This window comes from Desulfonatronum parangueonense, from assembly GCF_054656975.1.
Genome location: NZ_BAAHXH010000003.1, coordinates 111,462 through 226,804, shown reverse-complemented (window position 1 = coordinate 226,804; position 115,343 = coordinate 111,462). Strand labels below are relative to the sequence as shown.

Below are 115,343 nucleotides of genomic sequence, written 5' to 3'. Positions count from 1 at the left end.
GGATTGATTTCGGCATCTTCCGGCAGCCAGAGGCGGGCGGCCAAACGCACGCCGTCAGCCATGGGGATGAAGATGTTTTCATGGACAGTGACTTTACTTGGAAACCTCTCGATAATTCTCATAAGACATCCTCGGAATTCTGCGGAACTTGCTGGGTGGTTGCGTTTTGACAACAAATGATCCCGTTCCTATGTATTTTTGGTATTCCAAAAATTCAACCGGAGGGAAATGGCATGTACAAATTCATTGGAAAATCTTTTCTGTCGATCCTGTTCCTGTTTCTGGCAGTTGGCGCTGCCAAAGCTGAAAACCCGACCGCCTTCGCCGAGTTGTTCTGTACCGAAGGCAAGTCTCTGGGCAAGGCGCATTTCGAGCAGGGGCCGAACGGGGTCCTGATCCGGCTTGAACTTGAAGGAGTGGCCGAATCTGCCGGATTCCATGCGATCCATATCCATCAACATGGGGATTGCTCGGATCATGAAGAGGGTTTCGAGGCTGCCGGACAACACCTGAACCCCGAGGACAAAAAGCACGGACTGATGCATCCCGATGGCCCGGATGCCGGGGATCTCCCCAATATTTACGTGCATGAAGACGGCAGCGTTCGAGCTGAACTGTTCACCAATTACGCCTCCCTGGACGGATCAGTGGGCGCACGCATGCTTGACGAATCAGGCGCCGCCATCGTCATCCATGCCAACCCGGACGATCATTACACCCAACCCACCGGAAATTCCGGCCCGCGAATCGCCTGTGGTACGATCTACGCCACATCGGATATTGAGCAGGAATAATCCAAGCGCCTCCTCGCCCGCCTATCAACCCGCTGCCCGCAAGGGCGGCGGGACTTCCATCTCCATCCCCCCATCCCTCCAGTCACCGTCAATTCGCATCATCGCAATTCAAATCAATCCAAATCGCAATCGCAATCGAAATCGAACAAATCATCCACATTAAGAACAAATACCGCAAACCTTTACTTGATCGTATCGACAATCTATCCTGCTTTATATCCACATCACGCTACCGAGGAGGGATTATCATGGATCATGTCCACGTTGGGAACCTGCGCGTTGCGAAGACCCTCTACGATTTCATCGAGCAGGAGGCGGCTCCGGGTACGGGTATCGACCCGGAAAAATTCTGGAGCACCCTGGAATCGCTGGTGCATGAATTCGGACCTCGCAACGCGGAGTTGCTGGCCAGGCGCGATGCCCTGCAGACAGCCATCGATCAGTGGCATCAAGAAAATTCCGAACGGTCCTTCGACCTGACCAGCTACAAGCAGTTCCTGATATCCCTGGGTTATCTCGTACCATCGGGAGCAGAATTCTCCATTGCCACGGACAATGTGGACCCCGAAATCGCCGCCATTGCAGGCCCCCAGCTTGTGGTTCCCATCACCAACGCCCGCTATGCCGTCAATGCCGTGAACGCCCGCTGGGGCAGTCTGTATGACGCGCTCTACGGTACGGATGTCATAGACGACGCGGATGGTGCGGAAAAATCAGCCGAATACAATCCGGTTCGCGGCTCCAAGGTCATGGCCGAGGCCGCCGGGTTCCTGGACAAGGCTATCCCCTTGAAGGACGGCAGCCATGCAGAGGTGCGCCGCTATTCGATTTCAACGGACCAGAACCAGCAGCACCGATTGATCGCGCTTCTGGACAATGAAACCGAGACCGGCCTCGCCCAGCCGGAGAAATTCGTCGGTTACACCGGCTCCCTCAAGGCCGACGGCAAGCCCGAGGCACTGCTCTTCCGCAACCACGGGCTGCACCTGGAAATCCGCATCGATCATGAGCATCAGATCGGTCGCGAACACAAGGCCGGCGTCTGCGACGTGATCATGGAGGCCGCCCTGACCACCATTCTGGACCTGGAGGATTCCGTGGCCGTGGTGGACGCCGAAGACAAGACTCTGGCCTACCGCAACCTGCTCGGGCTGCTCAAGGGCGACCTGCGGGCCGGATTTTCCAAGGGCGGACAATTCATTGACCGCCGGATGAACGAGGACCGGCACTATACCCAAGTGAACGGCAACCGGCTTGATCTGCCCGGCCGCAGCCTGATGCTGGTCCGCAACGTGGGAATGTTGATGAGCACGGACGCCGTGCTGGATGCCCAAGGCACGGAGATTCCCGAGGGAATTGTGGACGCCCTGGCCACCGCCTTTCTCTCCCTGCACGACCTGAAAGCGGAAGAGAACGCCATCCGCAACAGTCGCTCCGGCAGCATCTACATCGTCAAGCCCAAGATGCACGGACCGGACGAGGTGCGGTTCGCCTGCGACCTGTTCGCAAAGATCGAGGACGCCCTGGGACTGGACCGGAACACCATCAAGATCGGCATCATGGACGAAGAGCGCCGGACCACTCTGAACCTGAAGGAATGCATCCGGGTCGCCCGGGAGCGGGTCATCTTCATCAACACCGGATTTTTGGACCGCACCGGAGACGAGATCCACACCAGCATGGAGGCCGGCCCCATGGTGCGCAAGAACGACATGCGCATCGAGCCCTGGATGCTGAACTACGAGGATTGGAACGTGGACGTGGGGCTGGCCGCCGGACTCAGCGGCAAGGCCCAGATCGGCAAGGGCATGTGGGCCAAGCCGGACAAGATGCGGGAAATGGTTGACACCAAGATCGCCCACCCCCGCTCCGGCGCCAATTGCGCCTGGGTCCCCTCCCCCACCGCCGCCACCTTGCATGCCATGCACTACCATCAGGTGGACGTTTTCGCCCGGCAGCGCGAACTGAAGGACAACCCCAGAGCGCGACTGGACGAACTCCTCCGCCTCCCTCTCCTCGGCGAAACTCGACCGACGCCGGCCCAGGTGGACGAGGAACTGGCCAACAATGCCCAGTCCATCCTGGGCTACGTGGTACGCTGGGTGAACCAGGGCGTGGGCTGCTCCAAGGTGCCGGACATCACGGACGTGGGTTTGATGGAAGACCGGGCCACCCTGCGCATCTCCAGCCAGCACATGGCCAACTGGCTGCGCCACGGCATCTGCACCCGTGAGCAGGTCCTGGCCACCCTGCGGCGCATGGCCGACGTGGTCGACGGCCAGAATGCCGGAGATCCCCTCTACCAGCCCATGGGGCCTGATCACGATCAAAGCATCGCCTTCCAGGCAGCCTGCGATCTGATCTTTCTGGGCCGCGAACAGCCCAACGGCTATACCGAACCCATCCTCCACGCCCGACGGCGGGAAGTGAAAGCCGCTCAACGCTAAGGGCAGCTTTTCCATGATTCCCAATTTCCTATCCAGAATTCGCCGCAAATTTCAGGACCCCATGATTGACGACGGGGCATTGGACAATGCGGCACTGGATGACGCCCTCAAAAAGGCCAAGGAGGCCCATCCGCCTCCCGTGGTCTGGCTCCTGGGCAAGACCCAGTCCGGCAAGACCTCCATTATTCGCTCCCTGACCGGCAGTCCGGATGCCGAGATCGGCAACGGCTTCCAAAGCTGCACCCGGACATCGCGCTTCTACGATCATCCCGCGGAAGCCCCGGTGGTTCGTTTCCTGGATACCCAGGGGCTGGGCGAAGTGCGTTATGATCCTTCCGAGGACATAGCCTACGCCGAATCCCAGTCCCATCTGGTCATCGCGGTGATCAAGGTTTCGGACAGTCTGCAGGATGCCGTCTTCGACGTGTTGCGGGCCGTGCGCAAGCGCCATCCGGAGTGGCCCGTGATCGTGGCCCAGACCTGCCTGCACGAACTGTATCCTCCCGACTTCCAGCACGTGATGCCCTATCCCTTCAGCAAGGAAGGCTGGGAAGGGCTTGTTCCGCCGGACCTTGCACGGGCCTTGCACTTTCAACGCCGGGAACTCGGGGGACTTGCCGGCAACGGGGCCGTGTTCTGGATCCCGGTGGACCTGACATTGCCCGAAGACGATATAGAACCCGTGGATTACGGTTTGAACGCCTTGTGGGCGACCATTGAGCGCGCTTCCACCATGGGTCTCGAACATCGACTCCGGGGCGACGTGGACCAGGGCGACGCCTTTGCCCGAGCCGCGCATCAGCAGATCGTCGGATATGCCATGGCATCGGCGACCTTCGGCGCCCTCCCCGTGGTGGACCTGGCCCTGGTGCCGGCCCTGCAGATGAAAATGCTGCACAAATTGGGAACGCTTTCAAATGTCCACTGGGATAAACGACGCATCGCGGAGTTCTTGGGCTTGCTGGGAGCGGGCTTTCTGGCCGGACATGGCTTGCGCATGGCCGGGCGGACAATGATCAAGGTCATCCCCGTGATCGGACAGACAGGAGGCGCTGCCTACGGAGCTGCGGCCAGCGCCGGGGTCACCTATGCCCTGGGCAAGGCCGGCTGCGCCTATCTGCAGCGCATATCCAAGGGCCTGCCCGTGGACGCGGATACCGTGCGCACGGTGTTCAAGGACTCTTTGCAAAGCGGCAAAGATCTCGCAAAGTCTTTTTTGAAAAAGGACAAGAAATGATCGACAAGAAAGCCCTGTTCCGCGAATTCGGGTATCTGCGGCTTCTTTCCGTCATCTTTTCCGCATTGCCCCTGCTCGCCCTGCCGCTGTTCGGCATCATCTGGCTCTGGCAGGCGGACTATCGATTGTTCTGGTTGATGGCGTTGGCGCTGTGCGCCATGACGGGTTACGCGCTGCACATGATGCTCTCGCGCCAAGAACAAAAGCAACCCCCGCGGCCTGCCACCCAGGCCAATGCGCTTTGGGCCCCGTCCGCGGAAGCCTGCTGGGCAGAGGTGGAGCGGCTGGCCGAGCAGACATCTCCTCGCGAGTGGCCGGTGAACGATGTCCAGAAACTGGCCCTGCTTGGCAAAAAGACCCTGGAACTCGTATCCCGCCACTTCCATCCCAAAGCCAGAGATCCAATTCTGGAACTGACCGTTCCGCACACCCTGCTGATCATCGAACGAGCCAGTCGCGACCTGCGTACGGAAATCGTCCAGACCATCCCTTTCAGCCACAAGATGACCATGGCCCTTCTGGTCCGGGCCAATCGCTGGCGGGAGACGGCCATGCAGTATGAAAAGCTGTACCGGCTCGGACGCGGCATCATGGCGCCCTATTCCGCTTTGTTCCACGAGGTGCGCCGCAACCTGGGAAACAGCATTGCCGGTTACGGCATGGACAACATCAAAGCCTGGCTGTTGCGGGAGTACGTGCGCAAGGTAGGTTACTACGCCATTGAACTGTACAGCGGGCACCTTCTGCTGGATACGGATGATCCCACCAGCCGACGTACTTCCGCTACGATCAGGGACATGGAATACGCGGATGCCGATCAGCCCGAACCATCCGTCTCGACTGAACCATTACGCATCCTGGTTCTGGGCAAAGCCAACGCCGGCAAGTCCAGCCTGATCAACGCCCTGTTCGGCAAACTGACCGCTGCCGCGGACGCTCTGCCGCACTCCACGCAGGCAATCAGAGCCTACCGCCTGCAGCGGGAAGGACATGACGAGGCGCTGATATTCGACGCACCGGGGATCGACACGGACAGGTTTGAAGAAAAAGCCTTGCAACAGGCCGTGCTTGACGCGGATCTCATCCTGTGGGTCACCCCGGCCAACCGGGCTGACCGACAGTTGGAACGCGAAAGCCTGGACAGGATTCGTTCCTGGTACAGCCGACGCGTCTCCCGGCGCATCCCGCCCCTGGTGGCCGTGGTCACCCATATCGACAGGCTCCGCCCTCCCCAGGAATGGCAGCCGCCCTACGACCTGACCCATCCGAACGGAAAGAAGGCCGAGAACATCGCCGCGGCCGTGACGGCCATCTCCAAAGATCTGGCAGTCCCCCTGGACCTGACCATCCCGGTCTGCCTGGCCCCGGATCGGCTCTATAACGTGGAGGACACCTTGGCCGCCGTGATCCTGGAACTCCAGGACGAAAGCGAAAAGGCGAAATTTTTGAGGTGCCTGGAAGTGCGGAAGAAAGAAGAAATGTGGAGCAATATCAAGGAACAGTTGAAGTCTACGGGTCGGATTCTTGGCAAGATCATCAGGTAGGAATTGAACCGCCAGTTTTGCCTAAGGTAGGATGAGAAGGCTGGCCCTCCTAACGAGCTATGAGTAAAATCATGCTCAAAGTTCAACGCAGTCTTTGCTGCAAACATGAGGAGAACCAGCCATGAAAACACTATTCAACTTTACACTCGGTGTCGACCTTGGCGACAAGCAAAGCGCTGTTTGCATTATTGATCCAGCCGGCAACATTCAGCAAAAATTGAAAGTGACCACTACAATGACAGCCTTCAAGAAATTTTTCTCACCCTTTGCTGGAAATTTGGTTGCTATTGAAAACGGTACCCACTCTCCCTGGGTCAGTCATTTACTGGAAAAACTAGGATGTCGGGTTCTTGTGGGCAACGCTCGCAAACTTCCTTCCATCTGGCGTAGTCCGGTCAAGACTGATTTCCGCGATGCCGAGACCTTGGGCAGGATAGCGAGATTTGATCCAAATCTGTTGTACCCTATCTATCATCGTAACGAAGGAGCCCAGGCGGATCTTGCAATCATCAAGGCCAGAGACATGCTGGTTCAAACCAGGTCCGGATTGATCAACTATGTTCGCGGCGCGGTGAAATCGATGGGAGCACGCATCCCGGATTCCAGCGCTGAAGCTATGGCCAAACGTGCCAAAGAACACATGCCGGAAATTCTGAAGCCAGCATTGTTGCCGCTGCTTTCGCAAATTGAGCAATTGAACAAGGCGATCAGGGAGTATGATCGTCAGATAGAGAATCTGAGCAAGGAGAAATACAAAGAGACGGAAGTATTGCGACAGGTAGTCGGAGTTGGTCCCATAACTGCACTGGCGTTTGTCCTGACCCTGGAAGATCCCACCCGTTTTCAAAAGAGCCGTGAAGTCGGTCCGGCCTTGGGTATGGTTCCTCGCAAGGATCAATCCGGAGAAATGGACAAACAGCTTCGGATCACCAAATGTGGTAACATCTACTTGCGTCAGTTGCTGGTCAATTGTGCGCATTATATCCTCGGCCCTTTTGGACCTGACTGCGAATTAAAGCGATTTGGAAACAGAATATCTCAACATGGTGGTAAGATGGCCAAAAAGCGTGCAGTCGTCGCCGTGGCACGTAAATTAGCCGTGTTGTTGCATAGGCTCTGGGTTACAGGAGAGGCTTACGATCCTTTCTATAACCAGCCAAAAGCCAAAAAAGCAGCCTAAAGTGCAGCCGCACCATATAAAATCAATAATCGCTCCCAAAACATTGAATTTGTCCAACATAATTACATGAACCAATCACGGTAAAGAAACATGTCGTCAAGTCAATCTGTTATCACACCTTCATCAATGCCCATAATTGAAAAGTCCCATCCGGAAGACTGCGATTGGCGTCCAGGTCAAGTCGCTTGCCGGCGACAACAAAAGACCGTGCTTAAGGTGGCAGCTTCCAACATGAGGATCCCACAGTGCACCGGGCCTAATGGCAAAGGCCCACTAAGAGTGCGAATGGAAGCATGACTTAATGGGACTGCTCACCAAGGGCTCGCAGGCATAAAAAGGTGGTCCGCCACGGCGGACGTTGACTAGCCTTCTCATGGAAGACGCCAAAAGACGCCAAGCGGCATGGCTCAAACCCAACATCATGTCACCAAGTATCAAGTAGAGGGCACCGTACCAACGGAAATCTGAATGAGTTGTTGTCATTTAAACGTTGGATTATATGACAATAACCGATAACAGCCGGGGATTCGTACTACTCAGCTTGAGAGAAAGGAATAAGGGTAGCTTTCAAAAATTGTTGCGAGCATGACCTGGATTCCCGCCTTCGCGGGAATGACTTTGTTTTTTATGCCGTCTTCGAGTCAGTCATACCCGCGAAGGCGGGTATCCAGCACACTTTTATTCGGATGAGCTGAGTAGTTACGGGGATTCTACCTTGGCCTCGGACGAATAAACGCCCCGGCGCTGGATCTTGGGGGAAGCAGCACGAAGCAAGTCGGACAAGGAAGGGGGCAACTCCGGTCACGCCTTGTGGTTGTTGTGCAGCGAACGGAGCATGGCTTCGCGCAGGATCGCATTCATACGGGTCTGGTAGCCTTTGCCCTGGCTTTTTAGCCACGCCATCACATCCGAATCCAAGCGCACAGTGGTAGATGTCTTAGTGGGCTTGTAGAACGGATTACGCACGGCGTTCTTCCAGAAAGCATCATCCAGCGGCGGAATGTCGCTGCAATCAATTTCGTTGTCCGGCATTTCGGACAAGACCCTGAGTTCGGCCTTCTGTTCATCGGCCAGAGGCGGCAGATTGCACAGATCAACCTCATAGCGAACAGTTTTGCTCATAGCGTTTCCTCTCTTTCGGTTCGGCGCGACGTGCCGAGATGATGCGGATCACCTCGTTACCTTCCTCGTCATCCCGGACAGTATGGGCCACCAGTAGCAACAAATAGCCTTCCACGATGCCCAATGTTTGCCAACGGTAATCCCCGTTCTCAAAACGGTCTTGCTCGACCATTGCGAATGGGTCGGCAAAAACGCGCGTGGCAGTTTCGAAGCTCACACGGTGTTTTTTACGATTGCTCTCCGCCTTTGCCGGGTCCCATTCAAATCTCATTTTCATTTCATCTACTCTGCCCAAGACGTTACTACATTTTTGCTACAACATAAAGGCCCTCACGCAGATACCTGTGGAAGCACGAGCCGGCTTCAGCAAATACCACTTGATACCCGGCAAAATGAATGTTGGGTTTGGGCCTGGCGAACCTGGCGTCTTGAGGGAAGCGGGCGGTTCAAATATTTTCAGCTTGGGTTGCGGGCAAGACCCGCGTTGGCGATTTCCTGTCACAAAAAACAAGATTTTTTGTAACTTCTCAAGCGCATACGGCATGATATTCTCCAGCACTGGATTCCGGCTTTCGCCGGAATGACGTATCTGGGCAAGTCTTTCCTACGCCAGTCATACCGGCGAAGGCCGGCGCTATCGCTATCCAGGTCTTTTTCTGGCTCTGCTGAGTAGTTACGAATTTTTATCTGTTATTGGTCATCAGTTATCTGTTTTTTCTGATAACCTGATGACAGACACTGATAATTGGGTTGCTGGCAAAGCCCGCTTTAGGTTCATAACCTCACGAAAAGCTTTGCCTTCGCTTATACCTTTCTTATCGCTTCGGCCACGCTTTGAAACGCTTCCCAGGCCATCATGGCCTGGTCCCGGTGTGTGAAGTGGAAGCGGATGCGCTCGGTCCCGGTTCTGGCCATCGCTTCATCCAGGGTCAGTTCAATCCAGAACCCCCACTCGCCTCCGGTCCCTAGAAGGCCCAGGCGCTCCGGCGTCAGGTCGCCCACCTGCAAATCAGCGGCGCTTTCGCATTCAATATTGCCGTAGAAACGATGGTCGTTGCCCACGAAATGTACCGTCCGTCCGCGCACATACACGTCCTCCAGGCTGTGAAACGCCAGACGCATGGTGCAGTTGTCGATATTTTCCGTCACCTGGGCTCCTCGGTCATTTCAGGTTGACCTGATCCGCGATGACGGTAATGGAGGCCACGGCGTCGTTCAGGAAATCGTCCAGCCCCACTCCGCACTGTTCACACTCCCGGATGATTTCGCGGTTCACGGCCGCGGCAAAGGCCTTGTCCTTCATTTTTTTCTTCAGACTCTTTGCGCCCAGCCCTTCCAGTTTCGTCGGCCGCACCAGGGCCGCTGCGGAAACCAGACCGGTGACCGTTTCAGCGCAACGCAGGGCGTAGTCAAACTGTGCGGCGGGCATTACGCCGTTGCGTTCCCCGTTGTGCGCACGGATGGCCTGCAAGGCCTCTTCGGGCAAGGCATCCGCCAACCACGCCGCAGCGCGCAAGGCATGCTCCTCGGGGATGTCTTTGGTCTCATGGAAATCCAGGTCATGGAGCAGACCGGTCAGCCCCCAGACCTCCTCATCCTGTTCCAGCCGCCTGGCAAGCCCCCGCATCACCGCCTCGGTCTCCAGGGCGTGATGCATCATGTGCTGTTCCTGTCCCTTGCTGGAAAGCAGTTCCCAGGCTTCTTCACGAGTCAGCATGTCTTTTCCCTTATAATTAAAGCCCATACCGTGTATTGGCATTTTCCAGCACTGGATTCCGGCTTCCGCCGGAATGACGTATTATAACCATGTCGTTGCAAATTAGTCATACCGGCGAAGGCCGGTATCCAGTCTCAATTTTCCTCAGATGAGCTGAGCAATAATTTAACAATTTAAAATATAATCTCCGTGCCGATCCCGCCCTTGGTGAACATTTCCAGGAGAATGGAATTTTCCAGGCGGCCGTCGATGATGTGCGCCTTTTCCACGCCGGCTTCCACGGCTTCCAGGCAGCATTTCACCTTGGGAATCATGCCGCCGCGCAGAACGCCCTTTTCCAAGGCGGTCACTGCCTTGTGCCGGTTCATGGAGGAGATCAGCTTGCCCTCCGCATCCAGCACGCCGGCCACATCCGTGAGCAGGATCAGCCGTTTCGCTTCCAGGGCTCCGGCCACGGCTCCAGCCACGGCGTCGGCGTTGATGTTGTAGGTTTCGCCGTCGTCGTCCACCCCCACCGGGGCGATGACCGGGATGAAACCTTCCTTTTCCAGGGTCCTGATCAACCCGGTGCGAATGTCCGTGACCTCGCCGACCTTGCCCAGGTCGATGATCTCGGGAGGCATGTCCTTGTGCGGGATAACCATTTCCATCTTCTGGGCATTGATGATCCGCCCGTCCTTGCCGGACAGCCCCACGGCCTTGCCGCCGTGCTGGTTGAGCAGGTTGACGATCTCCTTGTTCACCTTGCCCACGAGCACCATCTCCACCACGTCCATGGTGGCCTGATCCGTGACGCGCAGGCCTTCCCGGAACTGGCAGCAGATACCGAGCTGATCCAGCATCTTGCCGATCTGCGGCCCGCCGCCGTGCACGATAACCGGATTGACGCCGATATACCGCAGCAAAACGATGTTCAGGGCAAACGCCCGCTTGAGCTGCTCATCCTTCATGGCATGCCCGCCGTACTTGATGACCACGGTCTGCCCGTAAAAATCCCGAATATAGGGCAGTGCCTCAAGCAGCGTCTTGGCCTTGGCGACTTCGTGTTCCATATGGTGTGCTCGTGGAATTGGTAATTGGTTGAAGAGAGTTTTGCATGTCTTAAGATTTACAGATTCGCGTTATGGCGCAGAAATCCTTTTTGAGGCCATTCCAGCAGCCTTGCATCAGCAGTAATCAAGATGTACGAAAAAAATAGCGCAGTTGCAGCAATAAAACGATCAGCTGGATCCTTATGTAAATTCTGCAATTCAACAGCTAATATGCTCAATTCGCCATTCAAAGGCAGCTCACGTAGACCTGATCCAAGCATTCCATCCGCCAATCGGATAGGGGAACTGGAAGCTCAACGCGTCCATGTCTGGAAAGCATTGCACATTCCCAAAAAGTCACAGAACTGACAAAAGCACTCTTTTGCTTCCAGGAAGATAAAATCAAGCTTCTTGTTGATTCACCAAGCTTTGGATCATCAGTGTCCATCCAAAGAAGAACGTGTGTATCCAGGAGAATCAATCAAGTACCTCCCATTCCTGATCATCAAGCGGAGTTATGATATCACCAAGGATTTTAGTCTTCCCCTTATGCAATCCAAAGGGATTAACTGAGGCTCCAGATTGAACAGGCCGCAGTTCGACTGCTGGTTTTCCATGTTCCATAATCAATAAGGTTTCACCAGTTGCAACAACTTGCTCTACAAGCGAATGACAATTTGCTTGCAGATCCGCGACTGTGATCTGTTGCATGGAACCCTCCGCGGTTTATCCTTTTTGTGACTGCTCAGCTCATACTCCATGGTTCACTTGCCGGCGCTGAATTCCGGCTTTCGGCGCAATGACATAACGTACCACGTCCGATCCAAGCTCAGTCATACCGGCAAAGGCGGTATCCAGTCAGATTATCCCGGATGAGCTGAGTAGTTACTTTTTTGGTAACTACTCATCGATACTAATGCTGTTGCCGGGTTTGGCTCGGAATCGGGGTCGGTATCGGTATCGGGATCGGTATCGAAGCGAACCCATGTGGAAGGGCATTCGGTTTTTTTTCGATACCAATTCCGACCCCGACCCCGATTCCGATTACCGGAGAAAGAACGTGTGCTGAATAGTAACCTTTTTTGGTAACTATTCAGTTCATCCGGAGGATGGTCATTCACCTGCACTGGATTCCGGCTTTCGCCGGAATGACTTATCGTGGCAAGCTGCATCTATACAGTCATACCGGCGAACGCCGGCGCTATCGCTATCCAGATCTTTTTCGCGGTTTTGCTGAATAGATACCGTTTTTACAGAATATACCGCGACAGATCCCGGCGCTGTTGGATGTCCTGGAGCTTGTCGCGAACATAGGCTCCATCGACGCGGACATGATCGCCGGAGCGTTCCGAGGCCTCAAAGGAGAGATCGGAGAGGATTTTTTCCAGGATCGTGTACAACCGGCGGGCGCCGATGTTTTCCGTATCCTCGTTGATGGTCTGAGCGAAACCAGCGACTTCTTCCAGGCAGTCGTCCGTGAATTCCACGGTCACGCCTTCCGTGCCGAGCAAGGCCATGTACTGCTTGGTCAGGGCGTTTTCCGGTTCGGTCAGGATGCGCAGGAAGTCTTCCTTGGTCAGGGCGGCCAGTTCCACGCGCAGCGGAAAGCGGCCCTGCAGCTCCGGAATCAGGTCCGAAGGCTTGGACATATGGAACGCGCCGGCCGCGATGAACAGGATATGATCCGTGCGGACCATGCCGTACTTGGTATTCACGGAGCTGCCCTCCACCACCGGCAGGAGATCGCGCTGCACGCCTTCCCGGGAAACATCCGCCTTGGACCCTTCCCTTGTGCTGCAGACCTTGTCGATCTCGTCCAGAAAGACGATGCCGCCCTGCTCGACCCGCTCCCGGGCCGCTTCCATGATCTTGTCCATGTCGATCAAGCGATCGCTTTCCTCCTGAATCAGCAGCTCGTAGGCGTCCTTGACCTTGACCCGGCGCTGCTTGCGGCGCTGGGGAAAGACCCGGCTGAACATGTCCCGAAACTGCATTTCCATGTCCTCGAGGCCCGGCATGGCCATGATCTCCACCTGGGGCGCGGAGGCCTTGACCTCCAGTTCCACCATCCGTTCGTCCAGCTTGCCGTCCCGCCACAACTTGCGCAGCTTTTCCCGGGTCGAATCATGGCCCGCGTCTTCCTCGGCTTCGGCCATGGCGCCCGTGGTGGCCGGAATGGTCGGCGACGTCGGCGGCTGTGTCTTTTTGGGAGGCAGCAGGAGATCCAGCAGTCGCTCCTCGGCCAGCTTCTCGGCCTTGACCCGGACCCGTGCGGTTTCTTCCTTGCGCAACATGGTCACGCCGATTTCCATCAGATCCCGGATCATGGACTCCACATCCCGGCCCACATAGCCGACTTCCGTATACTTGGTCGCTTCCACCTTGATGAACGGAGCATTGGCCAGCTTGGCCAGCCTACGGGCGATCTCGGTCTTGCCCACTCCGGTGGGGCCGATCATGATGATGTTCTTGGGGGCGATTTCATCCCGCAATTCCGGAGCCAGTTGCTGTCGTCGCCAGCGGTTGCGCAGGGCGATGGCCACCATGCGCTTGGCATCCTTTTGGCCGATAATGTAGCGGTCCAGCTCTGAAACGATTTCTCGGGGGGTCATGTGGCTCATGAGGGGATGGTCTCCTTGTTTGACGCGTCTTTACGCAAGGTCTCAAGGGTAATCTGGTCATTGGTGAATACGCAGATTTCCGCGGCAATGGCCATGGCTTTACGCACGATCTGCTCGCACTCCAACGTGGTGTTCCGGCTCAGAGCCCTGGCCGCGGACAGGGCAAAGCTGCCGCCGGAACCAATGGCCGTGACGCCGTCGTCCGGCTCGATCACGTCGCCGGTGCCGCTGAGCAGGAGAATGGTCGTGTCGTCGGCCACCAGAAGCATTGCTTCCAGGCGGCGCAGATACTTGTCCAGACGCCATTCCTTGGCCATTTCCACGCTTGCCCGGACCAGATTTCCGTTGAACTCCTCGAGCTTCGATTCGAACCGTTCAAAGAGAGTCATGGCATCAGCCGTTGCCCCGGCAAACCCCACAATCACCCGATCCTTGTAGATTTTTCGAACCTTGCGCGCCTTGTGCTTCAAGGCCACGCTCTGGCCCATGGTGACCTGACCGTCCCCGGCCATGGCCACGCCATGCGCATCGCGCACGGCCAGAATTGTCGTACCATGTAGTTGCATTCCGCTACTCCTGCATTCCTGACACCAATTATCGTTTGCAAGCCCGATCGGTTCCGGGCCTGCCCCAATAACACCAAGTAAAATCGAATCGGGATTTGTCCAACGGGATGGGAGTGATCGATGCGCGGAAAGCGCTCAACATCACCCTTTCTTGGACTTGATCACGGATCGAGGCTTACTGCCCTCCTGGGCCCCGAGCAGACCATCCTTTTCCATCTGCTCGATGAACCGCGCCGAGCGGTTGAAGCCGATGCGAAACCGACGTTGAAGCAGCGAGATGGAAGCCCGCCCCTGCTCCAGAACGAACTCCACCGCCTGACTGTAGACAGGGTCGTCCACCACGTCCGCGCCTTCCGGCATCACGCCGTTCTTGGCCGGCTCTTCCTTGGACCATTCGCTGAAATCCAGGTCGAAGCTGGGCGGCTGCTGTTCATGCCACGCCTGAACCACGGCCGCGATTTCCTCGTCCCCGACAAAAGCGCCGTGCATGCGCTGCAGCCGCCCGGCGCTGGGCTTGAACAGCAAGTCGCCCTGCCCCAGCAGATGTTCCGCTCCCACCGTATCCAGAATGGTTCGCGAATCGTGTTTCGAGGTGACCTGGAAACTGATCCGGCTGGGGAAGTTGGCCTTGATCAAGCCGGTGACCACGTCCACCGAGGGCCGCTGGGTGGCCAGAATCATGTGGATGCCCGAGGCCCGGGCCAGCTGGGCCAGGCGGACGATGTTGACCTCCACTTCCTTGGCCGCGGTGAGCATCAGGTCCGCCAATTCATCGATGATGATCACCAGATAGGGCATGGCCCGCTGCTCGGCTGCTTCCTCCGGCGGCATGGCCGCCACCTTCTGCTGATAGGCTGCGATATGCCGCACTCCCAGCGAAGCCATGGCCTCGTAGCGGGCGTCCATCTCGGCCATGGCCCAGTCCAGGGCGCTCTTGGCCATGGACATTTCCGTGACCACCGGATGCACCAGGTGCGGCAGGTCGGCATAGACGGCCAATTCGATGCGCTTGGGATCCACCAGCAGAAACTTCACTTCATCCGGCCTGGCCTTGTACAGGATGCTCAGAATCATGGAGTTCAGCCCGACGCTCTTGCCGGCTCCTGTGGCGCCGGCCACCAGCAGGTGCGGCATGCGGGCCAGATCCGCGACCACGGGCAGTCCCTCAATATCCTTGCCGATGGCGATGGTCAGCTTGGATTTCGAATTCCGGAACGCATCGGACTCCAGAATTTCCCGCAGCCAGACCGACTGGCGATGCTCGTTGGGGATCTCCACTCCCACGGCGTCCTTGCCCTGCAGATTGGCGACAACACGCACGGAAGAGGCCTTGAGACCCAGGGAGAGATCGTCGCTCAATCCGGTGATCCGGCTGATTTTCACGCCGGGCGCCGGCTTGTACTCGAACATCGTGATCACCGGGCCGGGCTGGATATGCTGGACCTCGCCCTGCACGCCGAAATCCGCCAGACAGCTTTCCAGGGCCTGGCCCATTTCCTTGAGGCGTTGCGGAGAAGTCCGCGGCTGCTTGCGATCAGGAACGGCCAGGATGTCCAGGCTCGGAAAGCGCGGCAGCCCCTTGTCCTCCGGCTCAGGTTTGGACTGCTTCGTCGACCCGACTTTGGAGAGCATTGAGCTTTTCGGCTCTTTTTTTGCCGACTGCTTTTTCGCCCCAGGCAACTGAAAGCCTTCCAGCAAGGAAGCCGGCATGTCGGCATTGCTCTTTCGTGGCTGTTTGACTTTTTCAGGGCGTGGTTGAAAAGCGCGATGCAGCCACAAGGCCAGCCCGTCACCCCACCTTGTCCAGTACAGGCCGAAGAGCAGCTGTGAGGCCAGAAAAACCAGAAACAACCAGAGCAGCATGGCGCCCCGTTCCTTGAGCAAGGCAATCCCCAAGGCGTGGAGCTGATCGCCGAAGTATCCGCCGCCCTGGATCCCAGCAATGGAAACGGTCTCCACGACCCAGGGGTGACTGCTTGCCGCCAGCAAGGCCAGACCCAGGAGCAGCAGGCCGACCCACCGCCACCATGGAGGCTGCCAGAAACGCCAGACGCTGGTCACGGCCAGCCAAACGAACAGGACGGGGAAGACAAACGCCGCCAGTCCAAACAAATCCACGATCAGGCCGGCGACATAGGCTCCGACGATACCGGCATGGTTATGGATGGTGGCAACATTGGAAGCTTGCTGATTGAAGGACGGATCCTGCGGATGATAGCTGGACAGGCTCAGGAAGAGAAACGCCGCGATAAACAGCAGGGTCAGTGCACAGACTTCCCGGAGCAGACGCGTCTCATTTCCAGTCGTGGAATCGGCGGACAATTGGGATGGACTCATGAATCGTTGGAAAAACCTTCAAGGCGTGGCCCGTTACTCACGGCTGATGTAGGCTCCGCTACGGGTATCGACCTTGATCCGGTCGCCTTGGTTGATGAACAGCGGGACGTTTACGGACAATCCTGTTTGCACCACGGCGGGCTTGGTGGCGCCGCTGACCGTGTCGCCCTTCAAACCGGGATCGGTTTCAGTGACTTCGAGGACCACGGACGCCGGCAGGTCCATGTCAATGGCCTGGCCGCGAAAGAGCAGCACCTTGACATGCTGGCCGTCCAGCAAATAGCGGCCTTTATCGCCGGCCTGCTCCTCGGTCACGCTGAGCTGCTCGTAGGTGGTCATGTCCATGAACACATATCCGGTTCCGTCATGATACAAGAACTGCATTTCCCGGGTTTCCAGATCGGGTTTGGCGAATTTTTCGCCTGAGCGGTAGGTCTGGTCAATCATGCGGCCGGTCAGGATATTGCGCAGTTTGGTGCGCACGAACGCGCCGCCCTTGCCGGGTTTGACATGCTGAAACTCCACGATTTCATACGGAACGTCGTCGATTTCGAGTTTCAGTCCGCGCTTGAAGTCAGTCGTTGAAGGCATGGGTCATCCCTTGAATTGGGTTGAAGATTCAGGCTGATCCGCCATGGACGTGGTCCAGCGGAGCCAAAGAGTTTGGATGGCCAAGGCGTAACTCAAAAGACCAAAACCGGAGATCACGCCGATGCATTGCGGAGCGATCAGGCTGACATGGCGCATTGATTCGCTTCTGGCCAGGATGTTGCTCAGATGCACCTCGACGCAGGGTGGATCAATCCAGGCCAGGCAATCGGCCAGGGCCAGACTTGTATGCGTGTAGGCGCCGGCATTCAGCGCCACGCCATGGGTGCTCTCCCTGTGGGCCTGCTCCAGACGGTCAATGATCTGTCCCTCGCCGTTGGCCTGAAAAAAAAGCAGCTCAACTTCATCCGCCGCCTGGCCCATGAGCATTTCCAGAAGATCCGGGAGATCCCGCATGCTCTGGGTTCCATAGATATGCGGCTGACGCTGCCCGAGATGACCAAGATTCGGTCCGTTCAGAACGAGGATTCGGCAAGTCATGACAGTTCGTTTCCAAAGGAGGCGAGAAGCCGGAGCTGATACGATCCGACGCCGAGGAAAGGGTTCAGGCTCGAGAAATGAGATGCACCAAAAGCAACGTGTTTTCTAGCTGGTTGCGTAAAAAATCGCAACATGGCGGCAAAATAACTACTCAGCACTTTCAGGATAGGACTGGAGTGTTCCGGGATTGTCTCGTTTTTTCGGCATCGCCTGTCTGATTGAGCCAGGATTCGTTCATCGAACCATTGCGGAACGCCCGCAGCGCCGGATGAGGTTTATTCGAGCAATGGTTCGACGTTACGAAGCCGGAGAAGAAGTTGCGATGCCGAAAAATCGAGACAATCCGGAACGCAGCTGAATAGTTACGGCAAAATGTTCAATTGATGTCAGCCGGATCCGCGACCTCCGTCTCCGTCACGTCCGGTTCCTCATTCCTTGCCTTCGCCTTGAGGCCTTCATGTCTGGCGAAAACAAGAAAGCCGGTGTGGGCAACCATCCGGTCGTCCGGCCGCAGCCGTTCCGCCACGGGTTTGTATCGCCGCAACAGGATTTCCAGAACTTCGATGTCTTCGAAAGGACCTTGATCCAGCGCGGTGAGCAGGGAACTGACCTGGTTGGTGGTGGGCAGCAGGAATCCCAGCGGCGCACCGGGCATGATCGCCGCCACGGCCTGGTCGAGAAAGTCCCATGGCGTGCGCACGTCCAGGAACAGGGCGTCCACATTGGTCTGCGCAAAACCTTCCGCGATATTTTGATTGAACTGTTCAACCCGATTTCCAAGCCCGGCCCAGCCGAGATTCTCCCCGCACAACCGGAAGAACTCCTCCCGCTGTTCATAGGTGTAAACCCGTCCGTGGTCGCCGACATACCAGGCCAAGGCCGTGGTCAGGGAGCCCGATCCGCTGCCGGCCTCGATCACCCTGCAGCCGGGAGCGATGCCCAGCTTGAGGAGAATGTAGCCGATCTCCTTGGGATAGATGATCTGGGTCCGACGTTTGAGCATCTTCACCAGATCGTACAGACTGGGCTTGAGCAGCCGAAACGGATGGCCGAGATGGGTCAGCACTTCCTCGCCGTACCCGGCCTGGAGCAGCGCCTCGTGCTGAAGGACCCCGAAATGGGTCTGCATTGTTTCGCCTTCGCGAATTTTTCGAATATAACGCTTGCCTTGCGGACAGACCAGCATTACCAGATCACCTGGATTGAGCATGATGCCTCCTGAATGAAAGATTTGAGCTGGTATGTGCTGATCCTTGTCGTGTCAAGGTCATCCTGCCCGGCTGATGCGCCATGATTGCCCTCATTATTTTTGAAGCATGTCGTCCGCATCATAGCTTGTGGCTTTCTCACATATTTAAGGGAGAAGCTGATAATGGACGGAATGCAAGGATCAGATCACCAGCAATGAACAAAGTATCTATTCAGCATAATTGAGAAAGACGACCTGGATACCGGCGTTCGCCGGTATGACTGAGGTGGAAACGTCTTGCTAAGATAAGTCATTCCGGCGAAAGCCGGAATCCAGTGCAGGTAAATGACAAGGCGCCGGATATGCTGAATAGTCACCAAAAACATAGCAACGTTAGAGAAATATATTGAAACCCGTTCCCCATTTCAAAACCTTATACGGACCGGTTCGTTCCGGCCGACTCGGACTCTCGCTGGGCGTGGATCTTCTGGGCAAGCGCATCTGTTCCCTTGACTGCATCTACTGCGAAGTGGGACCGACCCGTGTCCATACTTTGCATCGTCGGCCCTACATGCCGGCCAAAACCATCCTGGATGAACTTCACGCCTGGAAAACGCAGCAGCTCCCGAAGCCCGACTACCTCACCCTGGGCGGACTCGGCGAACCATGCCTGAATTCCGAGCTGGAGCAGATCATCGCCGGCTGCCGGGACATTTTTCCGGACATTCCCGTGGCCGTGCTGACCAACTCCACCCTGTTTCCCGATCCTGCCGTACGCCGGGAACTGACCGGCGCCCAGGTGGTTCTGCCCTCCATGGACACCCTTGTGCAAAGTGAGTTTCTGAGGATAAACAAGCCCTGCAAGGACGTTGTCCTGAACAACATGATCACCGGATTGCTGGATTTCCGGCAGGACTATTCCGGACGGATATTTCTTGAAATTCTCCTGACCAGAGGCGTCAACGATTCAGCGGAGAACCTGGCCCTGCTCCGGGAGTTCATTCCGCGGCTGCAACCTGACCGGGTGGACGTGGTCACCATGACCAGGCCGGGAGCCTCGCCCCTGGCTGAAGCGGTCAGCGACATGACGCTGAAGGAATGGCGCTCCGCTCTGAGCCCCGCCGCTCACATGGACGTCCGCACACATGCCGGGCAGAACCAATCCGACGAGGATGCCGGGACGGCTTCCCTCTCCGGCTCTGTTGACGAATCCTGGGCAAAAACGCTGCCCAAAGCCGGTGAATTGACGGACGACGCAGCCCGGGAACTGATCCTCAACTCCCTGCGCCGACGTCCGCAGACCATAAATCAGGTCCGCGCCGCTCTGGGACTGAACGCCTCTCAGGCCGAAGCCCTTTTCGCCGACCTGTTCGCCCAGGGCCATATCCGCCACGCCCATGAACTGGGGGAGGATTTTTACCAGGTTTCTCCGTGATTTTTAGCGACATGCTTCCGAATCACTTCGGAAGACAATATTTCCGGCAACTCTTCAGCAATCATTGCTCACATGATAATGATCACGTTATGGCGATTTGCTTGCTGAACAGGTAACAGCTCAATATATTGGGCAATGGGACATCGACGAACAACACCTGGATTCCGACTTCCGTCGGAATGACAACGAGAGCAGCTTGCTCATGTCGAGTTCATCCCGGCAAAAGCCGGCGTCCATTCGAAACTGCCCGTAGCTGTTGAGCCGTTGCCTGAAGAGATGCCACACTTTTTGATCAAGGAACGACAATGCCGACTCCAAAAAAACGCAAAAAAATGTTCATCAGCGTCCTGCCGGGTGAACAGGTTGAGCTGATCCTGGCCGAGGACGGCAAAATTACCGACTACTTCATCGAGATGCTGCACCAGGCCAAAACCAAGGGCAACATCTACAAAGGCACCGTCAATAACATTGACACGGCCCTGCAGGCCGCCTTCATCAACTACGGCGAAGACCGTAACGGCTTCCTGCAGATCGACGAAGTCCATCCCGAGTACTACCTCACGGAACACAAGCCGGAAAACGGCCGCAAGTATCCGCCGCTCCAGAAAGTGCTCAAACCCGGACAGGAACTGCTGGTCCAGGTGGTCAAGGAGCCGACGGTGAACAAGGGCGGCTTTTTGACCACGTACCTGTCCCTGGCCGGGCGCTTTCTCGTGCTCACCCCAGGCCAGGACCAGCTCGGCGTGTCCCGCAAGATCGAGGACGACGAGGAACGCACCCGGCTCAAGGATATTCTGCGCGAGCAGGATCTGGGTGTAGGCATCGGCCTGATTGCCCGGACCAACAGCGAAGGCCAAAGCAAGACCAACCTGCTCAAGGATCTGCAATTTTTAAAGCGGCTCTGGAAGGACGTGCGCAAGAAAGGCATGACCGAGCAGGCTCCCGTGCTCATTTATCAGGAAAAGGAACTGGCTTTCCGGGCGGTGCGCGACTACCTGACCACGGACGTATCCGAGATCTGGATCGACCACCCCGAAACCGCCGATCTGGTCAAGGAATTCGTCTCCCTGACCTTCCCCCGCCGTCAGAGCATGGTCAAGCTGCACGCGGACACGGACCGCACGCTGTGGGAACGCTTCAACCTGGAAAAGCAACTGGAGCAGCTTTTCGGCCGCGACGTCGCTCTGCCCAGCGGCGGTCGCCTGGTCTTCGACCAGACCGAAGCCCTGATGGCCGTGGACGTGAATTCCGGAAAGATCAGCGGCACCAATTTCAATGAAATGGTTTTCAAGACGAACATGGAAGCTGCCCAGGAGATCGGCCAGCAGCTCCGGATGCGGGACGTGGGCGGCCAGATCGTCATCGACTTCATCGAAATGCGCGACCCTAAGCACCGCCGGGAAGTGGAAAAGGAACTCAAGGCCGCACTCAAGGTGGACAGGGCCCGGGTGGACGTGGGCCGGCTTTCCAAGTTCGGCCTTCTGGAAATGGTCCGACAGCGCCTGGGCTCGTCGGCCCTGTCCGTCAGCACCGAACCCTGCCCGCACTGCAAGGGCTGGGGATTGCGCCGAAACATGGAATGGCGGGCCCTGCAGGCCTTGAAGGACATCTACCGGAAACTGCGCGCCAAGAACTGCCCGGCCCCTTTGGAATACCGAACCGACGCGGAACTGGCCCTGTATCTGCTGAACAACAAGCGCATCATGATCAAGGATCTGGAGGACCGTTTCCAGAACGCAATTCTCGTGTACAGCGAGAACTGCCAGGGGCAGTGAGGATGCTTCGGCATGTCCGGAACAATTCAATGCCGCAATCAGTGCAGGCCATCTGAAAAGCTCCTGCTGCACATCTGCTGCGGTCCCTGCGCCTTGATTCCGGTTCGCGAACTGCGTTCCGAGGGCTTGGACCCTGACGGACTGTTCTACAACCCGAACATTCATGGTGTGAGCGAATATCTGCAGCGCCGCGAAACGTTGCAACAGGCGGCGCGCAGACTGAATCTGCGCATCACCTGCCTGGACGACGAATATGATCCGCGTCGGTTTTTCCAAGCCGTGGCCGGTCGTGACGACGACCGCTGCCCGTACTGCTACCGACTGCGCCTGGAACGGACGTTCCAGTTTGCCCGCCAGCACGGCTACTCCTGCGTCAGCACCACCCTGCTCTACAGCAAATACCAAAACCGGGAAGCCATCCTGACCGCGGGCCGGGAACTGCAGGACCGCACCGGCATCCGCTTCCTCGGTCGGGATTTCCGTCCGGGCTGGCAGGAAGGCGTCGACTTGTCGAGACAGTGGGAGCTTTACCGCCAGCCCTACTGCGGCTGCCTGTACAGCGAACTGGATCGCCGCCGCAAGGTGCTTCGCCGCCTCGCCGCGCAATCAGCTGCATCACCGGATGCATCCTGAAATGACCTTCGACTGATGCGGCTCTACATCCACATCCCTTTTTGCCGCAGCAAATGCGGCTACTGTTCCTTCTTTTCTCTTGCCGGGGTTGATGCGCCCGCCTTGGACGCATATGTCGATTTGCTTGTTCAGGAGATCGCTCTCTGGAATCGACGCTTCCAGCTCACCCCGGCCAGTCGGCCCGTCAGATCCATCTACTTCGGCGGCGGCACCCCCAGCCTGCTCTCCCTGGACCAGCTGCGACGCGTAGCCGATGCACTGGAGCAGACATTTCATTGGCCACCGGAGTTGGAGTGGAGCCTGGAAGCCAATCCTGATTCCGCGGCGGATCTGGAATATCTGCGCGGCCTGCTCGGACTGGGCGTGAATCGTCTCAGTCTTGGACTGCAAAGCCTGGACAACAAGAGACTTGGCCTTCTCGGCAGACGCCACCAGTCCGCCCAGGGGCTCAAGGCCGTGGAACTGGCCCGCCGCGCCGGATTCGGCAACATCAGCCTGGACCTGATCTGGGGACTGCCCGGACAACGGGCGCTGGAATGGCTGCGCGAACTGGAAAACATCCTCAAGCTCCAGCCGGAACATCTCTCCTGCTACAGCCTGACGCTGGAGCACGACACCCCGCTGGCCCGGGCTGAAAGCTCAGGAGACATCATTCTGCCCACGGAAACGGAACAGGCCAAGATGTTTCTGCAGGGAACCGAACTGCTGGAGTCGAAGGGATATCTGCAATACGAGATATCCAACTACAGCCGGATGGGCTTCACCTGCCGCCACAACGAGGGATACTGGGGATCGGAAAGCTATCTGGGACTGGGCGCCAGCGCGGTTTCCACGCTGGGCGACCGGCGCTGGGAAAATCCAAAGGACCTGGATGGATACGCCGACCTGGTGCGTACGCAACGCATCGGCGCCGGCGCGACGAGTCTCTCCCGAACCGACCGGATCAAGGAACTGGTCATGCTTTCCCTGCGCACGACCAGGGGCTTGAACCTCAAGGACTACTGCACGATCAGCGGCAATGATTTTCTCCAGCAGCACCGCCGGCTGATCCAGGTCCTGCGCCAAAACGAACTCATCCGTATCCACTCCGGATTCCTGCGCCTCACCAAATCCGGCATGCTGGTCAGCAATGCGATCCTGGAACGGTTCATTGACGCAGTACCCGACGAAGATGTCTCATCCCCCAGGCCCGCTCCAGGACAACGCTTTTAAGGACCATCTAGTCTCGCTTGACGCGATGCTTTATCGAAATCGCAATCGAAATCGATCGTCATTTCAATGGGGAACGGCACAATGATGAAGAAAAAAAATCCGATTTCGATTGCGATTTCGATTTCGATTTCGAGACAGACAAGCAATAACAAATAACTGACAACCGATAACTGATAACTGATAACTGATAACTGACAACTGATAACCGATAACTGACAACCGATAACCGATAACTGACAACCGATAACCGATAACTGACAACCGATAACCGATAACAGTTAAACCATAACCAATCCCGTCTTCCAGACCAACTGCTTCCCAACGACAAAAAGCCCGTCACGGCATGCCGTGACGGGCTTAAAAAATGGTGCGTGAAGAACGCTAGGCCTGGATTCTGTTCACCGCGGCAGTCAGACGGGACACCCGGCGGGCCGCGTTGCCCCAGTGAATGACCTTCTTGCCGGCGGCCTTGTCCAGAACAGCGGTAGCTTGAATCAATTTAGCCTGAGCCTGTTCCAGGTCGTTTTGCTCCACTGCCTGCCGTACAGCCTTTACGGCGTTCTTGATTCTGGTCTTGGTTGCCTTGTTCCGGGCTTGAGCCTTCAGGCTCTGGCGGTGCCGCTTGATTGCCGATGGATGATTAGCCAATTTCGTTACTCCCTCGAATTTGAATATGTACTACGTCAATTGGTTCCCATGCGTTGAAACCTCTATTACTACCCAACAGATCTGGAAAATGTCAATACCGAGTTTCTGGAAATGTTTAAATCAATCCGTAACTACTCAGCTCGTCCGAGTAAAAGTGGACTGGATACCCGCCTTCGCGGGTATGACTGACTCGGTGACGACATTGAAAAACAAGTCATTCCCGCGAAGGCGGGAATCCAGGTCATGCTTGCTACAAGATTTACAAGTAACCGTTTCCCGCTTTGAAGCTGAATAGTTGCAATCAATCAAACCTGCAGGGCCGGAAAGTCGGCCAGTTTGTCGAACTTGTCCACCAAGGCTTTGAGCAGGTTCAGCCTGTTGATCCGCAGATCCCGCTCCGGGCACATGACCATGACGTGGTCGAACAAGCCGTCCACCAGGGGTTTGATTTCCAGCAGCAATCCCAGCAGTTCCGGATAACCGTCACTGGCCCACAATTCTTCCCAGCGCGGAGCTATGGCTTGCCATGCCTGGGCCAGGGCTTTTTCCTGGGGCTCGGCCAAGAGATCGTCGCGCCACTGGCCGGTCAGCATCTTGCCGTCTTCCGTTTCCATGGCCTGCTTGCGGATGATGTTCGCGGCCCGTTTGAAGGTCTGTACCGAGGCGACAAATTCCTCTTCACGGCTGAACTGCTCCAGGGCCTCGATCCTGGCCTTCAAGGCCCAGATGTCGGCAAAACCGGCGCCCACTGCGGCATCCACGATCCGGGTCGGATACCCTTGGCCATGAAAGTAGGCTTTCAGGCGCTGTCCGAAGAAATCCAGCAGCCTGGACAGGCTTTCTTCCGCGGGAACCTTCCAGGAGACGTGGCCGTAGGTTTGCTGGGCATTGGCCAACAGCGTCTCCAGATCCAGGCGCAAGCCGTGTTCCATGACAATCCGGCTGATGCCAAGGGCGGCCCGGCGCAATGCATAAGGATCGTTGGCCCCGCTGGGGGTCATGTTCAGGCCGAAACACCCGACCAGGGTGTCCGCCTTATCCGCCAGGGCCAGCAACGCGCCCAGGCGGCTTCCGGGCGTGGGGCTGTCCGGACCGGCGGGCAAATACTGTTCCGCAATGGCCTTTGCCACCGTCTCGGATTCTGCCTGACGCCGGGCATAGATTCCGCCCATGGTCCCCTGCAGCTCGGCAAACTCCTTGACCATTTCGGACACCAGATCCATTTTGGCCAGCAACCCGGCCCGGGCGGCCTCCGCCGTGCTCTCCGGCAGCACGATCTCGGCCAAGATCCGGGTCAGTTGTTCCAGACGGCGGCACTTGTCGCCCATGCTACCCAAAGGAGCCAGGAAAACCACGCTCTCCAGCATGGCCAGCCATTTCTCGCTCGAGGCGTTGCAATCCGCCTGAAAAAAGAAGCGGGCGTCTTCCAGCCGGGCCTTGAGCACGCGTTCCCAGCCCTTGCGGACCAGTTGTTCGTCCTTGGGCCGCAGATTGATCACCGTCAAAAAATTCGGCAGCAACCGGCCTGCCGTATCTTCTACTCCGAAGCTTTTCTGGTGCTGCTCCATGCTGGTCAGCAGGACTTCCCGCGGCAACTCCAGATAGGAAGGGTCGAATCCCCCCATAACCGCCACCGGATGCTCCACCAGTTGGACCACCTCGTCCAGCAGCCCCTGCTTCCACACGATCCGGGCCTGTCGGGCGTCGGCCAGGCTGTCGGCCTGGGAGACAATGGTTTCCCGCCTCGCGGCGCTTTGCAGGACCACATGGCCCTGGTCCGCCAGAACATGAAAATACGCACTGGCATCCGACACGCTCCACGGCCCGCGACCGAGAACGCGGTGCCCGTGGGTCATCCTGTCCGAACAGACGCCGGCAAAGCGAACATCCACGATGTCCGGGCCGAGCAGGCACAACATCCAGCGAATCGGCCGGCCAAAGGTGACGTCTCCGTTTGCCCAGCGCATTTTCTTGGGAAAAGCCAGTCCGGAAACGAGTTCCGAAAGAATTCCGGGCAGGATGTTTACCGCGTCGCCGCCGCCGACCTGTTTGCGCAGCGCGGCATACGCCCCTTTGGGTGTTTCATGGGCGAACAATTCAGAGACGTCCGCACCGTGTCCGGCGGCAAAGCCCAGGCCGGGCTTCAGGGGCCGGCCTTCGGCATCAAAGGCGGCCTTCCAGGGCGGTCCGATGAACAACTCTTCGACCACATCCTGCGTCCGCCTCATGGAGGGGCAGAACACCGTCAATCGGCGAGGCGTAGATGCCGTTTCGATTTCTAGTGCGACAATCCGGGCTGCTTCCAGGGCCTGAGTCAGGTTTGCTGCAAGTTGATTTTCCAGTGCCGCCAGGAACCTGGCCGGAATTTCCTCGGTGCCGATCTCCAAAACAAACGCTGAACTGCTCATGATGCACCCCCGGCAAGCATTGGAAAGCCCAGTTCTTCACGCTGAGCCGCGTACAGCCGGGCGACCCGGGAAGCCAGCTTGCGGACCCGGGCGATGTATCCGGTGCGTTCGGTGATGGAAATGGCCCCGCGGGCATCAAGCATGTTGAAGGTGTGGGAACATTTCAGGCAGTAGTCATAGGCAGGCCAGGGCTGACCGGCTTCTCCCAGGCGCGTGCTTTCCGCCTCGTACATGTCAAAAAGTTGCGAGAGCATGGCTGCGTCGCTGAGTTCAAAATTGTACCGAGATTGTTCCACTTCACTCTGGTGATGGACCTGACCGTAGGTGACGTCGCGATTCCATTGCAGATCGTAGACCGATTCCTTTTCCTGGAGGTACATGGCCAACCGCTCCAGGCCATAGGTGATCTCCACGCTGACGGGTTTCAGGTCAATGCCTCCGACCTGCTGAAAATAGGTGAACTGGGTCACTTCCATCCCGTTGAGCCAGACTTCCCAGCCCAGTCCCCAGGCGCCAAGGGTCGGCGATTCCCAGTCGTCCTCCACGAACCGGATGTCGTGCTCATCCGCGCGAATGCCCAAAGCGGCCAGACTTTCCAGGTACATCTCCTGAACATTGTCCGGCGAGGGTTTCATGATCGCCTGGAACTGGTAGTAATGCTGCAGGCGATTCGGATTTTCCCCGTACCGGCCGTCCGTGGGTCTGCGCGACGGCTCCACGTAGGCCACGTTCCAGGGCTCCGGCCCGATGACCCGCAGGAAGGTGGCCGGATTGAAGGTTCCCGCGCCCACTTCCACGTCATAGGGTTGTTGAATGACGCACCCCCGCTGCCCCCAATACGTCTGCAGCGTGAAAATAATGTCTTGAAAATACATGGCGATTCCTGGCTTAAATGTTGAGGATGTAACCGAAGGAGCTGCTGCTGGACCGGAACAGGGCAACCACTCGCATGTCGCTTGTCCGGCAGTCGCGCGCAGACAGGATTCACCATGCCCGCCCGTATCTGAGTGTTGAAAAAGTCCTTTTCCAGCAGTTCGTTCAAAAACCCCAAGTGCAAGGAGCAAAAAAAGTTCAAGGTCGAAGCGTATTTACTCATACGTGAGAGTTTGAACTTTTTGCGGCGACGCAGCAATTGGGGATTTTTCAACGGACTGGCATGCTATGCCGCCACAAAACGGCCTTGGCTCCAGCGCAGGCCGAGATGGTGCCGTACGTAACCGTCCACAACCTGAAAAATTTCACCCCGCGTGGCCGCGGACATGGGAATCCGGGCCCATTGGTCAGGTCGGCTGGTGACAAGACTGCCCAGGATGACCTGGGTTTCCGGACCGATTTCCAGATTCCGACCCGCTCCGGGCACACATCGCGCACAGCAGATACGCCCCTTGTCCAGGGCCAGGGTCAACCGCTTGCCCGTCTGCTCCGGTTGTTCGTGTCCGCATACGGCACAGGTTTCCAGTTCCGGCGCATACCCGTGGTCAAAGCAGATCCTGGCGCGAAACAACTGCAAAAACACCGGCGAAACATTCTCGGCCTGATCCAGAACCTCCAGAGTCTCCAGCAAAAGTGCGTACACGCCCGGGGCTTCTTCCGGTGTGATGCGCAGAGCCTGCAAAAAACTCAAACAGTTGGCGGCGAGGCCGGTCCGGGCGGCGTCATGGCGCAGGCGGGGAAACATGCGCAGCAATGTGCCTTCTTCCAGGGTACAGCAGCCCTTGGCCGGGAAAAAGCGAACCTTGAACAGCACGCTGTTCAAGGCATCCAGGCATCCGCAAAAACGACGTCGGCTCCGGGAGCCGCCAAAGGCCAAGGCAGTGGTCAAGCCGAGGGCCGGCGAGAAGAAACGCACCCAGCAGTCGATCTCCCGAAACCGCCCCACCTTGAATATCAGACCTTCGCCGGTCCATTCCCGTTGCACGGAAAACTCTTTCCAACTCACTTGGTTTCGTGACGGCCCGTCAGTGGCATTGGATCAGTCCAGCAGGCCCTGCCCACCATCATCTCCCCGAACCTGCCGGCAAGCTATTCAGGGAAACCGTACCACCATCACCTCGCCGGAGCGGGCGGAGAGCGGCCACGGCCTTCCGTCCAGATACAGGGTGACGCCTCCGGCGTTTCCAAGACGCAATTCCAGGTTGTTTTCAAAAGAAATCACGAATCTCTCGCCGGGCCGCAAGAAAGCCTCCCGGGGACGATTGGTGTCAGCCTGGGCGGAAAGCCAGCAGTTTTCATGAGCCCTGATCTCCAAGGTCTTTTCAACGCCGGCAGGGGCCACGACGGCCTGTTGCGGAGCGGCCGGACTTGCCGGTTCGGGACGTTCCGCCGGATCCGGTTCCTGGGGTGCGACCGGCTCGCTCAGCGGCGTCTCGGCCTGGTCCGCGGGAGACGGATCTTCTTCCGTCATGGGAGGCGAATCCTGGAGATCGTTGCCAACCCCGGAGTGCAGTTCGGGCAAGGTTTCATCTTCCAGAGCCTCGCTGTCGGTTTCTTCAGCCAGGGACGGAAACGGAGAAGCCAGGGGAGCCGGTTCAAAACCCGCGTCGGGACTGAAGGCGTCACCCTGGATTTCTCTTTCGGAATCCGGAGTCCCGGTGGCAAATTGTTCCCCGGGCGGAGCGTAAGCCGGCGGTGCTTCCGGAGCCTCGCTCTGGTATGCCGAACGCAGATTGTTCTGAAAGAACCAGACCGCTCCGGCGCCGACGAACACCAGCAGGAGCAGGACAATCAGGTAATTGACGATCGGCGGCAAACCATGCCGAACCGGGGGAAGATTCTCGGTATCGGCCAGAGCCAGGGCATCGTAGTCCGAATCGTCCTCGGAAACATATATCCGGGCCAGGGCGTTTCCCATCTTGTCCGCGTCCAACCCCAGAAATTTGGCGTAATTCTTGACAAACCCCTTGGCGTATACCGGATGCGGCAGCGCGCTTTCATTGCCCTCTTCGATGGCCTCCAGATTCATGCGGCTGATCTTGGTCTTATCCATGACCTCGGAAATCTCCAGGCCCTGGCGCAGCCGTTCATCTTTCAACATCTTGCCCAATTCTTTCAAATTCATATTTTTTCTCCAAAAAACACGGCAAACTGAATCTGATCGCCCCAATATGCGTCAAGACTTCATCCAGCCCGGATTGTCCGGATAGGACATGGCTGAATGAAGTGCTGGGGGCTTGGAAGGACTGTCGTGCTGGAATGGTTGGTTCAAGTAGTGCTCAATAGAGCTTCCCATCTGAGCCGGACTGGCTTTGGATGAGAATTGACTGAAAACTCCGGAAGATCGCTTGCTTGCGTCGCGCGCGACGACGCAAGCAAAATCTGTTCAGGATAAAGCTTCGGAACCAGCAGAGCTTGTACGCCTAAAGCCGAATGTCAATCAAGGCTCGATTGCGCAAGCTCGCCATGTAACTTTCATAACGTTCCTCCAGCCGCGGCTCCATCAGTATCTCGCGAATCTGATCCTCGACTTCGGCCAGGGGTTTGATCTCACCAGGCTCTTCGTCCATCAACTTCAGGATGGCCGCACGGTCCTGGATGCGAATGATGGAAGAGATTTCGCCCTTTCGGAGCGGCTCCAGGGCACTGCGCCAGTCCGCCGCCAGATCCTGCCATGCCAGCAGCCCCATGTCCCCGCCCTGCTCTGCTCCCGGCCCGCGGGAGTATTCCCGGGCCGCTTCGGCAAAGGTGATTGTGCCGGCATGCAGTCTCGCCAGCACCTCTTCGGCCTGAGCGGGGGAGGCGAACAGGATCAGCCCCAGATGGACCCGTCGCTGCTGGGCGAACTCATCCTTGTTGTTCTCGTAGTAGGCGCGAATCTCGTCCGAGGTGACCACGACCTTGCGCCGGATCATGAAACCTAACAGACGATGCCGCAGCATCTCCTCACGCAATCGACGTTCGTACTGCTCTCTGGTCAACCCCTGGAGCGTGAGAAATTCTTGAAACTGGCTTTCGGTCGCTCCCAACTGTTCTCGAATCTGGCGGATCTGGGTCTGCACCTCCAGGTCCGTGACCTGCATCTCCAGACGCTCCGCCTCCTGCCGAATCAGCACTTCTTCGACCATTCGGTCCAGCAATTGCCGTTTGCCTTCCAACAGAGCCCGTTTGTCCTCATCCCGAAGCTCTCGGCCCTGGAACTGCTCCGCTACGGGACGAAACCGCTGATTCAATTCAAAAAGGGTTATGACCTCGCCATTGACCACCGCCACGATCCTGTCCACCACATTTCCGGCCAGCGCCGGGGAGACGCAGAAAACAAGACCGAGAATCGTCATCAACGCCAATCTGCATATTGAAAAATGTCGCATATGGTTCCATGATTTTTAAAGTCCAAGTAACAACTCGCGAAGCATGTTCCGTGCGAACGTCCGCGGCATGCCGTTACACACCGGCCATCTGCCTGTGGGCAAAAGGCCCCCTAGATGGCAGTTCCTTCAAGAAGATGGTGGTTGATCACGATATTTGCGGATGCCAGAGCATCCGCAAGCCACGCCTCGAAAGCCTGCTCCAGTTTTCGTTCCACCAGAATCCGCTCCACCAACGGATACGCCTGCGCGGGATCAATGATCCGTCCCTGGGTTCTGTCCAGAAGCACCAGGGCATAGTGCCCCTCAGGTTCACGCATCAGGATGCTCGTGGCCTGTACCGGATCCAAATCGCCGAGCAGAGTCTGCCAGTCCGGGGAAAGGTTTTCTTCGCGCAATCTATAGGAGTGTACAACCACTCTGTCAAAACGCTTCCCCAAAATCTCCGGATTCGTTTCCGAGACGGACATTTCCAGGACCTTTTCCACGAGATCCCGTTCCCGGCCATGGATGAAGAGAAATTCCACCCTGGGGTGCAGATAAAAGTCCCCAATATTGTTTTTGTAGTATGCGTCAACTTCCTGATAGTCGATGGAAATGGTTGGACGCAGGACTTTTTGCAGCAGCTTTTCCAGGCTTAAAGTGGCCTTGAGCTGCTCACGCCATCTGTCCAGATGGATGTACTCCTCCACCAGTATCTGCTCGAAGGCCCCTTCGGGATAATCGGCCCGAACCAGTGCCTCCGAGGCATCCAGTTCATTCTCGCTGACGGCAAGGCCGCGCTGCTCCAAAAACTGGGCCACAAGATACTGGACCACGATTTCCGACAGCACCGCCCCATACTCCTGGCGCAAGCGATCCAGCGAGGAGGAGTGCTGCGTTGTTCTGGCGAGATATTTCAAATCATGGGCGGCTTCAAGCTGCGCCATATAGACCGGCTGCCCGTTGATTCGCGCCACAACCCCATCTTCCACCATGGGGGAAGAACACCCTGTTCCGATCACTGCAACGGCCAGGGCGAGAAGGAAAGGGAATGAAAACGGGATGATGCGCATGAAACTCATGAAGGCAACGAGTGCGGTGACATCGCCAGATGGGAAAACTCAACAACGGCTTGCCGTAAATGGATACAATTAGCCGCCTTGTCCGCAAAGCGCAACTCCACCCGATTCGGGGGCAGGAACCGAACGCGGTCCTGGCGCTGCATCACCCAGGGCACAATGGCCTGGAGGACGTTCTGATCCGCGGAATCGGACCAGGCCACCACCACCCTGCCGGGCGCCAGGTCCGCTCTTGCCGCCTTGAGCGTCGACAAGAGCCGCTTCAGCTTGACGACTTCCACAAAGGTCTCCAACTCCTCGGGAAAGTTCCCGAATCGGTCCCGGATCTCGCTTTCCACTTCCAGAGCCGCTTCATCCGTGGCCGCCGAGGACAAGGCCTTGTAGAAGTGCAGCCGATCCCGGGATTCGGGAATGTAATTCTCAGGGATATGGGCCGGAAATGAGACATTCATTTCCGTCTGCCGATCGTCCCGGGGCGCTTCTCCCTTGAGGCGGCTGACCTCGTTTTCCAGCATCTCCAGGAACAGTTCCAGGCCGACCTTGGAAATGGTCCCGGATTGCGTTTCCCCGAGGATGTTTCCCGCGCCGCGCAGCCGCAGATCTTCCATGGCCACGAAGAAACCGGCGCCCAGATAGTCCATGTCCAGAATGACCTGCAGGCGCTTGCGGGTGGATTCCGGCAGCGCATCCAGCTTGTTGACCACGAAATAGGCATACGCCTGACGTTCGCTGCGCCCCACCCTGCCCCGCAACTGATAGAGCTGGCCCAGGCCGAACATCTGGGCCTGATCCACGATCAGCGTATTTGCCCTGGGAAAATCCAGGCCGGACTCGATGATCGCCGTGCAGACCAGGATATCCAGTTCGCCGTGCCAGAACTGGTGCATGCACTTCTCCAGCGCGGTGGGCGCCATCTGGCCGTGGGCTCGCCCGATCCTGGCCTCCGGAGCCAGGGACCGGACGTACTCTTCAACCTGATCCAGGCCCTGGACCCGGTTGTGCACCCAGAAGACCTGTCCGCCCCGCTCCAGTTCCAGCGCCAACGCCTGCCGAAGCATGTCCGCGTTGCGCTCCAGCAGGTAGGTCTGCACCGGCTTGCGGTCCACCGGCGGGGTTTCGATGACGCTCAAAGAACGGATGCCGGACAGGGAGAGCTGCAAGGTTCGGGGAATGGGCGTGGCCGTGAGCGTCAAAACATCGACATTCTTGCGCAATTTTTTCAATTTTTCTTTGTGCTTGACCCCAAAACGCTGCTCCTCGTCCAGGATCAGCAGGCCCAGGTTCGGCAGGTTCACGTCGTCGGAGATCAGACGATGGGTCCCGATCAGGATGTCCACCCGGCCGCGGGCCGCGGCTTCCAGAATCTGCTTCTGCCGGGCCTTAGGGACGAAACGGCTGAGCATGGCCACCTGCACGGGAAAATGCTCCATGCGCGTCCGGAAATTTTGATAGTGCTGCTCCGCCAGGACCGTGGTCGGACAGAGCAGGGCCACCTGCTTGCCGTCCATGACCGCGCGGAATGCGGACCGCATGGCCACCTCGGTCTTGCCGAAGCCCACATCCCCGCATACCAGGCGATCCATGGGCTGGGGCAGATCCATGTCCGTGAACACGTCGTCGATGGCCCGGGACTGATCCGGCGTTTCCTCGAATCCGAAGGAGGCTTCGAAATCGCGGTACATCTCGTTCATGGGACTGTAGGCGTAGCCCTTGGCAATACGCCGGTAGGCATAAATTTCCACGAGATCCTGGGCAATTTTTTCAATGGCCTTGCGCGCCCGCTCCTTGGTCTTGGTCCATTGCGCGCCGCCCAGCCGGTCCAGGACCGGTGAACTTCCTTCCGGGCCTTTGTAGCGCTGCACGAGGTTCAAGCGGTCCACGGGCAGATACAGCTTGTCTTCTCCCGCGTACTCCACCAGCAGATAATCGTTGGCCGCATCGCCGATCCGCACCCGGTGCAGCCCGCCGAACCGACCCAGGCCGTAATCCCGGTGCACCAGCAGATCGCCCGTAGTCAATTCGTCAAAGGAATCCAGTCCGGCAAAGCCCTTCTTGCGCAACTGCCTGGCCGGCCCCTTTTTCTCATCCGGCTGCAGCACGTCCTCGGCCAGGATCAACATGCCGTTCCATTCCAGGTCCATGCCGGTCCGCAACGACGAGCGGATCAGCGAGATCCCGTTGCCGTCCGGATCGAATTCCTGGTTGAAAGCAATGCCCTCCTCATCCAGACGCTTGCCGAAACGGGTCCGGGAATGATCGGAATGAAAGGAGATGAGCACCTGGGGCCGCTCCTCCCGCCATGCGCGCAGGGACTGCATCAGGGTGCTCCAGGGCCGCTGGCGGGCATCGGGTCGCCAGAACAGATCCTGAAACGAGGCGTGATTTTTTTCGGGAAGGTCGATTCCTTGGCGATCCACGCCGATCAGCAGATCCTCGAAAATGATCTGCCGCCGATTGTGCCATGCCAGCCTGGCCGAGGAAGCGGGCTGGATCAGGCTGGACCGCAGCCAGCGGCTGTCAGCCTCGCAGTTAATTTCCCGGGCCACCTCCTCAAGATAGGTTTGCCAGGCCCACTCCCCTTCCTCCAGCCGCGGCCGCAGCTGGGACGAACCGCACAGCAGGAAGACCGTATTATCTGGCAGCCACTGATTCAGCGTCGAGTATTTGTCATAGTAGACTCCCGGCGCCAATAAACCGTCGCCCCGTTCCAGAGCCTGCTGCAGCCTGGCGTGACCTCGGCTGGTGATTTCCCCGGTGGCGTCAAGACGCCGCCACCAGTCATGCGCGGTAGACCGAAGCTGATCCGCCTGCAGGGTCGGAGCAATCGGCAGGATGATTGCATCGAGGATGTCGCCGATGGAGCGCTGCCGGAGCGGATCAAACAGACGCATGCTTTCCAGGGTTTCCCCGAAAAACTCCATCCGCAGCGGCGCGTCGTATCCTGGAGGGAAGACGTCCAGAATGTCTCCGCGCCGGGCCAGCTCGCCGACATCCGCCACCATGGACGACCGGCGATACCCCCAGGTCACGAGCTGCTCCAGGATGACGTCCGGGGAGAGTTCCTCCCCCTGGCTCAAATGCAGAAAAGAATTTTCAACCACATCCTTGGGAGGCCATTTCGGCAAAAAATTCTCCACACTGGTCACCAGGCCGAATGGCCGGGACGCATTATGCAGAGCGAAAAGCGCCATCCAGCGCTGACTCCAGGCTTCAGCGTCAGCCTGCAGGGGATCTTCGGGGGAGTAGGCCGGCAACGAAAACCAGCGCCGCTTCCAGAACACCTCGTGCTCATCCCGGGAAAACAAGCGCACCAGGGCCTGCATTTCCGAAATCTGTCTGGCATCCGGCAGGACCAGCACCACGTTTATCCCCCGGGCCAACAATGCTTCGGCCAGATAGGCCTGGGTCGCGGGACCGCTTTTGTGGACGTACAGGGCGTCCTGGCGACCTCGCAGAAAATCTTGAATATCCTTGGTCAAATACACAAAAAATGATCCTTGCACGATGTTGGTGCGAACGAACTGCCGCATCATCCCAACAATGAAAAAAATGTCAGCCTACGCCGAAACATGGTTGCAAAAATCCAGCAGATCATTACAACAGGCCCGGAAGCGCATGAAGTGCCATGAACCGATCTTGAAACATTTCAACCGGGGCACGCATCCTGTTTTCTTCCCCGCTCGAAACATGCGGCTCCTGACCGGCAGGCTTTGCTCATCCAGATTTGCCGTGCGTTCCTCAACGGCCCGGATTCGGGTAACCGGCGTTCGACGGAGCGATCCGGGATACCTGCCCACCGTGACAAGCCGCGACCTTTGCGAAACCTTTTCCCAGAAACAACCAAACAGCTGACCCAGCGACCAAACGGAGGACATCTGACGAATGACCTATCACTTCGAACACTCCGCACAGATTTCCATGGATGAACATGTGAAAATACTTGGGGACGATGAATTGTTGGATTTTTGGGAAGAGAGTCAATATCTCGATGGGTTTCTGCAGGAAAACGAAATCCACCTTCCGCAGACCATGAGCAACTGTGAGCGGCTGATTCTTCAAGAACTGCAACTACGCTTTTGCCAGCGTGAACAACCCCAACGCATGAACGCTGCCCGCTGATTCCTCGATCCTTCTCCGCAACAACGCGAATTCCAAATCCCTCAAAACAACCCTCCGCGCAAGTTCCCTTCAGGAATTTGCGCGGAGTTTTTCATTGATTTTTGGTAACAACTTAGCACATTTCGCAACAAGACCCAGATTGTTCCGGCTTGTCTCGATTTTTTGGCATCGCCTGTCTGAATGAGCCAGGTTTCGTTCATCGAACCATTGCCTGATGCATGAAGCACGTAGTGCTGTTTATTCACGCAATGGTTCGATGTTACGAAGCCGGTGAAGGAGTTGCGATGCCGAAAAATCGAGATTAGCCGGAACGCAGAGGAGTAGTTACGATTTTTGCCCGCTTTCGGAGTCGGCACCACATCTTCCCCCCAAGCCGTCGCACTTCAGTGCGGGCCGCCTGGGACCGCCGCACCCCAGTGCGGCCCGCCTTCCCAAGCCACGGCCTGAAAAAATTTTGCCGATCCTCCCGCCCCAGTTCAGCGAGCTCAACCAGCCTGCGCGGACTCGGATGCACGACCGATGCAGTGATACTCCAGTTCGAATCTCCGCAGAAAATCGACACCGTACAGGTTTCGGCCGTCGAAAATGACGGGCTCCTTCAAGGTTTTCTTGATCCGCGCGAAATCCGGATTGCGGAACTGATTCCATTCCGTGGCCACGGCCAAGGCATCCGCGCCCTCCAACACGTCGTACTGCGCCGGATGAATGCTGACCAGCGGATTCTCGGCCAGTGCTTCCCCGGCCTTGTCTCCGGCAGCCGGATCGAACGCCTGAACGCGCATTCCCGCGGCGGTCAACTCGGCGATCAGCTCCAGGGCCGGAGCCTCGCGGATGTCGTCGGTGTTCGGCTTGAAGGCCACGCCCCACAGGGCGAGGGTCTTGCCCTGGATTCCGCCGCGATCGGCGAAATAGGCGGTGATCTTGTCCACCAGCAGGCGCTTCTGGCGCATGTTCAATCCGTCCACGGCCTTCAGCACGCTGGGCTCATACCCGTTGGACATGGCCGTGTCGATCAGGGCGCGGACATCCTTGGGGAAGCAGGAGCCGCCGTATCCCAGCCCTGGATAGATGAAATGGCGGCCAATGCGCTGATCCGACCCAATGCCCTGGCGCACGTCGTTCACATCCGCGCCCACCCGCTCGCAGATGTTGGCGATTTCGTTGATGAAGGAAATTTTGGTGGCCAGCATGCAGTTGGCGGCATACTTGGTCATCTCCGAGCTGCGCACGCCCATGACGATCATCTTGTCCCGGCTGCGCGCAAAGGGTGCGTACAGGGCCTTGAGCAGCTCGGCCACACGCACGTTGTCCGTGCCCACCACCACCCGGTCCGGCTTCATGAAGTCGTTGATCGCGTCGCCTTCTTTCAGAAACTCCGGATTGGAAACCACGTCGAACTCGATGTTCACGCCTCGCGCATCCTGCTCCGCCAGGATCAGTTCCCGAACCGTGTCGGCCGTACCCACGGGAACCGTGGACTTGTTCACCACGACCTTGTAATCCTGCATGTTTCTGCCGATTTCCCGGGCCACCTGGTGCACGTAAATCAAATCGCAACTCCCATCCGCCTTTGACGGGGTTCCCACGCAGATCATCACGAAAAGGGACGATTCCAGCCCTTCGATCAGGTCCGTGGTGAATCGCAGCCGCCCCTGCTCCGCATTGCGCTGCACGATTTCTTCCAGACCCGGCTCGAAAATGTGGATGCTGCCCCGGTTCAACGCAGCCACGATCTCCGGATTGACGTCCACGCAGACCACGTTGTTGCCCATTTCCGCAAAACATGCCGCGGTCACCAGCCCCACATATCCCGTCCCAACGATGCATAAGTTCATGATGCTGCTCTCTCCTTGAAAAGTTCCCCACCATTCGCGACAAGATGTTGAAAACCACCCGTTGCGGCAGGCAATAAGAATCCGCGATGCAAAAGCCGTTGCGAGCCAAGAACGATCCGCGACCGGCCTGACAAGGTTAACGCCCTACGGAGTCAACCTCGATTCGGCTCGCGGATCATCAGGACCAACCAGGTCCTTGGCTCATCTGTTCAAGCTTCGCATCCCGTTTTCGCCGTGGCTCCATCAGCCTGCCGACATGCGTCTACTTACCTTTCCCCAAGTCCGGACACAACCCCTGCCCGCAAACCTGAAGTCGCGGGGCCTCACCGCAGACGGCTCGATTTTGCGACATCTCAAGCCGCCGCCCATGCTGAAGAACATGCTGAAATGCGGACACAGATCCCGAAAAAGACGCTCCGTAACGCATGCATTGGCAAAATACAGTGCCCCCATACTTGATATGCACCCAGGTCAATGGTAGCCAATTGGACATGTTTGGGTGAAAATTCGCGATACCGGGTCGTTGCACAACTCACGATCCCGACGCAAAGCGGATCTCGACGTAAAATCACATCCACTGGAGACCTGCCTTATGCAAATGGTCGTGCTGGACGGTAAGACCGTCAACCCAGGAGACAATCCATGGACTCCCCTGGAGGCTCTCGGCGAACTGACAGTGCATGACCGCACATCACCTTCCGACGTCATCCAGCGGGCGGCTTCCGCCGAAATCGTTCTGACCAACAAGACCCAGCTGACCAGGGACATTCTGAGCCAGCTCGACAAGTTGCGCTTCATTGCCGTCATGGCCACGGGGTACGATATCGTTGATCTGGAAGCCGCCTCCGAGCGGGGCATTCCCGTATCCAACGTGCCCAGTTACGGGGCCAAATCCGTTGCCCAGTTCGTGCTGGCCCTGGTCCTGGAGCATTGCCACCAGGTCGCCTTGCACGACCGGGCCGTGAAAGACGGGGAATGGTCCCGGGCCGAGGACTTCTGCTTCTGGAAGACCCCGCAGATCGAGCTGTCCGGATTGAAAATGGGCATTATCGGATTCGGCAAGACTGGCCGCCGCGTGGCCGAGCTGGCCCATGCCCTGGGCATGGACATCATCGTCTACACGCCGAGGATCGGGGGCACCCCTCCCTACAAGCCCTTTGCCTGGAAAAGCCTGGAAGAGGTGTTTGCCGAAGCGGATGTGCTCAGTCTGCATTGCCCGCTGAAGCCGGACAATGCGGGCTTCGTGAACAAAAATCTCCTGGCCTTGATGAAAAAGTCCACCTTTTTCATCAACACCGCCCGCGGCGCCCTGGTCAACGAGCCGGACCTGGCCGAGGCCCTGAACTCGGGAACGATTGCCGGAGCCGCCCTGGATGTCGTGGCCCAGGAACCCATCCGGAGCGACAACCCCCTGCTTACGGCCAGGAACTGCATCATCACGCCGCACATCGCATGGGCCAGCCTGGATTCCCGTAAACGCCTCCTGGGTGCCGTCGCGGAGAACATCAAGGCCTTTCAGGCCGGTCGGCCCACCAATGTGGTGAACATGATCGAGGAACTTTCCGGCCATTCATGAATATTGAACCGCTCGCTCGCTCAAGGCGCAGTGGACGCCAAGAAGAGATTTTTTGGCTTCCGCCGAAAAAGATTCGAAATCCAAAAGGCTTCACGCCTATTGGCGATGTCTTGTCTCCCACAGGGAGAGGCCACATTTTTGAAAGCAGCTTTTTCCCTGCTTTTAAAAATTGTTTCCTTGGCGACCCTGGCGCCTTGAGCGACCAACGGGAGCGGGCGGTTCTGATTGCATTTTAAAATTCTCGTCATAACTGAAATCGGGTAAGCCACATCTTGCGCTTTCCGAGGGAATGCCATGTACAGACTCGCCCTGCTGCGCCACGGCCAAAGCACCTGGAACCATGAAAACAGGTTCACCGGCTGGACCGATGTCGATCTGACCGACCTCGGCCGCCAGGAAGCCGAAACCGCGGCCCGCCTTTTCCAGGATGAAGGCTTTACCTTCGACGTCTGCTTCACCTCGGTCCTGAAACGGGCCGTGCGCACCCTGTGGATCGTTCAAGACGCCCTGGATCTGCTCTGGCTCCCGGTCCACAAGACCTGGCGGTTGAACGAGCGCCACTACGGCGCCCTGCAGGGCTTGAACAAGGCGGAAATGACCGCCAAATACGGCGAAGAGCAGGTTTTTCAATGGCGGCGCAGCTTCGACGTCACGCCTCCGGCCCTGGACCTGGACGATCCGCGCCACCCGCGCTACGATCGTCGCTATGCACAAACGCCCACCGGGGAACTTCCGGCCACCGAAAGCCTGAAGCTGACCATCGACCGGGTCCTGCCCTACTGGCATTTTACCCTGGCCCCGGAAATCAAGACCGGCCGCAGGATTCTCGTCTGCGCCCACGGCAACAGCCTGCGCGGGCTGGTCAAGTTCCTGGACAATGTCTCGGAGCAGGAAATCAGCAATCTGAACATCCCCACCGGCATCCCGCTCATCTACGAACTCGATCAGGATCTGCGCCCCCTGCGCAGCTACTACCTGGGCGACCAGGATGCGGTAAACGCCTCCATCAAGGCCGTGGCCGATCAGGCCAAACCCAAAGCATAAGGAGATCTCCCATGTCCGATCAAATTCGCGTCTATGCCCTGAGCACCTGCATCCATTGCAAACGGGCCAAGGAATTTCTGGATAAATGCGGCGTGGAATACGACTGCAAGCACGTCGACTGGATGACCGGTCAGGAACGCACCGACACCCTGGCGGAGATGAAGCAATACAACCCGGCCCAGAGCTTCCCGACCATCATCATTGGAGACACGATCATCGTCGGCTTCAAGAAGGAAGAAATCGAAAAAGCCCTGGGCATGGAGCCCTCCGAATCATGACCCCGGAACAGCTCCACGCCACCCTGCGCAAAATCCAGGAGCCCAAAGGCTATTACTTCAACAAGGACACGGAAATGGTCATGGAGCTGATGCGTTCCCTGCTGACCAACAAGGACCGCTACGGCTACATGGCCTGCCCCTGCCGCCTGCCCGCCGGAGAAAAGGAACAGGACAAGGACATCCTCTGTCCCTGCGTCTACCGGGTGCCGGACGTCAAGGAATACGGCAGCTGCTACTGCGGCCTGTACGTTTCCGAGGAGTGGAACGAGGACAAGATTCCCCACGAGTACGTTCCGGAACGGCGGGAGCCCAGGTTTTAGAAAGATTTTACCGCCCGCTTCGCTGAAGGCACAGAGGACGCAAAGAAAACATCGCCGTCAGGCGTGAAGCCTTTTTGACTTCCGCATCTTTCCAGCGGAAGTCAAAATACTTCTTGGTGTCCCCCGCGCCTTAAGCGAAGCGAGCGGTTCATTTTTTTTAATTACCCATCAAGGATTGCCATGTCCCTACGCGCCCTGGCCCAGGAACTCTATGCGCTGGAAAAAGAGGTTGAACGTCTGCGCAGCGAATTTGAAGCGTTCCCGCCGCCTTTGCGCCAAAGCATCGAGTTGAAGCTGCTTCAGGCCACCGCGGAACGCGACAAGCTGCGGGCGATCCTTGAGGCCAAGAAAAGCGACGGCAAGACATAACCATGGCACGTGCCGCGGCCTCTCGCCCCCCCTTGTTGTCCATTGTCATCCCCGTGTTCAACCAATGGAACCTTACCGCGCAATGCCTCGATAGCCTCCGGGCAAACACGCCGGGCAGCTACTTTGAGGTGTTGATCGTGGACAATGGTTCCATTGACGAGACCCCGTCCGCGTGCCGCCACCTTGGAGAACAACTCTTTCCCCGGCGGTTTACCTACCTTCGCAACCCAGAGAATCTTGGCTTTGGGCAAGCCTGCAATCAAGGTGCGCGAAATGCCTCTGGTGAATTGTTGTTGTTCTTGAACAACGACACACTGATGACCGAAAACTGGGCAACTCCCTTGCTCCATGCAATGCGTGACGATTCTCGTCTGGGAGCCGTAGGACCATTACTCCTGTATCCGGGATCGGAAAGGGTCCAGCATCTGGGAATTGTCTTCTGGCCTGGAACAACAAAACACGTATACGAACTTTTTCCTCGAAATCACCCCGTCGTGACCAAGAGGCGGCATGTCCAGGCAATCACCGCGGCGGCCCTGCTGGTGCTCCGCCGGCTCTTCTGGGCTTGCGATGGATTTTACCCTGGATACAAGAACGGATTTGAAGATTTGGAATTGTGTGTTCGCATCCGTGAACACGGAAAAAATCTTGCATGCATTCCTTCAAGCGTTGTCTTTCATTTGACCAGTCAATCCGCTGGTCGCTTCCATCATGATCAAGACAACGCCGCCCTGCTGCACGCGCGGTGTCCGGGCAAACTCCTCCCGGACGCCTTGCGCATCGTGAAAAAGGACGGCTTTACAGCCAGAATCACCCCCTGGCTGTCGCCATTCGTTGCCTTGCCGGAAGAACGGACTCAAGCGTTGCAGAAGCTGCTCGAGCAAAACCCGCGCATCGATCGCATCATGCACTTGCTTGAACAGGAGCCCCTCTGGGCGGATGGGTATGAATTCATTGCACAAAAGCTTGAAAAAAAGCGCAAGTGGAAGGAAGCCGCTGAAGTGCGTATCCTGCAAAACCATTTCGCGCCGAGTCTTGCGGGCTACCAGAAATTGTTGACCTATGCTGTAAATGCCGACGATCCGAATCTCTTCCATGAAACGAAAACCGCTCTGGATAACATCGCCCAACGTATGCGTCAGGCCAAAGAATTGCGTAGCCGGGCCGAATCAGCTATTCGTCAATGCGAAAAGCCGGACCCCGAACTGGCGGCTCTTTACGAGCAATGGCTGAAAAACCAGCCTTCCCCGCTGGAGACATCCGGCACATCCCCCTCACCTTGAAATGCCGACTTCTCCCCCCCCTCTTTTCTGGTATGGAGCAACCTATTTTGCCGGAGCGCTGGAGCATCTCGGTTGGCAGACCAGAATTCGGAAACAATACTCCCCAAGCGCCGTCACTTGGCGAGAACTATTCGCGGACCTGCCCGCACCGCCCGATGTCCTGGTCGTCGCCGACTACAGCGGCCCTCCACCCCTGCTCGACCCGCATACCTGCCCCTGTTTGACCATATTCTACAGCGTGGACTCACACATTCACTCCTGGCATCCGCTGTACGCCCAAGCCTTTGACCTTTGCCTGGTCAGCCTTCGCGACCACCTACCCCGCTTTGCCGGAACATTTTTGGACGCAAACCGGATACTATGGACGCCGCCGTTTGTTTCGGACACTCTTAAACCCACGCCCAAGGACCAAATCTGGGACGCGCTGTTCGTGGGCAAAGTCGACGCCAACTTAACGCCCAGACGCCACAACGCCCTGCAAGCCCTCAAGCAGGGACTTCCAAGCCTGGAAGTCCGTAAGGGCAAATATTGGGAACTGTTCCCCCAAGCCAAGGTCGTACTCAACTTCTGCGATCTGAACGACCTGAACTTCCGAGTCGTGGAGGCGCTGGCCTGCGGCAGCGCCCTGCTCACCCCGCGCATCGGCCACGGTCAGGATGACCTGCTCCACCACGGCAAGGACCTTTGGCTTTACGACCAGTCCCCGGACGGAAACGACGTCACCGATCTGCTCCACCAGCTTCGCCGCCTCCTGGCAGACGACGAGCTGCGTGCCCGCCTGGCCCGCAACGGCCAGGCCAAGGTAAACGCCACACACCGAGCTTCCCACCGCGCCGCGGCCTTTACGAAATGGTTAGGCGAACACGACTGGCCCGACCTGATCGCCAAACGTCAATCCATTGCAATGGACGTCCACAGCGAGATTCTTCGTCCTCTGTTTTTGCATCTCAGCGAGGCCTTGCCTGAAGGCCATGACCTTCGAGCGCGCTACTACCAAGCAAGCGCAAGATATCTCTCCAAAATATCGGCGAGCCGCGGCGCATGACCTCCCTTCACCTGTCCATCATCATCCCGGTCTTCAACCAGTGGCCCCTGACCGAGCAATGCCTGCACAGTCTTCGCGAGCACACGCCCGGGCGTTTTTTCGAAGTCATCGTCGTGGACAACTCCTCCACCGATGAAACCACCACCCACTGCAAAGCCCTTGGCAGCAGCCTCTTTCCCGGGCGGTTCCACTACCTTCCCCAGCCAGGCAATCTGGGCTTCGGCAGGGCCTGCAACACCGGAGCGGACCAAGCCACGGGTGATTTTCTCTTTTTCCTGAACAACGACACCATCCTCACCCCGAACTGGTACGCTCCCCTGCTCCAGGCGTTTCAAGACGACCATCGGCTGGGCATTGCCGGCCCATTATTGGTTTATCCCGGAACTGAAAGAGTCCAGCACATGGGGATCGTCTTTTTGCCGGGCAACCAGCAGGAACATCTCTATGAATTCTTTCCCGCGGACCATCCGCTAGTCACACGAAAAAGGCATTTTCAGGCCATAACCGGTGCCGCGATGTTGATGCATCGTTATCTTTTCCATCAATGTGAAGGGTTCTTTCCCGGTTTTGTAAATGGAGGCGAAGATGTTGATCTCTGCGCCCGCTTTGCGCGGAAAGGCAAGTACTTGACCTGCATTCCGGAAAGCGTGGTCTATCACCTTGCCAGTCAGACCGAAGGCCGTTTTACCCACGACATAGGCAATGCTCGCCTGCTGCATGCTCGATGCGCTGGCCTCCTCTCCCCTGATATTCATCGCATCATAGCTGAAGACGCATACGAGCTTCGCCTCACCCCATGGCTTACGCCCTATGTCGCCCTGCCAAACGTCAGACGAAACAGGATCAACGCAGAAGTGTCATCATTTCAAGACATAGGCCTTATTCGAGAGAACCTGCACAATGAACCGCTTTGGGAGGAGGGATATGCCCTACTCGCAAATCACTTGGAGCAAAGCTGCGCATGGGAGGAGGCCTGTCTCGTACGTTTTTTTCACGTGCACTTTGCCCCTTCCCTGGACTCCATGCGACAATTGTTTCTCACCTCCAAAAAAGCCCATCAGCCTCAACTCATGACGGAAACCTCGGATAAAATGAGAACCATTGAGATTCGGATGAATGACATGACCAGCCTGCGGGCAAAGGCCTCCGGCATATACGCGAAGGCGAGAAAAGACGGGGACGCGGATCTGATAAGTCTATATCGCAACTGGTTGACCGCTAACAACCCGCCATGATTATCCTGCTTTCATCAAAGCCAAGGCCTCCTCGACGTGTCCCAGGCCCTGCAAATACTCCACTAGTTGCAGCAGAGTCTTCTTGTCCCAGATTATGAACGGCTCATGCTGCGGGTAGACAAAGACGTCCAATGCACGGAGGCTCAACAGCCCCTTGCTCACCAATCCGCCTTCCAGTTCTGTAAAAATATTCCCTGACAATGGGTATGGAGCGGTTGCGCTCCACTCCCGAAAATCAGCCAAGCGAACCATGGCGCAAGGCGACGAAGACCGGTCGTTTTTTGAATTCCCTCCGATGCCCATGGTCAGCAGAATGCTTGAGAAAGACGCACAGAGGAACGGTGGTGTGGTTGAGGGGAGAAATTTCGCAAAGGCCTCCCTGGCCAAAGCGACGTCTCGTGTCGCTTTGACAATTCCTGCGTTCTTGTTCCAGAAGAAATGATTGGAAAGCCATTTGAAGCAGTTAGGGGGCAAGGTCCATCCCGGTTCAAGAAGAACCGCCAGATCTCCCTCAGCCAGGGAAATGGCCATCGGCAAGGACAAGGCCTGCCCCAGCCCAAATTTTTCAGATTGGCGACGTTCAAAACAGTCATTCGCCTGAGATGCCTGAAGCTGAAGGTCGACAAGGTAAAATTCCGGTTGATGGTCCAGTGATTTCCGGCGTACCTCGATCATACTTTCTTGAAGGGGCTCCGGAGCGGTTTCATCATTGATCAAGACGAATACGGGCAATTTTTTTGGCGGTGAAATGAAAACTGATGCAACATTTTTCCTCAGACGATTGGAGATGGCATCACCGGCTCTCTTGGCACTGCACCCGTCCCTTCCATGATCAAGTTCGCCGATATAACGTTCACGAACACTGCTTAGTTCTTCGGGATATTCCAATGCATTTTGAACCTTGCGCTCAAGCTCCGCAAAAGATTTCACGACATGGACCGCGTCGAGCACCTGATACTCGATATTGTTTTCGTCAAAATGCGGATACTCCCGCAATCTGGGATTCCGCAGTAACACAACGGGCTTGTTTAAAAGCATGAACTCCACGAACATCGAGGACACGTCGCTGATCATGACGTCCGCGGCGTGCATCATTCCAGAATAGTCCGGATCTGCAAGAAGCAAAACATGGTCATTGCGCTTCGAGAGGGACTTGTACATCTCACGCCATTCAAAAGAAGTCATGTGATGCAGCTTGATCATGACCACGGTGTCAGGCGTGGCAAAGCGTTCGATTTTATCCTGAATAACAGGAATCGCGGACAATTCTTCATTGAACGTCGGCGCGAATAAAATTAACTTTTTGTCCTGATCAAGGTTCATTTCCTCACAGAATCGACTTCTTCCCACCGCTTTTGGGCTGAACAACAGGTCCGACTTGATAAATCCCGTAACCTCGATGGGCACGCAGACATCCTGCAGGAGAAGTCTTTTGTGCCATAAGCCGGGCACGCAGACCAACTCGGAGAGGTTTTCCCGACGAACAATGGGACTTCGGCAGTAGTACAAGCCCTTGCTGATCAGACCATGGCCGACATTGACCACCCTTGACAGGTGCGGGATTCGAAAGTGGCAAACGTCGGCAACGACCGCCAGTTCCGATTGAACCTTGCTGGAATCGGCGAGATAGAGGCCGTGTTGCCGAAGTTGAGAAATTTCCTGGTCGGTCAGGCCGGCCCCGGCTTGGTCGGCTGAAGGAGGAGAGAATGGAGGAGAAGAAAATCCAAGACGCAGATCGGGATAAGTTGCCTTCAGATAGGCATGAATCGGCTCCAGAAACGGCAGGTGCAGGCTGTTTTCCGGGTAGAACAGCACGTCCAGGTCGCCGCCCACATGGTTGGCGCTGAATCTATCCCGCGGCATGATTACCAGCCGTGCAATCTCGCCAAGGCAGCATCGACTTTTTCTCATGGTGAGACGCCGTTGCGGCGAAACATCTCCCCTTGGCCAGAACTTCACCGACTTCTTCCACTTTTCCTTGCTTTTCAAGCACTCGGGCCAGTCGAAGACAAGATTCCGGGCTCGAAACCGCCTCCACCAGCCCGCGCCAGTAGTGTTCCGCCTGATCCAGCAGGCCATGGCTCTCGGTCAGTTCGGCCAACTCTTCCAGAACAACGTACTTGCGAGGATCAAAGGCAAAGAAACGATAGGCTTCCTGATACGCCGCCACGGCCTTGCCCACCGCCTCCTGCTCGGCAAGCCGCCTGGCCCGCTGCAGATATGGGTTGGGATTGGTGTCGTGCATCACGCAGGTATGGCCGTTTTCGTGCTCCTCGATCAGCTGATATTCAATGCCGTCTTGACGGTACGTGTCCAATTCATCCGCTACAAGAATATCGCCCCAGCGAGACAGAAGTAATTCCTTGTTGCGATCCATGGCATCGAACCGTCCCGGCGTCCTGCTCTCCAGGTGCGTGACTACGCTTTTAGGACAATAAACGACTTTATAACCGGTCCCGCGCAAGCGCAGGCAAAAATCCACGTCTTCGTAGCCGTTGACGTACTGCTCGTCAAAGCCGCCAAGTTGATCAAAAATGGCCTTGCTGACCAGCATGCAGGCCGCGCTGACCGCCTGAAACTCCCGCTGTTTCTGAACCGCGGGATGATTTGGATGAAAAAACTTGTAGATATGCACGGGCTTGAGCTTGTGATCAAATACCACTCCGGCATGCTGCACCAAGCCGTCCTCGAACAGCAGCTTCGCTCCCACGGCCCCGATCCGGTCAACACGGGCCTCGCAGGAATGCAATGCATCCAGCCACCGCGGCCAAACCCGGGTATCGTTGTTCAGAAAAACCAAACTCCGCCCCCTGGCCGCCTTTGCACCCTGGTTACAGGCCTTGGCGAAACCTTGGTTCTCATGGTTGCCGATGCATCGCAGCGCCCCTTCTTGTTCCAGACCAATCAGCATATCCCTGGTCCCGTCCGTTGATCCATTGTCCACGGCAATGATCTCAAAGGGGATGTTCGGCGTATTATCCTGGATTGAATGAACGCATTCCCAAGTCAGTTTTTTGTTGTTGCACACTGGGACGATAATGCTGACCTCGGGAACAGCAGGAGTTTTCGACTGGGCTTTTATAGTTGCCGAACCATGCCCAATGTTTCGCTTGTCATCCACAATAAACTTTTCCTGAGGATAAACAAAAGTTTCCACGGCCCGGCGCAACAGCAACCCGTTGCGCCGGGCAGCCATGCCCAAACGAAAATGTCCTGCTACCAGCCATGTCCGAAAGGAAAGCCCCTGCGGGCTGCGTCGACATCCTTTCGGATCAGAAAGCAGGCGGTGTCCATACTGCCCACGAACATGCCGCCGCCTTGCAGGAAACGGTGGAAGAAGAAGGACACGTCTGCGTCTCTTTTGGACTCGCCGCCAGGCAGCATGTGTTCCAGGAGAACCCACTGTTCCATACCGACCTAATGACCTGCACCACACCGGTTTTCAGCTCCCAGCTGAAATAATTTGCAAGTTGCCGCAGCTAACCCATTGAAGTCACGAGTCGAGGGTAGCATAAGGCCACATGGCATGCCGGGCTTCGGTCACGGTCTGATCGAGATAGCGATCCGTCGGATATGGCAGTCCACCCAACGGTCATCTGGCTCTGGAGCCGCGCCCGCCGGACGTCGCCCGACAAAGATCAGCTCCAGATCAATCCCAGGGCTGTCGCATCGTGCCTTGCCCGAAGTTTTCGAGACATCATCCGCTTCATCGCCAACCCACGAGTTTCGATACGCACGATTACTCCTCATTATAAAAACAAATTACACTTGCTCGCGCTGGTTGCAAAAGAACAAAGACCAACAGCCCCAACGAGTTGTTCCCAAAAAACAACTTTCACCTCTTGGCCCGGTACGCTAAAACATCCAAACAGGTGATAATGGCTTGGCCATGCCGACGCACGGTTCGCCCCAGTTCTTCCACCCTGGCGGACAGGCTCTGGAACCTTTCTGAAACGGGTTGCATGACGGCCTCGAATTTCTCCTTTCGAAACAGACAGCAGGTCGGATCCACCGCATTGGCCCGAATTCCGTAACCAGCCAGGAACCTGTTGAACATGAGTACCATTTCTTCCACGGAAGACTGCTTCTGCTGAGGAAAGAACTTGTCCATGACCGCATCATACCCAGAACCTGGAGCGATGGCCTGGGCCATCCCGGCGTCTTTATTCCATCGCAGGTGACAGTAAAGATGCTTGAGCCAACCTGGCAGGCACCGGGCGCATGGATCAAGAAGCGCGACATGATCGTGTTTTGCTGCCTGTACGGCCAAGTCCAGTGTTTCCCCGTGGGGGTGCCTGCACTCGATCCAGTGAGTGGCCAAGTTGGTCAGCCTGGCTGTTCGTGGCCTGGGACCGGCCATGATCACTTCCAGTGCATACCCCTTTGTGGATTTGCCCAGGCTCTCCCAAAACTCCAGCAGTTCTTTCTCTTCTGGAGGATGATCCCAGAACACGATCACAGAAAATTCGACTGGAAACACTCGATCCAGGTGATGCACAATGGCTTCGCCCACCCGGGCCGCGGCTTTTCCATCCGCACCATGACAAATCTGGCGGGCATACTCGCAACGCTTGCCCGAAAGGCCGTCAATCCCATCCAGAGCCTGTCCCATCTTGATCCTGAGTTCTTCAAAATCCTGGATCACCACGCATGCGTCCCTGAGCCGATACTCGATATCGTCGGGATCGTAATGCTGAAACTCGCTCTTGCGGGGATTGTCCAGCAGTAGAATGGGACGGTCCAGCAGCAGGTATTCCACATACACCGAGGAAATGTCGCTGATGAGGATATCCGCAGCCTTGAGACAGGGCGTTACCCCGATATCATGAATATAGGTGGCATGAGGGTTCTCTGCGCTCCCCTCGCGGTACATCCGGATCCAGCGTTCATCGGTCATGCCGTGCAGTTTGATCACCACATGCGTCTTCGGCGTTGCCAGTTCAAATATCCGCTCCCGGACCAGCGGCATGGCTGAAAGCTCATCGTTGAATGTGGGAGCAAAGAGGATGATTTTCGATTGCGGATCAATCCCGTATCGCTGGCAAAACATCTCCCTTGGATGCGCGTTGACGTCGAAGAGGGGATCAGCGGTGATGAATCCTGTAGGCACGATGGGGACGAAGACGTTTTCTTCCAAGGCCTGGGCGTGCAGTTCACCTGGAACGCAGATCAAATCAGCCAGATTCTCGCGTCTGATGATCGGTCGCGTTGTAAAAAAACAGCCTTTGCTGGTCAGGTTATGACAGATGTTGACGATGGAACCGCACTCCCGCAGCCAGTATGCCGCGCCGATATCCGACACCACGGTGACGTCCGGCTGAAAATCCTCGATTCCTGGAACATAGGCAGCTTTTGTCGAAAGCCGTCGCACCGTGTCCGGATCAATTCCATACCCGACCCTGCCCATGGCCGAAGGACGGTAGGCCGGAGAGCTGAATGCCAGATCAAGTTCCGGATGCCGTGCGGCAAGGTAATCATGCACCGGCTCCAGAAACGGGAGGTGCAGATTCCGCTCGACATAAAAGAGAATACGATGGGTATGGGGGGACATCATGGCATATAATCGCCCTTGAGGTCGAGGGCAAAGACGGATTCCGCCACCCCTCGAGGGAAAGGGAAAGACGGATTATTCAGTTGCCCTTTCATGATACAAAGCCCTTATTACCAATTGTTCAATATCACTTTGTTCCACGTTCCGGAAATAATTTCCCGCCCGCTCCGGATTGAACATTTCTCCAATCACGTCCATTACAGCCCGCAAAGACGCATACCGATGAACCTCCTCCGTCAGGTTCAGTCCCAACAGCACGTGGGAGATGCCTTCCAAAATATCCGCCCGCCAGGCTTCGCCGGGTTCCAGAAGCATGTTCTTGTTTGCCTGAATCAACTGGTGCAGGGCAAATCCACAGGCCAAGCCATGGGGGATGCCGAAGTATGCGGTCAGAGGGTAGGAAATGGCGTGAGCGATGGCGGTCCGGGTCTGGCTGATGGCCATTCCGGCCAACATGGAGGCGCTTTGCATGTTTGCCCGGTGCGCTATGCTCCTCGGATTATCCAGAACAGCAACGAATGACTCATTGGCCAGGGCCAGGGCCTGCCAGGCAAAGGCCTGGCTGACCGGTGAGGCGTTTTGGTTCCAGAGAGATTCCAGGGCATGGGAAACCAGGTCCAGGCCGGTGTACATGGTTTCACGGTACGGCAGGCTCAGGGTCAGTTCCGGATCAAGCACCGCATAGTCCGGAAAAAGGTGCTCATGGGCCAGGGAATATTTTTTTTTACTCGCACCATCCCAGACCGTGGCAAAAGGGGTCACTTCCGCGCCTGTTCCGGACGTGGTGGGCACGGCGATCAGCGGCAGCTTTCGCTTCCAGCAATAATCTCGTCCGTGTACAAGACAGTCCCGCAACGAAACGCCCGCCTCCTCAACCAGGGCAATGCTGAACACTTTGGCCGCATCCAGCACACTGCCCCCGCCCAGGGCGACGATCATTGCCACAGGGGCATGACGCATCATCTCAATAGCCTGATCCAGATCGCCAAGATCGGGGTTGGGCTGAATTCTGTCCCAAATGATTAGTTTTTCCGGAGGGATGGATTGAACAAGCCTGGCCGCGAATCCACGCTGGAGGCTTCCCTTGGTGGTGACCAGAAGAGTCTGTCCCGCTCCGGTGTCAGGCAGAGGGAAGTCGGCCCAAATTCCCGGACCGGCATTGATATGCGTTGGAAGCCGATACGACCATGCCCTCGTCGCGACGTTTCCAGACGCGTCAGGCATGAACGAAATCCATGAACGCCCGCTTGTTCTGCTCGGGAGTGGCCGTGGGGCGGCCCAGGTTGTCCCGGGAACCCAGGGCGACCCGGATTTCCAAAAGCATCGGGCCCTTGCAAGTGGAAATACGCTCCCACTCCGACTTCAACTCGGCAAGACAGGTGGCGCGCGCATACCCAGTATAGCCGCACGCTGTGGCCAAGGCGGCAACGTCCACCTCCCCGGCCACGGTTCTTTGGCCGCCCACGGAATCATGGGCCGCGTTGTTCAGCAGCACATGCACGAAATTGGTCGGCCCAAGGCTACCGATAATGGGCAATGCCCCCATGTGCATCAACATTGCGCCGTCCCCGTCCAGGCAGATCACCCGGCGGTCTGGCCGCCCCAGGGCAACGCCCAGGGCAATGGAACTGGCATGGCCCATGGACCCCACGGTCAGGAAATCGCGCTGCTGCTCTCCGCGCTCTTGCCGCAGTTCGAACAGTTCCCGAGATGTCTTGCCCGTGGTGGAAAGCAGTACGTCAGACGGATCGATCAGATTCAGCAGACCGCGTAAAGCCTCCTCCCGCCTTAATGCGTATCCACCCACGTCTGCCGCCGCCCCCTGCGAGGCCATGAAGGTCTTCTTGCGCACCAGAAGAGCCACGGGCTTGTTCCAGTCTTCAGAAGAAGTCAACAAATCGCCCAGCACCTCGGCCGTGTTGCTTCGCGCTTCAAGAATCCGATAGGGGATTTCCAAGAGTTCCAAAAGGCCGGGCGTGATCCGGCCCTGCTTGACATGCTGCGGTTCATCCGGCGTTCCAGGCTCTCCTCTCCAGCCAATGATCAGCAGCATGGGAATGGCGTAGACTTCCGGGTCCGTCAGCGACGTCAAAGGATTGACGCAATTTCCAAGACCGGAATTCTGCATGTACACCGCCCCCATTCGTCCTGAGGCCAGATGATATCCGGCCGCCAAAGCCACGCCGTTGCCTTCGCTGGCGGTCAGCACATGCTCGTGGGACGGCGCATTGGCCTCAATATATGCGCACAGATTCTTCAGAAGGGAGTCCGGTACCCCGGTAAAAAACCGGATGCCTCTTTCCCGCAATGCCTCGTGGAACTCGGCCGGGTCGATCATGGCTACTTCCCTCCTGGAATCAGCTCCAGTATCTCCTTGATGGGCATCATCCGGCTGTCGGCCTCGGCGGATCGCCCATGCTCCAGGATGGTTTTCGCTGTCTCAACCATGGCCGGGTAGGCGCTGCGCAGCAACTGGTTACCGTAAATGACCACGTCCACGCCATGGTCCATCAGCACCTCTTCGGTCACGCTGTTGAAGGTGGACGGCACGACGACTAGAGGTTTGCGCTGGGGCAGCTTGTTGTATTCATTGCAAAAAGCGAATATTTCGTCCGTTGTCTTCTGCTTGCTGTGGATCATGACGCCGTCAACTCCGGCATCCAAATACGCCTTGGCTCGGGTCAGGGCGTCCTCTTGGCCCTTGTTCAGAATTAAACTTTCAATCCTGGCGATGACCATGAAGTCGTCCGTGGCCCTGGCGCTTCTGCCCACCTGGATCTTGTGGCAGAAGGCGTCAATGCTCTCCTGGGTCTGGACGACATCCGTACCGAACAGGGAATTCTTCTTCAGCCCGTTCTTGTCCTCGATAATCGCCGCGGATACGCCCAACCGCTCAAGGGTTTTGACCGTGAATACGAAATGTTCGGGTCTGCCGCCGGTATCCGAGTCGTAGATGATAGGTTTGGTGGTCACTTCCAGCACCTCGTTCAGAGTGCCGATGCGCGATGTAACATCCACTGCCTCAATGTCCGGCTTGCCCTTGGAGGTGGAGTCGGTCAGGCTGCTGCCCCACATGGCGTCGAACTCGCGGACCCCTTTGTCTCCGTTCAGGTAAGTATGCTCAACGATCAGGCCGGTCAGCCCGCTGTGTACTTCTATGGCGCGCACGATGGGCTTGGCTTGGATCAACCTACGCAAGGCACGCAAGCGCACCTGGGGCGTGGTGCCGATTTCCCGCAGCGTAGAGCGCAACTGGGTGGAGGAGATGCCCTGGGTGTACGGCACCTCGATCAGCTCCCCGCCCCACTGCGCCAGGGCGTTGATCACCCTTTCCCGAGTTTTCTTCTGCACCCCTTCCCGCCAGTCGTCGCCGTGCAACACGTAATCGGGCTTGAGCTTTTCCAGGTTTGGGACATAGTCCAGGGTTTCCTGGGCCACGACCCGGCTCACGCCCTTGATGTTCTCCACAACAGCCTGGCGCTGCGCAAAGGTCATGTAGGGGACGCGCTTGTAGGTAGCAATGGCCTCGTCCGTAAGCAGGCCGATAATTACGTCGCCATATTGCTGCGCAGTCTTGATGACGTTCAGGTGACCCGGATGAACCAGGTCGGCGCTCATTCCGACATACACCGTTTTGTTCATGGACGGTATCCTCTCTTCCAGTTGGTCAGAATATTGCGGCAGAATACTCCACTTATCCGCCAGGCTGATGCCACTGAAGCAATATTTATGCCTAAGAGAAGACGATATAACTAGAAGGCAATAATCCGGAGGGCGCTAGAATCCAAGAACATTGGAATCGACCTACTTAACAGTGGTCGCATGAAAAAGCCCAACTGCGGGAACTTTACGATATGGGATGATGCTTTTATTTGGCAGCTTCACACATACATTTCTTTCTTGCCGCATGCGTGCATAATTGCATTTCTTCATCAGTCGGCCACAATGCTCGCTGATTTCTGAAGAGTTTTTCTGAAAAGCTATAAAAATAGCCAGGGTCAGGGATTCGCCAATCCTTTCCGTACTGATGTTCCAGAAAGATTTCGGGGTTGGCAAACGTCAACACATGGCCATCGGCAAAAGGCAGTTTGATATGCGGTTCAAACAAATTTTCTAGAATATCCATTGAAGTATAACCAGCAATATTCAATGAGCCCTCTTCGATCCAGGCAGGCATCAAATCAATTTCAACGCCATGAATATTGACTTTGATGTGACCTGTATGACTCATGTGGAAATAGATATCCTTGCTGTACAACCTCTAAGTACAGGACAAAAAATATTTAATAACGGCATTCATTATCTTTTTTGATTTGTTCTATAAAGAAATCTACTATGCAATACTCAATTTGCACAATTTTAATCTAAATTACAGAGCATTTCAGAGATAAGGTTAATTTCATTATTTTTTATAAAATGGCTTACAGGGTGCAATATGCACATGCATTATGTATAAAATGAAGACATAGAGAGCGTTGTATAGATTAAAAATATTCCATTTTATAATATCGCTATGCTATAGCAGAAGAAAAAGGAGGTCTTTGACGATTTCATGATAGCCGCAGTGTTTCCAAGTACGAGGATGATCCACGACTCCAGCACGGTTCATGTTCAAGTCGATATAAAGTGAGCATCGTGCCAAATATTCATCCGTTTTAACGCCGGTGGCGTGATACCGTTTCTCCCAGAAAGCGCCCTTGCGCCCTCGGCGTTTGTTGAACGTTGCTCCAACCCTAGATGCCACAAGCTGCATCATCCTCGGTATCGCCTCCCGGTCTTCCGGCCCAACCACCAGCAAATGAAAGTGATTCGATGTGACCGAAAAATTCAGGATCGGCACATCATACCTCGCACGACCTTCTTGCAGCCATTTGACCCACAAGTCGAGATACCATGCGTAGTCCAGCAGAAAATCCCGGTTGTGGCAGCGATGGGTTATGTGCCACACATAGCCCGGAACAAAAAAACGTAACGGATATCCCATGTTTCAAATGGCAACAAGCCGAATCAATTCTTACCCATTCCACGTGTGTCGCATTTTGGGTAAAATATCACACATCCTCCAACTACCATTACAACACGGTCTGAACAAAACTTCCAACCCCGGCATGATAATATTTTGACATTCTTTGCCAAAGTTAAGGCTGGGTCTCTGAGACCAGCAATAGCAAACAGACATAAAAAACAAAAAAATAATGCTACAACGGTTTCTGGAGAAACCATTTCTCGCCACAAGACTGAATAACTAAACATTTTTCCTTTGAAAACCTATTGACCGCACATATTACTCCATACCAATCAACGTGCCAATCATCACCTAGCATCAATCCGCCAGGCTTTAGCAAATCCCAGTATGAATTCAGATCAGCGTACACATCATCCTCTTCATGACTCGCATCGACATACACCATATCAGCAAGAATACTTTTTTTCACCATATATCTCGATGAGTTCAATGACGTATTTGGAAAAGGAATAATATATTGATGAATCCCCGCGTGCATCATATTTGCGAGAAAATGGAAGTACAAAGTAGAGTATCCGAACTTCAAATAATTCATTATGCCCCATGAAGTGTGGTCATTATTGATATGTTCGACACCTCCAAGCCACGTATCAACACAAATAATAGCTCCATCAATGCAATTGTCTTTAAAAAAACGAGCCATAACTGATGCTGAATCTCCCTTCCAAGACCCCACCTCAATAATGAGCTTTGGACTGGACAGTTCAAGCACCTTCCTAATCAACTCCTCTTCTCTAAGCTTCTTCTGAAGGGAAGGTGCATAATTCTTAAATGGAAAAGTCTGAAAAAAATTTTCCATTCCAAGTTGTTCTCTTATCTCGTCACAATACTTTTTCATAAGGAAAATCCACGGAATTAGTTTTTGAATCAAACAGCTCCTGAATAAAGCTCGGATTGCCAGGAACAATCCCCTTTAGGCAGTCTTTATAAAAAACTTTATATTCAGAAAGAGAAGAAAGAGATTTTTTTAACTAACAATTAAGCGGGAATATTCTTCATCCAATCCCCCATCTCGCATTCGCATATAATGATGCCAAATATGAAAACTTCCAAATTTCTTGGGGTTATGTAGCCACTCTCCTTTCCTTCAACTTGATTCATAAATTTGCAAAATAATGGAACCGAGCAAGAATTTGAGCAGGAATTTTGTATAGGCATTTCTCTGTCCTTATGAAAGACAACTGTATGCGCATGGTTACCAATCCCCATTCGAGAAACACACCGTCCGGCTCTGTAAAAGACAGCTTTTGGATTATCATGAATTCTACAGTATAATTGCCTACATGTTACAGCTGGAATTGAGCTGTTCGTCACGTTCAGTCAGGAAGAAATCATAAGCAACCGTAACGAGCATAGATCTCTCCTTTGGCAATAATTCCAGTGAGTCACGTACAGAAGGACATGTTTCACTATACCAGAATTCATCAGCATCTATAGGCAAGACGAAGTCACATTTGTCCGCGACCACAGTGATGTCCGGAGCATAGGCCCGAATGTCGGTGACATACCGCGCCTTGGCGGAAAGCCGTTCCACCGTTCGAGCATCCAGTCCGCGGCCTATCGTCCCCTGGATGGATTCAGAATGCAGTGGGCTGGGTCTCTGAGACCAGCATCCAGTTGTAATTATTAACTTTGACCTCCCAAAAAGGCCAATTTTAAACCCTTACAGACAACTTTTGTCTTTCAAGGCAAAGTTTTCAGTATCCAACAATCCAAAATAATTTGAAAAAAGTCAAAAATCGCTGGAGCAAAAAAGCTCCCACTCAATCATATTCTCGCGTTTGCCCTGACACCGTATTCACCAGGGTTCTCATGCGCAACTGCAACAGGCATTTTCCGTGGATCGGCCCCCATTCTCAGCCGCAGCATATCAACAAAGCTCTTGCTCCCAACGGCCAGTTCCACAGTCCAGATTTCATCACGCGACAAGCTTCCCTTTCGAATCGCATTGGCCACCCACCCGGAATAGTGCTCGCTGAAATCAATGGTATCCGGCATTCCCATCAATCGAACAAGCTCATCAACAGCAATGAGGCGATACCGTTGCTTGGGTTTGACGATTTCATGATAGCCGCAGTGTTTCCATGTACGAGGATGATCCACGACTCCAGCACGGTTCATGTTCAAGTCGATATAAAGTGAGCATCGTGCCAAATATTCATCCGTTTCAACGCCGGTGGCGTGATACCGCTTCTCCCAGAAAGCGCCCTTGCGCCCTCGGCGTTTGTTGTACCTTGCCCCAACCCTAGATGCCACAAGCTGCATCATCCTCGGTATCGCCTCCCGGTCTTCCGGCCCAACCACCAGCAAATGAAAGTGATTCGATGTGACCGAAAAATTCAGGATCGGCACATTATACCTCGCACGACCTTCTTGCAGCCATTTGACCCACAAGTCGAGATACCATGCGTAGTCCAGCAGAAAATCCCGGTTGTGGCAGCGATGGGTTATGTGCCACACATAGCCCGGAACAAAAAAACGTAACGGATATCCCATGTTTCAAATGGCAACAAGCCGAATCAATTCTTACCCATTCCACGTGTGTCGCATTTTGGGTAAAATATCACACATCCTCCAACTACCATTACAACACGGTCTGAACAAAACTTCCAACCCCGGCATGATAATATTTTGACATTCTTTGCCAAAGTTAAGGCTGGGTCTCTGAGACCAGCAATAGCCTGTATTTATCCACCTTATCCCCCAAAAAGGTCTATTTTGACCCCTTACAGACAACTTTTGTTGCCCAAACCACTACTTTATAGATTCAAGTATCTAACATAATTTAACAAAATTCAAAAAATCACTGGAGTTAAAAACTTCCCATTCAATCATATTCTCGCGCTTGTCCTGACCATATCCACCAGGATTCTCATGCAGATGCGCAACGGGCTCTTTCCGAAGAGCCGCACCCATTTTCATTCGTAGCATATCAACAAAGCCCTTGCTCCCGACGGCCAGCTCAACAGTCCAAATTTCATCACGTGACAAGCTCCCCTTCCGAATCGCATTGTCCACCCACCCCGAATAGTGCTCGCTGAAATCAAAGGTATCCGGCATTCCCATCAACCGAACAAGCTCATCAACATCAATGAGACGAAACCGTTGCTTGAGCTTGACTATTTCATGATATCAGCAGTTTCCAGGTACGAGGATGATCCACGACTCCAGCACGATTCATATTCAAGTCGATAGCAAGGCTGGGGCAAGGCTGGGTCTCTGAGACCAGCAATAACCTAAGAGTATCCGACATGTCTCAGTGATCTTCTGCTTCACAACCACCATCCTCAAAAAAATCAGCCTAAAAACCGTTCAATTTTAGTGTCCAAATCATTGATAAAAATTAAGATTCTTTTGTCGTCATTAATTTCATTTGAGAAACGCCATCGCATATAAAGAATCATCTTGTGAGCTAAAACATATTCTTTTGATAATATTAGATTGTTTATATATTCAAAACAAAGGTTAATATCTACAAAACTACTAAATAATTTCATCAAGTAAACTTTAGCTTCTTTGTCATTATTTTTCTTTTTTGCAATTCTAAACCTAGCATAATCAATAGTAACTTGCTCAGCGCCAAGCACTTTTGCTTTTTTTAGCAAAGCTTCTGCGCTTTCTAGACTTCCTTGAGATATCAAATGAAATATGAAATCAAGAATATTGTTCAAGCTTGTCTTTTCTTTTAAACGAGTCGATAAGTCTGAAAATAAATCTCCAGATTCTTTATACTTCTCAATTTTTTCAGCAAAATGAACAGCTCCGTAGTCAAGAATATTTGCATGTTCCAATTGGTGAAAAAAAGCACTATGCTTTCTTTTTCCTTCATCATCAACTCTATCCGCCCTACCCCGTTCCAGCTTTTGGCAATAATCTTGTTGTGACCTAAAATAATAATGGTTCAATTGTATATTATCCGCTGTAAAAGGCCCCTGTGATTCTGATATTGGAAAATAATTTTCATCAACACAATACCAAGGATCCTTATATATAAACTTATGCGGGTTGAAAGGATGTAATACTTTTTGAGGTTGAACAATGGATTTAATATGTAAATTTTTTGGATAATCAAGTGGAAATCTGTGAATATAACTTTTCATTTGATATGAATCCGGCCTTCCAAGATATCCTGATGAACCGAAATCAACCCAATGAACACCAAGTCCACCATACTCTTCATAATCCGATAAAAATAATCGAATATCTTCCATTTTATTTGGTATCAGAAATTCATCAACATCAACGAAAGCGATCCATTTTGATTTATCTGTATACAATTTCAAACAATCATTATAAGCAGTGATTTGTTTTTCTTGACCATCAATTTTATAAATATCAACAAAACATTTATCAACATACTCTTTAAGAATTAAATTTAGTGGGGGAGAACTTTCATTATCAAAAATAATAATCTTTTCCGCGCCGATCAACAGATGATGATCAATCCATTCGTGAATAAATGGATGTTCATTTTTTGCTATACAGCAAACACTGAAGTATTTCATGGCGTATAACAATCGCTTTTTATTATTTGGGATAAAAATACGTTTCCAATGCCGACGCACTCAGATAATCAGCGCTGATCAAAACATCATCCACGTTCCGAATGAATTCTGAATAGTTTGCGCTCTCAGAAAATCGACTCGCAAAAGCTTGTGCAACATCCTTCGGCAGCATCACACAGGGGGAGGGAGTGCGGTCGTTGAAGGCCGCAGAGCCGATGCCAAAGTTGCGGAAGTTCCAGGCCAGCTCTTCGTTGTCGGAGATAAACAGGCGACCGGGAAATAAAAGGTCGTAAACCCGACGCACCTGCTTTGGGTCCGCAAGAACCTTGACCATCCCCACCTTTCGGTTCCAGTGAAAATGGTTTTCCATCCATTTTAGCCAATGCATCGGCAAGACCCAGCCCTGCTGAAGCAGCACCACCCACTCTCCCTTGGCCGCGGCAAACGCTTGTGCAAGTTGTCGCCTCATCATGTAAGCGGCTTCTTCCCGGGCTTTTCCGAAATCAGTTGAACTTGCGGGGCTGGGAACCTTCACTGGCAGAAGCTGCAACGGCAGATTCCCGGCCTTGGCGACGACTTCCACGACGGACTCCCGCTCAGCGGACAATGACGCGGTCTGATCCAGCTCCAGAAGCACTGTGTACTTGGGCCTTGACCAGGTTCTCCGAGGCTGGACCAACAGTTCCCGAATGGCCTCGGCGGCTCGCTGAACGGACTTGCCGTCTCGACCATAGTCCAGCTCTTCAATGTACTGCTGACGCTCCTCTTCCAGGATCTCGGGATGCTCCAACGCCTTGTCCACTTTTTCCTGAAGGGTCCGCACGCTATCCGCTTCCAGCACGGCATCGCGGACCTTATGCTCCAGGTCGGAAGAATCATAGTTTTCAAATGCTTTTAGATGGGGACTGTTGAAAAGTACCACCGGCTTGTTCAGGAGCATGAACTCCACGAACATGGAGGAAACGTCGCTGACCATCACGTCTGCGGCGTGCATCATGCCGGAGTAGTCCCCATCTCTCAGAAAGACCACATCGTCGCGTTGCGCGGCCAAACGCCTGTAGAGTTCCTTCCATGGCTCGGGCGTCATGTGGTGCAACTTGACGCCGATGATTGTCTGATCGTCGCCCAGGGACGTGATCCTATCCCAGACATGGGGAATGGCCGAAAGCTCGGGATTGAACGTCGGCGCGAAAAGCACCATGGGCTTCTCCGGATCCAGACCATGCTTGGCGCAGAACCTCCGCTTGCCCACTGCATGAGGACCGAAGAGCTGATCCGACTTGATGAAGCCGGTCACCCGGATCGGCGAGAATACGTTGTCCTCCAGACGTCGCTTGTGCCACGGCCCCGGCACGCAGAGCAGATCGGAAAGATTTTCCCGCCGGACCACAGGGTCTCGACGATAGTACATGCCCTTGCAGATCAAGCCATGGCCGACGTTGGCCACCTTGCCGTGCCGGGGCAGGTTGTAATGGCAGGCATCGGCCACCACACTGACCCTCGGACGCACCTCAAGGACTGAAGACACGAACCGCGACTTGCTTTGCAGCCGGTCGACAGTTGTGGGTTCCAGCCCCCATCCAGGCATATCCTCGCGGGGCCCCTGGAAGTCCGGGGCGGCAAAGGCCAAACGCAGCTCCGGGTAATGGTGTTGAAAATAGTCGTGCACCGGTTCCAGAAAGGACAAATGCAGACTGCGCTCGACATAAAAAAGCAGGTCAACATCGGCCGTTTTGGATGTCTTCCCGAGTTTCATTCGGCCTCCAACGGCAATGGCTGTCAGGCCGATACGGCCTGGAAGAACTCCTGGCGCATCAATTTCAGTCCCGAACGCGAATCCTGGCCACTCCCCGACGACCAGCTTGAATGCGGAGAGCCAATCGGGCGCCGGCTATCGGTTCCAAATATTGCGCGCGCCTCGCGCAAATCCTCGTCAAAATCCACTTCAATGCAGCGATAGGCGGAAATGTCCAGAATCCGGAAGTCCACTCCCCGGGCCAGGGACGCTTCAATTCCTTTCTCAAAATAGTCATCATCCTGACACTGCGTCAGAGCGTGGACGAACTGCGAAAGGTCCGTGCGCATGATCCTGTTCACGCCCACGGCTTCTCCCTGCGGCTGAACCACCTGTTTGGATATCTCCAGAAGCCTGTCGTTGTCGTCGGCCCTGTATTTGACTTCCTCGGCGCCGCAGCGCTTGCGATCCACGGCCACGGCATTCTTCCGACAGTCCGCGACCTGCTCGATCACTTCCCTGTCAAATACCACGTCGCCGTTGGCCCAGATCACGTCGTCGTCCATGTATTGCAATGCGCAAAGCAGGCTCTTGGATGTATTGGTGATGTAATAGAAGGGATTGTATTTGTAGAACACGTCCGGGAATTCCTCCATGATCAACGCCTGCTTGAACCCGCTGACCACGTATATCTCACGAATTCCCACCTCCCGGAAGATGCGAATCTGCCGCCCAAGGATCTGCTCTCCCTCCGGAAGCAGGCTCATGCACTTGGGAAACGGACGCCCGAGACGACTGCCCACGCCGGCGGCAAGGATGACGGCTTTCATGATCCCTCCTGTAAATGATGAAAATACGGGAGAAATTATGCAAGATAAACGCCAACAGTTGCATGACTTGCAATAACCGACCGGCCAATGATTCTCCGGCTCTGACCTGCAGATGGAAGCTGGAGGAACCCGTAGCCAGGTTTCCTTCCGCATGACCCAGGTCCACAAGCCCTTTCAGGAACAGCCCCGCTTCGGGAAGGTGTTGGGCCTCTTCGAAATCCCTTGATGATAATGCTGCCTGAACAGTTACCTCGCACTGGAGGTATTAAGACGCTTACCCATCAAGATTTACCTTGCCTGCATCCATGAATAAACCTGCCCTGCGAACGCTCTGAAATCATCCAGATGTTCCGTGCTGATGGCATATACCACGTCCCAGTTGATCTGCCGGTACTCGTGTACCGCAATGTTTCTGAACCCGACCGCGGCCTTCATTCGATGAGCTGTCGCCTCAGTGATAATGTTTTCACTGCGGAGCCGATCAAAACATTCAGACATGCTCATGGGCGCCGGCTGCTTGAGATCGGCCACGACATGCGCCGCAATGTCCACGCAGAGCTGAACGGCCCGCTCCAGGTTGAGGACGATGATGTCCTGAGATCCTGGTCATCATGCAAAACAAGAAGATCAGAAGGCGTTTTGGCAATGACCCGGTCAATGCAGCGTTCCAACGATTCAATTTTTGCAAGAAAGATATCTTTATCCATGGATGAACCTTTGGCAGTGTCGATGGAGAACCATTCGGGTCAGGGGCATCATGTCCGCTTGGTTGAACCACATCTTTTTTATGAGCAAGGGATAAATCCTGTCATCCGTGGTAATGATCTTTCCCCTGCAGAGAGCCTGCTGCAGGATGGGGCCGGATACGGACTGGAGGTCAACAAGATCCACGTTCCGCCCCAGAAGAGACGACAGTTCTCCGACCATTCGAATCCTTTCCCGGCTCCCGACAGGGCTGTCCGCGGCAACCGCGACATCAATGTCACTGGCGGCTGTCAGGCGGCCATGCGCTCCAGACCCAAACAGGATAACGACCCGAACTTCCGGGATCGCATTAAAAAAATTCCTGATGTTGGATACTAGTTCCATGTCAGCCATGGCTTGGACCATTTGGGATTGTCACGTACACATGTTGCGAATCCTACCCGCCAGAGCCCTCTCAATGCTCCCTCCGCGAGGAATTCTTCTCTTTTTTCCTCTCGCAGAAACCGCGGAGCGAAGAGGTATGAAAAATAATCGGTAAACGAGAAGTAACTATGGTTACAAAATTCAGTTGGATTGACTGTCTTGAGCTGATTTCGTTTTCATGAACAACTCGAGGATCTGTTGTGGTAACCCTTGCTTTTTGATGATTGCACGCCCACCAGGGAGTATCCGGTCGGTGTCTCCGTTTGAACTGTTGCTGTCCTTTTCGTCCTCGTACCTGATACTGGCAAAGAGTTCCTCCAGGCTGTCTTTTCCGTTGAGAAGCACTTCCATGTATGCGGGATTGTCCAGGTTTTTGACAAGCGGAGTATCGGCGATCATCGCCTGTAGTGTTCTTCGCATGGAATTGTTGCCGGTTTTGCGGCGATGGCCTCTTCTCAGACCGCGGAATAAGCGTTCGAGAATGTTATTGGTCCGCTGAGGGTAGATTGTGACAAAGCCTTGCGGACTGGCTACCATAATGGGGTCGGCAAAGAGCTTTTTACCGTATTTATCAATTTGTTGCTCCATTTTGAGGCAAAGCTTGTCATCGGCCAAACGGCTTTCCTTTTGGAGCCTATGTCGGAACTTTTCAACACCCTGGCGGATGGTTGACATGGCTTCAGACGAACCGTCATCGTTGAGGCCGTTATTTTCTTCCGGCGTGGCAATGCGCATGGCGTTGCGCAGATCGTCAAACACTTCGACGCGCCATCGCAGTTCTGTCGTAGCCTGGATCAATTCGGGATCGTTGGCGATGTTGGATATCTTGTTTGCCAAGACGCGCAGAGGTTTGTGGTTATCTTTAAGGCCGCAGGGATGTTCAAGGAGCATGGGCAAATACCGGTCCAATTCAAGCATTCGCTCAGTAAACTCCAGCAACGGACGATCAAAGGGAAAGCCATACCCGTTGCCGTTGTTTTTGCCCTGCAAGGCCCATAACGCCAGAGAATACGCGGACAAAGACGGCAGCATTTCGACATTATGGGGCGGAGTTTTTGTATTCACTGCATCAACCAGCAAGGGTAAATCAGGGCTTTGCCCCAGCGATTGCCGTATTTGCCGAATGAGTGCTCGCAGGTTGGGAGTCGCTGCAAATGATTTCAGGCGGTTTCTCAATCGCGAGTATGCCGGTTCCAGGAAGTCTTTGCCGGCATCACGCAGAAAGTGGAAATGGCAGATGAAGTCGGGAATGCCGGGGAAGGTTTCGTTGACCGCCTTGCAAATGCCGGTGCCCATGTCATGGACGCAGGCAACCGGCGTACCATACGTGTCTTGAATGTTCTTCAGGAACGGTTTGATGTGGACGGTGTTTTCGCTGGGTGCTTTGATGTTGCCCAGAACAAATTGACTCAGACTGTCCAGGCCGCTGAACAAGGTTGGCGCATCTCCTTCATGGGCGGCGTCCAGGTGGAGGCCATATCCGCCGGCCATCCGCATTTTCTGGCGGATGCAGGGCGCGGCTTGGGCATGAGCAAGGGCCAGATACTTGATGAACTTGCGGCCCAGGTAGTCGATCTCTGAGAGGCTGATGTGCGTGTTGCGCATTTTCAGTTCAGTTTGCACTTCGTCGAGTGTGCGGAAGTTTCTGAACAGAGCCTGGCCGACAAAGACCAAGACGTCATAGGCCACGTTGCATCGAGTCGGCACCATTCGGAGTAGCGTTTCGGAGCCCATGGCTCGTGAGCATTGAGGGCAGTTAAGTACGGTTTCATGTGCGATGAATGGTCCGGCCATGCTGTAAACAACTTTTCTGCGCGTTTTCTGGACAAGTCGCGGATGGGTGCATGTGCAGTTTTCCTGCTCCGGAACAAAAGACACCACTGGCGGTTTTGGGAATAATGCCGCCGGGGATATTTCCCGTTGCAGAAGCGCCTGACATCGTTTCAACGCCTCGATTGCTTGCGGGCCGTAGTTTCTGGAGTTTTTTTTAACCCGTGCTGCGCAAACAGCTTTTCGATCTGGGCTGCTTTGATGCTCACATGCCTTGTGCGCTTTATATGCATTGCCAGTTCCTCGAAGCTGAGATTGGGGGACCGGATGAATTCCGCCAAGACGAAAACCGCGATCTCGGCAGGAAGCAATTCCGATGGCATGGCCCGATTTGCCGCGGATTGGCGTTGCTTGTCGGCAGTGGTCATATCCTGGGAAAAATAGACGAAAGAACGTCCAATTTTGTCCCGCTGCAACCGCCCCTGCCTGCACAACTGGACAAGCACCGAATGACATCGACAACGCAGTATTTCTCCCAAGGCCTCGGCAGTAATTCCCTTGGGGCTGCGATTGACCAGCCTGACAAGGGTTTTGTTGAGATTGCCTACCCTGGAAAAGCCGATGTCGTCCGAAAACCATAACCCGTCGTGGCCGAACTTGGGAATGCTTTTCAGAGTGTACCATTTGCCATTGTGGGAAAAGCTTCTGTGGTATCCAACCACGCTCAAAAAACGCCGTGTAGAGGGAACTGAGTAGTTGAGTCGAGTTGCAAGGGGTTCGATTTGCCAGCATGGTTGTTCCGAGAAGGGAGGGGCAAGCTTTTGATCTGGCGATAGACAAGAAGACATGTTGGCCTCCTGGTAAAGTATTGCATATCGTAGCGAGAGGGATAGCATCATGCAATACTTTGTCAAATTTCAAGCCAACAAGCTGGATCACGATCGAATTGCCCCCACCTCAAAAACCAATTAAATCATCATTGATTTTAAATAATTGTTTGCAAATTATTAAAAAGGTCGCCGCTCGCGCTTTGGTGAATCACTAAACAATAAGATGAGAAAGTATAGCACAGCTTGCCGCCTAACATACTGAAATTTAACGATCCAACCGTATATTGTAATCATAGAGAAGTAACTACTCAGCTGATCCGAGGAAAAGCGGACTGTATACCTGCCTTCGCGGGTATGACTCACACGGAGACGGCATGAAAAACAAAAGTCATTCCCGCGAAAGCGGGAATCCAGGTCATGCTTGCCACAATTTTTGAAAAACAAACCTTTTTCCGTTCTGAAGCTGAGTAGTTACCTTCAAAAAAATCCCACCGCTCTTCCCTATGACAACCGCCGCAGCCAGAATTCAAACAGGGGATCCTGTAAATAATACCTGCCCGCTTTATGGTCGATGACATCCTTGGCAAGCAGCCCCTCAACCGCCTTTTTGAGTGCCGAACTGGTGAAATTGAAGCACGCCATGGTCTCTTTGGCGTAGATATTGACGCCGCCAGCGTGGATCAGCAGCTTGAGGGCTTTCTTTTGGTGTTGGCTGAGGCGCTCCCACTCGCTGAGAAAGAGATCCTCTTCCTTGCCCAGAATGCTGGTAATGGCGGCCTGGACCATCCCTGGCTCCACCTTGTCTTCGGTCATGCCGAAAATCTCGTTGGCGATCTGCTGGGTATAATACGGGAACCCTTTGGAGATACCCAGGATCGTGCCAATGGCTTCGTCGTCGATCTGTTTCTGGTGGGAGGCAAACCCTTGCTTGATAAATTGCCGCCAGTCCTGATCTGAAATTTTGTCAATGGGGAGGTGTTTCACCGACTTGTAAAAGGGCTTGTTTTTATCAAAAAACAGGTTTTTCATGATGGATTTTTTACTGCCCAGAAAAATATACGAAACACTGTCGCCATGGTGCTGCAGCACGGATCGTAATTTCTCGGCAATGCCCAAATTGACCACCTCCTGGAACTCGTCAAACACGACCACGACTTTTGAGTTCCGGTATTTGGCATATTTATAGGGAAGGTCCAGCACCTCTTTCAGGACATTTTTTGTCTCGCCGGGGAGCAGGCCAAGCCGAAAGCTGGGGTTTCCGCTTGCGTCAAAATCCACGGAGATGTTCGGCTTCAGGCCCAGGATTTTTTTGAAAAGGTTAACGGCCTTGTCCGCGGTGCTGGTCAGGCTTTTTGAAACGGCGTTGAAGTATTCGTTGATGAACTCACGCTCATCCACGATGCCCATCAGGTCCAGGAAAACATATGCGTGCTTCGTCCGGCCAAGGGCGTTCAGTGCCAAAGAGGTTTTCCCAAATCTTCGCGGGGCGTACAGTAATACATTCAGCCCGGTATCAATGTCCGCGATCAGTTCATTGATCTCGCCAAGCCGGTTGCAAAAATGCGCATCCGCGACAACGCCGCCGTAATAGAAGGGTTTTCGTGTTATCATCACCACCCGCCTTTGGATCACCCAACTTTATACCCATCGGCATAATACCCGCAAGTATAATTTTCCTTTTCTCAAGTCCAGTACTCTTTGTCTCCCCTACGAACAACCAATAGCCGACACAACCACCCGCACCCAGTTCCTGACCGGAAGATATGTCGCGTCTCCAAAGGATGATCAACCATCCACGAAAGCCTGGACTTCCCGCCAATCAAAGGGCAGCAGGGTCAACAGGCCCGTCCTTCCTGCCAGAGACTGACTCAAGGCCTCCCGAACATTGAATTGCTGACTGCCCGTGAGAATGAACCGTCCCGGAATCGGATCCTCGTCCACCATGAGCTGCAGGTAGGAAAGCAGGTCAGGTGTACGCTGAATCTCATCCAGGACAGCCCCTTCCTTGCATTCGGCCAGAAAACCACGGGGATCGTCGATGGCAAATTGCCTGACATCAGGCGCTTCAAGATTCACATATTTTCTGTCCGGATAGGCCATCGGGCAAAGCGTGGCTTGCCGCTTTGGCGAGGCCCCGTGATCGTGACCACTTGGATACCTGGCGGCCAGGGAATGAAGGGCTGGTTCGATTGTCTGCGCTGCATAAACACTGAATCTACCGAGTTTGTGCAAATTGCAAGTTATACTTTCAATCAGCATATACCGTCATAGGGCCACGGCATACGAACTGAATTCGACCTCAAGCACACCGGAACAATATCCCCCCTCTCTTCTTTCGTGCTCCCCGTGCCCCGGGGTTCAATCACTTTCTTCCCCCTTGCCTCTTTCCTCCTCACGTCCACCCAATGGCCGACACCACCACATGCACCCCGTCCACGTCATGTTACCCGGACAGTTTGGCCAGTACGCTTTCATCCTCCACCGGGACGAAAAGGGCTACGCTTATGGCCTTCATCCCAAGCTTCCCGGCGTACCCTGCTGCTTGCTGGATGGATTGACGCAACATTGCCATATCCACGAAGCTCTTGACCTCAATAACCCCGGACTGCTCCCCGCACTTCAGATGCAGATCCACCCGGCCATTGCCCGTGGGGAACTCGGGGCTGATCACGCAGCGTCTGCCCACCGCGTTGCACAACCAGAAGTAGAGATGGAAATGCCCCACCGCCTCGGTATAATGCAGGTCGCCTCGCCGGGGCTGGTTTTGCCAGGGATTCAAGCCCTTGGACGCAAGGCGCCGCAGATAGCCCTTGTAGCGCTCCAGCAGGGCCGGCAAGTCCAGATTCGGCCCGCCAAACACGTCGTCCAGTTCATCCAGAGGCTCCAAAGCCAGAATCGGTGGACATCGTGACGATGTGAAACCGCTCGCCGTACCGCTCCTCAATCTCCCGGCGCACCTGGTGCATCAACCAAGTCTTGCCGCTTTGCCGGGGTGACCAGATGGTGAAGTAATGCCCTCCATCCTCCAGGTCGCCAACAATATGCTCCAGGCAACTCTCCACCAGCTCACGTCGGGGGACGCAGAAATGACGACGACAGTTCACCGGGCCGTAGGAATAGAATTCGCGCATTGGTATCTCCAAAGATTTTATTAACCACAGGGAGCACGGGGGTAAGAAAGGGGGATGTTTTCCCCTGTATGCCCCGTGATCCTCGTGGTTCAATCTCTTCCCTCTCCCTTCTTGCCGCTTACCCCTTGCCCCTTATCGCTTCCCCTTACCCCACCTAAAAGTTCGACGGCGGCATGATTCCTCCATGCTCAAGAATTGCCGGGATGGCCGCTTCCAGCGGAACAAAGCGTACCGGACGATCCGACATCATGATTTCCGTATTCAGGCTTTGATTGATCACGAACAGCATTGACGGAGCGTAGGCGTACAGGAAGCTTCTGGCGGAACGGGAGAAGGCCGGACGGGTCAGGCGGTCGGCCTTGACTTCCACGGCGATCACTTGCTGACCGTCACTGAGGACAAAATCCATTTTAGCCTTGGATGTGGAGCGCCAATACTGAACGGACCATCTGGATGGCAGGTTCTTAAGCAGCTCGGACAGCAGCCAGTTCTCCACCAGCGCCCCGGTGTCCGGACGCTCCAGTATATCCGGCTCGGAAGTCTGGCCCAGGAGGATATTGCGGATGCCGTTGTCCACAAAGTAGCATTTGGGAGTGCGGGTCACTTCGGAACGCTTTCCATCCTGAAAGGGCAAAATCCGGCGGACAATGTGGGTTTCTTCCAGAATATCCAGGTAGTTCTGGACAGTCTTGCGATTCACGCCACAGTCCTGCGCTAGGTTGGACATGTTCAACAGATTGCCGACGTCAAAGACCAGCAGCTTCAACAGACGGCGAAAGGCATCTGGATACCGAACCTGGAAAAGGTCTGATGCGTCTCGCAAAATAAACGCCTCAACCAGATTCCAGAGTACTATCTCCGGCGCAGCCGAGAACCAGACTTCCTGATACCCGCCAAGTTCAGATGCCGCGCAAGCTGCCCGCTACGCTCCTCCATGGCCAATGCCGACGGCAAGGTTCTGGTGGACGCAGCGGTTTCCTCCAGGGAAAACGGCAGCAGCCGGTGCCGAATGGATTGACCGGCCAGAGATTCTCTGGTCCTGGCCTGCAGATGGAAGCTGGAGGAACCCGTAATCATTCCAGCATTTTGTTTATCCAGTATCCCAGCATTCTTATATTTTCATCCCAGCATTTTGATTTCACTCATCAAAAAAAAGAATACTTAGTGCGGATTCTTGTACAGGTCATCGTGGTCAAGGACGCGTAGCAGTCTGATGGGTTGGGTCCAGTCCGGAGCGCCGCTCTCACAGTATGCTGAAGGCTCAAAAGACAACCTGTACTTCCTGTCCACACGAGCAGACCAAGCAGTGGGATCATTGACGATACGTTCCAGGTTCAGCCCTTGACGAGAAGGATTTTGCTCAAGGAAATGAAGACATTTGGCAACCTTCTTGATCAACCCCTTGGTGCTTTTGATTCTTTCCAAGTCAGAAGCAAATTTTTCATTCGGTATCAGCTCGGGCATTGGCCAGTTCCTCAGCAAACCAATCCGGAAAAGCAGTTTTTTCCGAAGCCCTTGCCTCAGTCAATTTTCGAAGCCCTGGGTCGCTCAACTTTATGGACCTATAAATTTCAACCGGGTAAAGAGTAATCGCTCCCCCGGGCGCAACCGAAAGCTCAAGATATGTGCCTGGAGCGACCCCAAGCTCTCTTCTCAGGGAAGCCGGCAAATTGATACTCCCTCTTTTATCAACAGCAATGAGCATACTCCCTCCTATTGCGAATGCGTACATCTTGCATATGTCATAAACGACAAATCGTCAATTTCTTGATTGCACACATTCACCGCCACCCCCCATTCCAATAAATCACCCCAATGGCCCCCCCGGTTCCACGGGTAAAATTCCAGCAATTCCAGCATTCCAGCATCCCAGCATCCCAGCATCCCAGCATCCCAGCATTCCAGCATTCCAGCATATCCAGCATCCCAGCATTCCAGCATCCCTGCATCCCAGCATTCCAGCATCCCTGCATCCCAGCATTTCAAAATCCTTCACCCCATGCAGTCGATAACCATTCCCGGCGTCAGAACGCGGTATCCCATATCGGAAAAACGCTCTTTTCGGGCCTTCTTCACAAACAAGGCCGTAATCACTTTCCTGCCCTTGACAAACGGAACCTGTCCAACCTTGCGCTCCAATTCTCCGCATAGCGCATCCAGGTTGCCCATATCGCTCCACTTGGCCTCCCCAATCAGGAGAGTGCTTTGATCAACGGATTCCGCCACCAGGTCCAGTTCCATGGCCTTGCCGTCCAGGCCGGCTCCCCACCAGCGGGTCGATGGGTTGAAGCGCTTTTCGTCAAACTCAAGAAACGGAACCGCACTGCGGCAAAGATGTTCCCATGTTCCTGAAAGATATTGATCATACTGCCTGATGATGTCGCCCCAGACCTGATCCACCAGCCCAAACTCAAGCCTGCTTTTGTTGGGAACGAGAAAAGTGAAGAAGAAATTCAAAAAAGGATCGTCAATTTTATAGAGGGTTTTTTTGGTGGAACGAACCGACTCGCCAAAAGGAAGTTCCCTGCGGACATACCCGAGGTCGATCAGAACACCGAGCAGCCGGGACAGGTGAGTGGCCGGTTTTCCCAAACGGCCCGCGATTTCCGAAACCCGGTGACATCCCGCGCCGATCAGGCACAAGACGGAATACGCCTGGGTCGACGTACGCATCTCATCATAAAAAAGCCGCTCAGGTTCTTCATGAAGTACGCCGAATTGATCCAGGATGTTGTTCTTAACGGCATCGGCAAAACCGCCGACCTGCTTACGGATCTCCCAATACCGGGGGACACCGCCCCACACTCCGAATTCTCGCACCGCATCAATGGCATCGACATCCAGATACGCCTTAAGATGAGAGATCCCCATTGGCTTGACGCGCAGAACTTCATCAGAGCGCCCATAGAGCGGGGAGACGCCGTCCAGCACCATGCCATGCATCATCTGTTGCGAAGATCCGCAAAGAATCAAATGGTAGCGAAGAGTTTTTGCATCCACCAGCCTCTGGATAATCGATGGGAGTTCCGGACAGTTCTTGACCAGATAGGGAAACTCGTCGATGCACAGCGATGCTCGTTCCTGCAGAGCGAGATTGAGGCTTGTAAACAGACTTTCCCAGTCTGGATAAGCAGGCTTGCCAAACCCGGGAACCAGTTTGTCCGCCTGCCTTGCCAGGGCGGCGATTTGCAAGGTCTGATCCCTCTGGTCCGCCGCGAAGTAAATGGCGTTCTTCGGAAGGACATGCCGCAAAAGTGTTGTTTTCCCGCATCTCCGGCGGCCATAAACAACGATCAGACAGGCTTTTTCCCGGCCAAGAGCCTGTTTTAACCGCATAATCTCTCTTTCCCTGTTGACGAACATATCCCTCTCCCACGAAACAATGCATGAGAAGAATAATGTTCTACAAACATAATGTCAACCGCGTTCTCCCTTTAAACCTTCACAATGCATCCCAACCATTTTTACCCGTAAAATGCCGAAGGCCAGCGTAGCTGATTTCACCAGGACCAGCATTGTCTTTATATTTCCAGCATCCCAGCATATCATGTCTTATCCCAGCATTCCAGCATCCCCAGCATCCCAGCATTATGTCTTATCCCAGCATACCAGTGTTCCAGTATTCCAGTATTCAGTATTCCAGTATTCCAGTATTCCAGTATTCCAGTATTCCAGTATTCCATCCCAGCATTCAATCAGCCAATCTGAAACCCTGACTTGCAAATTGTCCAAATGGATAATAGCAAATTAAAAAAACTTGTACTCAAGGTGACGAGATGACCTACATCAAGCGAGACATGGAAGATAATCTGATCTCCATGTCGAAAAAATTTCCCGTGGTGACCCTGACCGGACCAAGGCAGTCCGGCAAATCAACTCTGGCCAGAAAAGTATTTCCCGAAAAACCTTATGCCTCTTGCGAAGACCCGGATATATTGCTCTTTGCCCGACAGGATCCGCGCGGTTTCTTGAAGACCTATGAAAACGCGGTCATTGACGAGGCTCAAAAGGTGCCCGAGATTTTTTCCTATATTCAGACCGTGGTGGATCAACACGATCAGCCCGGCCAATTCATCCTGACCGGTTCCAGCGATTTTTTGCTCTTTGAAAAGATCAGTCAGTCTCTCGCCGGAAGAACCGCCGTGCTGAAGCTTCTTCCTTTTTCCCTGGGCGAAATATTCCCGTCCCATCCTCGCGAGGATTATGAGGACTATCTGTTCACCGGATTTTATCCGCGGATATACAAGATGGGCATTCCAGCGCAGGACTTTTATCCCAGCTATGTCCAGACTTATGTTGAACGCGATGTACGGACGCTAAAAAATATCGCTGACCTTGGGCAGTTCCAGCTTTTCCTTAAATTGTGCGCGGGAAGGACCGGGCAGCTCCTGAACATGTCCGCCCTGGCCAATGAGTGCGGAATATCGCATACCACGGTAAAATCGTGGATATCCCTCTTGGAAGCCGGCTTTATCGTTTTCCTGCTCCGCCCGTACCATCAAAATTTCGGCAAGAGACTGGTCAAAATGCCCAAGCTGTATTTTCATGATCCCGGGCTTGCGGCGTATCTCCTGGAAATTCAGAGTCCGGAACAGCTCAGAACCCATTACCTGAAAGGCGCCTTGTTTGAATCCCTGGTTATCACCGAATTGATCAAAAAACGTTACAACCAGGGCAAGCAGACGAACTGTTATTTCTGGAGAGATAAAACCGGAAACGAGGTGGACTGCCTCATCGACCGGGGAGGTTCACAGCTTCCTCTGGAAATCAAGGCCGGCCGCACAGTGTCCCCGGACTTCTTCAAGGGATTGGAGTATTATGCAAAACTCGCAGGAGATTCGGCGACCAGGCCCTGTATCGTCTATGGCGGCAACGCGAACCAGAAAAGAAGCAATGCCGATGTGATTTCCTGGAATAATATGACGCAGTTGTTTTTGGATGGCTGAACATTTGTTGACGCTTGAAACATTGAACCGCCCGTTTCATACAGAGGCATCCCAGCATTCCAGCATTGTCTTTATTATTCCAGCATTCTTGTTTTCATCCCAGCATCCCAGCATCCCAGCATTTCTTATATCTCACCGACACACCGTCTTTCGCTTGACGACAGGGCCAGAGGGGGCGATATTGTTTTTTTCATCGAAACCGAGGCCCCTCATGCCCCTCTGGGATCAGGCCTGCAATGGTGGTTGCTCTCGAAGACGAACTTGGCCTGCCGGTGGATATTCTCGTGAAGTGCATTCATAACCCGGAGACCACCTTAGAATCCATGTCCAAATCCCGAACCAAGGACTTGAGTCACTCACGATACTCTTGATCGGAGCATCCTTTTCGTGCGTTTCCGCGCATTCCGTGGTCAACCATCTCAAGGCGTTAGCAATGCGATTACACCAGGATCAGATTGAGAACATCCGGGAAGTCGTCCTGACTCGCGATCCGGCGGCACGCATCTTTCTTTTCGGGTCACGCGTTGATGATCAGCAGCGCGGCGGGGACATCGATTTGCTGGTTTTGTCGCAAAAACTCGATGCAACTGACCGGCGCAAAATGAAAGTGGATTTGTACCGACGCATCGGCCATCGCAAGATCGACCTGCTTCTCGCTCCAGATGATCGCAGGGCATTTGTCCGTCTGGCCATGGAAGAAGGAGTTGCCTTGTGAAACATGCCCTACATCTGAACATGCTGGCCGAGGCTCGCGAGGATCTCGTTCATGCCTTGGCCTGGCTGCAACGCTCCCATGAACAATGCACGGCACTACGCCAGAAACAGGAGTTGCTTGCCGAGGATTATGACGCCTTCGAAGCGCTGACCAGTCGGTTTGCAAGGGTCAGTGACATCCTGCTGCAGAAGTTTTTTCGGGCCCTGGATGTCGTGGAACTCTCCAGCGGGGGAACGCTGCTAGATGTCCTGCTACGAGCAGAAAAACGCGGTCTGGTTGAATCAGCCGATGATTTCCTGGAAATTCGTGAGCTTCGCAATGAAATCAGTCACGAATACGCCATGGATGATTTGCAGGAACTTTTCTGGGATGTTTTGGATAAGACACCTTATCTCATCGAAGCTGTCACCGTTGCCACAACCTACGCGGACAAACGCTACCTCGCCACGAAAGACTCTGGAGGCTGGCACAGAGAATCTTTGTAGCCAAGGGAGCCCCATCCCCTTCCAAAACCCAGGGGGTGACATCTTTATAGCGTCTAAGCGGACACCAAAAGGATGTCGGTGATATGTCAACCAATTCTGAACCATCCCCAAATCGCCAGCGCAAAAAAACCGTCTACCTTTAACGCCTGCCTTCCCCGTCCGTGGCCAACAATTCTTTTTCTTATTTCCGCCACCTGCTCCCACCGTCTATTTATTCCAGCATTTTTACCCCGCCAAGCTGTCCAAAAGACCGGCCCCACTTCAGAGCTGATTTCACCCGGGCCAGCATTGTCTTTATTATTCCAACATCCCAGCATCCCAGCATCCCAACATCCCAACATCCCAGCATCCCAGCATCCCAGCATCCCAGCATTGTCTTTGTAATCCTAGCATTATGCCTCACATTAATTCAAGGCATACGAAGTTCTTTAAGAAAACGGATCAAGGGCGTGACCCTGATTCCATGCTTTTCATAGTCTCTGGTCCCAAGATGAACCTGAAACATTTCCGTAATGGGCGTCCGTTCCTGAAAATAAACAAGTGCCGGACTGAGATTGTCCTGACCTGATTTGCATTCCACGGCAAACAGCGGCTTTTTGTCTTTGAGAACGACAAAGTCCACCTCGCGTAAATCCGTGTCACGCAGGAAACGTAGTTCCATCCGATGACCCTGGGTATCCTCAATGAGATGGCAATACTTGAGAAGCTGACAAGCCAGGAAATTTTCCAGCCGCGCACCTTTGTTTTCCACCAGCGACCAGTCCCAGAGGTACAGCTTCTGTTCCTTTTTGACCGCCCGGATCTTCGGAGCACCATAGGGAGGTATTCGGAAACAGAAATACATGCGCTCCAGTATTTCCAACCAACGGGCTACGGTTTAATGGGCCACCTGCAAATTTTCCTTGAGGCTCTTGATGGATAACGGGGACCCTACCCGGCTTGGCAAAGCTGCCGTCAACAGTTCAACCAGGCTGATCTCCCGGACATGTTCCAGATCTCGAATATCTTCGTAAACCACTCTTTGCTGCCGCTCTCGCTGCCATCGACGCCAAAAGCGCCCCTCGCCGCGCAGGCAAGGCTCAGGAAATCCGCGATAACGCAGCAGGTGCTCCAGGTCACTCTTGTCTGGATCTGAAGACAGTTCCAGCAGGGAAAACGGGTGCAACCGATAGTAGTGATAGCGACCTTGCAAAGAATCGCCGCCCTTGCTGTAGTAATCCAGGCGAGCCGAGCCGGTGACCAGAAAAGATGCACCCACCTTTCTGGTGTCAAAAAAAACCTTTGATCAAATTGCGCCATCGGGCGAATTTATGAATTTCATCGAACACGATGCACCCGGCCACAGGCGGAAGCTCGCCCCGAAGCAGGCCCTGACGAACTTTGGGATTGTCCCAGTTAAGATAACCAGGCTGGCTGACTGAGGGTTCTGGAAGAAACTGCAGGGCAAAGGTGGTCTTGCCGACCTGACGAGGCCCTCCGACAAACACCATCCTGCTGGCTAGGTCCTCCTGGACATGGTCAAAGAGATAGCGGTTCTTGACTGAATCCATGATTAAAATCAATATACATCGAAAATACTCATGAGTAAAGTCACATTGCACCGAATTCGATCATGCTCCACCCCATCATTCCTATCAACTCACCGACTCACCGTCTAACCGTGTTTTCATCCCAGCATCCCAGCATTGTCTTTATTATTCCAGCATTCATTTTCATCCCAGCATCATCTTTCCCTTCCCAAAGCCTCCTACCTTCAGGTTTCAGGTCTCCGCCCTCATCCCTATCTTTCATCCCAGCATTTCTTATGTCCTCATCCCAGCATCCGCCGATGCATCCCAGCATTGTCTTTTAATTCCAGCATTCCAGCATTATATTTTATCCCAGCATCCTTGTATTACTTGAGCATTCTGTTTTACCGCCCCCCTTTGCCCTCTCAAACAATTTCCCGTAAACTCTCCCTCAAGCATACTGGACAAACTCCAAACGCTTCTACACCATACATCAAACCGGAGTTCACCATGCAAACGATTGAACTGCAAACTCGCATCAGTAACAATGGTCAGATTCAATTGCCCAAGGACTACGTATTTGCTTACGGCAGGGAAGCAAAGCTGGTGGTTATTCTGCCGGAGCCGGAAACAAAAAAAACGCCAAAGCGCCAACCCGGTAGCGCAAAAGGCGTTCTCAAGATACTTGCCGAAGATTCTGAGCACCTGGATAACTTTAAGGAGTATATGCCATGAACATGCTCCTGGATACCCAGGCCCTGCTTTGGTTTCTGCTGGATGACCCCAGGTTGAGCAACAAGGGACGGGACGTCGTTATCCATGCCCAAGGCGCAATTTTTGTCAGTTCCGCCAGTTTCTGGGAGATTGCCATCAAGATAAGCCTGGGGAAATACTCCCTGCCCGAGCCGTTTCTCCTCTTCTGGAACAGGCAGATGCAAGAAAACGCTTTGACCCTGTTGCCCATTACCCTGAACCACACGGCGCGAATCACCAACCTGCCATTTCATCACAAAGATCCATTTGACCGCTTGCTCATAGCCCAGTCCCTGGAGGAACATATCCCCATCGTGAGCAGCGATTCCATCTTTGATGCGTACGGGGTACACCGTCTGTGGTAACGAAACAGCACAGAGGAATTTTCCCCTGTGGTGCAAAAGGATTTGCCACTCGGTCGCTCCCCTTTCTCGGGAACACCGGGCACACAAGAAAATACTCCTTCACCCCGCACTCCCCGTTACATTGTCTTTGTAATCCCAGCATTCTGTTTCATCCCTTCATTCCAGCATTTCTTATGTCTTTATCCCAGCATTTTGTATTTATATTCCAGCATTCCAGAATTTCCTTTCTATAATTCCAGTATCCCAGCATTCCAGCATGTTGTTTAAATCTTCTTCCGCAAATACCCCCTAAACCCCTTGATCTGCGCCCTGCAATCACCCGCAAGACCATACGTTTCATCAAATTCATCCTGGCTGATGTATCCGCAGTCCAATGCCCGGTACAATTGCGACTGCACCTCGCTGCACGACCGGGCTGAATCCCCCAGAAACTTCACAAACTCCTTGATCGAAAAATCGTCAAAACCTTCCGCAATATTATCCATGGCCGACCCGGCCGCCCTCCACATCTGATCTTTCAAACTGTAATCCCTGGAAAACTGCTGCTTATTGACAAGCCGATAAACAGCCCGGCAAAGCTCCTTTGCCTTCTGCCAACACGGCAAATCCTCAAACCTCGTATACTTCATCCCCTCTCACTCCGGCACCTATCTTCATATTCCAGCATCCCAGCATCCCAGCATCCTGTTTCATCCCAGCATCCCAGCATCCCAGCATTCCAGCATTATCTTTGTAATTCCAGCACCCCACCATCATGTTTTCATCATTTCTTCATACACCCTTGCATATTCTTCGGCATTCTGCCGCATAGTCTTAATCGGACGGATCTTGGTGCGCATGGAGGCCAGAAGGTCGGGCTGCGTCAGGAGCATGCGGATGATTTTTGCCAGTCGCGTTGTGTCTTCCCGCGGGAAGAGAAAGCCTTCCACCTTGTCCTGAAACATTTCACGCACCCCGCCTACATCCGAGGCGATTACCGGCACTTTGGCGGAAAGAGATTCAAGAACGGTTAAGGGGTAGTTTTCCTGGCGGGAAGGGATCACGGTGACGTCAAAGGAAGAGAGAATACTGCCCAGGTCATCCTGTTTGTACGGCCCGAAAAACTTGACTACGGGATTGTCTTTGACCGTGTCCATGACAGTGTCATAAAACTGCGGCTGCTGTACTGTTCCGTGAATGTGCAGCTCACATTTGTCGCGTAATATCGCGTCCAAGCCATTCAAGGCTTTTACAAGCAGATCAAGCCCCTTGCGATAAACAATCTGTCCAATAAAGCCCAGGACAATCTTGTCTTTTTGGGCTGGGTTGGTACGGGGCGCCTGGACAGCCGGCCACCCCAAGGGAAGCACGGCAGGCCGTGAAAAACCATAACGAGCATGCACGTCAGCCAAATGCTTTGAAGGAGAATACTTCCTGTCAAGAGCCTCGTATCCTGCCAGGTTAACCTGCTGCCGGAGCCGAAAAAATTCAACGATTCCCTTGGAGGGGTCAGCTTGAAACCCTCCCAGACAACGGGCACACTTTTCCGGCGATTCCGGCCCTGAACACTCTCGGCCCTTGGTATCAATCAGGTGTCCCATGGCGCATAACAGCCAGTAGTCATGCAGAGTGGCCGCCGTGGGAATGTTCAATGACTTCGCAGCTAAGGGAAGGCGAGAGCTTAAACGGTAGAGCAGGTGAAAATGCACTAGGTCGAACTGTTCTCTCCGCAACAGCTCTTCGAATTGCTGTTCCACGGTTTCATTGGCAAACATGTACTGGGGATTTTCAAAGAGATTCGTGGAACCATCCACGACGTTGATTTGATGTACTTTGAGTCCTTCATATTCCGTCGAAACAACGGCATAGGGCGTTTTGTCTTCGCCGGGTTGGCGTTTGCTGATGTCTACGGGATAGAAAAAGGAAACGTCATGGCCGAGTGTTTTCAGTTTCTTGGCCATATTCAGAGCGAACAGCTGTGCCCCGGCAGTATTGTAAGGGGGGAAGTTGTGGCAGACAAAGAGTGTCGCATTAATATCTTTCTCAGTTTTAATCCTTATCTCATTAAAAGATTCAATTTTATCTTGATTAGGAAATAGTTGCCTTGTCGCCCACTGAATATCATCTTTCGTATATATGCCTGGAAACGAATTTAAAATAATAAATGCATAAACAATAGAATAATCAACTCTGTGTTTATTTTTCCGTTTTACTTCATTTAATAAATGATGATTTATGAGATATGATTTAGACCAATCAATTTCAATATTACTGTAATTGATCGCATTGTTTTTAATTATATTCGCAAAATTTAACTCATGACGTTTCTTTGCACTATCGTACATTGAATTGTTATCGGTTGTCCTGTACATCAAGATGACTTTGTTCAAAAAATAGAAATCTTGAGAAATACAATGTACACCAATCCAGAAGTCCCAGTCTTCGTAACCAGGAACATTCGTATTGTATCCACCAACTTTCTCCCAAAGAGACCTCGAGTAAAGGGAGGTGTTGGGAAGTTGATTCTGGCGTGGCAGCAGTATTGGGTCCAATGGTTTTGTCGGCCAGATATTTTTGTGTAATCCAAATTTCTGCATGGCACCGTAGACGACTACTTCCTTCCCATGGTGTCTGTTTGCTTCGTTCACCAAGGACTCGAGTGCGTCCGGAAGAAGGTAGTCGTCGGAGTCTAGCGGGAGGACATATTGGCCAAGTGCGACAAGGATTCCATTGTTGCGAGGTATTGCTGGCTGTCCGGAATTCACTTGGTTTATGATTCTTATGCGGTGGCGCGAATATTTTTTATACAAAGTATAAGCAACATCCAAAGATTTATCAGTACTGCCGTCATTTACTATGATTATCTCAAAATCCTGAAAAGTTTGACTGACAACGCTTTCAACACATTCTGTTAAGTATTTTTCATGGTTGAAGCACGGGATGACCACAGATACTAGAGGATTATCTTTATATAGTGGACTAAATACAACATCAAACCATGGATTCGAAGAATAACCTTTGACTTCAAAGTGAAACTGTATCTCTTTGACCAATGGAAAAAGTTCCTGAGCAATGCGAACAAGATCGCCACCATTCTTGGTTGAAATCATGTTAATTTTTTCAACATAATTAACGATATTCTCGATACGTTCGCCGGCCTCCTTCGAGTTGATCGTGTTTTGCTTCAAGTCCTTATATTCTGCGTCGTTAAACCATTTCAATTCAGGAGACTTGTGTTTATAAAACATGGATACACGCCAGTAGCCTCGCAAATTATGAATATTACAAAAATCACGAATCGAAAGGCTATGGTCGTGCCATGCGACGCAGTCCGCGGCATAAAGCACTCTCCAGCCCTGATGAAAGAGTCTGAAACCAAGGTCAATATCTTCCGCAGCGGGTGCAGTGAAACTTTCGTCAAATAATCCTATGTCAAAAATTGCTTGCTTTCTCAGTGAAATGTTGCACGTAAAAAAAGAATGATAGTTGTAGAGATTCCTGTCGATTTTATTATAGAAATTAAAGAGAACATTTGAATTCTCAATGATTACACCCATTGCTGAGTTCTGGTATTCTGGACACAGGGAGAACTTTCCAAGGACTGCAATTTTCTCATTTTGATGTTGCAAATGTATGTCATGGTGAATGCTGAGACCATTGCTGGAAAGTATGGAGTCGTCATTCAAAAAGAGTACGTATTTTCCTCTAGCTGCCAGCAACCCCATATTTCGTGCAGCAGCAGGCCCTCTGTTGTCCTGCCTGAAGTATTTAAGAATATATTTTGAATTGAAACTGTTAACAAAGGACTGCGTGTCATCGGTCGATCCGTCGTCACAGACTATGACTTCGAAATCTTTGGAGTCGAAATTCTGCATGTCGAGAGCATGAAGACATTTCTCCAACGTATTTCTACGGTTGCATGTTGTTACGATGACTGAAAACGTAAGTTCGTCATTGCCTGGAACCAAGGACTCCGGCTTTCGCTTATCAATGCGAAATATCGATGTCCCTTCAGGAGGTGGCATAAACTCCAGATTATTTTCCCTGGTGAAAGTGTGGACTGCTTCCTGGACCGACGGAGTCCAGGTGTAGTCATGGCCGATTAGAAAACCACCGAACTTTACCTTGGGATACCATGCGACAAGATCGTTGTAGCACCCCATGAAACTGTGATCGCCATCGATGAAGACAACATCAATGCTGTTATCCTCAAAGTCTTGGGCGCTGAGAAGGCTTTCCTTGTCCCGTGGTCGAATAAAGGCGTTTAACCCCTTGCTTATGAGATTGCCCAAGAAATTGTGCACACTGTAGAAGCCGCGGTATTCAGGATTGATCTTATCCTTGAATGAAGTCCACCAGTCAATGCAGTGAATACGTGCCGTATAGTTTCCGGATTCAACCAGGGAACTGGCCATGATATACGCCGAAAGCCCCATGAAGCTCCCAACTTCGAGAATGACACCTCCACGAGGGAGGTCAGCGGCCATATTGTAGAGATAAAGCATTTCCTTGTCTTCAAGGAAGCCTAGGATCCCATTGACTTCAGACATGCCGAACTTGTTGTTCGGTACCATTATTTTGGGGAAGGCATTCTGGATTTCAAGGAGAGTCTTGGGAGCAGGCCTGCTCAGCATGGAAAGTTCAAGAACGGCATCCTGCAACGCGTTCTTTTGACGCCTGATCTGTTCAGGCATTTTGAATTCCTTGCTCTCGACGAGGGTGTCGTCGAGCAAGGCAAGAAATGCCTGGATTGTTTTGTCCCACGTGTAGTTTGAATTATATTGCGCCTTGCCCTGCCGGCTGAGTTCCAGGCGGATTTCTGGTTTTCTAATAAGGACGTCGGCTACACTCATAAACCGGTCCATGTCCGCAATGATGCCCCCTGCTTGATGATGAACTCCATTGCAGTTGTAGGTGGCAACCCAGGGGACGCCATGACTCATAGCCTGTTGGATCACCAAGGGCCCGGCGCTTTCAGCCTTGGAAGGAACAACGAGAAGGTCCGCCTGCGCGATTGCTGCTGCTGCTAGTTTCCGCTTCATTCCAGCGCAAAGGATGATCCTGCTGTCCTTGGCGGCAAGCGCCTTGATCCGGTCAAAATAGTCTCTGTGAACATCTACAGCATAGCCTATGATGAGTAAACGCCAGTCAAATTGGGTTTGCTGGAACGAGGTAATGAGTTCTTCGTGATTCTTGACCGGCCAAAAGTTAGCGACCATTACGAGGAGAGGCTTTTCATCGGAAACACTGAATTGTTGCCTGATATTGATGTGTTCAGGTTCAATTTCAATTGAGTGGGGAATATAAACCGATTGGATATCGTGTAATCGCGTATATTGGACATCATGTCCATCTTCTGTGACTGTTATTACAATATCAAATAATTTAATTATTTCACATATTGTTTCATCAACTTTTCTTCTATGCCATCGTTCTCGGTCACACCAATTGATACTAGGCAGGAAAAATATCTTCGACCTGATTTTATGTTTTACCTGTGCGATGAGAACACTTGCCCAGTTGTCAGGTTGAGAAAGAATTATTACAGCATCATAATTAGATTGTAATATAAAATTTTGGTATCCATCAATATCACCAGTGAACCCACTATAAATATCACCTTCGCATTTAAAATGATGAATTTTCAAACCATTAACTTCATTTTTTTTTCTAAATTCCGTATAGCGCGCACATACTTCAACATTGAAACCATGATTCAGTAATTTGACTCCAAGATCTTCAACATAGGACTCGACACCACCAATAAATGGCCAGAAATAGTCACATACTAATAGAATTTGTCTCTGTGTATCCTTAACCAGATTGATTTTTTTATGAAAACTATCGTACGAAGAACGAACCGTTTCGTTGATTACATTTTCCGATTCTTCCATAAAATCATAATTATCCAAAACAACAGGATGCTTAACGCTCCCTTCTTTTTGAATTATTGTTATACAATCATTTAAAAAATCAGCCCCCCATGAAATTTTTTCTTGAATCAAGCATTGCAATCCATACTTTTTACATGTCTTATGAAATAAATTCGCCGTCATATCTTCGGAACGCCAATGATCGTTCCTAACATCTCCGACACATTTCCTCTTCCTATATTCCCCAAAGTTGGAATGATGAATAAAGCCATGACCACCTATTCGTAATTTTTGAGATATTTGCTGAAGATAGTTGTCAACAGTCTCATAGTCCATATGCACAAAAGAATCCCAGCTGAATACAAAGCTCACCGAATCATCGTCTATCATATGTAGTGAACGACCATCATTTTGATAAAAAAAAGCGTTTTTGTAATTTTTAAATTCATTTTTACATTCTAAAATACATTTTTCAAGAAAGTCTACTCCGGAATAGACTTGCGCATCTCTTAAAAGATAATGAGTCCACCTACCATATCCAGGTGCAATTTCCAAAACATGCTCTTTATTGTAGAAATTCTTAAGCCTGGGAAAAATTGTATAATTCCATAAATTATCACTGCCCCCCCAGGCGCCAGACCAATAATGCCCTTTATGCGACCAATCATGTTTGGACCATTTTGCAATATTGCAGTCAACAGAGTGTGCCTGTCGATCGTAATTTACTATACGACGTTTTTTTTCTTCCTTATTGATATTATTTCCAAAAAAAGCCCAGTGCCAATGACCTTCTCCAGGTATTTCGTACGTATCAATTTTATATAAATACAATCCATGTTCTTGAACAAGATGAATTATATCATCTTTACACCATCTGACAGATGGTTCATATTCTTTTAATTCAGCATCATCTGTTCCGTAAATCAAATCAGCAAATTGACAAACAAATACGCCTTTTTTCGATAATTTTTTCGCAAGACCAGCAATGTAATCTTTGACTAAATCTCGCGTGAGATGCTGAAATACAACCATACAATAAACGACATCAATATCATGAGGAACTAAGCTTTTCCATTTATCAACAAGAATTGGCGTAAAGTTTCTTATACCATTCTTTTCTGCAAACATCTTAGCTTTATGCAAAATAGTATCACTTACATCTATTCCATAAACATGTTCAACATGAGGAGCAATCAAAACTGATTCCCTGCCATATCCACAACCAATCACAACTATTTTCATATTATTAGAAAGTTGCGTATACTTTTTAATCCTGTCAACATCATCTCCAAATAAAGCTAACCCATTATGATTTTTTCCATAGCAATGATGTTTTTCAAAATACATTTTTTCTTGAATCTTTTTCCAGTACTCGATGTTTGATTTACCTTCAAACCGGTTCTTCTTGCGAACTAATTCAAGGTATCTGGATATCGATTCGCTTTTTTTCACATTACCAAGACTTTTGAGTTCTCGCATGTATTTTGTTGAATCTATTACAAAATTTGACTTTTTATATGAATATCCATTGTTCATTTCAAGATGATATAATGCTTCCCTTATGACCGAATGAACATTAGCAAATTTATCTTTATCATTTAATATTGAAAGTATAATTTTTATCAGCGATTTTCTATAACTATCGCTATTGCTATATAACCATTCTTTCAATCTAAATAAAAATGCGGAGCAGGGCCCAAAGGTATGAATAAGGGATTTGTTTTTTATCGATATGTCAATCGTTTCAATTATTGCGGATACCGCTTGGCCAGGATCGTTCAACTCCTGAAGAGGAAATAGCTCTGTAAAGCTGTGATTGTTGATGTATTCAATTACAGCCCTTGCGGAGTCGAAAAAACCAGCTTCAGGAAATTCATGTGTTGTTTGTGTAGCATGCCATCTGGTTACACATGTTCGTTGGTTGATATACATTGATTCATATTTTGAACTGATGCGCAACCACATTTCAAAATCCTGGCCATGGGGATATGAGTCATCAAAAAAACCTACTCTTTCAAAAACCTTTCTGTGGATAGCGATACTGTTCCCGTGTATATACGGTCCTGAAAAAAAACGAGAAACCTGAAATCCGCGATCAGGAATGGCGTTCCAAGGGTCAGGTGAACTTTTAACGCCAGTCTTGTCATCCAAATAGTAAAAATGTGTGTAAAAAAAGAAAATTTCAGGATGTTTGTGAATCGCGTCAAGATGGATTCTCAATTTTTCAGGCTCGAACAAATCATCGGATGAAAGCCAACAAATCCAGTCTCCCGTTGCCTGGCTCAATCCTGCATTAAGAGCCGAGGCAACCCCTCCATTCGTCTTATGAAATACCCTGAAACGGCCGTCTCGTCGTGAGTATGACTCACCTACCGAAGCTGTGTCGTCAGTTGAGCCGTCATTGACAATCAACGCCTCCCAATTCTCAAAGGTCTGCGAAATCAGGCTGTCAAGGGCATGCGGCAGATATTGAGATTGGTTGTATGTGGGGACAATGATGGAAAAGAAGGGAGCGGTGCCCGATGAACGCTTCATTTCAAAATTCCTCCCGATAAACTGTCATTTCCTTGAAGTACGCACTGTACAACATCCTTGACCTGCTCGCAGGCAACCCTGGAATCCACCCGATCTCGCACCAATGCCAGGTTGATCCTGGAAAACTTCTTCCGTTTGGGTTCGTCCCGCAACAGACTGACGATGGCGTTGGCCAGGGCGGACGGGTCACGGGGCGGAATCAGCAATCCATTACGTTTGTGTACGACCCATTCCCTGATGGAAGGGATGTCGCCCATGATCACCGCGGTGCCGCAGGCCATGGCCTCGAGCATGCAGTTGGGCTGCGAGTCGTTGGACGATGGGGAGACCATGATATCCGCGCTTCGGTAATAATCAGGCATGTCTTCCCATGCAATTTGCCCGTCATGACGGAAATGATCGGCTAGGCCCAATCGTCGCGGCAGGCTCAGCAAATCCTCCCAGAGATGCAACCCCACCTTGGAAACGAACAAGAAAAGTGCGTCGGGCAGCATTTTGCACACGACGCAGGCAGCCTCTATCAGCACATCTGAATTCAGGTACCCGCCCAGTCCCCGGGGGCAAAGCACGATGTGCTCCTGGCTGAGGCTGAGGCGTTTGCGCGCGGCAAGGGAATCGTTCGGGGCAAAGTGTCCCAGATCCACTCCCGGGTAGCGGATGACATGCAGCTTTTGGGGAGAAATGCCGTATCCAAGGGCAGCGGTTTTCGCGGTTTCCGAATTGACCGTGGCGGCCGCGGCATTGCGGATGCCCGACTCCACGATCTGGCGCTTGAACGTGCGCAGGATCTCGCTTGTTTGTGACCACCAGATGAGGTCCCCATTCCAGAAGGTGATGATTTTGGGAATGTTCGCCGGCAAAAAACAGCCGAGATACGCCGGGTAGAGCATAGTCTGCAAAAAAACCGCATCTGGCTTGAAGCGCCGAACCGTCTGGAGGAGTTGCCTGAAAGCGAACAATTGGACGAGCATATCCTGAAAGAGCTGTTCCGAAGCACAGTGAATCTTGGTTGCGCTCATAAAAGACGCTAAGGCCTTGACATACCGCTCCAGATGCTTTCTGGATCGGACCATGCCTGCCTTTCCATCGAGAACAGTCACCCCGACATTGTCGATTGCATACTGATAATCCGATGCCAGATGGACCTTGAAACGATGGTCCGTGCTGAACACCTTGACTCTGCGTTGGGCGTGAATGGAATAGCCGAAAGCAAGGAACAGCAGCCTGGTTCGGCGATCATGGACCATTGAGACCTCAGAAATGAACGCGGTTGCGCACACGCATGTCCATGCTGTCAGACCGATTTTCGCCAACTTGTTCTGTTCACAAAATCCACGTAACTCATAACTATTCGGGCAACTTTTCGTGAAACGTCAGACGGCTCATAGGCAGGAACGAGGCGGAACAAACGTGTTGATCCCGCTTCGTGGTGGCGGACGGCCATTTGCACCGCGCTCTTGACGTGTTCCGGTTCAAGCCCGCTCATGATCACCGAAGCCTCGTCCATGCCCTCGGGGCGTTCATGGGCCTGACGCAACATGACCGCGGGAAAATTGAGCAGGGACGATTCTTCAGTCAAGGTGCCGCTGTCGGAAAGCGTGCACAGAGCGTGCTGCTGCAGACGAATATAGTCAAAGAACCCAAAGGGTTTGTGTTGTTGGACCAAGTCCGAGAGTTTTGCCTCCAGCTTTGCCAAGCGTTGTCTGGTACGTGGATGCACGGAAAAAATCACAGGCAGGTTCCAGGTTGCAACGAGCATGTGCAGGGCATTGATCAGTTTGGCAAGGCTTCCAGCGTCGGTAATATTTTCCTCGCGGTGAGTGCTCCAAACAAAATAGCGTTCCGGTTCCAACCCCAACGTCTGGGGCATGGGCGACGCGGCAATGGCGTCTTGGTAGTACTCCAGGACTTCGCGCATGGGCGACCCTGTGACCATGACGCTGTCCGGGCGAAGCCCCTCGGCAAGAAGGTAGCGCCGGGCATGTTCCGAGTAGGCCAGATTGATGTCGCTCAAGTGGTCAACAATACGCCGGTTGATTTCCTCGGGAACACGCAGATCAAAACAGCGGTTGCCGGCTTCCATGTGAAAAATTGGGATCTTGCGTCTTTTGGCGGGATAGGCGGCAAGGCAGCTGTTGGTATCGCCCAGCAACAACACTGCGTCCGGCCGGAGTTGGTCCAGCAGTGCATCTGTTTTCTCGATCACCCTGGCCACGGTGGTTGCTGGCGTGTCGGCATGGGCTTCCAGAAAATGATCCGGCTTGCGAATACCCATTTCCTCGAAAAAAATGCCATTAAGCTCCCAGTCAAAATTTTGGCCGGTATGGACAAGCACATGGTCGAAAGATGCGTCAAACTCGACGATGACTCTGCTCAGCTTGATTAATTCGGGACGGGTGCCGACAATGGTCACGACGCGCATACCAGGAGGCTCCTCACGCAATGAGTTCCCCGAACCCGAGGGATTCGCGTTTGGGGTCAAAGAGCAGCTGATGTTGCTCGAGCAATGCCCTGGCCGCTTCCAGGCCCAGAACAGCGTTGGCCGAGCTGAACTCGTTGCCCTGAAAAAGCGGCAAACAGTCCGCGGGCATGGCGTGCTCATCGGTGCGCAGTTCAGGCAGCATGGGCTGAATGGCGAAATAGTCGCCTCGTTTTACGGACCGGATGGATTCTTCCTCGGAAATGAGGATCTCATGGATTTTTTCCCCAGGCCGGATCCCTATGGTCTTGATCTCAATATCCAGGTTGCCGATCAAGGCCCGCGCGATGTCCAGAACCGTGGCCGAAGGGGCGATGGGCACGAAAATTTCCCCTGGTCGAGCCTCTTTAAGGGCCGCGAAGACCGTGCTGACCGCTTCGTGGATGGACATCAAGAAGCGGGTCATTTTGGGGATGGTGATGGTCACGGGGCCGCCGTTGCGAATCTGTTCATGGAACAAGGGAATGACCGAACCGCGAGATGCCAGGACGTTGCCGTAGCGTACGCCGAGGAACCGGGTTTCGGTTAAAATGTTCGCAGCAATGAAAATTCTTTCCTGTAACGCCTTGGTAATGCCCATGGCATTAACCGGCTTGCAGGCCTTGTCCGTGGATATGGCCACCACGGTTTCCACGGGAAAGGCGTGTTCGCGGATGGCCCGGACAATGTTGACTGGGCCCTGGCAATTGGTGGCCACGGCCTGCTCGGGAAAGTACTCGCAGGTGGGCACCTGTTTGAGGGCCGCGGCATTGACGACGATGTCCACCCCGCGCAGGGAGGCGCACACGTCATGATACGACCGAACGTCGCCGATGCGGAATTCCAGAATCCGGCGAAAGTTGTCGTAGATCGTTTCGTCCGTGGCCACGGCCTTGTTCTGGTAGGCCATGCGCATGGTGTGCTGCTTGGCCTCGTCGCGTGAGAACACTATGAGCTTGCGAGGCGTTCCGTGCTCGCCGGAAAGCACCCGATGCACGAATGTCTTGCCCATGGAACCGGTACCGCCTGTGACGAGGATGGTTTTATCGTCAAAAAGCATTGCCTGTCTCCTCAAGAAAGGAAAAATATTCGTCGATCATGGTTGGCCAGTCCGGCGCGGTATACGAGCATTTCCTTTCAAAACGCGTACCGTTCAGCGTTCTGTCGATGCAAAAAGACGGGTCAGGAACAATCTCCACCCGCAGCCCCAGCCGCTCTCTCACCAGCACCAGAAGATCGTATTTGCTGATGGGGCTGGCCGCGACATGCCATATTCCTTCCTCAATCGGGCGCTCCGTGATCAGCCTCTGAACAATTTTGGCCATTTCCAGGGTGGTAAAGCCGCTGAACAGTGCGTTGGGAAACCCACGAACAGGCCCCTTTTGGCTCAAGAACCATTCAAACAGGCTTCCGCCGGTACCTGGCAGTTCACGACCGACCAGAGAAGTGCGCAGGGTCAGGCACCCAGCCCCAGACACTTCTCCCAGCAGCTTGCTACGGCCGTACAGGTTCGTTGCATCGGGCAGATCGTCCTCGGTATAGAATCCCCGGCTGCCGGAGAACACGCAATCCGTCGAGAAATGAATCAGCCTGGCACCGATCTGGCCCGCCATGGCTGCCAATTGATGGGGCAGCAAGGAGTTGATGGAAATTGCCGTGACGGCATCGTCGGCCGAAGGGCGCTGCTTGACCACACCCGCGGCATTGACGATCACGTTTGGCAGCCATTGCCGGAGAAGATTGTTCAAGGCGGCAAGATTGCCGCCCGGGCCAAGCATAATATTCTCGACGGTATTCTCTGCGATTAACAGGCCGCCATGGGCGTAATCGTGGCGCGTTCCACGAAGGGTCGCCTTTGTGTCAAAATAACGGCCTAAATACTTGAGGAGCATATGCCCCAGCATGCCGTTGCCGCCGATGATGAGAATGCGCATAGGTAGTGTTTCAAATTAAGATGAGTAAAAGCCTGTGTGGTCCACAATTTGCTGAACTGTGCAAACAGTCAAATCATTCTCAAGTCAAGCACACAACACTTCCGAGGCCGACCATGAACCTGCATTTCGACATGCCCTCCAGTCCGCTGCGTTTTTCCTCCAAGGCCGACACCCTGGCCCACCTGGCCAACCATGAAGACCTGCATGTTCCGCCCGTATTCACCTTGTCCGCGGCCCAGTGGCGGGTTGATCGCTCGTCCGTCCTGGCCTTGGTCGCGGCGACGTTTGCCGGTCGCGGTCTGGCCGTGCGCAGTTCCTGCCGCCGGGAGGACGGACACGACGTTTCCGGGGCCGGGGCGTTCACCTCGGTCCTGGATGTTCCGGCGGACGAGCCGGAACGACTCGCCCAGGCCGTTGAGAGGGTCCTGGCCTCCTATGGCGAGGCGGCCCCGGACGACCAGGTCCTGATCCAGCCCATGGTCCCGGACATCATTGTCAGTGGGGTGATCATGACCCGCGCCCACGGGGACGGTGCCCCCTATTACGTGATCAACTACGACGATTCCGGCAAGCCCGACGCCATCACCGGCGGGGCCACAGCCAGCAAGACCGTGTTCATCTACCGGGGGGCCTCGGAGCAGCATTGCGATTCCCGCCAGTTGCGGGCTTTCCTGGGGCTGGCCCGAAGGGTGGAGGCAATTACCGGCCATGACGAGCTGGACATGGAATTCTGCCTCGACCGTTCAGGCGACCTGCACCTGCTCCAGGTCCGCCCCATTTGCGCCCAGTCCCGCTGGATACCGGACGCGGACCGCGCGGTGCGTTCCAAGATCGATTTCGTGGTCGAGTTCATCTCCCAGCGCATGCGGCCCTGGCCCGGCCTGTACGGCCAGCGGACCATCCTGGGGGTCATGCCGGACTGGAATCCGGCGGAGATGATCGGCACCACTCCGCGCCTTTTGGCCGCCTCTCTGTACCGGGAGCTGATCACCCGCCGGGTCTGGAGCCGGGCCAGGGAGCGCATGGGCTACCGGGCCATGCCCCCGGAGGAGCTGATGGTCCTGGTGGCCGGTCGGCCGTACATCGACGTGCGGGTCAGCTTCAATTCCTTTCTCCCGGACGGGCTGGACCCTGTCACCGGCGAGGCCCTGGTCGCCGCGTGGCTGGACCGGCTCGACGCCCATCCCGAGCTGCACGACAAGGTGGAGTTCGAGGTGTGCCAGACCGCCCTGGACTTCTGCTTTGATCAGCATCTGGACCAGCGCTACCCGGACCTGCTGACCAACGGCCGCCGCGTCGCCTTTCGCTCGGCCCTGCTTGCCTTCACCGCCAAATGCCTGGCCCCGGACCGGAGTTCCTCCCTGGACTGGGCCTTTGACGCCATTCTTGAACTGCGCAACCGCCAGGCCACCCGGCCCCTGCCGGTCGGCCGCGACCAGGGGCGGCCCGCTTCCCCCGGCGTCGGGGAATTGTCGCGCATCGCCCTGCTGGCCGAAGAATGTCGGCATTTTGGCACCCTGCCCTTTTCCATCCTGGCCCGGCACGGCTTCATTGCCGAGTCCCTGCTGCGCACGGCCGAACACCGAGGCGCCCTGGCCCCGGAGCGGCTGGCCGCGTTCAAGGCCTCCATTCGCACTGTTTCCGGGGAGATGTCCAGCGACTTTATGGCCGTATGCCGCCACGCCCTGCTTCCGGAACATTTCCTGGCCCGATACGGCCATCTGCGGCCCGGCAGTTACGACATCCTCTCCCCCCGGTACATGGACCGGGAAGGGCTGTTCGTGGACCCGGAAAATATTGCCCATCCCGAGACGCCCTGCTCCGCCTTTCAGCTCACCCAGGCCGAGCAACAAAATTTCGACCATCTCCTGCGCGAAGCCGGCTTCCTTCAGATCACCCCGGACGATCTGCTGACCTATTCCCGCCGGGCCATTGCCGGACGCGAGCTGGCCAAGTTCGTGTTCACCCGCAACCTTTCGGACATGCTCGAACATCTGGCCGACTGGGCCGCGGGCTTCGGGCTGGACCGCGACGACCTCTCCTATCTGGATATCCGGGATATCGTCGAATGGACGACCCGGGCCCTGCTCCGTCCGCCGCGCCAGCACTTTCAGGAACTGGCGGCCAAGGGCCGGGAACTGTTCGACCTGGGCCGGAGCATCAAGCTGGGGTATCTGATCCGGTCTCCCCGTGACGTGTACGTCGTGCCCCAGCATCGCAGCGCGCCCAACTTCGTGGGCGCGGCCAAAATCGAGGCTCCCATCATCCGCCTCGGCGCTGACAGCTCGTGCGGGATGGACCTGGAAGGACGGATCGTGTGCATTGAAAATGCGGACCCCGGCTTCGACTGGATCTTCACCCGCTCAATCGCCGGACTGGTGACCATGTTCGGCGGCGCCAATTCGCACATGGCCATCCGCTGCGCCGAGTACGGCCTGCCCGCGGCCATCGGCGTGGGCGAGCGCCTCTTCGAGCAACTGCTCCAATCCAGGGCCTGCCTGCTGGACGCCGGAGCCGGCGTGCTCCAACCCCTGGCCGAGTGCTGAGCCCCATGACAACGCATCGCTTCCCCCGCATCGCCGTGACCATGCGCGTGGTCCAGGCCAAGGGCTATTCCGAGCGCCGGGACGCCCTGGCCCAGGATTGGGGGAAATTTCTGGCCAAGGCCCTGCCGGACGCGGCCTGGCTGCCCGTGCCGAACATCGGCCGGGCCGCCCTGGACATGGTCCGGGACTTCGGCCTGGACGGCCTGATCCTGACCGGCGGCGAGGAACACGGGGTCTCTCCGGAACGGGATGCCACCGAGGCCGCGCTGCTGGACTGGGCACTGGAAGCCTCCTTGCCCGTACTCGGGGTCTGCCGGGGCGCGCAAATCATCAACCTGCATTTGGGCGGCGGCGTGTCCGAAGCTCAGGACTCGGCTCATGCGGCCGCCCATGTCGCCGTTCGTCACGACGTTGTCCTGGCGGGCAGCCGCATCCAGGTCAATTCCTATCACCGCCGCGTCATCGCCGCCGCGGACCTGGCTCCCGGGCTTGCGGTCCTGGCCCGGGCCGAAGACCAGACCATCGAGGCCTTTCACATGCCGGACAAGCCCGTCCTGGGACTGCTCTGGCACCCGGAACGTGAAGCCGACCCCGCGCCCCACGATCTTGACCTTTTACGCAACCTGTTCCGAGGTCCATGACATGCCCTCCACCGTCGCCGTTATCCTTGCCGCCGGCCGCGGCTCGCGCATGAACCAGTTGACCCAGGACCGGCCCAAATGCCTGACCCCTCTGGCCGGACGCCCCTTGCTCTTCTGGCAGTTGGACGCCCTGGCCCGGGCCGGGATCGCACCGGTCCTGGCGGTCACCGGCTACCTGGAACACGTCTTGCGGCCTTCCGCGTTGAACCTCCGACCGGACGCCTTCAGCACCGCGCACAACGAGCGTTGGTCCGTAACCAACATGCTGGCCAGCCTGTTTTGCGCCGAACCCTGGATCCAGGATCATTTCTCCCAGGGCGCGCAACAGGTGCTGATCTCCTATGCCGACATCACGTATCATCCACGTCATCTGGCAGCCCTGGCCGCGTGCAGGGAAAGCATCGCCGTATCCTACGATCTGCTCTGGGAACCGCTTTGGAGACTGCGCTTTGGCGACCCCTTGCTGGACGCGGAAACCTTCCGGGCCGAAAACGGCCGACTTCTGGAAATCGGGGCCAGGCCCCAATCCCTGGATCAGGTCCAGGGGCAGTACATGGGGCTGATCAAAGTCACGCCCGCGGGCTGGGCCGCCCTGACCCGCCATACCCCGCAACCAGGTCCTGAACGCGACCGCATGGACATGACCGGCCTGCTCCGCCGCCTGCTCGCGGCAAACGTTCCCATCGGCGCGGTGGCCGTGCGGGGCAAATGGTGCGAGGTGGACAATCAGGAAGACCTGCGGGCCTATGAGCGGATGTTGGAAGGCAAGGGTTGGTCGCATGACTGGCGGGAATGAAGTTCCAAGACCAAGATCACAATCCTGAACACAAACCATGGGATGGTTCAGAACCTGTTGACACTTTCGAAATTGAACCGCCCGCTTCGCTCAGGACGCAAAGGTCGCCAAGAAAAGATTTTGGCTTCCGCTGGAAAGATGCGGAAGCCAAGAGACTCGCCGCCTATCGACGATATTGATTCCTCCCGACAGATCGGGGCAATGCTTTTGGAAAGCTGCTTTTTCCCTGCTTTCCAAAGTCTATTCCTTGGCGTACTCCGTGCCTTAAGCGACCAACGGGAGCGGGCGGTTCGATTCTTCATCCGACGGATAAAACAATTCTTTCTCCCGAAAAAGTGTCAACCAGTTTTTCCGTGAAAATGAACCATCCCCAAACCATTCGAGGAGATTTTGATGCAACACGGAGACTTTACTGAACTTGCCGACAACTATGCCAAGTACCGCCCGGGATATTCGCCATTTGTTCTGGACGCCCTGCTCGGTCTTTGCCCCATTGCCCCACATCAGCTTGAAGGCGCGGACGTCGGTGCCGGGACAGGCATCTGGACACGTCAAATGGCGGAACGGGGTGTGCGTATGTCCGCTGTCGAGCCCAATGAAGCCATGCGGAGTGAAGGCGTCAGGCAGAACGGAACGCATTCAATTGCTTGGCACAAAGGAACCGCTGAACAGACCGGCTTGCCTTCGAATTCATTTGATATCGCCTCTATGGCCTCCTCATTCCATTGGCCGGATTTTGATGCCGCTGTCATGGAGTTTGACCGCATCCTGAAACCGGAAGGACTTTTTATTGCGCTCTGGAACACACGACGTTTTGAATCCAATCCGCTCTTGCTCAGAATAGAGGAAAAGCTCAAAGAGCTGGTGCCGGATTTGAAAAGAGTTTCTTCAGGCCGTTCGGAATTCTGCGATGGATTATTGGACAGGTTGAAAGCGCGGTCTGAATTTTCCGACGTGTTGCACCTCGAAGCGCGACATGTCGAGGAGCAGACTCCGGAACGCTATCTGGGCCTCTGGAAATCTGTCAATGATGTCCGCGTGCAGGCCGGTGAAAAAAGGTTCTCCATGTTTCTTGACTACATCAGAAATGAAACGGCTGAACTCAAGGCCATCCAGGCGGAATACGTGACCAGGGCCTGGATTGCTCGAAAAAAGGGCTGAAACATGGAGAAACAGCCCACCAATCCCGGCCGCGTGATCTGGATCACCGGCCTTTCCGGCGCGGGCAAGACCACCCTGGCCAAGACCCTGCTCCCTCACCTGCCTAGCCCCGCCGTGCTTCTGGACGGGGACGAACTGCGCTCGGCCCTGGGCATGGCCGGGACCGGTTTCGATAGAGACAGCAGGCTGAACCTGGCCTTAAGCTACGCCCGTCTGGCCCGGCTCTTGGCAGTGCAAGGTCTGACCGTGGTGGTGGCCACCATCAGCCTGTTCCATTCCGTGCATGACTGGAATCGGGCCAACCAGCCGAACTATCTGGAAGTCTGGCTGGACGTGCCGGAAGCGGAATGCCGCCGCCGCGACCCGAAGGGCCTGTATGCCGCGCAACAGGCGGACAGTCAGCCCATGGCTTGCGAAGAGACCGCGGAATTTCCTCGATGCGCGGATGTTGTTTTTCGGTATGAACGAGGAAGAGATTTGGCAGTTATGATCAATTGCATTCAAAAAAAGCTCGCGTAACAACAATAAATTTTATCTCGAGATATATGATAATTTCTTGATGTCAAAAATTTCCAACAAAAATTTTGAATATATATCATGAATATCAGCACCATCATCTTCGATACAAACTAACTTCGTATAAAAATAATTATTATTACTTAATTCATTACTGAAAAAACCGACAGATGGCACATCTTGGAAGATTTCAGAGAAAATGTCGGACACCATTGTTCTTGGGTATGTAACATTGACTATGATATCAATTTTTTTTTCTTTACAAAACTTTATAATAATATTTTTATAATGATCAGATTTTAACAGCATATGCTCATCAAAAGGAAATAAGTTGTTGATATATGGATTATTTGAATATTGATCAACATATTTTTCATTGCATAACATTGAAACATCACATTTTTTAATTTTTTTTCTTAAATTATATGGTATATTTAGACTAGAATGTGAATTGCCATGATCAGAGTCATTAATAATTAAAACCTTTGAAATGTGGTTTATAGAAAAATTTTTATTTTTTTCCGTGCTAAATAGTGCATAGCGATTGTCTTCAAAAATGAAATCTAATTCGTGAAATGGATAATTCCAGGCAACCTGTCTTAATGAGTGCTTGTCGACTATCAGATGTGAAACATTACATCTTTCAATAATCGGCCACCATTTTTTTTTTATAAAAGGATAATCTTCATATAAAAAATTGCAGATATTATCGTCTAAGATTCCTTGTTGCCAATGACATATCTTCAACTCAGGAATTCGTGACAAAACTTCCTCTGCTAAACGTGTTGGAATTCCCAATACTACTGTTTCACTAGGGACAAAAGAATATTTAGCTTTATCTAAAAATATAGACAAGTCGTCGCAGACGTAAGAGTTCGAATATAAATCATTATACTTGGTAAAAAAAACAACAGATAGAGTATAGAATACCATAATAAATGCAGAAAAAATTAAAAAAGAGGGCGGAATTTCAAAAAACAAAAAAATCAATGGATACATAAAATACATTGTGTAATCTATATAACGATAGCATTCACCCAAAAAAAGAGTTGCCCGAAAAGAAGTTAGCAGATAAATTATATGTGAAGCTATAATTATCGAAAAAATTTGATATAATGATATTATCCTTGTTTCAAATAAAATAGCTGATACAAAAATTAATAAAATTAAAGGATACATGAATAACAAACGCGCAGGGTCACGTGTAAGTAGAATAACAATTTTCTCTTTATTTGTTTTAGATTTTGAATATAGCTTAAATACGTCTCCTATATGTCTAATCCCTAAATAGATATTATACCTATTTTTATTATAATACCATCTTAAATGATTTATCTGGTCCCTAAAGCTATTATAAATATTTTGAGGAGATAACAAAAAGGCAACGACGAATACCAAAAGAACGAAGCCTATCCCTTTTAATGAAAAAACCAAAAATGAAAATAACAAAAAAACAAACAAAACAACTTGCCGAGAAAACTTTGATGTGTATATTGCTATGATACACATTATAAAGCTAATTAATAACAACCAAATATCGCCCATCAATACCCAAATTACAAAAGTTACATAGGCCAAACTAGTTAAAGATTTAGATAAATATCGTTCTGATAGCTTTATATAATTTGCATCATCATTTTCGAAAATAAAATTTGCTGGCGAAAACAGGAACATTGTCAAGATTGCGTACAAGTAATTGTAATCCAATATATTATTTCTATACAAAAGAAACATTACTATAAAAAAATAGCATGATGAGAAAATTAAAAAAGCAATAGCGCTTGGAAGCCATTGATAATTCCTGACAATCTCTGTAGAAAAAAAACAACACAATCTATGAAATAGTACAGGATAATTCAATTTCCTATCATGAAAAATATAACGTTCTAAGCGATCAATTTTTTTATTATGCTTTAGTTCATAAAATATATTGTAATGAGCTGCTGAATCGCCTTTAAATCCAACAAAAAAATAATTTCTATAATAATAAATAGAAATGAATCGTACAAAAATTAATGCAACAAAAAAATATAGATAAAATATTAATAACATAATCTCTCTCTAAAAATGCAACAAAAAATATTATTCAATAAAAAAAAGGCAAAAATTTATACTAAAAATAGTTCGAAACAACAATAATTACTTACGAAACGAATGCAGTTAATGCATTAATTTTTCCATAATTATATGAAGAGTAATTATTAAACAATTCCCTTCTTTTATTAAGCAAATACATATCAAACCAGTCTTTTATAATCGGAAAAACTGGCGCAAAAGTTTCATATTTTTTCCATAAATTTGAAAACCCACAATTGAAATCTTTTACTGTAGGCATTTTAATTAAATCATCAATTATATTCGAATTAAAAAAATCGTTTGCGATTTCCAGCTCACTACCCGTCAAAGAATAATTACGATTGTCAATGGTTGTATCAACCCTTCCCTTTGTAAGAAAAGAGAGAGACGATCCAGCGTATAGCAGTTCATTTCCTGTCTCGTCAGACGGCACAAATGTTGTATCTTTTTCGAGGCAGTCATCATACTTAATTCCAAGAAATTTTGATACCTCAACCATTGATTCTCTTCGCTTCAATCCCTTGATATGTTCGAAAAGAACCGGATAATATTTTTCACCATGTGCATACTCATAGCTTGCAACAATCCACGAAAAGATGGAACGCAGCAGCTCTTTTTGGATGGCTTCCTTTTTTAACACATGGTGTGCTGGTTCTGATATATTATACAAATGAAAAACCAACATATTCTTTTTTGAAGCCAACATATCTAGCGGAGATCGAATAGTGGTTAGAATTTTGGCGTCACAGCCACTTAAAAAAGCAGATGAGCCTAGAATGAAGGAGTGATCGTCATGAAGGCAGTAGTATTGATCTGAAGGCACGTCCCTATTCTCAATATTTCGATGAAGATATTCCACAGATTTTAACAGATCATAAGATTTCTCTAGTTTGAAATTATTACAATCGTACTCAGGAATTTCTGAAATTCTTCTTGTCTCTATATTTGACCATCTAGTCGTACTTGACACATTAATCGGAACAGTCGTTTTTGATTTTAGTGTTCCTATTGGGTTTGTATTATTTTGACAAGGCAACAAAGGGTAGCCAAACGGCGGAGAGCATATAAACTGAATGCGATATCTTGGAAAATAAATTTCATTATGTCCATAAAGTAGCTGATATAAAAGGCTTGTCCCCGTCCTGGACATGGAATTTATAAAGAGAAATTTGTTATTCATTTTGAGTATCTTCTAATAATCAAGGAAACCTAATTTGCAGCCCTGAGAAGCTCTTGAAGCGCGTTTTTCGCACCAAATGAATTGTGATTAACGTGATCTAGCAATAATTTGTATTTTTTTTGGAAATGCCGTGTTTTTTCATACCTATCAAGATTTTCGGTATTAAGAAAGACGTGAATAGGGTGAAAATCTGCAACTATTATAGGTATGGTATCTTGATTGCTTTTGATCCAGTCATGACCGGACCAATGATTAATGCACTCGACGTCATCTTCAAAAATATGTGGCACTCGGAGCAGTTTGCTGTTCCAATGTAAAAAAGGCTTGGGTTTGAGGTGGGCAGGAAGCAGTAGGTTGCATTCGTGGGTGAGACCAAAATCTCCAAATGCTTGCAATATAACGGAACTTTGCGTCAACGAGTGGGAACGTACCGATGTAGCCTCCGGTACTATTTCCAGGGACTTTTCAATCACCTCTTTGATATTTTTTCCGTACCGGAAGTCACCTGATAGCAGAAAGTTGAAATTAGGGTGTATTCCAAGTTCAAAATTGGGATTGGATCGCAACCGAGAAAGTAACGGCGTATCATGGGTGACGAACCATGTCGCCGCAACATTCGCCTGCTCGATAAGTTTTATGGCATATTCAAGGATATCGTCATGAGCCCAGTCGATGTCAAAAGTAAGAAAAATTTTATCTTTCCAACTTTCCTTGAAATCGAGATTTATTTTTGATACTAAGCTATTTTTTTTTTCATGTTCATCTATTGTATAATATCAAACGACCTAGAGATATTCGGAAAATATATCCGTATATTCCATTATCAGGTATTCATAACAATCATTGTCTAAACTTGATAACTTGATTGATTCAAGGATATTGTTTGCATCTATACTGTATCCAATGGAGCGAAAATAATCCGCGTGTTTGCTTGGTATCGGTTTCCGCTTGATCCATCATGACCGCTACCATCAATATTTACAGCATAAATAAATTTACCTTCTCCTTTAGGTTTTGCATATACATGTGAGTGTTTAATGGTTCGTGTGGTAATATTTTCAGGATCAACTCTGTATGAATTCTTTGTACCTGGAATCAATTTTTAAATTTCATATTCACACAGCTGAAGCTGCTCAAATATGATTTTCGTTTGATCATGACTCATTACGGAATTAAGAAAATTTTTAAAAAGAACCATGTTTTTCTCTTATCTTTCAATTGTATTACAAAAAAGTACTATCCAATGTACCATAAATTTTGCACGGAGTTCCATATGCCTTTGAACCAGATGGTAAATTCTGCAAGACCAGGCTGTTAGCACCGACAATGCAACAATCTTCGATTTTCACGCCTTTGGATATGACCGTATTCGGGCCAATATAACAATTATCGCCGATTGCTGTCGACGCGTAGTCGTACCCGCTCTTACCCCCGGATACAGCCCACTGGATAGTGTCATGGCTGTAAATTTGGACCCCGGCGGAAATGGAGCAGTTGTCCCCGATGGTTAGCCCACCGGTACCGTCCAGGATTGCATGCGGACCAATCCAGGTGTTCTTCCCCACTGTGACATCACTAAAAACCAGGGCACTGTCATAGATGGACGTGCCCTCTCCAAACCCAAGTAATCGGGCTTTTTCCCAGCGATCAACTATATATTCGCCAAAGGGCAGAGTGCGCTTCCATCGTTCATTGACATGCTTCCTGCGCTCAAGCCAGAGCTGTTCCAAAAGATCAAGCACCCGGTCTACGTGCCCAGGATCCCCCCCCAATAATTCTTTTAAGCTCTTTTCCGCTGACGTCTCTTTGCTCATACGTAGCCTCATATATTTTTTTATCAGAGTCTAAGCCAACGGTGTCGACACAATAGCCTCGAGCCCAAAAATGGTTACCCCAATAGGGTTTTTTGTTTGAGATACCTGAACTTGTTGAATATGCGAATTGCCGTACGCCCCTTGAGTATACCTACCACGTCAGATATCGACTCCTTCGGAGGCACCATAGTCAGCAGATGAACATGATCAGGCTGAACATTCAGTTCAAGGATCTCGCACTTTAGCTGGGAGCAAAATGTCCGAATGCAATTTTCTACCTCTGTGCCTACAGCCCCAGTCAACACCCGATATCGGTACTTCGGGGTCCACACGATATGGTATTGGCAAAACCAGATCGTGTGAGATAGCTTGTAAAAACGTCCCATGCTTACTCCTTCGTTCCAGTTGTGGGGTTAACGGAACTCCGGGGTAGCATGGAATGTTCAACTGGCATAGCCGTTGAACTCTGACCCGGTCCAGAGGACCGGGATTTCTACAATACAATTAAATTTAAATAACTTTTTTGCCAATTGTCCCCAAAACCTGTAAAAATCATACCATTTGCATATGCCAAAGCCGCCATTTTGCTCATCGGGAGCCTTTTCCGTTGCCATACAAGCTTCAAATCAGAATCATATACACGAATTGCAGATCCATAAAGTTAATGCCTAAACATCATATATCGAAATTCAGTATTGAAAATTTAACTTCTGAATCCGTGAATACTTTTCTCTGAGCCAAGGGTCATAAACACTTTGTGCCACTCCTTTAGTTCCTCTACGCCAAGATATTTTGTAGGCAAATGAGGATGACTCTCTGAAAAAAGTTGACGTTTTTCAAGGTAAATATCAATTTCAAAATCATTTTTATCAATCAATCCTTCGCCTAATGCTAGATCAAAGACAGGCGTTCCAGGTAACGGACGCAGTAGTTGGCAGCTTGTCGTGGCAAAATTATATTTAGCGAGGATCTCATAAGTTTTACGTAAAGATTCATGGTTATCCTCAGGCATACCGATTAGCACATTTATAAGAGGTGCAATTCCAATATGTTGCATGACTTTAACAACTTCATCAAGCTTTTTAAAATCATTCTTTTTTTTCATAGAACCAAGAACTCGAGTACATCCACTTTCTACTCCAACATTAACCGCGTCGATTCCAAGCCTTGCACAAAGTGGCAGAATATCGATACAATTATATATATCATCAACTCTTCCAAGCGTACGAATAGATCGCTTTTTTTGAGCATATTTAGACAATTCTTCAAGAAAACTTTCAAGCCATTTTCGACTCTGAAACAAATTAGTATGAAAAAGTTCCATCCCCCCTTACCACAGCGAAATTTCTGCAGCAAGAATTTTATGGTTTTTGTAGTAAGTTTTTGTTTGGCGTAGCTCACAGAATGTACACAAATGAGGGCATCCATATCCAGCTGAAAATGTACGTTGCTTACGATAATATTCCATAGTACGATACTTTTTTTTCTCTTACTATCTTCGGAGCCATTAAAAAAGAGAATTGTCCATGGTACTCTGGCCATGCGTTGATATCTTTATCATGGATAACTGGTGATCCACTCCAGGATTTACCTTTGAACCATTCTGCTACCAAAAGCACCTCCATGGCAGCAAGTGTATCTCGAGCTTGAACTGCAACATCTGCAGGAGCATACTTCTTCATCAACATATCAATATATCCAGAGTTGCGAGTTACCAAAACAATACGTGTACCCTTTTTGCGAACTTTTTCAGAAAAACCTATCAAATCAAATAACTCACCTATGTTATTGGGGAATGATATGAACAGCAGGAGAACATCATTTTCTGCGAAATCGTCAATTTTTTGTTTTGAAAGCGGGTAATCAAGTTCCTTAAAAAAACAATTTCCCATCATTTTCTCAAGATAACAAAATGTTGTAACGATATCCGCAGAAAAAAGGGCCGATTTGTTCTCGAGGCCGTGGTGCACTTGAGAACAACAAGGCTCCACGAACATATTGTAGGGCTTGCAGACAAAAATCTTCATAAACCTCCCTCATAACTGTCCATTTCTAGTCTTGGTCTCTGAAACAAGCAAACGCTTGTCTTTATTCATCTTGATCCCCCCAAAAAGGCCTATTTTGACCCCTTACAAAGAACTTTTGTTACCCAAAAGACTGTTTTCTGGATACAAGCATTGAATATAATTCGACAAAAGTCAAAAATCACTGGAGTTCAATTGAAAGTTCATAGCTCCTAGCTGGTGGCTGGTGGTTCAAAGCTGAAAGCTGGTGGCTGATAGATCGTAGATCATACCGTTGGGTATGGCTTGCCTGCTTAGAGGTTTTTGTGAGGCTTCAGCAAAATTTAGACCGAACCTTTTTAGGTAAGCGGGAAGAGGAAAGGGGGAAGGAATTGCGCTAAGGGGTAAAAGAAGGGGCATGCGTAAGAGCTGAAAGTTGATAGCTGGTGGCTGGTGGCTCATAGTTGGTGGCTGGTGGCTCATAGTTGGTGGCTGGTGGCTCATAGTTGGTGGCTGGTGGCTCATAGTTGGTAGCTCGTGGCTCGTAGCTCATAGTTCGTAGCGAATGTGGCCATGGGGCAAGGGGTAAGGGGCAAGCGTCCAGGTAGTAACTGTCATTGGTTTGACTGTGAGCTCATGGCTGCAGGTACTTGATGGCTAAAAGCGCCAAGCTGAAAGTTGATAGGGGTGGCGGCACGTAGCTCGTAGCTAAAAGCTTGAAAGCGTATAAGTTTAGAGCACCGAGCTGAAAGGTCAAAGATCACCCAGGGCGTCTTCGACCTTGTCATATGCCACTACACCGATACCAGAGTCTCCTTTATCTCTTGATATTCAGAGAACTTGGTGTCAGCGCTTACGAGTCGTGCTTCATGATTGATGGAGGTTGCAATTATGATGCGATCCTGGGGATCTTTGTGATATTCAGGCAACGCAGCGACAAGGCCGGCAATCACACAGGAAACCGGCAGACTGATAATTTGCGCATCCTCAGTCGCTTGAGTTATCCACTCCTGAACAGGGATTTCCAGATGAATTCTCCCATGTTCGTACAACCATGTCACCTCAAAGCATGAAATGCAGAAATCGCGACAAGTTCCGTCTGCTCAATCAGCTTTACGATTTCCATCGGGAGCCGCTGGGATGTCTGGTTGATCCACCATATCCGATGTGCGTGTCCAAGATGAGCATCAGGAAATACCCCAGTCTTCACAAGGAGTTGAAGAAAAAATGTCACCTTTTTCCAACATCACCCCTTTGAGTTTTTCAGGCGGGCGTCTCTTTTTGACTGGTTGCGAATCCTCCTGAAGAGGAAACAGGACAATTAATTCAACTTGTTGCATTGGCTTAAAAGTCGGTAAATTTATGAGCCTGCCCGTTTTATCAGTAAAGGTCGTTATTTTCTGTGCTTGCATCAACTCTCTCCTGAAAATACTAAACTTGTGTCGTCCAAGCTGCTGCCATATATTTCTAACAATTGATAATACTTAAAAATTGCTGACGTGAATTGGTAGCTCATAGCTCATGGCTGCTGGTACTTGACGGATGGCTAAAAGCGTAAGTTCTGAAAACTCAAAGCGTCAAGCTGACAACTGAAAGTTGATGGCTGGTAGCTGACAGCTGGTTGCTCGGAGTTGATAGCTCATGGAGAATGCGACAAGGTAGAATCTCAAATTCGTGATGCAGTTGCAAACTGCAACCAACACTTTCAATTTGCAAAAAAATGGACAACCCTGTTTCGCAACTCGCCAATATCGATGACTGGCCAGACCTCCCAGGACGATCTACGCTGCGCCTTTTGGCCGCCGAAAATAACCATCCCCCCCTTGATGCGCTCCCCCGCCACTCCGGCAAATCGATCAAGCCCCTTGAAATAGTCTCTGCTCACGGTCTGTCCGGCCTTGATTTCGACCAGGACAAGGTCATGTCCGCTCTCCATGACCACGTCCACCTCGTTGCCCGCGCTATCGCGATAAAAGGAAAGTCTGGGGCGAACCCCTTGATGATAATGCTGCTTGAAGAGTTCAGCCACGACCACAAGGGACAAGGTTGAGTCTCAAATCCGCGATGCAGGTGCAAATTGCAATCGGGATTTCCAATTTGCAAAAAGTCAACCGCCAAATCATAAGATATTGTCCTGGTGTCACGGGACTGCCTCCATTTTGATTCAGGCAGTTGAAAAAAATGGGCTGACTCAATTTGGTAGGTACTGATCAAGCCAGTGTTCAAGATTCAGCAAGGACCAGATCAACAGACGGCGGTTCTTTTTGCCTTCGAGATGTTCAAGGATCAGCGGCCTGACGGCATTCCCGTCCAGGTACTCATAGATCCGGGCGTTGCGCTTGACGAGTTGATTGCTCACATAGGCGATGGATTCGCCTTTGAACCAGGAGGCATCCGGCGCGGAAAAGCCCTGCTTGACCGACTGGGTGACGGAATCCGGCACGTACCTGGACATAGCCTTGCGCAACAACAGTTTGCCGTCGCGCGTCCTCTGAAAATATTTTTTCCCCTTGTCCGGCTCGTTCTCGTTGATCCGCACAACCTCCCGCAGGTTGCCGAGCTTGAATTTGACCGGCAGGCGCATGGCAAAGTCCACCAGGTCGTTGTCCAGAAACGGGACCCGGCTTTCCAAACCGTGGGCCATGGAAAGCTTGTCCTCCACCACCAGCAAACCGTGCAGAAACGTCCTGGCCTCGAAATACAGGGAATGGTTCACGTAGTCCTCGGGGCGGACCAGCTGGCGCGCTCTGCGTTTGAAGACCTCCTCGAAGAGGTCCCTGGTCCAGACGTGCTTGACCTGGTCCCAGACGGGCCGGAACACGGCCTGGATTTCCCGGTTGGAAATCAGTCGCTGCCAAAAAAGATAGTATTTGTCGATGTAATTCTGAAAGTCGCTGTTCACCACGGCCCGATAATAGCGCCACGGATATCCGCCAAAAAGTTCATCTCCTCCGGTTCCGGCCAGGACCACCTTGCCGAATTTTGCCGCCAGGCCGGAGATATAGAAGTTGGGGTAGCTCTGGCCCACCCGGGGCTCTTCCACATGCCACGCCAGACGCGGCAGGCAACGCTCCATATCCCCGGCCTTGAGCACGATTTCATAGTGCTCAGTTTTAAACAGATAGGACATGAATTCTGCTTTTTCGCGTTCATCAAATCCCAGCTCCAAGCCGGAGGCCGAGGTCAGGTCGAAGCCGCAGGTAAAGGACTTGATGTAGGCGATATGCTGGGCCGCGATGGCGGTAATGGCCCCGGAATCCATGCCTCCAGAAAGATAGGCGTTGACCTCCACATCACTGACCAGCTGACGCTGCACGGCTTGCCGGAAAAGCCGGTCCAACTCCTCCAGGTATTCTTCTTCGGAGTGCTGGTGTTCGGGCTCCTGAAAGTCATAGTCCCAGTATTGGGTGAAGGGGGAAGGGGCAGAGCTGGTGGCTCGTGGCTCGTGGCTGGTGGCTGGTGGCTGGTGGCTCAAAGGGATGGTGGCGTGAGAACCGGGGGGGAAGAGTTTGATGTCTTTGAGCAGGGTCCGGTCGGTGAACAGGTTTTGGAAGGTGAAGTATTCCAGGAGGGCTTCGAGGTCGATTTCTCGCTGGAGCCCAGGGTAGGTCAGAATGGCCTTTTGCTCCGAGGCGAACAGGAACGTGTTGTTGTGGAGCGTGTAATACAGGGGTTTGATGCCGTAGCGGTCCCTGGCCAGAAAAAGCTCTCTTTTGGCACGATCCCATATGACCAGGGCGAACATGCCGTTGAAGCGTTCCACGCAGGACGCGCCCCACTGGGCATAGGCATGGAGCAGGACCTCGGTGTCGGTGCGGGAGCGGAAGCAGTGGCCGAGGCTTTCCAGTTCCACGCGCAGTTCCTGGAAGTTGTACACCTCGCCGTTGAACACGATGGTGAAACGGCCGTCCGGCGTCTGCATGGGCTGCCGGCCCAAAGTCGAAAGGTCCAGGATGGACAGGCGTCGGTGACCCAGACCCAGGGGGCCGTCGATGAACGCGCCTTCCCCGTCCGGGCCGCGGTGGGCAATGGCGTCCGACATGCGCTGGATGAGCACTGGAGAGGCCGGAGCGCCGTCAAGATGGAAGATGCCGCAGATGCCGCACATTTTTATTTTAGCTCGTAGTTGGTGGCTCGTAGCTCGTAGTTGGTAGTTCGTAGCTCGTAGTTGGTAGTTGGTAGTTGGTAGTTGGTAGTTGGTGGCTCGGGGCTGGTTTATGATTGTTTGATTGCACGAATCAGGCTGTTCAGCATTTTGGCGATTTCGGTGACTTCTCTTTTAACTCCCTGAAATATTTCTTTCTCAATCCAGCCGAGTCTTAAAAATATCTCCAGCAATGTTATGGTTTCATAAAGAGATCCTCTGGAGATATAAAGAAAATGCACGAATTCCTTTTTTGAGAACCTGCCCTTCCCCTCGGCAATGTTCATGGAAACCGAGGTGCATGCTGCTTCCAACTGCTCGATCAGGCGGTAGTGCTTCCTATCCGTTTGCAAATCGTCCACAAGCCCAACAATCTTCACCGCCCAATCGACTGACCTTTGCCAAACATCAAGTTCTTCAAAACCAAACCTTTGCTCATCCACCATAACACTTTCCTCACCTTCCAGCTAACAGCCACCAGCCATGACCCACGAGCCATGAGCTACCAGCTACGAGCTAAGAGCTACCAGCTCATCAATTACAAAATCCTGCTCCTCAACCGTCATGCCATGATACAACGGTAGGGCAAGCGCCTGTTCATAGGCCTGCCTGCTGCTGTGCAGTTTTCCATGCATGCGGCACAGCGGATTCTCGGCAAAGGCCTTGTGCATGTGCAAGGCGTAGGTGCCGATCTGGGCTTCGATGCCCTGGCTGCGCAGGGAGGACATAATCCGGTCGCGATTATCCACCAGAGCGCAGTACGTCTGGAAGGAATGCTCCCCGCCGGCTGTGGTGCGGGGCAGGGAGACGCCGGAAACGTCTGTCAGGAGCGCGCTGTAACGGGCTGCCAGGTTTTGCCGCTCGGACAGGAGTTGATCCACCATTTCCATCTGACTCAGCCCTATGGCAGCCAGGACATTGGAAAGCTTGTAGTTGGTCCCCACGCGATCGAAACTGGTTCCTTCGCGGCTGGCTGCCGGAGCCATGCCGAAATGCTTGTAGGACACCATCCATTCAGCCCATTCCGCAACCTGCGTGGTAATTGTCCCGCCCTCGCCGGTGGTAATGAACTTGCGGGGATGATGGCTGAAAACGGAAATGTCGGCCCAAGCGCCGGTTCTGCGGTTCCCATAGGAGGAGCCCAAAGCACAGGCCGCGTCCTCGATCATGAACACCCCATGCTTGTCCTTGATGGCGTTCAGACGATCCCAATCGAGCGGGTTGCCGAACAGCGAAACCGGGATAACCGCCTTGGTCTTGGCGTTTATGGCCTGTTCAACCGCGTCGTAGTCGATCAGCTGGGTCTCTGGAGAAACATCGACAATAACCGCGGTTGCGCCGACGATATTCACAACAGCCGCCGTGGCCGGATACGTGTAGTCCGGCACGATGACCTCGTCCCCCGCACCGATGCGCAGACAACGCAGGGCCATTTCCAGGCCGGTGGTGCAGGAGGTCACCGCGATGCAATGCTTGGCCCCGACAAAGGAACCAACAGCCTGCTCAAATTCCCGGGTGGCTTCTCCTTCCGTGAGGATTCCTGAATCCAGGACGTCAAGCACCCGTTGCCTTACGGCATCAGTGATATGGGGTTTGATCAGCGGGATGCTATGCATAATAGGTAAGGGGTTCTTAGTTCTTAGCTCTTAGCCATCAGCTATCAGCTACCAGCTCTTAGCTCTTAGCTCTTAGCTCTTAGCTCTTAGCCATCAGCTATCAGCTACCAGCTCTTGGCCTATCAGCTACCAGCTCTTGGCTCTTGATTCTTGGCTACCAGCCATCAGCCACCAGCCATCAGCCCTTCCCCCTTCCCCTCATAAACTCTTCCCAAAAATCCGCTCTCCAGATAGTACATCTTCCAATGATCGCACCCCGAGCAAACGCCCGTCTCCGGAAAATCTCCGTTCGTGTGGCGGCGACGCAATGTGTTGTAGGGCGGGGATTTCCAGGCTGTTGCCAGGGAAGACTTCGTCACGTTTGCAATACGCTCCCCTGTGGTTAGTCTGGTCCAGTCGTGATTGCAGACAGCTATCTCGCCATTCCAGTACACGACCATATCCGTGAACAGCTTGTTGCAAGGCATGCGCTTTTCAAACAAGGGCAGAGGCTCATCAATGCTTCCGGGCTTTCCATTCGTAGAGTGTTCGGCATAAATTCTGACTCTATCCACCCGCTCACGCCAGAACTCTACGAATTGGCCAATATATGGTTTGTGCCGGGTTGTTTCCACGGCCGAGACCTGGATACGAGTACCACACGTGCGCCGATTTCTTTGTTCAATGAATTCCAGAACATTCTTCAAGCAGGCGTGAAAATCCGCTCCCTTGCGGGTTGTGTTGTACAACTCGGGATCGGTCGTATCCATGGAAAAAGAAATGAAGTCGAGATCAAGGTCCAGAATTGCCGATGCAGCCTCTGGAGTGAGGAGTGTGGCGTTCGTGGTGAATTGGATCGGGCCGACATCCAGTTGTTTCATATAAGCCAGGATGTCCTGCCAGTGGGGATGCAACAGTGTTTCCCCGCGAAAAAACGGCACCACCTGGACAGGAGCGTGCTCCACCATTTCGTCAATGATACGACGAGCAAGCTGCACATCCATGTTTCCACGCTGCTTTTCCATGTATTTGCGCGGGCAAAATACGCAGTTCAGATTGCAACGATTGGTCAGTTCCAGAGTGATGCGTTTTGGAAACTCCCCCGGGTCAAGCCCATGCCATGGAGAAAAATCAGACGGTTCTCTTCCCACTTCCCTCATCTCCCTCCCCTCTTTCCCTTGCCTCTTACCCCTTCCCCCTTACCTCTAGCCCATTCCCCCCTCTCCAGCTTTGAACTCACATCCTCCACCTCCCCCTCCCGCATGTACGGATGCATGGGCAAACTCAAGACGCGCTCCGCACAGTCTTCAGACACTGGGAAGTCTCCAGGCTTGTATCCCAGAGATGCGAAAGCTGGCTGCAAATGCAAGGGTTTGGCATAATAGACCATGGAAGGAATGCCGTTCTCTTTAAGTCTAACCTGAACAGCTTCGCGGTATTGTGCATTGGGGAGCCGGACAGTGTACAGGGCCCAGGCTGAACTGAGGCCTTCGGGTTCCACCGGTAGTTGCACATCATCATTGCTTTCCAGATGCGCTGCATACTGCCGCGCCAGACCAGCCCGCGCCTCCAGTTCCCTGGGGAAAATCTCCAGCTTGGGTAGCAGGATGGCCGCCTGCATGGTGTCCATGCGGCCCTTGATGCCCAGGCGCACGGTGTCGTACTTGTTTGCGCCCTGACCGTGCACCCGAATGGAGGTCAGGCGGTGCGCCAGATCGTCGTTGTCCGTGAACAGCGCTCCGCCGTCGCCGTAACAGCCCAAGGGCTTTGTAGGAAAGAAGGACGTGCAGCTGATGTCCGCCAGGGCGCCGAAGGAACGGCCCTTGTACCGCGACCCGAAAGACTGGGCCCCGTCCCTGATTACGGCCAGACCGTGCTTGCGGGCCAAGGTGTTGATGGCGTCGTAGTCGCAAGGCAGGCCGTACAGATCCACGGTGATAATCGCCTTGGGCCGCAACCGTCCAAGCGACTTTTCAGGCATTCCTGCATCATGTTTTATGCCAGCATTCCAGCATTCCAGCATTCCACATAACTTTGCCGGATCAATGTTGTACGTCTGCGGATCAATATCCACGAACACGGGCGTGGCACCCAGTCGGGCGATGACGTCCGCGGTGGCCACGAAGCTGAACGGGGTCGTGAGTACCGCGTCTCCCGGTCCGACCTCCAGGGCCATCAGCGCCATGAGCAGGGCGTCCGTTCCCGAGGAGCAGGTAATGGCATGCTCGGCCTCTGCCGCCTGGCCAAGCCTTGCTTCCAGTTCCCTGACCTCCGGACCCAGGATGTAGCGGCCGTGATGCAAAACCGTATGAATGCTTTTTTCCAATTCTGGACGAATGAAGTCCTGCTGCGTTTGCAGGTCAACGAATTCAATCTTCGCTTGCGAGACATCTTGAATCCATTCAAGGGCCTGGGTCGGAGTCCACACCAGGACACTCGTGTCCGCGACGTCAAAGCGTTTTTCATTGGTGACTATGGCCGTAGGACCGCAAAACAGGGAGGCGGCGCGGACAACCTGGGCATCTTCCACGTCCTCTTTTGCAACAAGAGAAGCGTCCTGATGGAACCCAAAGCATGTCAGCGGAGCGGCATATTCAAGGAGACGGGTCAGCAGTTGCTTGGCAATCCGTTTGGCTTGCAGTGCGTCTGCGCCATTCTTTTTAAGTTCTCGTCGAACGACGTACTCCAGGACAGGAATGCTGCAAGCACAGATCCAGCATTGATATCCACTCTGCGGATCAGATGCGAGCAAGTCGGAGAGAAGCAGCAATTCCTCTTCCGGACGCCGCTGCAGCCAAAGGTCCAGGATGACATTGACGTCAAAGACAAGGTTTTTCATTTTGTGTATTTCTCGGCAAGTGCATCAATATATGCCGCCCTGTCTTCCTCCACGCTTGCAGCCGGGCGTTTCTCCTGGAACGGCCCAAGGATCTCCCGGAACTCATCCAAAAGCTCCCTGCCCAGCGATCTGGATGGCAGTGGGGTATTATCCCTGGTTGGGGGAGACTCCTCGGAGAGGACTGCGCTGTCAGGCAACTCCACCATCACTGGAAACGAGTCTCTGGCAAGCCTCAAGGGAACGGCAAATTCCAGGCGTCCTTGGATGTATTGGGCCTTTACCTGCATGTGCATATCTCCTGAAAAACATTTTGTATTCGATCACAAAAACAGAACAGCGCCACGATCATTCATCTTACACGAATCATACGTTGCTCGACTCCTCATTGCAAACCAGAACGTTGTCTTGCAACACATATTTTTCGCCCGTGGCCAGGCATTTTGCTTCTCCATCACCCGCCACAGGCAGATCCAATCTTTCACCATGCCGGCTGACCCACCCAGCTTGACGGGCAGGCACGCCCATGACCAGGGCAAAATCCGGGACGTCCCCTGTAACCACGGCGCCAGCGGCCACAAGTGCATACCTGCCGATGGTTGTGCCGCAGATAATGGTACAGTTTGCGCCCAGCGTGGCTCCGGTTTGAACCAGGGTTGGCCGAACCTGGTCCATCTTTCGGATCTGGGCCCGGGGATTGAACACATTGGTAAACACCATAGACGGCCCGCAGAACACGCCGTCCTCCAGAGTGACCCCCTTGTAAACCGAAACGTTGTTTTGAATTTTGCAATTCTTCCCGATGCGCACGTCCGGCCCGACCATTGCATTTTGACCGATGGTGCAGTTCTCGCCGATGGTCGTACCCGAGAGGATATGCGAAAAATGCCAGATTTTCGTGCCCGCCCCGATCTCCGCACCAGAATCAATGACCGCTGTTTCATGGGCGTGATAGGTGGGCCGTTGTACAAGATCTTGCGACGCTACCTCTGTCAGTTGCGAGGTACTTGATGCCTCCAGATTCGCCGGCCCGCCGCCATGCTCTAGGGACCATTGGGCCGCGTTCAGCACGCGCAGCACGGAAAGCCCTTCCTGACCGTCGGTCTTGGGAATACAGCCTTTCTCAACGCATTCCACAAAATGCCGGCATTGCTCCTTGAGCGGTTCCGCCTCGGGCACCTCGCAACGCAAGGGTTCTGCTCTGGAAGGTACTGGCGAACCGTTTTCCCAGCGTATCTCATGGGGATAGATCAGCAGCTTGTCCTGCCAGCTTTTCGTGTCGTCAAACACGGCCATAGCCTTTTGTCCAACGACAACCAGCTTCTGCTCCTTGAACGGGTGCAGCCAGGATACGAAAACATGTGCTTTGAGGCCCGAAGGAAAATCCAAGTGAGTGGTGGTCACATCCGCGATGCGCTGATGCAGATAGTTTCCGCCCGTGGCCAGAATGCGCTCCGGTGCTTCCCCGGCCAGGGCCAAAATCATGGAAATATCGTGTGGGGCAAAGGACCAGAGGATGTTCTCCTCCCTCCTGATTTTCCCCAGATTCAAGCGGTGTGAATAGATGTAGTCGATTTTCCCCAAGTCCCCGTGCGCGGCCATTTCCCGCAGGCGCACAAACACCGGGTGATACTGGAGCATGTGCCCGACCATGAGCACCAAGCCCTTTTCTTCGGCAAGCGCAATCAGTTCCTGTCCGTGCGCTTGCTCCAGGACAAAAGGCTTTTCCACGTAGACGTGCTTGCCGAATAGCAACGCTTCACGGACCAGGGCATAATGCGTCTCCGCGGGCGTGGCCACGGCCACGGCTTCTATGTCCGGATTCGCAAATACCTGGGAAGCGACGAGGCAAGATTGCACATCAGGATACTGTGAGCGGAACTTGGACAAGAGAGTCTCGTCCCGTTCGCAGATCATTCCCAACACTCCCAGCTCGTAGAAGTTCCGCACGAGATTCTTGCCCCAATACCCGGAGCCGATGACTGCGATATTTTTCTTTGAAGGCATGGTCATGTCACTTTTACTTTGAAGTTCAGGTTACCGGTCTGCCCGAGAAGCTATTCCCTATCATCACATCGCACCTCGACCCAAGGACCATGTTCTGAAACTCCTTAAAACGAATTGATTGATATACGTAAGCGTCAAAACAGCTACTTCTTACAGCATGCCTCCATTTCTGCCATAGGATTCTTCTCATCAACCTTTGAGGAGGAATCAAATGGCAATCAGCAATCGTAGGTCAGATCCCGAGAAGGCCAATTTCTGGCGCGAGCATGTAGCCAAGTGGCGGGCAAGCGGTTTTTCTCAGGCGGAGTACTGTCGTCAGAACTGCGTTTCCATCAAATCACTGGGATATTGGAAGCGCCGGTTCGAACGTGACCGACAGCCTTCTTTGCCTCCTGTCATCGTTCCCGTCCCACGGCAGCACCTCGTCCCGCCCAGCCCTCGGCAAGATGAGGGGGCTTTGCGTGTCCACCTTGGTCATCGCTTCACGGTGGAGATCTGCGGAGACTTTAGCGTGCCAGTA

Annotated in this window: 113 protein-coding genes and 1 pseudogene (2 of these 114 cut by a window edge); 31 read left to right on the top strand and 83 right to left on the bottom strand. The window is 53.0% G+C overall.

Annotated elements, in window-relative coordinates; genetic code table 11:
* Window positions 1–122, bottom strand: partial view of a CocE/NonD family hydrolase gene (locus tag ACYQ15_RS01605; protein WP_459935785.1) — the 5' portion only. It extends 1,900 nt beyond the left edge of the window; the window shows 122 of its 2,022 coding nt (coding positions 1–122); the start codon lies at window positions 120–122; its stop codon lies off the left edge, out of view.
* 111 nt (window positions 123–233) lie between these two features.
* Here ACYQ15_RS01605 and ACYQ15_RS01600 point away from each other — a divergent pair, with 111 nt between their 5' ends.
* The 5 genes from ACYQ15_RS01600 (at window position 234) to ACYQ15_RS01580 (ending at window position 7,202) form a co-directional block, all read left to right on the top strand.
* Entirely contained in the window at window positions 234–794 is a 561-nt protein-coding gene (locus ACYQ15_RS01600; protein ID WP_459935784.1) for a superoxide dismutase family protein, read from the top strand.
* 248 nt (window positions 795–1,042) lie between these two features.
* Entirely contained in the window at window positions 1,043–3,241 is a 2,199-nt protein-coding gene (locus ACYQ15_RS01595; RefSeq protein WP_459935783.1) for a malate synthase G, read from the top strand.
* 13 nt (window positions 3,242–3,254) lie between these two features.
* Window positions 3,255–4,478, top strand: a complete 1,224-nt coding sequence (locus ACYQ15_RS01590; protein ID WP_459935782.1) for a YcjF family protein — start codon at window positions 3,255–3,257, stop codon at window positions 4,476–4,478.
* A complete protein-coding gene (locus ACYQ15_RS01585; RefSeq protein WP_459935781.1) occupies window positions 4,475–6,022 on the top strand; it encodes a GTPase family protein in 1,548 nt (515 codons plus the stop codon). The genes ACYQ15_RS01590 and ACYQ15_RS01585 overlap by 4 nt, the downstream gene beginning before the upstream one ends.
* 121 nt (window positions 6,023–6,143) lie before the next feature.
* The gene (locus ACYQ15_RS01580) at window positions 6,144–7,202 is read left to right on the top strand and encodes an IS110 family RNA-guided transposase (RefSeq protein WP_459935780.1); all 1,059 of its coding nucleotides are present in this window, start codon (window positions 6,144–6,146) and stop codon (window positions 7,200–7,202) included.
* A gap of 801 nt (window positions 7,203–8,003) precedes the next feature.
* On the opposite strand, the gene ACYQ15_RS01575 is transcribed toward ACYQ15_RS01580, so the two are convergent.
* The 13 genes from ACYQ15_RS01575 to ACYQ15_RS01515 all read right to left on the bottom strand — a co-directional run bounded on the left by ACYQ15_RS01575 (window position 8,004) and on the right by ACYQ15_RS01515 (window position 18,895).
* Window positions 8,004–8,324: a BrnA antitoxin family protein gene (locus ACYQ15_RS01575; RefSeq protein WP_459935779.1), complete on the bottom strand. Its 321-nt coding sequence runs from the start codon at window positions 8,322–8,324 to the stop codon at window positions 8,004–8,006.
* Window positions 8,302–8,595, bottom strand: coding sequence for a BrnT family toxin (locus ACYQ15_RS01570; protein WP_459935778.1), 294 nt, complete (start codon window positions 8,593–8,595; stop codon window positions 8,302–8,304). The genes ACYQ15_RS01575 and ACYQ15_RS01570 overlap by 23 nt, the downstream gene beginning before the upstream one ends.
* 533 nt (window positions 8,596–9,128) lie before the next feature.
* Entirely contained in the window at window positions 9,129–9,473 is a 345-nt protein-coding gene (locus tag ACYQ15_RS01565) for a hypothetical protein (protein WP_459935777.1), read from the bottom strand.
* Between the two features lie 13 nt (window positions 9,474–9,486).
* Window positions 9,487–10,041, bottom strand: a complete 555-nt coding sequence (locus ACYQ15_RS01560) for an HDIG domain-containing metalloprotein (RefSeq protein ID WP_459935776.1) — start codon at window positions 10,039–10,041, stop codon at window positions 9,487–9,489.
* A 173-nt stretch (window positions 10,042–10,214) separates the two neighbouring features.
* Window positions 10,215–11,093, bottom strand: coding sequence for an acetylglutamate kinase (gene argB, locus ACYQ15_RS01555; protein ID WP_459935775.1), 879 nt, complete (start codon window positions 11,091–11,093; stop codon window positions 10,215–10,217).
* 56 nt (window positions 11,094–11,149) lie between these two features.
* Window positions 11,150–11,353, bottom strand: a complete 204-nt coding sequence (locus ACYQ15_RS01550) for a PIN domain-containing protein (RefSeq protein WP_459935774.1) — start codon at window positions 11,351–11,353, stop codon at window positions 11,150–11,152.
* A gap of 196 nt (window positions 11,354–11,549) precedes the next feature.
* A complete protein-coding gene (locus tag ACYQ15_RS01545) occupies window positions 11,550–11,783 on the bottom strand; it encodes a type II toxin-antitoxin system Phd/YefM family antitoxin (protein ID WP_459935773.1) in 234 nt (77 codons plus the stop codon).
* Window positions 11,784–12,322: 539 nt separating this feature from the next.
* On the bottom strand, window positions 12,323–13,693 hold the full coding sequence (hslU, locus tag ACYQ15_RS01540; protein ID WP_459935772.1) for an ATP-dependent protease ATPase subunit HslU: 1,371 nt from the start codon (window positions 13,691–13,693) through the stop codon (window positions 12,323–12,325).
* Window positions 13,690–14,259 (bottom strand): ATP-dependent protease subunit HslV, encoded by a 570-nt coding sequence (hslV, locus tag ACYQ15_RS01535; RefSeq protein ID WP_459935771.1) that lies wholly within the window; start codon window positions 14,257–14,259, stop codon window positions 13,690–13,692. Before hslV ends, hslU begins: the two co-directional genes overlap by 4 nt.
* A 141-nt stretch (window positions 14,260–14,400) precedes the next feature.
* On the bottom strand, window positions 14,401–16,581 hold the full coding sequence (locus ACYQ15_RS01530; protein ID WP_459935770.1) for a DNA translocase FtsK: 2,181 nt from the start codon (window positions 16,579–16,581) through the stop codon (window positions 14,401–14,403).
* A gap of 48 nt (window positions 16,582–16,629) precedes the next feature.
* The gene (gene efp, locus ACYQ15_RS01525) at window positions 16,630–17,187 is read right to left on the bottom strand and encodes an elongation factor P (protein WP_459935769.1); all 558 of its coding nucleotides are present in this window, start codon (window positions 17,185–17,187) and stop codon (window positions 16,630–16,632) included.
* A gap of 3 nt (window positions 17,188–17,190) precedes the next feature.
* Window positions 17,191–17,685, bottom strand: coding sequence for a type II 3-dehydroquinate dehydratase (locus ACYQ15_RS01520; RefSeq protein ID WP_459935768.1), 495 nt, complete (start codon window positions 17,683–17,685; stop codon window positions 17,191–17,193).
* 376 nt (window positions 17,686–18,061) lie between these two features.
* A complete protein-coding gene (locus ACYQ15_RS01515; RefSeq protein WP_459935767.1) occupies window positions 18,062–18,895 on the bottom strand; it encodes a tRNA (adenine-N1)-methyltransferase in 834 nt (277 codons plus the stop codon).
* Between the two features lie 385 nt (window positions 18,896–19,280).
* Here ACYQ15_RS01515 and ACYQ15_RS01510 point away from each other — a divergent pair, with 385 nt between their 5' ends.
* The 4 genes from ACYQ15_RS01510 to hemW all read left to right on the top strand — a co-directional run bounded on the left by ACYQ15_RS01510 (window position 19,281) and on the right by hemW (window position 23,929).
* Complete coding sequence (locus ACYQ15_RS01510; protein WP_459935766.1) at window positions 19,281–20,309, top strand: radical SAM protein; 1,029 nt, start codon at window positions 19,281–19,283, stop codon at window positions 20,307–20,309.
* 305 nt (window positions 20,310–20,614) lie between these two features.
* Window positions 20,615–22,084, top strand: coding sequence for an Rne/Rng family ribonuclease (locus ACYQ15_RS01505; RefSeq protein WP_459935765.1), 1,470 nt, complete (start codon window positions 20,615–20,617; stop codon window positions 22,082–22,084).
* A 12-nt stretch (window positions 22,085–22,096) separates the two neighbouring features.
* The gene (locus ACYQ15_RS01500) at window positions 22,097–22,717 is read left to right on the top strand and encodes an epoxyqueuosine reductase QueH (RefSeq protein ID WP_459935764.1); all 621 of its coding nucleotides are present in this window, start codon (window positions 22,097–22,099) and stop codon (window positions 22,715–22,717) included.
* Between the two features lie 15 nt (window positions 22,718–22,732).
* Window positions 22,733–23,929: a radical SAM family heme chaperone HemW gene (gene hemW / locus ACYQ15_RS01495; protein ID WP_459935763.1), complete on the top strand. Its 1,197-nt coding sequence runs from the start codon at window positions 22,733–22,735 to the stop codon at window positions 23,927–23,929.
* Window positions 23,930–24,310: 381 nt separating this feature from the next.
* On the opposite strand, the gene rpsT is transcribed toward hemW, so the two are convergent.
* The 8 genes from rpsT to mfd form a co-directional block, all read right to left on the bottom strand.
* The gene (gene rpsT, locus ACYQ15_RS01490) at window positions 24,311–24,577 is read right to left on the bottom strand and encodes a 30S ribosomal protein S20 (RefSeq protein WP_459935762.1); all 267 of its coding nucleotides are present in this window, start codon (window positions 24,575–24,577) and stop codon (window positions 24,311–24,313) included.
* A gap of 305 nt (window positions 24,578–24,882) precedes the next feature.
* Window positions 24,883–26,985: a glycine--tRNA ligase subunit beta gene (gene glyS / locus ACYQ15_RS01485; RefSeq protein WP_459935761.1), complete on the bottom strand. Its 2,103-nt coding sequence runs from the start codon at window positions 26,983–26,985 to the stop codon at window positions 24,883–24,885.
* Window positions 26,982–27,860: a glycine--tRNA ligase subunit alpha gene (gene glyQ, locus ACYQ15_RS01480; RefSeq protein WP_459935760.1), complete on the bottom strand. Its 879-nt coding sequence runs from the start codon at window positions 27,858–27,860 to the stop codon at window positions 26,982–26,984. Before glyQ ends, glyS begins: the two co-directional genes overlap by 4 nt.
* Before the next feature lie 284 nt (window positions 27,861–28,144).
* Window positions 28,145–28,924, bottom strand: coding sequence for a DNA repair protein RecO (gene recO / locus ACYQ15_RS01475; RefSeq protein ID WP_459935759.1), 780 nt, complete (start codon window positions 28,922–28,924; stop codon window positions 28,145–28,147).
* An 87-nt stretch (window positions 28,925–29,011) separates the two neighbouring features.
* Window positions 29,012–30,043, bottom strand: coding sequence for a helix-turn-helix domain-containing protein (locus ACYQ15_RS01470; protein ID WP_459935758.1), 1,032 nt, complete (start codon window positions 30,041–30,043; stop codon window positions 29,012–29,014).
* Between the two features lie 298 nt (window positions 30,044–30,341).
* Window positions 30,342–31,256, bottom strand: coding sequence for a SurA N-terminal domain-containing protein (locus tag ACYQ15_RS01465; RefSeq protein ID WP_459939535.1), 915 nt, complete (start codon window positions 31,254–31,256; stop codon window positions 30,342–30,344).
* Window positions 31,257–31,399: 143 nt separating this feature from the next.
* Entirely contained in the window at window positions 31,400–32,341 is a 942-nt protein-coding gene (locus tag ACYQ15_RS01460) for a SurA N-terminal domain-containing protein (RefSeq protein ID WP_459935757.1), read from the bottom strand.
* A 5-nt stretch (window positions 32,342–32,346) separates the two neighbouring features.
* A complete protein-coding gene (gene mfd / locus ACYQ15_RS01455; RefSeq protein WP_459935756.1) occupies window positions 32,347–35,832 on the bottom strand; it encodes a transcription-repair coupling factor in 3,486 nt (1,161 codons plus the stop codon).
* Between the two features lie 151 nt (window positions 35,833–35,983).
* Between mfd and ACYQ15_RS01450 the strand changes: the two genes are divergently transcribed.
* Both ACYQ15_RS01450 and ACYQ15_RS01445 read left to right on the top strand, forming a co-directional pair.
* A complete protein-coding gene (locus tag ACYQ15_RS01450) occupies window positions 35,984–36,199 on the top strand; it encodes a hypothetical protein (protein WP_459935755.1) in 216 nt (71 codons plus the stop codon).
* A 30-nt stretch (window positions 36,200–36,229) separates the two neighbouring features.
* Window positions 36,230–36,466 (top strand): hypothetical protein, encoded by a 237-nt coding sequence (locus ACYQ15_RS01445; protein ID WP_459935754.1) that lies wholly within the window; start codon window positions 36,230–36,232, stop codon window positions 36,464–36,466.
* A gap of 485 nt (window positions 36,467–36,951) precedes the next feature.
* On the opposite strand, the gene ACYQ15_RS01440 is transcribed toward ACYQ15_RS01445, so the two are convergent.
* Window positions 36,952–38,301 carry a UDP-glucose dehydrogenase family protein gene (locus ACYQ15_RS01440; protein WP_459935753.1) on the bottom strand — a complete coding sequence of 450 codons (1,350 nt, stop codon included), beginning with the start codon at window positions 38,299–38,301 and terminating at the stop codon, window positions 36,952–36,954.
* 592 nt (window positions 38,302–38,893) lie between these two features.
* Between ACYQ15_RS01440 and ACYQ15_RS01435 the strand changes: the two genes are divergently transcribed.
* The 9 genes from ACYQ15_RS01435 to ACYQ15_RS01395 all read left to right on the top strand — a co-directional run bounded on the left by ACYQ15_RS01435 (window position 38,894) and on the right by ACYQ15_RS01395 (window position 45,451).
* Window positions 38,894–39,877: a D-2-hydroxyacid dehydrogenase gene (locus ACYQ15_RS01435; protein WP_459935752.1), complete on the top strand. Its 984-nt coding sequence runs from the start codon at window positions 38,894–38,896 to the stop codon at window positions 39,875–39,877.
* The gene (locus tag ACYQ15_RS01430) at window positions 39,874–40,113 is read left to right on the top strand and encodes a hypothetical protein (protein ID WP_459935751.1); all 240 of its coding nucleotides are present in this window, start codon (window positions 39,874–39,876) and stop codon (window positions 40,111–40,113) included. The genes ACYQ15_RS01435 and ACYQ15_RS01430 overlap by 4 nt, the downstream gene beginning before the upstream one ends.
* A 58-nt stretch (window positions 40,114–40,171) precedes the next feature.
* On the top strand, window positions 40,172–40,921 hold the full coding sequence (gpmA, locus tag ACYQ15_RS01425; RefSeq protein ID WP_459935750.1) for a 2,3-diphosphoglycerate-dependent phosphoglycerate mutase: 750 nt from the start codon (window positions 40,172–40,174) through the stop codon (window positions 40,919–40,921).
* A gap of 11 nt (window positions 40,922–40,932) precedes the next feature.
* Window positions 40,933–41,199 (top strand): glutaredoxin family protein, encoded by a 267-nt coding sequence (locus ACYQ15_RS01420; RefSeq protein ID WP_459935749.1) that lies wholly within the window; start codon window positions 40,933–40,935, stop codon window positions 41,197–41,199.
* Entirely contained in the window at window positions 41,196–41,519 is a 324-nt protein-coding gene (locus ACYQ15_RS01415; protein ID WP_459935748.1) for a ferredoxin-thioredoxin reductase catalytic domain-containing protein, read from the top strand. Before ACYQ15_RS01420 ends, ACYQ15_RS01415 begins: the two co-directional genes overlap by 4 nt.
* A gap of 180 nt (window positions 41,520–41,699) precedes the next feature.
* On the top strand, window positions 41,700–41,888 hold the full coding sequence (locus ACYQ15_RS01410) for a hypothetical protein (RefSeq protein ID WP_459935747.1): 189 nt from the start codon (window positions 41,700–41,702) through the stop codon (window positions 41,886–41,888).
* A gap of 2 nt (window positions 41,889–41,890) precedes the next feature.
* A complete protein-coding gene (locus ACYQ15_RS01405) occupies window positions 41,891–43,171 on the top strand; it encodes a glycosyltransferase family 2 protein (RefSeq protein ID WP_459935746.1) in 1,281 nt (426 codons plus the stop codon).
* A 1-nt stretch (window position 43,172) separates the two neighbouring features.
* The gene (locus tag ACYQ15_RS01400; RefSeq protein WP_459935745.1) at window positions 43,173–44,216 is read left to right on the top strand and encodes a glycosyltransferase family protein; all 1,044 of its coding nucleotides are present in this window, start codon (window positions 43,173–43,175) and stop codon (window positions 44,214–44,216) included.
* Window positions 44,213–45,451, top strand: a complete 1,239-nt coding sequence (locus ACYQ15_RS01395) for a glycosyltransferase family 2 protein (protein WP_459935744.1) — start codon at window positions 44,213–44,215, stop codon at window positions 45,449–45,451. The genes ACYQ15_RS01400 and ACYQ15_RS01395 overlap by 4 nt, the downstream gene beginning before the upstream one ends.
* On the opposite strand, the gene ACYQ15_RS01390 is transcribed toward ACYQ15_RS01395, so the two are convergent.
* From ACYQ15_RS01390 to ACYQ15_RS01245, 30 genes are all read right to left on the bottom strand, one after another.
* Window positions 45,452–47,314 carry a CDP-glycerol glycerophosphotransferase family protein gene (locus ACYQ15_RS01390; RefSeq protein WP_459935743.1) on the bottom strand — a complete coding sequence of 621 codons (1,863 nt, stop codon included), beginning with the start codon at window positions 47,312–47,314 and terminating at the stop codon, window positions 45,452–45,454.
* Window positions 47,301–48,647, bottom strand: coding sequence for a glycosyltransferase (locus tag ACYQ15_RS01385; protein WP_459939534.1), 1,347 nt, complete (start codon window positions 48,645–48,647; stop codon window positions 47,301–47,303). The genes ACYQ15_RS01390 and ACYQ15_RS01385 overlap by 14 nt, the downstream gene beginning before the upstream one ends.
* 20 nt (window positions 48,648–48,667) lie before the next feature.
* Window positions 48,668–48,862 (bottom strand): hypothetical protein, encoded by a 195-nt coding sequence (locus ACYQ15_RS01380; protein ID WP_459935742.1) that lies wholly within the window; start codon window positions 48,860–48,862, stop codon window positions 48,668–48,670.
* Between the two features lie 424 nt (window positions 48,863–49,286).
* Window positions 49,287–51,005, bottom strand: a complete 1,719-nt coding sequence (locus tag ACYQ15_RS01375) for a CDP-glycerol glycerophosphotransferase family protein (RefSeq protein ID WP_459935741.1) — start codon at window positions 51,003–51,005, stop codon at window positions 49,287–49,289.
* A 72-nt stretch (window positions 51,006–51,077) separates the two neighbouring features.
* Complete coding sequence (locus ACYQ15_RS01370; RefSeq protein WP_459935740.1) at window positions 51,078–52,226, bottom strand: phosphonoacetaldehyde reductase; 1,149 nt, start codon at window positions 52,224–52,226, stop codon at window positions 51,078–51,080.
* A complete protein-coding gene (gene aepY, locus ACYQ15_RS01365; protein WP_459935739.1) occupies window positions 52,219–53,340 on the bottom strand; it encodes a phosphonopyruvate decarboxylase in 1,122 nt (373 codons plus the stop codon). The genes ACYQ15_RS01370 and aepY overlap by 8 nt, the downstream gene beginning before the upstream one ends.
* A gap of 2 nt (window positions 53,341–53,342) precedes the next feature.
* Window positions 53,343–54,644 carry a phosphoenolpyruvate mutase gene (gene aepX, locus ACYQ15_RS01360; RefSeq protein ID WP_459935738.1) on the bottom strand — a complete coding sequence of 434 codons (1,302 nt, stop codon included), beginning with the start codon at window positions 54,642–54,644 and terminating at the stop codon, window positions 53,343–53,345.
* A gap of 226 nt (window positions 54,645–54,870) precedes the next feature.
* Window positions 54,871–55,233 carry a hypothetical protein gene (locus tag ACYQ15_RS01355; RefSeq protein WP_459935737.1) on the bottom strand — a complete coding sequence of 121 codons (363 nt, stop codon included), beginning with the start codon at window positions 55,231–55,233 and terminating at the stop codon, window positions 54,871–54,873.
* A 285-nt stretch (window positions 55,234–55,518) separates the two neighbouring features.
* Window positions 55,519–55,986 carry a transposase gene (locus tag ACYQ15_RS01350; RefSeq protein ID WP_459935736.1) on the bottom strand — a complete coding sequence of 156 codons (468 nt, stop codon included), beginning with the start codon at window positions 55,984–55,986 and terminating at the stop codon, window positions 55,519–55,521.
* 214 nt (window positions 55,987–56,200) lie between these two features.
* The gene (locus tag ACYQ15_RS01345) at window positions 56,201–56,866 is read right to left on the bottom strand and encodes a class I SAM-dependent methyltransferase (RefSeq protein WP_459935735.1); all 666 of its coding nucleotides are present in this window, start codon (window positions 56,864–56,866) and stop codon (window positions 56,201–56,203) included.
* A gap of 441 nt (window positions 56,867–57,307) precedes the next feature.
* Window positions 57,308–57,562 carry a hypothetical protein gene (locus ACYQ15_RS01340; protein WP_459935734.1) on the bottom strand — a complete coding sequence of 85 codons (255 nt, stop codon included), beginning with the start codon at window positions 57,560–57,562 and terminating at the stop codon, window positions 57,308–57,310.
* A gap of 233 nt (window positions 57,563–57,795) precedes the next feature.
* Complete coding sequence (locus tag ACYQ15_RS01335) at window positions 57,796–58,524, bottom strand: transposase (RefSeq protein WP_459935733.1); 729 nt, start codon at window positions 58,522–58,524, stop codon at window positions 57,796–57,798.
* Window positions 58,525–58,803: 279 nt separating this feature from the next.
* Window positions 58,804–59,097, bottom strand: coding sequence for a hypothetical protein (locus ACYQ15_RS01330; RefSeq protein WP_459935732.1), 294 nt, complete (start codon window positions 59,095–59,097; stop codon window positions 58,804–58,806).
* 227 nt (window positions 59,098–59,324) lie between these two features.
* A complete protein-coding gene (locus ACYQ15_RS01325) occupies window positions 59,325–60,533 on the bottom strand; it encodes a glycosyltransferase family 92 protein (RefSeq protein WP_459935731.1) in 1,209 nt (402 codons plus the stop codon).
* Window positions 60,534–60,555: 22 nt separating this feature from the next.
* Window positions 60,556–62,289, bottom strand: coding sequence for a CDP-glycerol glycerophosphotransferase family protein (locus ACYQ15_RS01320; protein WP_459935730.1), 1,734 nt, complete (start codon window positions 62,287–62,289; stop codon window positions 60,556–60,558).
* Window positions 62,290–62,312: 23 nt separating this feature from the next.
* Window positions 62,313–63,098, bottom strand: a complete 786-nt coding sequence (locus tag ACYQ15_RS01315; protein WP_459935729.1) for a phosphocholine cytidylyltransferase family protein — start codon at window positions 63,096–63,098, stop codon at window positions 62,313–62,315.
* A gap of 288 nt (window positions 63,099–63,386) precedes the next feature.
* Window positions 63,387–63,650, bottom strand: a complete 264-nt coding sequence (hepT, locus tag ACYQ15_RS01310; RefSeq protein WP_459935728.1) for a type VII toxin-antitoxin system HepT family RNase toxin — start codon at window positions 63,648–63,650, stop codon at window positions 63,387–63,389.
* Window positions 63,651–63,797: 147 nt separating this feature from the next.
* Window positions 63,798–64,187 carry a type VII toxin-antitoxin system MntA family adenylyltransferase antitoxin gene (gene mntA / locus ACYQ15_RS01305; protein ID WP_459939533.1) on the bottom strand — a complete coding sequence of 130 codons (390 nt, stop codon included), beginning with the start codon at window positions 64,185–64,187 and terminating at the stop codon, window positions 63,798–63,800.
* A gap of 180 nt (window positions 64,188–64,367) precedes the next feature.
* On the bottom strand, window positions 64,368–66,104 hold the full coding sequence (locus ACYQ15_RS01300; RefSeq protein ID WP_459935727.1) for a hypothetical protein: 1,737 nt from the start codon (window positions 66,102–66,104) through the stop codon (window positions 64,368–64,370).
* Window positions 66,105–66,169: 65 nt separating this feature from the next.
* On the bottom strand, window positions 66,170–66,718 hold the full coding sequence (locus ACYQ15_RS01295; RefSeq protein WP_459935726.1) for a hypothetical protein: 549 nt from the start codon (window positions 66,716–66,718) through the stop codon (window positions 66,170–66,172).
* Between the two features lie 609 nt (window positions 66,719–67,327).
* On the bottom strand, window positions 67,328–68,437 hold the full coding sequence (locus ACYQ15_RS01290; protein ID WP_459935725.1) for an AAA family ATPase: 1,110 nt from the start codon (window positions 68,435–68,437) through the stop codon (window positions 67,328–67,330).
* 174 nt (window positions 68,438–68,611) lie between these two features.
* Window positions 68,612–68,902, bottom strand: coding sequence for an AAA family ATPase (locus tag ACYQ15_RS01285; RefSeq protein WP_459935724.1), 291 nt, complete (start codon window positions 68,900–68,902; stop codon window positions 68,612–68,614).
* A 367-nt stretch (window positions 68,903–69,269) separates the two neighbouring features.
* Window positions 69,270–69,713 carry a hypothetical protein gene (locus tag ACYQ15_RS01280; protein ID WP_459935723.1) on the bottom strand — a complete coding sequence of 148 codons (444 nt, stop codon included), beginning with the start codon at window positions 69,711–69,713 and terminating at the stop codon, window positions 69,270–69,272.
* A complete protein-coding gene (locus tag ACYQ15_RS01275) occupies window positions 69,697–69,957 on the bottom strand; it encodes a hypothetical protein (protein WP_459935722.1) in 261 nt (86 codons plus the stop codon). Before ACYQ15_RS01275 ends, ACYQ15_RS01280 begins: the two co-directional genes overlap by 17 nt.
* A gap of 154 nt (window positions 69,958–70,111) precedes the next feature.
* Window positions 70,112–70,780, bottom strand: coding sequence for an ATP-binding protein (locus ACYQ15_RS01270; protein WP_459935721.1), 669 nt, complete (start codon window positions 70,778–70,780; stop codon window positions 70,112–70,114).
* A 29-nt stretch (window positions 70,781–70,809) separates the two neighbouring features.
* Window positions 70,810–71,034, bottom strand: a complete 225-nt coding sequence (locus ACYQ15_RS01265; protein ID WP_459935720.1) for a hypothetical protein — start codon at window positions 71,032–71,034, stop codon at window positions 70,810–70,812.
* A gap of 84 nt (window positions 71,035–71,118) precedes the next feature.
* The gene (locus ACYQ15_RS01260; protein WP_459935719.1) at window positions 71,119–71,421 is read right to left on the bottom strand and encodes a hypothetical protein; all 303 of its coding nucleotides are present in this window, start codon (window positions 71,419–71,421) and stop codon (window positions 71,119–71,121) included.
* Window positions 71,399–71,662, bottom strand: coding sequence for an AbrB/MazE/SpoVT family DNA-binding domain-containing protein (locus tag ACYQ15_RS01255; RefSeq protein WP_459935718.1), 264 nt, complete (start codon window positions 71,660–71,662; stop codon window positions 71,399–71,401). Before ACYQ15_RS01255 ends, ACYQ15_RS01260 begins: the two co-directional genes overlap by 23 nt.
* Window positions 71,663–71,670: 8 nt before the next feature.
* On the bottom strand, window positions 71,671–71,922 hold the full coding sequence (locus ACYQ15_RS01250) for a hypothetical protein (RefSeq protein WP_459935717.1): 252 nt from the start codon (window positions 71,920–71,922) through the stop codon (window positions 71,671–71,673).
* A gap of 27 nt (window positions 71,923–71,949) precedes the next feature.
* A complete protein-coding gene (locus tag ACYQ15_RS01245; protein ID WP_459935716.1) occupies window positions 71,950–73,320 on the bottom strand; it encodes an ATP-binding protein in 1,371 nt (456 codons plus the stop codon).
* 413 nt (window positions 73,321–73,733) lie between these two features.
* On the opposite strand from ACYQ15_RS01245, the gene ACYQ15_RS01240 reads away from it, so the two are divergent.
* From ACYQ15_RS01240 to ACYQ15_RS01230, 3 genes are all read left to right on the top strand, one after another.
* The gene (locus tag ACYQ15_RS01240) at window positions 73,734–74,903 is read left to right on the top strand and encodes an ATP-binding protein (protein WP_459935715.1); all 1,170 of its coding nucleotides are present in this window, start codon (window positions 73,734–73,736) and stop codon (window positions 74,901–74,903) included.
* 433 nt (window positions 74,904–75,336) lie between these two features.
* Entirely contained in the window at window positions 75,337–75,618 is a 282-nt protein-coding gene (locus ACYQ15_RS01235; protein ID WP_459935714.1) for a nucleotidyltransferase domain-containing protein, read from the top strand.
* Window positions 75,615–76,103 carry a hypothetical protein gene (locus ACYQ15_RS01230; protein WP_459935713.1) on the top strand — a complete coding sequence of 163 codons (489 nt, stop codon included), beginning with the start codon at window positions 75,615–75,617 and terminating at the stop codon, window positions 76,101–76,103. Before ACYQ15_RS01235 ends, ACYQ15_RS01230 begins: the two co-directional genes overlap by 4 nt.
* A 409-nt stretch (window positions 76,104–76,512) precedes the next feature.
* Here ACYQ15_RS01230 and ACYQ15_RS01225 read toward each other — a convergent pair.
* From ACYQ15_RS01225 to ACYQ15_RS01210, 4 genes and pseudogenes are all read right to left on the bottom strand, one after another.
* A pseudogene (locus tag ACYQ15_RS01225) lies at window positions 76,513–76,968 on the bottom strand (DUF4143 domain-containing protein); the annotation flags it as partial.
* Window positions 76,969–76,980: 12 nt separating this feature from the next.
* A complete protein-coding gene (locus tag ACYQ15_RS01220) occupies window positions 76,981–77,361 on the bottom strand; it encodes an ATP-binding protein (protein ID WP_459935712.1) in 381 nt (126 codons plus the stop codon).
* Between the two features lie 10 nt (window positions 77,362–77,371).
* The gene (locus tag ACYQ15_RS01215) at window positions 77,372–77,653 is read right to left on the bottom strand and encodes an AAA family ATPase (protein ID WP_459935711.1); all 282 of its coding nucleotides are present in this window, start codon (window positions 77,651–77,653) and stop codon (window positions 77,372–77,374) included.
* A 97-nt stretch (window positions 77,654–77,750) separates the two neighbouring features.
* Complete coding sequence (locus ACYQ15_RS01210) at window positions 77,751–77,945, bottom strand: hypothetical protein (protein WP_459935710.1); 195 nt, start codon at window positions 77,943–77,945, stop codon at window positions 77,751–77,753.
* Window positions 77,946–78,121: 176 nt separating this feature from the next.
* On the opposite strand from ACYQ15_RS01210, the gene ACYQ15_RS01205 reads away from it, so the two are divergent.
* Both ACYQ15_RS01205 and ACYQ15_RS01200 read left to right on the top strand, forming a co-directional pair.
* Entirely contained in the window at window positions 78,122–78,346 is a 225-nt protein-coding gene (locus ACYQ15_RS01205; RefSeq protein ID WP_459935709.1) for a hypothetical protein, read from the top strand.
* Window positions 78,343–78,729, top strand: coding sequence for a type II toxin-antitoxin system VapC family toxin (locus tag ACYQ15_RS01200; protein ID WP_459935708.1), 387 nt, complete (start codon window positions 78,343–78,345; stop codon window positions 78,727–78,729). The genes ACYQ15_RS01205 and ACYQ15_RS01200 overlap by 4 nt, the downstream gene beginning before the upstream one ends.
* Window positions 78,730–78,877: 148 nt before the next feature.
* Here ACYQ15_RS01200 and ACYQ15_RS01195 read toward each other — a convergent pair whose 3' ends face one another.
* From ACYQ15_RS01195 to ACYQ15_RS01165, 7 genes are all read right to left on the bottom strand, one after another.
* Window positions 78,878–79,069: a hypothetical protein gene (locus tag ACYQ15_RS01195; protein WP_459939635.1), complete on the bottom strand. Its 192-nt coding sequence runs from the start codon at window positions 79,067–79,069 to the stop codon at window positions 78,878–78,880.
* Entirely contained in the window at window positions 78,993–79,358 is a 366-nt protein-coding gene (locus tag ACYQ15_RS01190; RefSeq protein WP_459935707.1) for a four helix bundle protein, read from the bottom strand. The genes ACYQ15_RS01195 and ACYQ15_RS01190 overlap by 77 nt, the downstream gene beginning before the upstream one ends.
* Window positions 79,359–79,481: 123 nt before the next feature.
* Window positions 79,482–87,116 (bottom strand): glycosyltransferase, encoded by a 7,635-nt coding sequence (locus ACYQ15_RS01185; RefSeq protein WP_459935706.1) that lies wholly within the window; start codon window positions 87,114–87,116, stop codon window positions 79,482–79,484.
* Complete coding sequence (locus ACYQ15_RS01180; RefSeq protein WP_459935705.1) at window positions 87,113–88,363, bottom strand: glycosyltransferase family 4 protein; 1,251 nt, start codon at window positions 88,361–88,363, stop codon at window positions 87,113–87,115. The genes ACYQ15_RS01185 and ACYQ15_RS01180 overlap by 4 nt, the downstream gene beginning before the upstream one ends.
* Before the next feature lie 47 nt (window positions 88,364–88,410).
* Window positions 88,411–89,538, bottom strand: coding sequence for a non-hydrolyzing UDP-N-acetylglucosamine 2-epimerase (gene wecB / locus ACYQ15_RS01175; RefSeq protein WP_459935704.1), 1,128 nt, complete (start codon window positions 89,536–89,538; stop codon window positions 88,411–88,413).
* 13 nt (window positions 89,539–89,551) lie between these two features.
* Entirely contained in the window at window positions 89,552–90,634 is a 1,083-nt protein-coding gene (locus ACYQ15_RS01170) for a polysaccharide biosynthesis protein (RefSeq protein WP_459935703.1), read from the bottom strand.
* On the bottom strand, window positions 90,624–91,508 hold the full coding sequence (locus ACYQ15_RS01165; protein ID WP_459935702.1) for a dTDP-4-dehydrorhamnose reductase family protein: 885 nt from the start codon (window positions 91,506–91,508) through the stop codon (window positions 90,624–90,626). The genes ACYQ15_RS01170 and ACYQ15_RS01165 overlap by 11 nt, the downstream gene beginning before the upstream one ends.
* A gap of 113 nt (window positions 91,509–91,621) precedes the next feature.
* On the opposite strand from ACYQ15_RS01165, the gene ACYQ15_RS01160 reads away from it, so the two are divergent.
* The 5 genes from ACYQ15_RS01160 to ACYQ15_RS01140 all read left to right on the top strand — a co-directional run bounded on the left by ACYQ15_RS01160 (window position 91,622) and on the right by ACYQ15_RS01140 (window position 97,171).
* The gene (locus ACYQ15_RS01160; RefSeq protein WP_459935701.1) at window positions 91,622–94,054 is read left to right on the top strand and encodes a PEP-utilizing enzyme; all 2,433 of its coding nucleotides are present in this window, start codon (window positions 91,622–91,624) and stop codon (window positions 94,052–94,054) included.
* Between the two features lie 5 nt (window positions 94,055–94,059).
* A complete protein-coding gene (locus ACYQ15_RS01155) occupies window positions 94,060–94,695 on the top strand; it encodes a gamma-glutamyl-gamma-aminobutyrate hydrolase family protein (protein ID WP_459935700.1) in 636 nt (211 codons plus the stop codon).
* 1 nt (window position 94,696) lies between these two features.
* Window positions 94,697–95,491: a phosphocholine cytidylyltransferase family protein gene (locus tag ACYQ15_RS01150; RefSeq protein ID WP_459935699.1), complete on the top strand. Its 795-nt coding sequence runs from the start codon at window positions 94,697–94,699 to the stop codon at window positions 95,489–95,491.
* A gap of 393 nt (window positions 95,492–95,884) precedes the next feature.
* Window positions 95,885–96,652: a class I SAM-dependent methyltransferase gene (locus ACYQ15_RS01145; protein ID WP_459935698.1), complete on the top strand. Its 768-nt coding sequence runs from the start codon at window positions 95,885–95,887 to the stop codon at window positions 96,650–96,652.
* 3 nt (window positions 96,653–96,655) lie between these two features.
* The gene (locus ACYQ15_RS01140) at window positions 96,656–97,171 is read left to right on the top strand and encodes an adenylyl-sulfate kinase (protein WP_459935697.1); all 516 of its coding nucleotides are present in this window, start codon (window positions 96,656–96,658) and stop codon (window positions 97,169–97,171) included.
* A gap of 12 nt (window positions 97,172–97,183) precedes the next feature.
* On the opposite strand, the gene ACYQ15_RS01135 is transcribed toward ACYQ15_RS01140, so the two are convergent.
* From ACYQ15_RS01135 to ACYQ15_RS01045, 19 genes are all read right to left on the bottom strand, one after another.
* Window positions 97,184–98,842, bottom strand: coding sequence for a glycosyltransferase family protein (locus tag ACYQ15_RS01135; RefSeq protein ID WP_459935696.1), 1,659 nt, complete (start codon window positions 98,840–98,842; stop codon window positions 97,184–97,186).
* Between the two features lie 469 nt (window positions 98,843–99,311).
* Complete coding sequence (locus tag ACYQ15_RS01130) at window positions 99,312–100,424, bottom strand: hypothetical protein (protein ID WP_459935695.1); 1,113 nt, start codon at window positions 100,422–100,424, stop codon at window positions 99,312–99,314.
* Between the two features lie 29 nt (window positions 100,425–100,453).
* Window positions 100,454–101,098 (bottom strand): polysaccharide deacetylase WbmS family protein, encoded by a 645-nt coding sequence (locus tag ACYQ15_RS01125; RefSeq protein ID WP_459939532.1) that lies wholly within the window; start codon window positions 101,096–101,098, stop codon window positions 100,454–100,456.
* 549 nt (window positions 101,099–101,647) lie between these two features.
* Window positions 101,648–102,238: an acyltransferase gene (locus ACYQ15_RS01120; RefSeq protein WP_459935694.1), complete on the bottom strand. Its 591-nt coding sequence runs from the start codon at window positions 102,236–102,238 to the stop codon at window positions 101,648–101,650.
* Entirely contained in the window at window positions 102,159–102,341 is a 183-nt protein-coding gene (locus ACYQ15_RS01115; protein ID WP_459939531.1) for a transposase, read from the bottom strand. Before ACYQ15_RS01115 ends, ACYQ15_RS01120 begins: the two co-directional genes overlap by 80 nt.
* Window positions 102,313–102,624: an IS200/IS605 family transposase gene (gene tnpA, locus ACYQ15_RS01110; RefSeq protein ID WP_459935693.1), complete on the bottom strand. Its 312-nt coding sequence runs from the start codon at window positions 102,622–102,624 to the stop codon at window positions 102,313–102,315. Before tnpA (ACYQ15_RS01110) ends, ACYQ15_RS01115 begins: the two co-directional genes overlap by 29 nt.
* Before the next feature lie 57 nt (window positions 102,625–102,681).
* Window positions 102,682–102,852 (bottom strand): hypothetical protein, encoded by a 171-nt coding sequence (locus ACYQ15_RS01105; protein WP_459935692.1) that lies wholly within the window; start codon window positions 102,850–102,852, stop codon window positions 102,682–102,684.
* An 89-nt stretch (window positions 102,853–102,941) separates the two neighbouring features.
* Window positions 102,942–103,562, bottom strand: coding sequence for a radical SAM protein (locus tag ACYQ15_RS01100; protein WP_459935691.1), 621 nt, complete (start codon window positions 103,560–103,562; stop codon window positions 102,942–102,944).
* A gap of 127 nt (window positions 103,563–103,689) precedes the next feature.
* Complete coding sequence (locus ACYQ15_RS01095) at window positions 103,690–104,265, bottom strand: hypothetical protein (RefSeq protein ID WP_459935690.1); 576 nt, start codon at window positions 104,263–104,265, stop codon at window positions 103,690–103,692.
* Window positions 104,266–105,035: 770 nt separating this feature from the next.
* The gene (locus ACYQ15_RS01090) at window positions 105,036–105,293 is read right to left on the bottom strand and encodes a type II toxin-antitoxin system VapC family toxin (RefSeq protein ID WP_459935689.1); all 258 of its coding nucleotides are present in this window, start codon (window positions 105,291–105,293) and stop codon (window positions 105,036–105,038) included.
* 135 nt (window positions 105,294–105,428) lie between these two features.
* Window positions 105,429–105,653: a hypothetical protein gene (locus ACYQ15_RS01085; RefSeq protein WP_459935688.1), complete on the bottom strand. Its 225-nt coding sequence runs from the start codon at window positions 105,651–105,653 to the stop codon at window positions 105,429–105,431.
* A 293-nt stretch (window positions 105,654–105,946) separates the two neighbouring features.
* On the bottom strand, window positions 105,947–106,276 hold the full coding sequence (locus ACYQ15_RS01080) for a DUF4143 domain-containing protein (RefSeq protein WP_459939530.1): 330 nt from the start codon (window positions 106,274–106,276) through the stop codon (window positions 105,947–105,949).
* 156 nt (window positions 106,277–106,432) lie between these two features.
* On the bottom strand, window positions 106,433–108,349 hold the full coding sequence (asnB, locus tag ACYQ15_RS01075; protein WP_459935687.1) for an asparagine synthase (glutamine-hydrolyzing): 1,917 nt from the start codon (window positions 108,347–108,349) through the stop codon (window positions 106,433–106,435).
* A 107-nt stretch (window positions 108,350–108,456) separates the two neighbouring features.
* Window positions 108,457–108,831 (bottom strand): four helix bundle protein, encoded by a 375-nt coding sequence (locus ACYQ15_RS01070; RefSeq protein ID WP_459935686.1) that lies wholly within the window; start codon window positions 108,829–108,831, stop codon window positions 108,457–108,459.
* 63 nt (window positions 108,832–108,894) lie between these two features.
* Window positions 108,895–110,001 (bottom strand): DegT/DnrJ/EryC1/StrS family aminotransferase, encoded by a 1,107-nt coding sequence (locus ACYQ15_RS01065; protein ID WP_459935685.1) that lies wholly within the window; start codon window positions 109,999–110,001, stop codon window positions 108,895–108,897.
* 164 nt (window positions 110,002–110,165) lie between these two features.
* Window positions 110,166–111,140, bottom strand: coding sequence for a radical SAM/SPASM domain-containing protein (locus ACYQ15_RS01060; RefSeq protein WP_459935684.1), 975 nt, complete (start codon window positions 111,138–111,140; stop codon window positions 110,166–110,168).
* Window positions 111,137–112,819: a DegT/DnrJ/EryC1/StrS family aminotransferase gene (locus ACYQ15_RS01055; RefSeq protein ID WP_459935683.1), complete on the bottom strand. Its 1,683-nt coding sequence runs from the start codon at window positions 112,817–112,819 to the stop codon at window positions 111,137–111,139. Before ACYQ15_RS01055 ends, ACYQ15_RS01060 begins: the two co-directional genes overlap by 4 nt.
* Window positions 112,816–113,106 carry a hypothetical protein gene (locus ACYQ15_RS01050; protein WP_459935678.1) on the bottom strand — a complete coding sequence of 97 codons (291 nt, stop codon included), beginning with the start codon at window positions 113,104–113,106 and terminating at the stop codon, window positions 112,816–112,818. Before ACYQ15_RS01050 ends, ACYQ15_RS01055 begins: the two co-directional genes overlap by 4 nt.
* A 76-nt stretch (window positions 113,107–113,182) precedes the next feature.
* On the bottom strand, window positions 113,183–114,823 hold the full coding sequence (locus tag ACYQ15_RS01045; RefSeq protein WP_459935677.1) for a Gfo/Idh/MocA family oxidoreductase: 1,641 nt from the start codon (window positions 114,821–114,823) through the stop codon (window positions 113,183–113,185).
* A 211-nt stretch (window positions 114,824–115,034) separates the two neighbouring features.
* Here ACYQ15_RS01045 and tnpA (ACYQ15_RS01040) point away from each other — a divergent pair, with 211 nt between their 5' ends.
* Window positions 115,035–115,343: the 5' portion of an IS66 family insertion sequence element accessory protein TnpA gene (tnpA, locus tag ACYQ15_RS01040; protein WP_459935682.1), read on the top strand. Its footprint extends 39 nt past the window's final position; only the first 309 of its 348 coding nucleotides appear in the window; it begins with the start codon at window positions 115,035–115,037; the stop codon falls past the right edge of the window.

Excerpts from the sequence above, each read along its gene's own strand:
- aepY (WP_459935739.1), bottom strand. The coding sequence starts at position 53,340 with ATGATCGACCCGGCCGAGTTCCACGAGGCATTGCGGGAAAGAGGCATC.
- ACYQ15_RS01380 (WP_459935742.1), bottom strand. The coding sequence starts at position 48,862 with ATGGAACAGTGGGTTCTCCTGGAACACATGCTGCCTGGCGGCGAGTCC.
- ACYQ15_RS01155 (WP_459935700.1), top strand. The coding sequence starts at position 94,060 with ATGACAACGCATCGCTTCCCCCGCATCGCCGTGACCATGCGCGTGGTC.
- ACYQ15_RS01180 (WP_459935705.1), bottom strand. The coding sequence starts at position 88,363 with ATGGTCCATGATCGCCGAACCAGGCTGCTGTTCCTTGCTTTCGGCTAT.
- ACYQ15_RS01150 (WP_459935699.1), top strand. The coding sequence starts at position 94,697 with ATGCCCTCCACCGTCGCCGTTATCCTTGCCGCCGGCCGCGGCTCGCGC.
- ACYQ15_RS01205 (WP_459935709.1), top strand. The coding sequence starts at position 78,122 with ATGCAAACGATTGAACTGCAAACTCGCATCAGTAACAATGGTCAGATT.
- ACYQ15_RS01165 (WP_459935702.1), bottom strand. The coding sequence starts at position 91,508 with ATGCGCATTCTCATCATCGGCGGCAACGGCATGCTGGGGCATATGCTC.
- ACYQ15_RS01210 (WP_459935710.1), bottom strand. The coding sequence starts at position 77,945 with ATGCTGGGATGCATCGGCGGATGCTGGGATGAGGACATAAGAAATGCT.
- hemW (WP_459935763.1), top strand. The coding sequence starts at position 22,733 with ATGCGGCTCTACATCCACATCCCTTTTTGCCGCAGCAAATGCGGCTAC.
- ACYQ15_RS01430 (WP_459935751.1), top strand. The coding sequence starts at position 39,874 with ATGAATATTGAACCGCTCGCTCGCTCAAGGCGCAGTGGACGCCAAGAA.
- ACYQ15_RS01505 (WP_459935765.1), top strand. The coding sequence starts at position 20,615 with ATGCCGACTCCAAAAAAACGCAAAAAAATGTTCATCAGCGTCCTGCCG.
- ACYQ15_RS01240 (WP_459935715.1), top strand. The coding sequence starts at position 73,734 with ATGACCTACATCAAGCGAGACATGGAAGATAATCTGATCTCCATGTCG.
- ACYQ15_RS01185 (WP_459935706.1), bottom strand. The coding sequence starts at position 87,116 with ATGAAGCGTTCATCGGGCACCGCTCCCTTCTTTTCCATCATTGTCCCC.
- ACYQ15_RS01355 (WP_459935737.1), bottom strand. The coding sequence starts at position 55,233 with ATGAGTCATACAGGTCACATCAAAGTCAATATTCATGGCGTTGAAATT.
- ACYQ15_RS01290 (WP_459935725.1), bottom strand. The coding sequence starts at position 68,437 with ATGATAACACGAAAACCCTTCTATTACGGCGGCGTTGTCGCGGATGCG.
- ACYQ15_RS01315 (WP_459935729.1), bottom strand. The coding sequence starts at position 63,098 with ATGAAAGCCGTCATCCTTGCCGCCGGCGTGGGCAGTCGTCTCGGGCGT.
- ACYQ15_RS01470 (WP_459935758.1), bottom strand. The coding sequence starts at position 30,043 with ATGAATTTGAAAGAATTGGGCAAGATGTTGAAAGATGAACGGCTGCGC.
- ACYQ15_RS01595 (WP_459935783.1), top strand. The coding sequence starts at position 1,043 with ATGGATCATGTCCACGTTGGGAACCTGCGCGTTGCGAAGACCCTCTAC.
- argB (WP_459935775.1), bottom strand. The coding sequence starts at position 11,093 with ATGGAACACGAAGTCGCCAAGGCCAAGACGCTGCTTGAGGCACTGCCC.
- ACYQ15_RS01575 (WP_459935779.1), bottom strand. The coding sequence starts at position 8,324 with ATGAGCAAAACTGTTCGCTATGAGGTTGATCTGTGCAATCTGCCGCCT.
- ACYQ15_RS01400 (WP_459935745.1), top strand. The coding sequence starts at position 43,173 with ATGCCGACTTCTCCCCCCCCTCTTTTCTGGTATGGAGCAACCTATTTT.
- ACYQ15_RS01055 (WP_459935683.1), bottom strand. The coding sequence starts at position 112,819 with ATGAAAAACCTTGTCTTTGACGTCAATGTCATCCTGGACCTTTGGCTG.
- ACYQ15_RS01325 (WP_459935731.1), bottom strand. The coding sequence starts at position 60,533 with ATGAAATACTTCAGTGTTTGCTGTATAGCAAAAAATGAACATCCATTT.
- ACYQ15_RS01160 (WP_459935701.1), top strand. The coding sequence starts at position 91,622 with ATGAACCTGCATTTCGACATGCCCTCCAGTCCGCTGCGTTTTTCCTCC.
- ACYQ15_RS01395 (WP_459935744.1), top strand. The coding sequence starts at position 44,213 with ATGACCTCCCTTCACCTGTCCATCATCATCCCGGTCTTCAACCAGTGG.
- ACYQ15_RS01445 (WP_459935754.1), top strand. The coding sequence starts at position 36,230 with ATGACCTATCACTTCGAACACTCCGCACAGATTTCCATGGATGAACAT.
- ACYQ15_RS01100 (WP_459935691.1), bottom strand. The coding sequence starts at position 103,562 with ATGGAACTTTTTCATACTAATTTGTTTCAGAGTCGAAAATGGCTTGAA.
- ACYQ15_RS01070 (WP_459935686.1), bottom strand. The coding sequence starts at position 108,831 with ATGGTGGATGAGCAAAGGTTTGGTTTTGAAGAACTTGATGTTTGGCAA.
- ACYQ15_RS01130 (WP_459935695.1), bottom strand. The coding sequence starts at position 100,424 with ATGAATAACAAATTTCTCTTTATAAATTCCATGTCCAGGACGGGGACA.
- ACYQ15_RS01545 (WP_459935773.1), bottom strand. The coding sequence starts at position 11,783 with ATGCAACAGATCACAGTCGCGGATCTGCAAGCAAATTGTCATTCGCTT.
- mntA (WP_459939533.1), bottom strand. The coding sequence starts at position 64,187 with ATGGAACTAGTATCCAACATCAGGAATTTTTTTAATGCGATCCCGGAA.
- ACYQ15_RS01200 (WP_459935708.1), top strand. The coding sequence starts at position 78,343 with ATGAACATGCTCCTGGATACCCAGGCCCTGCTTTGGTTTCTGCTGGAT.
- ACYQ15_RS01095 (WP_459935690.1), bottom strand. The coding sequence starts at position 104,265 with ATGAAGATTTTTGTCTGCAAGCCCTACAATATGTTCGTGGAGCCTTGT.
- ACYQ15_RS01560 (WP_459935776.1), bottom strand. The coding sequence starts at position 10,041 with ATGCTGACTCGTGAAGAAGCCTGGGAACTGCTTTCCAGCAAGGGACAG.
- ACYQ15_RS01405 (WP_459935746.1), top strand. The coding sequence starts at position 41,891 with ATGGCACGTGCCGCGGCCTCTCGCCCCCCCTTGTTGTCCATTGTCATC.
- ACYQ15_RS01345 (WP_459935735.1), bottom strand. The coding sequence starts at position 56,866 with ATGAAAAAGTATTGTGACGAGATAAGAGAACAACTTGGAATGGAAAAT.
- ACYQ15_RS01375 (WP_459935741.1), bottom strand. The coding sequence starts at position 51,005 with ATGATGTCCCCCCATACCCATCGTATTCTCTTTTATGTCGAGCGGAAT.
- ACYQ15_RS01370 (WP_459935740.1), bottom strand. The coding sequence starts at position 52,226 with ATGCCTGACGCGTCTGGAAACGTCGCGACGAGGGCATGGTCGTATCGG.
- glyS (WP_459935761.1), bottom strand. The coding sequence starts at position 26,985 with ATGAGCAGTTCAGCGTTTGTTTTGGAGATCGGCACCGAGGAAATTCCG.
- ACYQ15_RS01050 (WP_459935678.1), bottom strand. The coding sequence starts at position 113,106 with ATGCAGGTAAAGGCCCAATACATCCAAGGACGCCTGGAATTTGCCGTT.
- ACYQ15_RS01410 (WP_459935747.1), top strand. The coding sequence starts at position 41,700 with ATGTCCCTACGCGCCCTGGCCCAGGAACTCTATGCGCTGGAAAAAGAG.
- ACYQ15_RS01145 (WP_459935698.1), top strand. The coding sequence starts at position 95,885 with ATGCAACACGGAGACTTTACTGAACTTGCCGACAACTATGCCAAGTAC.
- tnpA (WP_459935693.1), bottom strand. The coding sequence starts at position 102,624 with ATGGGACGTTTTTACAAGCTATCTCACACGATCTGGTTTTGCCAATAC.
- ACYQ15_RS01060 (WP_459935684.1), bottom strand. The coding sequence starts at position 111,140 with ATGAGGGAAGTGGGAAGAGAACCGTCTGATTTTTCTCCATGGCATGGG.
- ACYQ15_RS01415 (WP_459935748.1), top strand. The coding sequence starts at position 41,196 with ATGACCCCGGAACAGCTCCACGCCACCCTGCGCAAAATCCAGGAGCCC.
- ACYQ15_RS01250 (WP_459935717.1), bottom strand. The coding sequence starts at position 71,922 with ATGCTGGAATGCTGGGATGCAGGGATGCTGGAATGCTGGGATGCTGGA.
- ACYQ15_RS01520 (WP_459935768.1), bottom strand. The coding sequence starts at position 17,685 with ATGACTTGCCGAATCCTCGTTCTGAACGGACCGAATCTTGGTCATCTC.
- ACYQ15_RS01585 (WP_459935781.1), top strand. The coding sequence starts at position 4,475 with ATGATCGACAAGAAAGCCCTGTTCCGCGAATTCGGGTATCTGCGGCTT.
- ACYQ15_RS01570 (WP_459935778.1), bottom strand. The coding sequence starts at position 8,595 with ATGAGATTTGAATGGGACCCGGCAAAGGCGGAGAGCAATCGTAAAAAA.
- ACYQ15_RS01065 (WP_459935685.1), bottom strand. The coding sequence starts at position 110,001 with ATGCATAGCATCCCGCTGATCAAACCCCATATCACTGATGCCGTAAGG.
- ACYQ15_RS01255 (WP_459935718.1), bottom strand. The coding sequence starts at position 71,662 with ATGCTCATTGCTGTTGATAAAAGAGGGAGTATCAATTTGCCGGCTTCC.
- wecB (WP_459935704.1), bottom strand. The coding sequence starts at position 89,538 with ATGCGCGTCGTGACCATTGTCGGCACCCGTCCCGAATTAATCAAGCTG.
- ACYQ15_RS01195 (WP_459939635.1), bottom strand. The coding sequence starts at position 79,069 with ATGAAACGTATGGTCTTGCGGGTGATTGCAGGGCGCAGATCAAGGGGT.
- ACYQ15_RS01170 (WP_459935703.1), bottom strand. The coding sequence starts at position 90,634 with ATGCTTTTTGACGATAAAACCATCCTCGTCACAGGCGGTACCGGTTCC.
- ACYQ15_RS01460 (WP_459935757.1), bottom strand. The coding sequence starts at position 32,341 with ATGCGCATCATCCCGTTTTCATTCCCTTTCCTTCTCGCCCTGGCCGTT.
- ACYQ15_RS01350 (WP_459935736.1), bottom strand. The coding sequence starts at position 55,986 with ATGGGATATCCGTTACGTTTTTTTGTTCCGGGCTATGTGTGGCACATA.
- ACYQ15_RS01420 (WP_459935749.1), top strand. The coding sequence starts at position 40,933 with ATGTCCGATCAAATTCGCGTCTATGCCCTGAGCACCTGCATCCATTGC.
- gpmA (WP_459935750.1), top strand. The coding sequence starts at position 40,172 with ATGTACAGACTCGCCCTGCTGCGCCACGGCCAAAGCACCTGGAACCAT.
- ACYQ15_RS01105 (WP_459935692.1), bottom strand. The coding sequence starts at position 102,852 with ATGGCAACGGAAAAGGCTCCCGATGAGCAAAATGGCGGCTTTGGCATA.
- ACYQ15_RS01550 (WP_459935774.1), bottom strand. The coding sequence starts at position 11,353 with ATGCTTGGATCAGGTCTACGTGAGCTGCCTTTGAATGGCGAATTGAGC.
- aepX (WP_459935738.1), bottom strand. The coding sequence starts at position 54,644 with ATGAACAAAACGGTGTATGTCGGAATGAGCGCCGACCTGGTTCATCCG.
- glyQ (WP_459935760.1), bottom strand. The coding sequence starts at position 27,860 with ATGTATTTTCAAGACATTATTTTCACGCTGCAGACGTATTGGGGGCAG.
- ACYQ15_RS01440 (WP_459935753.1), bottom strand. The coding sequence starts at position 38,301 with ATGAACTTATGCATCGTTGGGACGGGATATGTGGGGCTGGTGACCGCG.
- ACYQ15_RS01390 (WP_459935743.1), bottom strand. The coding sequence starts at position 47,314 with ATGCCGCGGGATAGATTCAGCGCCAACCATGTGGGCGGCGACCTGGAC.
- ACYQ15_RS01515 (WP_459935767.1), bottom strand. The coding sequence starts at position 18,895 with ATGCTCAATCCAGGTGATCTGGTAATGCTGGTCTGTCCGCAAGGCAAG.
- ACYQ15_RS01580 (WP_459935780.1), top strand. The coding sequence starts at position 6,144 with ATGAAAACACTATTCAACTTTACACTCGGTGTCGACCTTGGCGACAAG.
- ACYQ15_RS01435 (WP_459935752.1), top strand. The coding sequence starts at position 38,894 with ATGCAAATGGTCGTGCTGGACGGTAAGACCGTCAACCCAGGAGACAAT.
- ACYQ15_RS01590 (WP_459935782.1), top strand. The coding sequence starts at position 3,255 with ATGATTCCCAATTTCCTATCCAGAATTCGCCGCAAATTTCAGGACCCC.
- ACYQ15_RS01215 (WP_459935711.1), bottom strand. The coding sequence starts at position 77,653 with ATGGATTCAGTCAAGAACCGCTATCTCTTTGACCATGTCCAGGAGGAC.
- ACYQ15_RS01465 (WP_459939535.1), bottom strand. The coding sequence starts at position 31,256 with ATGACGATTCTCGGTCTTGTTTTCTGCGTCTCCCCGGCGCTGGCCGGA.
- ACYQ15_RS01120 (WP_459935694.1), bottom strand. The coding sequence starts at position 102,238 with ATGAGCAAAGAGACGTCAGCGGAAAAGAGCTTAAAAGAATTATTGGGG.
- ACYQ15_RS01245 (WP_459935716.1), bottom strand. The coding sequence starts at position 73,320 with ATGTTCGTCAACAGGGAAAGAGAGATTATGCGGTTAAAACAGGCTCTT.
- ACYQ15_RS01335 (WP_459935733.1), bottom strand. The coding sequence starts at position 58,524 with ATGGGATATCCGTTACGTTTTTTTGTTCCGGGCTATGTGTGGCACATA.
- ACYQ15_RS01275 (WP_459935722.1), bottom strand. The coding sequence starts at position 69,957 with ATGCGCGAATTCTATTCCTACGGCCCGGTGAACTGTCGTCGTCATTTC.
- ACYQ15_RS01190 (WP_459935707.1), bottom strand. The coding sequence starts at position 79,358 with ATGAAGTATACGAGGTTTGAGGATTTGCCGTGTTGGCAGAAGGCAAAG.
- asnB (WP_459935687.1), bottom strand. The coding sequence starts at position 108,349 with ATGTGCGGCATCTGCGGCATCTTCCATCTTGACGGCGCTCCGGCCTCT.
- hslV (WP_459935771.1), bottom strand. The coding sequence starts at position 14,259 with ATGCAACTACATGGTACGACAATTCTGGCCGTGCGCGATGCGCATGGC.
- ACYQ15_RS01235 (WP_459935714.1), top strand. The coding sequence starts at position 75,337 with ATGCGATTACACCAGGATCAGATTGAGAACATCCGGGAAGTCGTCCTG.
- ACYQ15_RS01385 (WP_459939534.1), bottom strand. The coding sequence starts at position 48,647 with ATGGCTGCCCGGCGCAACGGGTTGCTGTTGCGCCGGGCCGTGGAAACT.
- efp (WP_459935769.1), bottom strand. The coding sequence starts at position 17,187 with ATGCCTTCAACGACTGACTTCAAGCGCGGACTGAAACTCGAAATCGAC.
- hslU (WP_459935772.1), bottom strand. The coding sequence starts at position 13,693 with ATGAGCCACATGACCCCCCGAGAAATCGTTTCAGAGCTGGACCGCTAC.
- ACYQ15_RS01135 (WP_459935696.1), bottom strand. The coding sequence starts at position 98,842 with ATGTTCCTGTTTTCGCCAGCAAATTTTATTTTCGAAAATGATGATGCA.
- ACYQ15_RS01140 (WP_459935697.1), top strand. The coding sequence starts at position 96,656 with ATGGAGAAACAGCCCACCAATCCCGGCCGCGTGATCTGGATCACCGGC.
- ACYQ15_RS01320 (WP_459935730.1), bottom strand. The coding sequence starts at position 62,289 with ATGAAACTCGGGAAGACATCCAAAACGGCCGATGTTGACCTGCTTTTT.
- ACYQ15_RS01045 (WP_459935677.1), bottom strand. The coding sequence starts at position 114,823 with ATGCCTTCAAAGAAAAATATCGCAGTCATCGGCTCCGGGTATTGGGGC.
- ACYQ15_RS01600 (WP_459935784.1), top strand. The coding sequence starts at position 234 with ATGTACAAATTCATTGGAAAATCTTTTCTGTCGATCCTGTTCCTGTTT.
- ACYQ15_RS01085 (WP_459935688.1), bottom strand. The coding sequence starts at position 105,653 with ATGCAAGCACAGAAAATAACGACCTTTACTGATAAAACGGGCAGGCTC.
- ACYQ15_RS01265 (WP_459935720.1), bottom strand. The coding sequence starts at position 71,034 with ATGATTACGGGTTCCTCCAGCTTCCATCTGCAGGCCAGGACCAGAGAA.
- ACYQ15_RS01500 (WP_459935764.1), top strand. The coding sequence starts at position 22,097 with ATGTCCGGAACAATTCAATGCCGCAATCAGTGCAGGCCATCTGAAAAG.
- ACYQ15_RS01260 (WP_459935719.1), bottom strand. The coding sequence starts at position 71,421 with ATGCCCGAGCTGATACCGAATGAAAAATTTGCTTCTGACTTGGAAAGA.